The organism is Rhodococcus sp. UNC23MFCrub1.1, assembly GCF_000686025.1.
Taxonomy (GTDB): domain Bacteria; phylum Actinomycetota; class Actinomycetes; order Mycobacteriales; family Mycobacteriaceae; genus Rhodococcoides.
Genome location: NZ_JMLQ01000003.1, coordinates 115,344 through 229,684 on the forward strand (window position 1 = coordinate 115,344; position 114,341 = coordinate 229,684).

At 68.9% G+C, this 114,341-nt stretch carries 109 protein-coding genes (2 of these 109 cut by a window edge); 76 read left to right on the forward strand and 33 right to left on the reverse strand.

What is annotated here, in order from left to right:
* Positions 1 to 56: the end of a hypothetical protein gene (locus BR07_RS23865; protein WP_051613191.1), read on the forward strand. It extends 451 nt beyond the left edge of the window; only the last 56 of its 507 coding nucleotides appear in the window; its start codon lies off the left edge, out of view; the stop codon is at positions 54 to 56.
* A 25-nt stretch (positions 57 to 81) separates the two neighbouring features.
* On the opposite strand, the gene BR07_RS0108470 is transcribed toward BR07_RS23865, so the two are convergent.
* Positions 82 to 528 carry a ferritin-like domain-containing protein gene (locus BR07_RS0108470; RefSeq protein ID WP_027505072.1) on the reverse strand — a complete coding sequence of 149 codons (447 nt, stop codon included), beginning with the start codon at positions 526 to 528 and terminating at the stop codon, positions 82 to 84.
* Entirely contained in the window at positions 525 to 1,064 is a 540-nt protein-coding gene (locus BR07_RS0108475) for a hypothetical protein (RefSeq protein ID WP_231476265.1), read from the reverse strand. The genes BR07_RS0108470 and BR07_RS0108475 overlap by 4 nt, the downstream gene beginning before the upstream one ends.
* A 162-nt stretch (positions 1,065 to 1,226) precedes the next feature.
* On the opposite strand from BR07_RS0108475, the gene rimP reads away from it, so the two are divergent.
* The 11 genes from rimP to truB all read left to right on the forward strand — a co-directional run bounded on the left by rimP (position 1,227) and on the right by truB (position 12,079).
* Complete coding sequence (gene rimP, locus BR07_RS0108480; RefSeq protein ID WP_027505074.1) at positions 1,227 to 1,841, forward strand: ribosome maturation factor RimP; 615 nt, start codon at positions 1,227 to 1,229, stop codon at positions 1,839 to 1,841.
* A gap of 4 nt (positions 1,842 to 1,845) precedes the next feature.
* Complete coding sequence (gene nusA / locus BR07_RS0108485) at positions 1,846 to 2,850, forward strand: transcription termination factor NusA (RefSeq protein ID WP_027505075.1); 1,005 nt, start codon at positions 1,846 to 1,848, stop codon at positions 2,848 to 2,850.
* A 158-nt stretch (positions 2,851 to 3,008) separates the two neighbouring features.
* On the forward strand, positions 3,009 to 3,212 hold the full coding sequence (locus BR07_RS0108490; protein WP_373425284.1) for a YlxR family protein: 204 nt from the start codon (positions 3,009 to 3,011) through the stop codon (positions 3,210 to 3,212).
* Between the two features lie 186 nt (positions 3,213 to 3,398).
* Positions 3,399 to 6,263 carry a translation initiation factor IF-2 gene (infB, locus tag BR07_RS0108495; RefSeq protein ID WP_027505077.1) on the forward strand — a complete coding sequence of 955 codons (2,865 nt, stop codon included), beginning with the start codon at positions 3,399 to 3,401 and terminating at the stop codon, positions 6,261 to 6,263.
* Between the two features lie 94 nt (positions 6,264 to 6,357).
* Positions 6,358 to 6,648 carry a DUF503 domain-containing protein gene (locus tag BR07_RS0108500; RefSeq protein ID WP_027505078.1) on the forward strand — a complete coding sequence of 97 codons (291 nt, stop codon included), beginning with the start codon at positions 6,358 to 6,360 and terminating at the stop codon, positions 6,646 to 6,648.
* A gap of 19 nt (positions 6,649 to 6,667) precedes the next feature.
* Entirely contained in the window at positions 6,668 to 7,117 is a 450-nt protein-coding gene (gene rbfA / locus BR07_RS0108505) for a 30S ribosome-binding factor RbfA (RefSeq protein WP_027505079.1), read from the forward strand.
* 31 nt (positions 7,118 to 7,148) lie between these two features.
* Positions 7,149 to 8,090 (forward strand): DHH family phosphoesterase, encoded by a 942-nt coding sequence (locus tag BR07_RS0108510; protein WP_051613254.1) that lies wholly within the window; start codon positions 7,149 to 7,151, stop codon positions 8,088 to 8,090.
* Positions 8,087 to 9,457 carry an MATE family efflux transporter gene (locus BR07_RS23870; protein ID WP_037185307.1) on the forward strand — a complete coding sequence of 457 codons (1,371 nt, stop codon included), beginning with the start codon at positions 8,087 to 8,089 and terminating at the stop codon, positions 9,455 to 9,457. The genes BR07_RS0108510 and BR07_RS23870 overlap by 4 nt, the downstream gene beginning before the upstream one ends.
* A 2-nt stretch (positions 9,458 to 9,459) precedes the next feature.
* Positions 9,460 to 10,419 carry a metallophosphoesterase family protein gene (locus BR07_RS0108520; RefSeq protein WP_027505081.1) on the forward strand — a complete coding sequence of 320 codons (960 nt, stop codon included), beginning with the start codon at positions 9,460 to 9,462 and terminating at the stop codon, positions 10,417 to 10,419.
* Between the two features lie 20 nt (positions 10,420 to 10,439).
* Entirely contained in the window at positions 10,440 to 11,114 is a 675-nt protein-coding gene (locus tag BR07_RS0108525; protein ID WP_027505082.1) for a 4'-phosphopantetheinyl transferase family protein, read from the forward strand.
* Between the two features lie 47 nt (positions 11,115 to 11,161).
* On the forward strand, positions 11,162 to 12,079 hold the full coding sequence (gene truB / locus BR07_RS0108530; protein ID WP_027505083.1) for a tRNA pseudouridine(55) synthase TruB: 918 nt from the start codon (positions 11,162 to 11,164) through the stop codon (positions 12,077 to 12,079).
* A 21-nt stretch (positions 12,080 to 12,100) separates the two neighbouring features.
* On the opposite strand, the gene BR07_RS0108535 is transcribed toward truB, so the two are convergent.
* Positions 12,101 to 12,769 carry a metal-dependent transcriptional regulator gene (locus BR07_RS0108535; RefSeq protein WP_027505084.1) on the reverse strand — a complete coding sequence of 223 codons (669 nt, stop codon included), beginning with the start codon at positions 12,767 to 12,769 and terminating at the stop codon, positions 12,101 to 12,103.
* Positions 12,770 to 12,835: 66 nt separating this feature from the next.
* Here BR07_RS0108535 and BR07_RS0108540 point away from each other — a divergent pair, with 66 nt between their 5' ends.
* From BR07_RS0108540 to BR07_RS0108555, 4 genes are all read left to right on the forward strand, one after another.
* On the forward strand, positions 12,836 to 13,804 hold the full coding sequence (locus tag BR07_RS0108540; RefSeq protein WP_027505085.1) for a bifunctional riboflavin kinase/FAD synthetase: 969 nt from the start codon (positions 12,836 to 12,838) through the stop codon (positions 13,802 to 13,804).
* 140 nt (positions 13,805 to 13,944) lie between these two features.
* Positions 13,945 to 14,214 carry a 30S ribosomal protein S15 gene (gene rpsO / locus BR07_RS0108545; protein WP_027505086.1) on the forward strand — a complete coding sequence of 90 codons (270 nt, stop codon included), beginning with the start codon at positions 13,945 to 13,947 and terminating at the stop codon, positions 14,212 to 14,214.
* Positions 14,215 to 14,575: 361 nt separating this feature from the next.
* On the forward strand, positions 14,576 to 16,858 hold the full coding sequence (locus BR07_RS0108550) for a polyribonucleotide nucleotidyltransferase (protein WP_027505087.1): 2,283 nt from the start codon (positions 14,576 to 14,578) through the stop codon (positions 16,856 to 16,858).
* Positions 16,859 to 16,919: 61 nt separating this feature from the next.
* On the forward strand, positions 16,920 to 18,224 hold the full coding sequence (locus BR07_RS0108555) for a M16 family metallopeptidase (protein WP_051613192.1): 1,305 nt from the start codon (positions 16,920 to 16,922) through the stop codon (positions 18,222 to 18,224).
* Between the two features lie 6 nt (positions 18,225 to 18,230).
* On the opposite strand, the gene BR07_RS0108560 is transcribed toward BR07_RS0108555, so the two are convergent.
* The 3 genes from BR07_RS0108560 to BR07_RS0108570 form a co-directional block, all read right to left on the reverse strand.
* Complete coding sequence (locus tag BR07_RS0108560) at positions 18,231 to 19,313, reverse strand: fused (3R)-hydroxyacyl-ACP dehydratase subunits HadA/HadB (RefSeq protein ID WP_027505089.1); 1,083 nt, start codon at positions 19,311 to 19,313, stop codon at positions 18,231 to 18,233.
* 120 nt (positions 19,314 to 19,433) lie between these two features.
* Positions 19,434 to 20,603 carry an NAD(P)/FAD-dependent oxidoreductase gene (locus tag BR07_RS0108565; RefSeq protein WP_051613193.1) on the reverse strand — a complete coding sequence of 390 codons (1,170 nt, stop codon included), beginning with the start codon at positions 20,601 to 20,603 and terminating at the stop codon, positions 19,434 to 19,436.
* Positions 20,600 to 20,929 carry a bifunctional 3-phenylpropionate/cinnamic acid dioxygenase ferredoxin subunit gene (locus tag BR07_RS0108570; RefSeq protein WP_027505091.1) on the reverse strand — a complete coding sequence of 110 codons (330 nt, stop codon included), beginning with the start codon at positions 20,927 to 20,929 and terminating at the stop codon, positions 20,600 to 20,602. Before BR07_RS0108570 ends, BR07_RS0108565 begins: the two co-directional genes overlap by 4 nt.
* Positions 20,930 to 21,141: 212 nt before the next feature.
* Between BR07_RS0108570 and BR07_RS0108575 the strand changes: the two genes are divergently transcribed.
* The 14 genes from BR07_RS0108575 to BR07_RS0108640 all read left to right on the forward strand — a co-directional run bounded on the left by BR07_RS0108575 (position 21,142) and on the right by BR07_RS0108640 (position 39,732).
* On the forward strand, positions 21,142 to 23,616 hold the full coding sequence (locus tag BR07_RS0108575) for a GcvT family protein (protein ID WP_027505092.1): 2,475 nt from the start codon (positions 21,142 to 21,144) through the stop codon (positions 23,614 to 23,616).
* Positions 23,613 to 24,755, forward strand: a complete 1,143-nt coding sequence (gene solA / locus BR07_RS0108580) for an N-methyl-L-tryptophan oxidase (RefSeq protein ID WP_027505093.1) — start codon at positions 23,613 to 23,615, stop codon at positions 24,753 to 24,755. The genes BR07_RS0108575 and solA overlap by 4 nt, the downstream gene beginning before the upstream one ends.
* On the forward strand, positions 24,752 to 25,909 hold the full coding sequence (locus BR07_RS0108585; RefSeq protein WP_027505094.1) for an aromatic ring-hydroxylating oxygenase subunit alpha: 1,158 nt from the start codon (positions 24,752 to 24,754) through the stop codon (positions 25,907 to 25,909). The genes solA and BR07_RS0108585 overlap by 4 nt, the downstream gene beginning before the upstream one ends.
* 23 nt (positions 25,910 to 25,932) lie before the next feature.
* Positions 25,933 to 27,462 carry an aldehyde dehydrogenase family protein gene (locus tag BR07_RS0108590; protein ID WP_051613194.1) on the forward strand — a complete coding sequence of 510 codons (1,530 nt, stop codon included), beginning with the start codon at positions 25,933 to 25,935 and terminating at the stop codon, positions 27,460 to 27,462.
* A gap of 30 nt (positions 27,463 to 27,492) precedes the next feature.
* Positions 27,493 to 29,037: an APC family permease gene (locus tag BR07_RS0108595; protein WP_027505096.1), complete on the forward strand. Its 1,545-nt coding sequence runs from the start codon at positions 27,493 to 27,495 to the stop codon at positions 29,035 to 29,037.
* Positions 29,034 to 30,551: a GMC family oxidoreductase gene (locus tag BR07_RS0108600; RefSeq protein WP_027505097.1), complete on the forward strand. Its 1,518-nt coding sequence runs from the start codon at positions 29,034 to 29,036 to the stop codon at positions 30,549 to 30,551. The genes BR07_RS0108595 and BR07_RS0108600 overlap by 4 nt, the downstream gene beginning before the upstream one ends.
* Entirely contained in the window at positions 30,529 to 32,433 is a 1,905-nt protein-coding gene (locus BR07_RS0108605; protein ID WP_027505098.1) for a DUF294 nucleotidyltransferase-like domain-containing protein, read from the forward strand. Before BR07_RS0108600 ends, BR07_RS0108605 begins: the two co-directional genes overlap by 23 nt.
* Positions 32,434 to 32,464: 31 nt before the next feature.
* Positions 32,465 to 33,298, forward strand: coding sequence for an IclR family transcriptional regulator (locus BR07_RS0108610; RefSeq protein WP_037185313.1), 834 nt, complete (start codon positions 32,465 to 32,467; stop codon positions 33,296 to 33,298).
* 120 nt (positions 33,299 to 33,418) lie between these two features.
* On the forward strand, positions 33,419 to 34,138 hold the full coding sequence (locus BR07_RS0108615; RefSeq protein WP_027505100.1) for an AMP-binding protein: 720 nt from the start codon (positions 33,419 to 33,421) through the stop codon (positions 34,136 to 34,138).
* A gap of 54 nt (positions 34,139 to 34,192) precedes the next feature.
* Positions 34,193 to 36,886, forward strand: coding sequence for an MGH1-like glycoside hydrolase domain-containing protein (locus BR07_RS0108620; protein ID WP_027505101.1), 2,694 nt, complete (start codon positions 34,193 to 34,195; stop codon positions 36,884 to 36,886).
* Positions 36,887 to 36,895: 9 nt separating this feature from the next.
* Entirely contained in the window at positions 36,896 to 38,002 is a 1,107-nt protein-coding gene (locus BR07_RS0108625; protein WP_027505102.1) for a zinc-binding dehydrogenase, read from the forward strand.
* 35 nt (positions 38,003 to 38,037) lie between these two features.
* Positions 38,038 to 38,790, forward strand: coding sequence for a 4-hydroxy-tetrahydrodipicolinate reductase (gene dapB / locus BR07_RS0108630; protein ID WP_027505103.1), 753 nt, complete (start codon positions 38,038 to 38,040; stop codon positions 38,788 to 38,790).
* Positions 38,791 to 38,860: 70 nt separating this feature from the next.
* On the forward strand, positions 38,861 to 39,283 hold the full coding sequence (locus BR07_RS0108635) for a hypothetical protein (RefSeq protein WP_197027766.1): 423 nt from the start codon (positions 38,861 to 38,863) through the stop codon (positions 39,281 to 39,283).
* The gene (locus tag BR07_RS0108640; RefSeq protein WP_027505105.1) at positions 39,280 to 39,732 is read left to right on the forward strand and encodes a flavodoxin family protein; all 453 of its coding nucleotides are present in this window, start codon (positions 39,280 to 39,282) and stop codon (positions 39,730 to 39,732) included. The genes BR07_RS0108635 and BR07_RS0108640 overlap by 4 nt, the downstream gene beginning before the upstream one ends.
* Here the strand turns inward: BR07_RS0108640 and BR07_RS0108645 are convergent, their stop codons facing one another.
* Together BR07_RS0108645 and BR07_RS0108650 are read right to left on the reverse strand one after the other, a co-directional pair.
* Positions 39,733 to 40,386, reverse strand: a complete 654-nt coding sequence (locus BR07_RS0108645; protein ID WP_037185318.1) for a DUF3105 domain-containing protein — start codon at positions 40,384 to 40,386, stop codon at positions 39,733 to 39,735.
* 38 nt (positions 40,387 to 40,424) lie between these two features.
* Complete coding sequence (locus tag BR07_RS0108650; RefSeq protein ID WP_027505107.1) at positions 40,425 to 41,195, reverse strand: trans-aconitate 2-methyltransferase; 771 nt, start codon at positions 41,193 to 41,195, stop codon at positions 40,425 to 40,427.
* Between the two features lie 122 nt (positions 41,196 to 41,317).
* Between BR07_RS0108650 and BR07_RS0108655 the strand changes: the two genes are divergently transcribed.
* From BR07_RS0108655 to BR07_RS0108675, 5 genes are read left to right on the forward strand one after another with little or no spacing between them, the layout of a single operon-like run.
* Positions 41,318 to 42,229 (forward strand): DMT family transporter, encoded by a 912-nt coding sequence (locus BR07_RS0108655; protein WP_027505108.1) that lies wholly within the window; start codon positions 41,318 to 41,320, stop codon positions 42,227 to 42,229.
* Positions 42,222 to 43,463, forward strand: coding sequence for a winged helix-turn-helix domain-containing protein (locus tag BR07_RS0108660; RefSeq protein WP_027505109.1), 1,242 nt, complete (start codon positions 42,222 to 42,224; stop codon positions 43,461 to 43,463). The genes BR07_RS0108655 and BR07_RS0108660 overlap by 8 nt, the downstream gene beginning before the upstream one ends.
* Positions 43,464 to 43,489: 26 nt before the next feature.
* The gene (gene thyX, locus BR07_RS0108665) at positions 43,490 to 44,263 is read left to right on the forward strand and encodes an FAD-dependent thymidylate synthase (protein WP_051613195.1); all 774 of its coding nucleotides are present in this window, start codon (positions 43,490 to 43,492) and stop codon (positions 44,261 to 44,263) included.
* Positions 44,264 to 44,320: 57 nt separating this feature from the next.
* A complete protein-coding gene (gene dapA, locus BR07_RS0108670; RefSeq protein WP_081821173.1) occupies positions 44,321 to 45,277 on the forward strand; it encodes a 4-hydroxy-tetrahydrodipicolinate synthase in 957 nt (318 codons plus the stop codon).
* On the forward strand, positions 45,277 to 47,301 hold the full coding sequence (locus BR07_RS0108675) for a ribonuclease J (protein ID WP_027505112.1): 2,025 nt from the start codon (positions 45,277 to 45,279) through the stop codon (positions 47,299 to 47,301). Before dapA ends, BR07_RS0108675 begins: the two co-directional genes overlap by 1 nt.
* A 78-nt stretch (positions 47,302 to 47,379) precedes the next feature.
* Here BR07_RS0108675 and BR07_RS0108680 read toward each other — a convergent pair whose 3' ends face one another.
* Positions 47,380 to 48,153: a sulfite exporter TauE/SafE family protein gene (locus BR07_RS0108680; protein ID WP_027505113.1), complete on the reverse strand. Its 774-nt coding sequence runs from the start codon at positions 48,151 to 48,153 to the stop codon at positions 47,380 to 47,382.
* Positions 48,154 to 48,189: 36 nt separating this feature from the next.
* Between BR07_RS0108680 and BR07_RS0108685 the strand changes: the two genes are divergently transcribed.
* The 3 genes from BR07_RS0108685 (at position 48,190) to BR07_RS23875 (ending at position 52,950) form a co-directional block, all read left to right on the forward strand.
* Complete coding sequence (locus BR07_RS0108685) at positions 48,190 to 48,819, forward strand: TIGR03085 family metal-binding protein (RefSeq protein WP_027505114.1); 630 nt, start codon at positions 48,190 to 48,192, stop codon at positions 48,817 to 48,819.
* Between the two features lie 66 nt (positions 48,820 to 48,885).
* Positions 48,886 to 51,597, forward strand: a complete 2,712-nt coding sequence (locus tag BR07_RS0108690) for a DNA translocase FtsK (protein ID WP_027505115.1) — start codon at positions 48,886 to 48,888, stop codon at positions 51,595 to 51,597.
* Positions 51,598 to 51,861: 264 nt separating this feature from the next.
* A complete protein-coding gene (locus BR07_RS23875) occupies positions 51,862 to 52,950 on the forward strand; it encodes a TerC family protein (protein WP_081821174.1) in 1,089 nt (362 codons plus the stop codon).
* 76 nt (positions 52,951 to 53,026) lie between these two features.
* Here the strand turns inward: BR07_RS23875 and BR07_RS0108700 are convergent, their stop codons facing one another.
* Positions 53,027 to 53,311, reverse strand: a complete 285-nt coding sequence (locus BR07_RS0108700; protein ID WP_027505116.1) for a YciI family protein — start codon at positions 53,309 to 53,311, stop codon at positions 53,027 to 53,029.
* Between the two features lie 37 nt (positions 53,312 to 53,348).
* The gene (locus BR07_RS0108705) at positions 53,349 to 53,831 is read right to left on the reverse strand and encodes an amino-acid N-acetyltransferase (protein WP_027505117.1); all 483 of its coding nucleotides are present in this window, start codon (positions 53,829 to 53,831) and stop codon (positions 53,349 to 53,351) included.
* Positions 53,832 to 54,115: 284 nt separating this feature from the next.
* On the opposite strand from BR07_RS0108705, the gene pgsA reads away from it, so the two are divergent.
* The 9 genes from pgsA (at position 54,116) to BR07_RS0108760 (ending at position 60,760) form a co-directional block, all read left to right on the forward strand.
* A complete protein-coding gene (gene pgsA / locus BR07_RS0108710; RefSeq protein ID WP_027505118.1) occupies positions 54,116 to 54,670 on the forward strand; it encodes a CDP-diacylglycerol--glycerol-3-phosphate 3-phosphatidyltransferase in 555 nt (184 codons plus the stop codon).
* Between the two features lie 201 nt (positions 54,671 to 54,871).
* Positions 54,872 to 55,222, forward strand: coding sequence for a helix-turn-helix domain-containing protein (locus BR07_RS0108720; RefSeq protein WP_027505119.1), 351 nt, complete (start codon positions 54,872 to 54,874; stop codon positions 55,220 to 55,222).
* A gap of 161 nt (positions 55,223 to 55,383) precedes the next feature.
* The gene (pspA, locus tag BR07_RS0108725; protein WP_027505120.1) at positions 55,384 to 56,202 is read left to right on the forward strand and encodes a phage shock protein PspA; all 819 of its coding nucleotides are present in this window, start codon (positions 55,384 to 55,386) and stop codon (positions 56,200 to 56,202) included.
* Positions 56,203 to 56,233: 31 nt separating this feature from the next.
* On the forward strand, positions 56,234 to 57,073 hold the full coding sequence (gene pspM / locus BR07_RS0108730; protein ID WP_231476266.1) for a phage shock envelope stress response protein PspM: 840 nt from the start codon (positions 56,234 to 56,236) through the stop codon (positions 57,071 to 57,073).
* A gap of 198 nt (positions 57,074 to 57,271) precedes the next feature.
* Positions 57,272 to 57,445: a hypothetical protein gene (locus BR07_RS27335; protein WP_027505123.1), complete on the forward strand. Its 174-nt coding sequence runs from the start codon at positions 57,272 to 57,274 to the stop codon at positions 57,443 to 57,445.
* 34 nt (positions 57,446 to 57,479) lie between these two features.
* Positions 57,480 to 58,658, forward strand: a complete 1,179-nt coding sequence (locus tag BR07_RS0108745; protein ID WP_027505124.1) for a glycosyltransferase — start codon at positions 57,480 to 57,482, stop codon at positions 58,656 to 58,658.
* 35 nt (positions 58,659 to 58,693) lie between these two features.
* Positions 58,694 to 58,888, forward strand: coding sequence for a DUF3046 domain-containing protein (locus BR07_RS0108750; RefSeq protein ID WP_027505125.1), 195 nt, complete (start codon positions 58,694 to 58,696; stop codon positions 58,886 to 58,888).
* A gap of 166 nt (positions 58,889 to 59,054) precedes the next feature.
* On the forward strand, positions 59,055 to 60,101 hold the full coding sequence (gene recA, locus BR07_RS0108755) for a recombinase RecA (RefSeq protein WP_027505126.1): 1,047 nt from the start codon (positions 59,055 to 59,057) through the stop codon (positions 60,099 to 60,101).
* A 17-nt stretch (positions 60,102 to 60,118) separates the two neighbouring features.
* Complete coding sequence (locus tag BR07_RS0108760) at positions 60,119 to 60,760, forward strand: regulatory protein RecX (protein WP_081821175.1); 642 nt, start codon at positions 60,119 to 60,121, stop codon at positions 60,758 to 60,760.
* A 4-nt stretch (positions 60,761 to 60,764) separates the two neighbouring features.
* On the opposite strand, the gene BR07_RS23880 is transcribed toward BR07_RS0108760, so the two are convergent.
* From BR07_RS23880 to gluA, 4 genes are all read right to left on the reverse strand, one after another.
* Positions 60,765 to 61,688: an amino acid ABC transporter permease gene (locus BR07_RS23880; RefSeq protein WP_081821176.1), complete on the reverse strand. Its 924-nt coding sequence runs from the start codon at positions 61,686 to 61,688 to the stop codon at positions 60,765 to 60,767.
* Positions 61,685 to 62,365 (reverse strand): amino acid ABC transporter permease, encoded by a 681-nt coding sequence (locus BR07_RS0108770; protein ID WP_027505128.1) that lies wholly within the window; start codon positions 62,363 to 62,365, stop codon positions 61,685 to 61,687. Before BR07_RS0108770 ends, BR07_RS23880 begins: the two co-directional genes overlap by 4 nt.
* 86 nt (positions 62,366 to 62,451) lie before the next feature.
* Positions 62,452 to 63,285 carry a glutamate ABC transporter substrate-binding protein gene (locus tag BR07_RS0108775; RefSeq protein ID WP_027505129.1) on the reverse strand — a complete coding sequence of 278 codons (834 nt, stop codon included), beginning with the start codon at positions 63,283 to 63,285 and terminating at the stop codon, positions 62,452 to 62,454.
* A 37-nt stretch (positions 63,286 to 63,322) separates the two neighbouring features.
* Positions 63,323 to 64,051, reverse strand: coding sequence for a glutamate ABC transporter ATP-binding protein GluA (gene gluA, locus BR07_RS0108780; protein ID WP_027505130.1), 729 nt, complete (start codon positions 64,049 to 64,051; stop codon positions 63,323 to 63,325).
* Positions 64,052 to 64,235: 184 nt separating this feature from the next.
* Here gluA and miaB point away from each other — a divergent pair, with 184 nt between their 5' ends.
* Complete coding sequence (gene miaB, locus BR07_RS0108785; RefSeq protein ID WP_027505131.1) at positions 64,236 to 65,777, forward strand: tRNA (N6-isopentenyl adenosine(37)-C2)-methylthiotransferase MiaB; 1,542 nt, start codon at positions 64,236 to 64,238, stop codon at positions 65,775 to 65,777.
* A complete protein-coding gene (locus BR07_RS23885) occupies positions 65,765 to 66,346 on the forward strand; it encodes an Rv2732c family membrane protein (RefSeq protein WP_037185326.1) in 582 nt (193 codons plus the stop codon). The genes miaB and BR07_RS23885 overlap by 13 nt, the downstream gene beginning before the upstream one ends.
* Before the next feature lie 10 nt (positions 66,347 to 66,356).
* On the opposite strand, the gene BR07_RS23890 is transcribed toward BR07_RS23885, so the two are convergent.
* Positions 66,357 to 67,814 carry a DUF349 domain-containing protein gene (locus tag BR07_RS23890; RefSeq protein ID WP_051613197.1) on the reverse strand — a complete coding sequence of 486 codons (1,458 nt, stop codon included), beginning with the start codon at positions 67,812 to 67,814 and terminating at the stop codon, positions 66,357 to 66,359.
* Positions 67,815 to 67,969: 155 nt separating this feature from the next.
* On the opposite strand from BR07_RS23890, the gene BR07_RS0108805 reads away from it, so the two are divergent.
* From BR07_RS0108805 to BR07_RS23900, 6 genes are all read left to right on the forward strand, one after another.
* Positions 67,970 to 68,692, forward strand: a complete 723-nt coding sequence (locus tag BR07_RS0108805) for a hypothetical protein (RefSeq protein ID WP_081821177.1) — start codon at positions 67,970 to 67,972, stop codon at positions 68,690 to 68,692.
* On the forward strand, positions 68,689 to 69,603 hold the full coding sequence (gene miaA / locus BR07_RS0108810) for a tRNA (adenosine(37)-N6)-dimethylallyltransferase MiaA (RefSeq protein WP_197027758.1): 915 nt from the start codon (positions 68,689 to 68,691) through the stop codon (positions 69,601 to 69,603). Before BR07_RS0108805 ends, miaA begins: the two co-directional genes overlap by 4 nt.
* Positions 69,600 to 70,454 (forward strand): TrmH family RNA methyltransferase, encoded by an 855-nt coding sequence (locus tag BR07_RS23895; protein ID WP_037185334.1) that lies wholly within the window; start codon positions 69,600 to 69,602, stop codon positions 70,452 to 70,454. Before miaA ends, BR07_RS23895 begins: the two co-directional genes overlap by 4 nt.
* A 4-nt stretch (positions 70,455 to 70,458) precedes the next feature.
* Entirely contained in the window at positions 70,459 to 71,331 is an 873-nt protein-coding gene (gene dapF / locus BR07_RS0108820; protein WP_027505134.1) for a diaminopimelate epimerase, read from the forward strand.
* A gap of 84 nt (positions 71,332 to 71,415) precedes the next feature.
* Positions 71,416 to 72,879, forward strand: coding sequence for a GTPase HflX (hflX, locus tag BR07_RS0108825; RefSeq protein ID WP_027505135.1), 1,464 nt, complete (start codon positions 71,416 to 71,418; stop codon positions 72,877 to 72,879).
* Entirely contained in the window at positions 72,876 to 73,922 is a 1,047-nt protein-coding gene (locus BR07_RS23900) for a hypothetical protein (protein WP_155956973.1), read from the forward strand. The genes hflX and BR07_RS23900 overlap by 4 nt, the downstream gene beginning before the upstream one ends.
* A 65-nt stretch (positions 73,923 to 73,987) precedes the next feature.
* On the opposite strand, the gene BR07_RS0108835 is transcribed toward BR07_RS23900, so the two are convergent.
* The 4 genes from BR07_RS0108835 to BR07_RS0108850 form a co-directional block, all read right to left on the reverse strand.
* Positions 73,988 to 74,245 (reverse strand): HPr family phosphocarrier protein, encoded by a 258-nt coding sequence (locus BR07_RS0108835; protein ID WP_027505136.1) that lies wholly within the window; start codon positions 74,243 to 74,245, stop codon positions 73,988 to 73,990.
* A gap of 73 nt (positions 74,246 to 74,318) precedes the next feature.
* A complete protein-coding gene (locus tag BR07_RS0108840) occupies positions 74,319 to 76,358 on the reverse strand; it encodes a PTS fructose transporter subunit IIABC (RefSeq protein ID WP_027505137.1) in 2,040 nt (679 codons plus the stop codon).
* 49 nt (positions 76,359 to 76,407) lie between these two features.
* Positions 76,408 to 77,391 (reverse strand): 1-phosphofructokinase family hexose kinase, encoded by a 984-nt coding sequence (locus tag BR07_RS0108845; protein WP_027505138.1) that lies wholly within the window; start codon positions 77,389 to 77,391, stop codon positions 76,408 to 76,410.
* Positions 77,388 to 78,155 (reverse strand): DeoR/GlpR family DNA-binding transcription regulator, encoded by a 768-nt coding sequence (locus tag BR07_RS0108850; protein ID WP_027505139.1) that lies wholly within the window; start codon positions 78,153 to 78,155, stop codon positions 77,388 to 77,390. The genes BR07_RS0108845 and BR07_RS0108850 overlap by 4 nt, the downstream gene beginning before the upstream one ends.
* 181 nt (positions 78,156 to 78,336) lie before the next feature.
* Here BR07_RS0108850 and ptsP point away from each other — a divergent pair, with 181 nt between their 5' ends.
* The 5 genes from ptsP to BR07_RS0108875 all read left to right on the forward strand — a co-directional run bounded on the left by ptsP (position 78,337) and on the right by BR07_RS0108875 (position 83,875).
* Complete coding sequence (gene ptsP / locus BR07_RS0108855) at positions 78,337 to 80,031, forward strand: phosphoenolpyruvate--protein phosphotransferase (protein ID WP_027505140.1); 1,695 nt, start codon at positions 78,337 to 78,339, stop codon at positions 80,029 to 80,031.
* 117 nt (positions 80,032 to 80,148) lie between these two features.
* The gene (locus tag BR07_RS0108860; RefSeq protein WP_027505141.1) at positions 80,149 to 81,432 is read left to right on the forward strand and encodes a uracil-xanthine permease family protein; all 1,284 of its coding nucleotides are present in this window, start codon (positions 80,149 to 80,151) and stop codon (positions 81,430 to 81,432) included.
* 23 nt (positions 81,433 to 81,455) lie between these two features.
* On the forward strand, positions 81,456 to 81,941 hold the full coding sequence (locus tag BR07_RS0108865; RefSeq protein WP_155956974.1) for a hypothetical protein: 486 nt from the start codon (positions 81,456 to 81,458) through the stop codon (positions 81,939 to 81,941).
* A gap of 9 nt (positions 81,942 to 81,950) precedes the next feature.
* A complete protein-coding gene (locus tag BR07_RS0108870; protein WP_027505143.1) occupies positions 81,951 to 82,574 on the forward strand; it encodes an IMPACT family protein in 624 nt (207 codons plus the stop codon).
* A 158-nt stretch (positions 82,575 to 82,732) separates the two neighbouring features.
* Positions 82,733 to 83,875 (forward strand): acyl-CoA dehydrogenase family protein, encoded by a 1,143-nt coding sequence (locus BR07_RS0108875; protein ID WP_027505144.1) that lies wholly within the window; start codon positions 82,733 to 82,735, stop codon positions 83,873 to 83,875.
* Between the two features lie 61 nt (positions 83,876 to 83,936).
* On the opposite strand, the gene lexA is transcribed toward BR07_RS0108875, so the two are convergent.
* Positions 83,937 to 84,719, reverse strand: a complete 783-nt coding sequence (gene lexA, locus BR07_RS0108880; RefSeq protein WP_027505145.1) for a transcriptional repressor LexA — start codon at positions 84,717 to 84,719, stop codon at positions 83,937 to 83,939.
* A gap of 263 nt (positions 84,720 to 84,982) precedes the next feature.
* On the opposite strand from lexA, the gene BR07_RS26215 reads away from it, so the two are divergent.
* Entirely contained in the window at positions 84,983 to 85,399 is a 417-nt protein-coding gene (locus tag BR07_RS26215; RefSeq protein ID WP_027505146.1) for a hypothetical protein, read from the forward strand.
* Positions 85,400 to 85,511: 112 nt separating this feature from the next.
* Positions 85,512 to 86,009, forward strand: coding sequence for a transcriptional regulator NrdR (gene nrdR / locus BR07_RS0108890; RefSeq protein WP_027505147.1), 498 nt, complete (start codon positions 85,512 to 85,514; stop codon positions 86,007 to 86,009).
* 1 nt (position 86,010) lies between these two features.
* Here the strand turns inward: nrdR and hrpA are convergent, their stop codons facing one another.
* Positions 86,011 to 89,937: an ATP-dependent RNA helicase HrpA gene (hrpA, locus tag BR07_RS0108895; protein WP_027505148.1), complete on the reverse strand. Its 3,927-nt coding sequence runs from the start codon at positions 89,935 to 89,937 to the stop codon at positions 86,011 to 86,013.
* 20 nt (positions 89,938 to 89,957) lie between these two features.
* Complete coding sequence (gene map / locus BR07_RS0108900) at positions 89,958 to 90,725, reverse strand: type I methionyl aminopeptidase (protein WP_027505149.1); 768 nt, start codon at positions 90,723 to 90,725, stop codon at positions 89,958 to 89,960.
* Between the two features lie 79 nt (positions 90,726 to 90,804).
* Between map and BR07_RS0108905 the strand changes: the two genes are divergently transcribed.
* Genes BR07_RS0108905 through BR07_RS0108920 form a run of 4 tightly spaced genes read left to right on the forward strand, consistent with a single transcriptional unit; the run spans position 90,805 to position 93,386 of the window.
* Positions 90,805 to 91,071: a helix-turn-helix domain-containing protein gene (locus BR07_RS0108905; protein ID WP_027505150.1), complete on the forward strand. Its 267-nt coding sequence runs from the start codon at positions 90,805 to 90,807 to the stop codon at positions 91,069 to 91,071.
* A gap of 48 nt (positions 91,072 to 91,119) precedes the next feature.
* On the forward strand, positions 91,120 to 91,776 hold the full coding sequence (locus BR07_RS0108910) for a Pr6Pr family membrane protein (RefSeq protein WP_037185340.1): 657 nt from the start codon (positions 91,120 to 91,122) through the stop codon (positions 91,774 to 91,776).
* Positions 91,777 to 91,833: 57 nt separating this feature from the next.
* Complete coding sequence (locus BR07_RS0108915; RefSeq protein ID WP_051613264.1) at positions 91,834 to 93,039, forward strand: aminotransferase family protein; 1,206 nt, start codon at positions 91,834 to 91,836, stop codon at positions 93,037 to 93,039.
* 5 nt (positions 93,040 to 93,044) lie between these two features.
* Positions 93,045 to 93,386, forward strand: coding sequence for a hypothetical protein (locus tag BR07_RS0108920; protein WP_027505153.1), 342 nt, complete (start codon positions 93,045 to 93,047; stop codon positions 93,384 to 93,386).
* Between the two features lie 74 nt (positions 93,387 to 93,460).
* On the opposite strand, the gene zapE is transcribed toward BR07_RS0108920, so the two are convergent.
* Positions 93,461 to 94,456 carry a cell division protein ZapE gene (zapE, locus tag BR07_RS23910; protein ID WP_081821178.1) on the reverse strand — a complete coding sequence of 332 codons (996 nt, stop codon included), beginning with the start codon at positions 94,454 to 94,456 and terminating at the stop codon, positions 93,461 to 93,463.
* A 282-nt stretch (positions 94,457 to 94,738) separates the two neighbouring features.
* Between zapE and BR07_RS0108930 the strand changes: the two genes are divergently transcribed.
* Together BR07_RS0108930 and BR07_RS23915 are read left to right on the forward strand one after the other, a co-directional pair.
* The gene (locus tag BR07_RS0108930; RefSeq protein WP_027505154.1) at positions 94,739 to 95,320 is read left to right on the forward strand and encodes a dihydrofolate reductase family protein; all 582 of its coding nucleotides are present in this window, start codon (positions 94,739 to 94,741) and stop codon (positions 95,318 to 95,320) included.
* Entirely contained in the window at positions 95,317 to 96,168 is an 852-nt protein-coding gene (locus tag BR07_RS23915; RefSeq protein WP_037185343.1) for an SDR family NAD(P)-dependent oxidoreductase, read from the forward strand. Before BR07_RS0108930 ends, BR07_RS23915 begins: the two co-directional genes overlap by 4 nt.
* A 17-nt stretch (positions 96,169 to 96,185) precedes the next feature.
* On the opposite strand, the gene BR07_RS23920 is transcribed toward BR07_RS23915, so the two are convergent.
* Complete coding sequence (locus BR07_RS23920; protein WP_037185345.1) at positions 96,186 to 96,377, reverse strand: hypothetical protein; 192 nt, start codon at positions 96,375 to 96,377, stop codon at positions 96,186 to 96,188.
* A 37-nt stretch (positions 96,378 to 96,414) separates the two neighbouring features.
* Here BR07_RS23920 and BR07_RS0108945 point away from each other — a divergent pair, with 37 nt between their 5' ends.
* Entirely contained in the window at positions 96,415 to 97,107 is a 693-nt protein-coding gene (locus BR07_RS0108945) for a hypothetical protein (RefSeq protein ID WP_027505155.1), read from the forward strand.
* Here the strand turns inward: BR07_RS0108945 and BR07_RS0108950 are convergent.
* The 5 genes from BR07_RS0108950 to sthA all read right to left on the reverse strand — a co-directional run bounded on the left by BR07_RS0108950 (position 97,104) and on the right by sthA (position 103,983).
* Positions 97,104 to 97,784 carry a PhzF family phenazine biosynthesis protein gene (locus BR07_RS0108950; protein WP_027505156.1) on the reverse strand — a complete coding sequence of 227 codons (681 nt, stop codon included), beginning with the start codon at positions 97,782 to 97,784 and terminating at the stop codon, positions 97,104 to 97,106. The two genes, BR07_RS0108945 and BR07_RS0108950, sit on opposite strands and share 4 nt — an antisense overlap.
* Positions 97,785 to 97,794: 10 nt before the next feature.
* Positions 97,795 to 100,293 carry a DEAD/DEAH box helicase gene (locus BR07_RS0108955; RefSeq protein ID WP_027505157.1) on the reverse strand — a complete coding sequence of 833 codons (2,499 nt, stop codon included), beginning with the start codon at positions 100,291 to 100,293 and terminating at the stop codon, positions 97,795 to 97,797.
* Positions 100,294 to 100,302: 9 nt separating this feature from the next.
* Entirely contained in the window at positions 100,303 to 101,340 is a 1,038-nt protein-coding gene (locus tag BR07_RS0108960; RefSeq protein WP_027505158.1) for an alpha/beta fold hydrolase, read from the reverse strand.
* Positions 101,341 to 101,449: 109 nt separating this feature from the next.
* Positions 101,450 to 102,418: a proteasome assembly chaperone family protein gene (locus BR07_RS0108965; protein WP_027505159.1), complete on the reverse strand. Its 969-nt coding sequence runs from the start codon at positions 102,416 to 102,418 to the stop codon at positions 101,450 to 101,452.
* A gap of 149 nt (positions 102,419 to 102,567) precedes the next feature.
* On the reverse strand, positions 102,568 to 103,983 hold the full coding sequence (gene sthA, locus BR07_RS0108970; RefSeq protein ID WP_027505160.1) for a Si-specific NAD(P)(+) transhydrogenase: 1,416 nt from the start codon (positions 103,981 to 103,983) through the stop codon (positions 102,568 to 102,570).
* A 153-nt stretch (positions 103,984 to 104,136) separates the two neighbouring features.
* Here sthA and BR07_RS0108975 point away from each other — a divergent pair, with 153 nt between their 5' ends.
* From BR07_RS0108975 to BR07_RS0108990, 4 genes are all read left to right on the forward strand, one after another.
* Positions 104,137 to 105,222: an S-(hydroxymethyl)mycothiol dehydrogenase gene (locus tag BR07_RS0108975; protein WP_027505161.1), complete on the forward strand. Its 1,086-nt coding sequence runs from the start codon at positions 104,137 to 104,139 to the stop codon at positions 105,220 to 105,222.
* Positions 105,219 to 105,872 carry an MBL fold metallo-hydrolase gene (locus BR07_RS0108980; RefSeq protein WP_027505162.1) on the forward strand — a complete coding sequence of 218 codons (654 nt, stop codon included), beginning with the start codon at positions 105,219 to 105,221 and terminating at the stop codon, positions 105,870 to 105,872. The genes BR07_RS0108975 and BR07_RS0108980 overlap by 4 nt, the downstream gene beginning before the upstream one ends.
* Positions 105,873 to 105,997: 125 nt before the next feature.
* Positions 105,998 to 106,807 (forward strand): sensor domain-containing protein, encoded by an 810-nt coding sequence (locus BR07_RS0108985; RefSeq protein WP_231476267.1) that lies wholly within the window; start codon positions 105,998 to 106,000, stop codon positions 106,805 to 106,807.
* 3 nt (positions 106,808 to 106,810) lie between these two features.
* Complete coding sequence (locus BR07_RS0108990; protein ID WP_027505164.1) at positions 106,811 to 107,461, forward strand: trimeric intracellular cation channel family protein; 651 nt, start codon at positions 106,811 to 106,813, stop codon at positions 107,459 to 107,461.
* Position 107,462: 1 nt separating this feature from the next.
* Here the strand turns inward: BR07_RS0108990 and dtd are convergent, their stop codons facing one another.
* Positions 107,463 to 107,894, reverse strand: coding sequence for a D-aminoacyl-tRNA deacylase (dtd, locus tag BR07_RS0108995; RefSeq protein ID WP_027505165.1), 432 nt, complete (start codon positions 107,892 to 107,894; stop codon positions 107,463 to 107,465).
* Between the two features lie 138 nt (positions 107,895 to 108,032).
* Between dtd and BR07_RS0109000 the strand changes: the two genes are divergently transcribed.
* The gene (locus BR07_RS0109000) at positions 108,033 to 109,103 is read left to right on the forward strand and encodes a DUF4192 domain-containing protein (protein WP_081821179.1); all 1,071 of its coding nucleotides are present in this window, start codon (positions 108,033 to 108,035) and stop codon (positions 109,101 to 109,103) included.
* A gap of 8 nt (positions 109,104 to 109,111) precedes the next feature.
* Here BR07_RS0109000 and galE read toward each other — a convergent pair whose 3' ends face one another.
* Both galE and BR07_RS0109010 read right to left on the reverse strand, forming a co-directional pair.
* Positions 109,112 to 110,095 carry a UDP-glucose 4-epimerase GalE gene (gene galE / locus BR07_RS0109005; protein WP_027505167.1) on the reverse strand — a complete coding sequence of 328 codons (984 nt, stop codon included), beginning with the start codon at positions 110,093 to 110,095 and terminating at the stop codon, positions 109,112 to 109,114.
* A gap of 48 nt (positions 110,096 to 110,143) precedes the next feature.
* Complete coding sequence (locus BR07_RS0109010; RefSeq protein ID WP_027505168.1) at positions 110,144 to 110,830, reverse strand: metal-dependent transcriptional regulator; 687 nt, start codon at positions 110,828 to 110,830, stop codon at positions 110,144 to 110,146.
* Between the two features lie 162 nt (positions 110,831 to 110,992).
* Here BR07_RS0109010 and BR07_RS0109015 point away from each other — a divergent pair, with 162 nt between their 5' ends.
* Entirely contained in the window at positions 110,993 to 112,258 is a 1,266-nt protein-coding gene (locus tag BR07_RS0109015; RefSeq protein WP_027505169.1) for an acetoin utilization protein AcuC, read from the forward strand.
* A 121-nt stretch (positions 112,259 to 112,379) separates the two neighbouring features.
* Positions 112,380 to 114,341, forward strand: the 5' portion of a protein-coding gene (locus BR07_RS0109020; protein WP_027505170.1) for a bifunctional acetate--CoA ligase family protein/GNAT family N-acetyltransferase. Its footprint extends 645 nt past the window's final position; only the first 1,962 of its 2,607 coding nucleotides appear in the window; its start codon is at positions 112,380 to 112,382; the stop codon falls past the right edge of the window.

Genomic DNA, 114,341 nt, shown 5'->3' on the forward strand with positions numbered 1-114,341 from the left:
CGTCGTGGACCGCGGGCACTGCGGTGATCGTCGCCGCCGTGACCGATCAACCCTGAGTCGAGGTCCCGACCGGCGGAGGGGTCAGGTCGCCGGAGTGCCGGGAAAGGCCACCGTCGACGGGAAGATGCCGAGAATCGCCTTCCACGCCGAGGCGCGCCGAGCTGAGTCCGTGAGGGCGACGATGCCGATGTCGCGGGTGTGCCCGGACTGGGCCCGTTCGACGACCGACCGCCAGGCGACTGCGGCGTCGTCCTCGACCTGCGCCGCGAGCCGTGCCGCCGCCACCGCGTCGGTCACCGGGAACGGCACCGTGTACCCGGCCGCGGGCTCCGGTGCGGTGACGCTGGCCGCGGTCAGGGCGTCGATGGTGCCGTCGCGCCGCGCTCGGTGGTCGGCGGCGTACTGCGCGACCATCGGATCGCGGGTGGGGTTCGAGAACGCCGCGATGACGCCATAGGCGAAGACGGCGGCGAACTCCACGTTCAGTGCGTCCACGAGGGCCTGCTGCTCCGGGCCGAGATCACTCATCCGGCCACCGCCGCGGACGCCAGCGTGCACGCGGCACTGATCGACCCGAGCAGGCCCGCTCGGTAACCGGACAGCGCACGCGCGTCGTCGGCTGCGCTGCGGCCCGCGTCCGACAGCGCCGCGGACAAGTCGGTGAGTGCCGGAGCCGACACCGGCTCGGCAGTGCCGGTCGCCGCAGCGGCGGTCTCCGACACCGTGGGCGGGGGAGTGAGACGTGCGATCTCGGTGTCGAGCGCGTCGGCGTGGGCGGTCCGCTGATCGGCGATCACGGTGAGAGTGTCGACCGCCGCCGGGTTCTGCGCGATCGCCGCCGTCGCGGCGGCCGCGTCGCGGCGGGCCCGGGCGGCATGGGCCGCGAGCGGATCGGGTTGCGCCGCCTCGTCGTCCTGCGCACCGTCCGAGCACGCGACCGTCGAGGCGAGGATCGTCGTGCCCGCTACCGCTGCTCCCGCACCGCGCAACATCGTGCGCCGCGAGAGCGTCGGGAGACTGCGGCCGTGCAGGAAGACCGGTCGGTGCGGAACTGTCGGTGGCACCCGGTCATCGTGCCAGACACGGACACCGTCCCCGCGCCGGACACGAGCACTCTCGGCGCGACGACGCAGCGTGTCGGGAGACGCGCCCCGGTCGCGGTATCGTGGTCCCTTCCCAGTTCGCCGGTGGCGAGCTGTACAACTTCAGCGAGGAGTGGTCGAGCGATGCCGGTTCCATCCAGGGAGAGGGTCGTCGCACTCCTCTCCGCACACGTGGCGGGCCCGGGGTTCACCGACGGCGATCTCGATCTCGAGGACGTCACCGTGTCGAAGGCCGGTGCTCACAGCGTCGTCAAGGTGATCGTCGACCGGGATTCCGGATTCGAGCTCGACGCGCTCGCTCGGCTGAGCCACGAGATCTCCGACATCCTGGACGCGGCAACCGAATTCGGGGATACCGCGTACAACCTCGAGGTGACCACGCCCGGTGTCGACCGACCCCTGACCGAGCCTCGCCACTGGCGTCGTGCTCGCGGCCGGATGGTCACCGTCGTGCTCGGGGACGAGACGATCGACGCCCGCGTCGGGGAGCTCAGGACCTCGGAGGGCGGTACGACCGAACTGGATCTCGTTCTCCGCTCGCGCACCGGTCCGACGCTGCGCACCGTGCCGCTCGACGCGGTCACGTCGGCCACCGTGCAGGTGGAGTTCAAGAAGCCCAATCCTGCGGAGCTCGAGATGGCGGGCGGCGTCACGCCCGGACGCTTCGATCCGCTGAACCCGCCGGAGGAGCCCGTCTCCGGTGACGAAGACGACGACACAGACGACGAAAGCCGATAACGACGTGAACATCGACATGACTGCCCTCCGCGCGATCGAGGCGGAGAAGGGCATCACCATCGACGCGGTGATCGAGACGCTGCAGAGTGCGCTGCTCACCGCGTACAAGCACACGGCCGGTCACCGGTCCGACGCCTACATCGACGTGAATCGCAAGAGTGGCGAGGTCCGCGTCATGGCACGCGAGACCGACGAGAACGGGAACTTCGTCTCCGAGTGGGACGACACCCCCGAGGGGTTCGGTCGCATCGCCGCGACCACCGCGCGTCAGGTCATCCTGCAGCGACTCCGGGACGCCGAGAACGAGAAGTCGTTCGGTGAGTACTCGACGCACGAGGGCGAGATCGTCGGCGGTGTCATCCAGGCCGACGCACGGCTGAACGCACGCGGCACGGTCGTGGTGCGGATCGGTAGCGACTCCGAGGGCGTGGACGCGACCATCCCGCCGGCGGAGCAGGTGCCCGGTGAGACGTACGAGCACGGCGACCGCATCAAGTGCTATGTCGTGGGTGTCACCCGCGGCAATCGCGGCCCGCAGGTCACCCTGTCCCGGACGCACCCCAACCTGGTCCGCAAGGTGTTCGCGCTCGAGGTGCCGGAGATCGCGGACGAGTCCGTGGAGATCGTGTCGGTGGCCCGCGAGGCGGGACACCGGTCGAAGATCGCCGTGCGGACGTCGGTGTCCGGCCTGAACGCCAAGGGCGCGTGCATCGGTCCTATGGGCCAGCGTGTCCGCAACGTCATGAGCGAGCTGGCCGGCGAGAAGATCGACATCATCGACTACGACGACGATCCCGCCGTGTTCGTCGGGAATGCGTTGTCACCGTCGAAGGTTGTCTCTGTCACGGTCGTCGACGCGGCTGCCCGCGCCGCGCGTGTGGTGGTGCCCGACTACCAGTTGTCGCTCGCGATCGGCAAGGAAGGTCAGAACGCGCGGCTCGCCGCGCGCCTGACCGGGTGGCGTATCGACATCCGGAGCGACGCCGCGCCGACCGAGGACGATCACTGAGTCGGCGCGCGCGAGCGGGCGACGTTCCGAACCGGACCGAATCCGCGTTAGACTGTGACACGGCTCGACACGCGTTGTCCGACGACACCGCGTCCGCACCAGCTGGACCGGTGCGTACGTGCGTAGGATGCAGACAGCGCGAGTCGCCTTCCGCCTTGGTGCGGATCGTCGCCGGCGTCTCCGACACCGGCACGGTCGGTGCCGTGGTCGATCATCGCCGCAGACTGCCCGGCCGGGGTGCATGGTTGCATCCCGACGCGACTTGTCTGCAGCAGGCGGAGCGACGTCGAGCTTTCGGGCGTGCCTTGCGCGTGACCGGTCCGCTGGACCTGTCCGCGCTTGCCCGAGAGTTCGCACCGTGACGGTGTGGACCACACCCGATCGACCGGCCGAACGGTCGCGGCACCTCGCCGCGCCACGAGGAGAACAGGTACACGAATTCATGAGCACACCGTGAAGCACCGACGATGAACATCGTTTCGAGATAACCCGAGGTCGTGCGGGCGCCTGCCATAGGAGCCGCGCTCGACCTCTCAGTGAGGAGAGCAGTGGCAGGCAAGGCCCGCGTGCACGAGTTGGCTAAAGAACTCGGTGTCACCAGCAAGGATCTACTCGCTCGGCTGAAAGAGCAGGGCGAGTTCGTGAAGTCGGCGTCGTCGACCGTGGAAGCACCGGTCGCGCGACGTCTCCGTGAGTCGTACCCGTCCGCGTCCGGCGACGCGGCACCGTCGACCGGCGCCCGTCCGTCCGGAAACGGCGCAGGCCCGAAGCCGGGCGGCCCCCGCCCCGGTCCGAAGCCGGCTCCGGCGGCCCCCGAGGCACCGGCCGCAGCAGCACCCGAGGCGCCCGCCGCGCAGGCTCCGGCCCCGTCGGCTCCCGCCGCCCCGGCACCCGCTGCCCCGGCTCCGACACCCGCGGCACCTGCCGCTCCCGCGGCACCGGCTGCTCCGGCGGCACCCGCCCCCGAGGCACCGGCAGCGTCGGCGCCCACAGCGCCCGCTGCTCCCGGCCCCAAGCCGGGACCGAAGGCACCGCGCGTCGGCAACAATCCCTACTCGTCCGCACCCGTCGAGCGCCCCGCGCCGCGTCCCGCTCCGGGACAGGCCGGTCCTCGACCCGGCGCCCCGCGTCCGGCTCCGGGCCAGGGTGGACCTCGTCCGGCCGGCGGCGCACCCGCTCAGGGTGGAGCAGGTCGTCCCCCCGCAGGTCAGGGTGGACCTCGCCCCGGCGGACCCCGTCCCAATCCCGGCTCCATGCCTCCCCGCCCGAACCCGGGTGCCATGCCGAGCCGCTCGGCTCGTCCGGCTCCCGCAGCCGGCGGTCGTCCGGGTCGTCCCGGCGGCGCACCGGGCGGTCGTCCCGGCGGTGCCGGTGGCGGCGGCGGTTACCGCGGTGGCGGCGGCGGTGCACCCGGCGCTCCCGGTGCCGGCGCACCTGCCGGTGGCGGCTTCCGTGGTCGTCCCGGTGGCGGTGGCCGTCCCGGCCAGCGCGGTGCCGCGGCAGGCGCGTTCGGTCGTCCCGGCGGCGCAGTCCGTCGTGGCCGCAAGTCGAAGCGGGCGAAGCGCGCCGAGTACGAATCCATGCAGGCTCCCGCAGTCGGTGGCGTGCGGTTGCCCCGTGGCAACGGTGAGACGATCCGTCTCGCTCGCGGCGCATCGCTGTCCGACTTCGCGGACAAGATCGACGCGAACCCGGCTGCACTCGTGCAGGCGCTGTTCAACCTCGGCGAGATGGTGACGGCGACTCAGTCGGTCAACGACGAGACGCTCGAACTGCTCGGCGGCGAGATGAACTACGTCGTCCAGGTCGTGAGCCCGGAGGACGAGGACCGCGAACTGCTGAACTCGTTCGACCTCACCTACGGCGAGGACGAGGGCGGCGAGGACGAGCTCGAGCAGCGTCCCCCCGTGGTCACCGTCATGGGTCACGTCGACCACGGCAAGACGCGACTGCTGGATTCGATCCGTAACGCCACCGTGCGTGAGGGCGAGGCCGGTGGCATCACGCAGCACATCGGTGCCTACCAGGTCCTCACCGAGCTCGAGGGCAACGAGCGTCTGGTCACCTTCATCGACACCCCCGGTCACGAGGCCTTCACGGCCATGCGTGCCCGTGGTGCCAAGGCCACCGACCTCGCGATCCTCGTGGTCGCGGCCGACGACGGCGTCATGCCGCAGACGGTGGAGGCGATCAACCACGCCCAGGCAGCAGACGTGCCGATCGTGGTCGCGGTCAACAAGATCGACAAGGAAGGCGCGAACCCGGACAAGATCCGGCAGCAGCTGACCGAGTACGGCCTCATCGCCGAGGAGTACGGCGGCGACACGATGTTCGTCGACATCTCGGCCAAGCAGGGCACCAACATCGATGCCCTTCTCGAGGCAGTGCTGTTGACGGCCGACGCGGCGCTCGATCTGCGCGCCAACCCGGACATGGACGCACAGGGTGTCGCCATCGAGGCACATCTCGACCGTGGTCGCGGACCGGTGGCCACCGTGCTCATCGCTCGCGGAACCCTGCGTGTCGGTGACTCGATCGTCGCCGGCGATGCCTACGGCCGCGTCCGTCGCATGGTCGACGAGCACGGCGAGGACGTCATCGAGGCGCTCCCGTCGCGTCCCGTCCAGGTCATCGGCTTCACGTCGGTGCCGGGTGCCGGTGACAACCTGCTCGTCGTCGACGAGGACCGGATCGCCCGTCAGATCGCGGACCGCCGCAACGCTCGCAAGCGCAACGCGCTGGCAGCGAAGTCGCGCAAGCGGATCAGCCTCGACGATCTCGATGCCGCACTGAAGGAGACGTCGCAGCTCAACCTGATCCTGAAGGGCGACAACTCCGGCACCGTGGAGGCCTTGGAGGAGGCGCTCGTCGGTATCGCGATCGACGACGAGGTCGAACTGCGCGTCATCGACCGCGGCGTGGGTGGTGTCACCGAGACCAACGTCAACCTGGCGTCGGCGTCCAACGCGATCATCATCGGCTTCAACGTCCGTGCCGAGGGCAAGGCGACGGAGCTGGCGAACCGCGAGGGCGTGGACATCCGGTACTACTCGGTGATCTACCAGGCGATCGACGAGATCGAGAAGGCGCTCAAGGGTCTGCTCAAGCCGGTCTACGAAGAGGTCACGCTGGGCCAGGCCGAGATCCGCGCGCTGTTCCGTTCCTCGAAGGTCGGAAACATCGCCGGTTGCCTCGTCACCTCGGGTCTGGTGCGCCGCAACGCGAAGGCTCGACTGCTGCGTGACAACAACGTGGTCGCCGAGCTCGTCACCATCTCGTCGCTCCGGCGCGAGAAGGAGGACGCCACCGAGGTCCGCGAGGGCTACGAGTGTGGTCTGACGGTGACGTACTCCGACATCAAGGTCGGAGACGTCGTGGAGGCGTACGAGCTTCGGGAGAAGCCGCGCGACTGATCGACGAGAACGTACGGGTGTGGCCCGCGGCATGTCCGCGGGCCACACCCGTTCGTCGAAGACGGTGTCCGACCCTGCTATCGATGAGGTGCTCGTGTTTCTCGGTGCTCTCGAACTCGACATCCTGCTCGGCGACGTACATTCGCTGAAGGAGAAACGTTCGGTGATCAAGCCCGTCGTCGCTGCCCTGCAGCGCTTCGGTGTGTCGGCCGCCGAGACCGGGGAACAGGAGCGTTACCGTCGTTCGATGGTGGGTGTCGCCATCGCCACCGGGGACGTCGCCCACCTGCACGAGGTACTCGACTCGTGCGAGCGACACGTGGCCGAGAGGCCGGAACTACAACTACTCGCAGTTCGGCGCCGAGTGTTCGGGCCAGAGGACTGATGGACGAAGGAGACGCATCGTGGTGGACCAAGCCCGCGCTCGTAAACTGGCCAAGCGCATCGGTGCGATCGTCGCGACGGCCATCGATCACGAGATCAAGGATCCGCGGCTGTCGTTCGTGACGGTCACCGACACCAAGGTGACCCCGGACCTGCACGACGCCACCGTCTATTACACCGTGCGCGGCGAGACGCTCGACGCCGAGCCCGATTTCCAGGCTGCCGCTCTGGGTCTGGAGAAGGCCAAGGGCGCTCTGCGCACCAAGGTCGGTGCCGGTACCGGCGTGCGCTTCACCCCGACGCTGACCTTCCGTGCGGACACGGTGCCCGACACCGCGCGCCACATGGAGGAACTGCTCGAGCGTGCCCGCCAGATCGACGACAAGGTGGCTCAGGCCGCTGCGGGGGCGCAGCCCGCCGGTGATCCGGATCCGTACAAGGTGCCTCGAAGCGACACCGACGAGCTCTGAGACCCCGGTGACCGACACGCTGCGCGCAGACATGCAGAAAGCCGTCCGTCTTCTCGAGGACGCCCGGACGGTGACTCTGCTGTGCCACGTGCAACCCGACGCCGACACCATCGGCAGTGCGCTCGCCCTGGCCGTCGCGCTCTCGCGACGCGGCGCGCGGCCGACCGTGTCGTTCGCGGCGCCCGCCTCGTTGCCCGAGTCGATGATCGGTCTGCCGGGAGCGGAGTTCCTGGTGCCGCCCGCCGAGGTCCCGACGGACGCGGACCTGGTGGTCACCGTGGACGCCGGCAGTCGAGGCAGGCTCGGGTCACTGGGTGACCGGTTGGACGGCGCCGTGTCCCTGGTCGTCGACCATCACCGGTCCAACACCTTCTACGGCACGCATCACGTGATCGATGCGAGTGCGGAGTCCACCACCGCGGTGGTCGCCGTGCTGTTCGACGAGTGGGGCGTCGAGATCGACCGGGACCTCGCGCACTGCCTGTTCGCCGGCCTCGTGACCGACACCGGATCGTTCCGCTGGGTCCGGCCGGGCTCCCACCTGCTGGCCGAGCGACTTCTCGCGACCGGGATCGACGGCGCCGCCATCTCGCGTCGCCTGCTCGACACCCACCCCTTCGCCTGGCTGCCGATGCTGGGCGCCGTCCTGGGCTCGGCGCGCCTGGTGCCGGACGCGGCCGGCTCGCGTGGGCTCGTCTACGCGATCGTGCGGCTCGAGGACTCTCGCGGACTGCGTCCCGAGGAGATCGAGAGCGTCGTGGACATCGTGCGCACCACCGCGGAGGCCGAGGTGGCCGCCGTGTTCAAGCAGAACGAGGCGGGCTGGGCTGTGTCGTTGCGCGCGAAGAGCAGTGTCGACGTCTCCGTCGTGGCGTCCGCGCTGGGTGGGGGCGGCCACAAGTTCTCCGCCGGCTACACCGCGACGGGCCCGATCGAGGACGACGTCGACGCCCTGGTCGCCGCGCTCGGGTGACCGATCGCTCCGCCGTGGACGGGCGGGTGTCCGCTCGCACCCTGTTCGGCCTCGCGTTCCCCGCACTCGGCGTCCTGGTGGCCGAGCCGCTGTACCTGCTCTTCGACTCCGCGGTGGTGGGTCGACTCGGTGCGCTCCCACTCGCGGGTCTGGCCGTCGGTGGCCTCGTTCTCGCCCAGGTGAGTACGCAGCTGACGTTCCTCTCCTACGGGACGACCGCGCGCGCGGCCCGGCTGCACGGTGCGGGCCGGGACGACGACGCCCGCAACGAGGGCGTCCAGGCCACGTGGCTCGCAGTGGTGCTGGGCCTCCTGCTGATCCTGGTTGTCCAGCTCTTCGCGAACCCGATCCTGTCGGTGCTGGGCGGCGGGGGAGACATCACCGCCGAGGCCACCACGTGGCTCCGAGTCGGCGTGCTCGGCACCCCGTTGATCCTCGTCACGCTCGCCGGGAACGGGTGGATGCGCGGCGTGCAGGACACCGTGCGGCCGTTGCGGTACGTGGTGGCGGGGCTCGCACTGTCGGCCGTGCTGTGCCCCGTCCTCGTGCACGGTCTGATCGGCGTTCCGGCCCTCGGCCTCGTCGGATCCGCCGTGGCCAACGTCATCGGCCAGGCCGTCGCAGCGACGCTGTTCGTCTCCGCCCTGATGCGCGGGCCGCGGACCCGCTCGCTCCGGCCGGATCTCGCGATCATCCGCCGCCAGCTCGTCCTCGGCCGGGACCTCGTGCTCCGCTCGTTCGCCTTCCAGGCCTGCTTCCTGTCCGCGGTGACCGTGGCGTCCCGCTTCGGTGCCGGTGCGGTCGGGGCCCATCAGGTGGTTCTGCAGTTGTGGAATCTCGTCGCGTTGATGCTGGACTCGTTGGCCATCGCCGCACAGTCCCTGGTCGGCGCCGCGTTGGGGGCGGGCCGTGGCCGCGCCGCGTCGATGCTCGCCTCGCGGGTGACCGCGTGGTCCGTCGGTTTCGCCGTGGTGCTCGCCGGACTGTTCGCCGCCACCCACACGGTGATCCCGCCGCTCTTCACGTCCGACTCGTCGACCCTGACGAGCATCGACGGCATCTGGTGGTTGTTCGTCGCGCTGATCCCCGTCGCCGGCGTCGTGTTCGCCCTCGACGGTGTGCTGCTCGGGGCCGGGGATGCCGCCTTCCTGCGGAACGCAACTCTCGCGAGCGCCGTCGTCGGATTCCTGCCGCTGATCTGGCTCGCGGCGATCCTCGACTGGGGGTTGCCGGGAATCTGGGTGGGCCTGATGGTGTTCGTCAGCCTGAGAGCGGTCTCCGTGGTCTGGCGGACCGCGTCGGGCGCCTGGATCAGAACGGGGACCGATACCGTCGGGAGCCGAACATCAACCGCAGAAGGGTCGTGAGTGTGCCAGCCAAGTTGTGGGCCGTCAGCGACATCCACGTCGGTCACAAGGGCAACCGGCCCGTCACCGAGGCCATCGAACCGGAGAGCCCCGAGGACTGGCTGATCGTCGCCGGAGACGTGTCGGAGAAGACGGACGACATTCGCTGGGCGCTCGCCGAGCTGAAGTCGAAGTTCGACACCGTGATCTGGGTGCCGGGAAACCACGAGCTGTGGACCACGGTCAAGGACCCGGTACAGATGCACGGTGAGGCGCGCTACGACTACCTGGTCACGATGTGCCGGGAACTGGGTGTGCTGACGCCCGAGGACCCGTTCCCCGTGTGGGAGGGGGAGGTCGGGCAGGCCGGAGGCCGGTCGGGATATGTGGGCCCCGTCACGCTGGTGCCGATGTTCGTGTTGTACGACTACTCTTTCCTGCCTGCGGGCACCACGAACAAGCTCGACGGTCTGGCGCTGGCGCGCAGCCGCAACGTGGTGGCCACCGACGAGTTCCTCATCACCCCGACGCCCTACGCGTCCCTCGACGCGTGGTGCGCGGCGCGGCTGGCGATCACCGAGAAGCGGTTGGCCGAGGTGGACACCTCGATCCCGACGGTGCTGATCAACCACTGGCCGCTGGTGCGGCAGCCCACCGAGGTGCTGTTCTATCCCGAGTTCGCCCTCTGGTGCGGAACCACGGCGACCAAGGACTGGCACACCCGCTACAACGCCCTGTGTGCGGTCTACGGCCACCTCCACATCCCACGGACGACGTACTACGACGGCGTGCGGTTCGAGGAGGTGTCGGTGGGCTACCCGCGCGAGTGGAAACGCCGCGGACTCCCGGATCAGGTGCTGCGACAGATCCTTCCGGTCCCCGAGTACCCGCCGGGATCGTTGAACAAGTTCGGCGGCCACTTCACGGTCACGCCGGAGATGGAAGCGGAAGTGGAGAAGATGCGAGCGGAGAAGCGACTGTGACGACGGCACGAGAGACCTCCCTGCTCGGCGGGCTGCTCGCGCGCGGCGTCGTCGCCGAGGAGCTGTTCGAGGATCCGCCCGGTCTCACCCCGCACCCCCGCGAGGCGCATCTCGTGGAGAAGGCCGTCGACAAGCGCAAGCGCGAGTTCACCTCGGCGCGGCACTGCGCCCGACTCGCGATGGGCCGGCTCGGACTCGAGCCCGGTCCGATCCTGCGCGGCGAGATGGGATCGCCGGTGTGGCCGGGCGGCGTCGTCGGCTCGCTCACGCACTGCGACGGCTATCGCGCCGCCGCCGTGGGCTACGCGTTGCAGGTCCGCTCGGTGGGCATCGACGCGGAACCGCACGAACCGCTGCCGGACGGCGTGCTGAAAGCCGTGAGCATCGAGGCCGAGCGTGAGGTCCTGGCCACCCGCACCGACGACGAGGTGCAGTGGGACAAATTGCTGTTCTGCGCGAAGGAGGCGACGTACAAGGCCTGGTACCCGCTGACCGGGCGGTGGCTCGGATTCGAGGACGCGCACATCACCTTCGAGCGCGATGCCGACTCGGCGGGACGCTCGACCGTCACCGGTACCTTCCGCTCCCGGCTGCTGGTCCCCGGCGACACCACCAGCGGCGCACCGCTCACCTCCCTCGACGGACGCTGGGCCGTCTCCGACGGCCTCGTCGTCACTGCGATCACGGTCTTCTGACGGCCGGCCTCCGGCCTTCCCGCGATCTTCTGACAGACTTCTCCCTCGTGCCAGCTCACCCCAAACCCCCCACAGGACTCGACGGCGCCGGACTTCTGGTGGTGGACAAGAGTGGCGGAGTCACCAGCCACGACGTCGTCTCCGCCTGTCGCAAGGCCTTGAAGACGCGCCGCATCGGGCACGCCGGCACTCTCGATCCCATGGCGACGGGGGTGCTGGTGCTCGGTGTCGAGCGAGCGACCAAGATGCTGGGTCTGCTGTCGCTGACCACCAAGGAGTACACCGCGACCGTCCGCCTCGGAGCCGCCACCACCACCGACGACGCCGAGGGCGAGACGGTGTCGACGGCGGACACGAGTGCGGTGACGGACTCCGGGATCGACGAGGCCGTCGCCGCGCTGACCGGGAAGATCAGTCAGGTCCCGTCGAGTGTCAGCGCCATCAAGGTGGACGGCAAGCGCGCCCACGCTCTCGTTCGGGAGGGCGAGGACGTCGTGCTCGAACCGCGCACGGTCACCGTCTCCCGCTTCGACGTCCTGGAGCGTCGTCGGGGGAGCGACGTGATCGATCTGGACGTCCACGTCGAGTGCACGTCCGGGACCTACGTGCGGGCGCTCGCCCGAGACCTGGGTGCGTCCCTGGGCGTCGGCGGCCACCTGACCGCGTTGCGGCGCACCCGGGTCGGACCGTTCACGTTGGAGCACGCCCGCACTCTCGACGAGGTGCGGGACGACCCGCACGTGAGCCTCGACATCGACGCTGCCGCTCGCACGGCGTTCCCGCACCGGACGGTCACGTCGGACGAGGCCGAATCGTTGAGCCAGGGACGCTGGCTCGACCCGATCGGGATGCCCGGCATCTACGCGGCACTGGACGAGAACGGCCACACCATCGCCCTGGTGCAGGAACGCGGCAAGCGGGCCGGCACCGTGATGGTCGTGCGGCCGGCCACGCTGCGCCCCTGAGTTCGTCGGGGCGGTCCGGCGTCAGTCCGTGGTCATCCAGATCGCCTCGGCGGCAACATGACCCAGGTCGAGTACCGTGTCGGCCACCTGCACGGCCACGGTCCCGGCGAAGTCGCGGCGCTCGACCATCGTGATCGACAGGTCGAGGGTGATGCCGATGGAATCGAAGTACCGCAACATGTCCGGATCCGAGTCGGAGATGCGGGTGACGTGGCCCTTCTGGCCCGCGACGAAATCGCTGAGCGGTACCGCCGGCGGTGCGGGAATGGTGCCGTCGATGGTGGGGATGGGATCTCCGTGCGGGTCGCGTGACGGCCGACCGAGCTTGGCGTCGATGCGCTCGACGAGCAGGTCCGACACCGCGTGTTCGAGCACCTCGGCCTCGTCGTGCACCTCGTCCCAGCCGTAGCCCATCTCCTCGACCAGCCAGGTCTCGATGAGCCGATGCCTGCGGACCATGCCGATGGCGGCGCGCCGCCCGGCCTCGGTGAGCGTGATGGACCCGTAGCGGGCGTGGTCGACGAGGCCCTGATCGGCGAGTTTGCGTACCGCCTCGGAAACCGTGGACGGCGAGACGCACATCCGGGAGGCGAGCATCTTGGTGCTCACCGGCTCGTCGGAGTACTCGCTCGCGGTCCAGATGACCTTGAGGTAGTCCTGCGCGACGGTGGAGAGGGCAGGGGCTGGCACGCCGACAGCTTAGCCGTCGGTGCGCCGGACGTGACCGGTCGATCGTCGGCCCGTAGGCTCCTGGTCGTGGAGAGATGGCGAGGTCTCGACGATGTCCCGGCCGACTGGGGCAGATGTGTTCTGACGATCGGCGTGTTCGACGGCGTACACCGCGGCCACGCCCAATTGATCGACCGCGCCGTGACATCGGCGGCGGCACGCGGAGTGCCGAGTGTGCTCATGACCTTCGATCCGCATCCGATGGAAGTGGTGCGTCCAGGCAGTCACCCGGCCCAGCTGACCACCCTCACCCGGCGTGCCGAACTGGCCGAGGAACTGGGCATCGACGTCTTCTGCGTCATGCCTTTCACGCCGGAGTTCATGAAGCTCACCCCCGATCGCTACATCCACGACATCCTCGTCGAGCGGCTGCACGCCGCCGAGGTCGTGGTGGGGGAGAACTTCACGTTCGGCAAGAAGGCCGCCGGCAACGTCGATCTGCTCCGGTCCGCCGGTACGCGGTTCGGGTTCGCGGTCGACGGTGTCACTCTGCTGGCCGAGGAGTCGGTCACGTTCTCCTCCACCTACATTCGCGCCTGCGTCGACGCCGGTGACGTCGCGGCCGTCGCCGACGCGCTCGGTCGACCCCACCGAGTCGAGGGCGTGGTGGTGCACGGTGACGGCCGTGGCCGCACCATCGGCTACCCCACGGCCAACGTCAAGCCGCCCATGCACGCCGCCATCCCGGCGGACGGGGTGTACGCGTCGTGGTTCACGGTGCTCGGACCCGGACCGATCATGGGTACCGTGACTCCCGGAAAGCGTTGTCGCGCAGCGGTGTCGGTGGGGACCAATCCCACGTTCTCGGGGCGCACCCGCACGGTGGAGGCGTTCGTCCTGGACGGCGACGCCGATCTCTACGGGCAGCACGTCGCGGTGGACTTCGTCGAGCGTCTGCGCGGCATGGAGGCCTTCGCCTCGGTGGACGAGCTGATCGCGCAGATGGATCTCGACGTCGACCGTGCCCGCGACATCCTCGCCGCCCTGGACGCCTGAATGAAGAGGTGTCGTTCGGACCTCGGCCACTGAGGTAGGATGGTCGACTGTTGTTCGCTGCGGTCCGCGGCGGCTGCAACACCGCGCCCTCGGGTGCGGCACCATCCACGCGCGGACGGCACTGCATCAGGAGTTTCACTGTGGCTTTGACCACCGAACAGAAGAAGCAGATCCTCGGCGAGTACGGCGTCCACGAGACGGACACCGGATCGCCGGAAGCCCAGGTGGCGATGCTCACCAAGCGCATCCAGGATCTCACCGAGCATCTCAAGGTGCACAAGCACGATCACCACTCACGTCGCGGCCTGCTGCTGCTCGTGGGTCGTCGTCGTCGTCTGCTCAAGTACGTGCAGAAGGTCGACGTCGCGCGGTACCGCTCGCTCATCGAGCGTCTGGGACTGCGTCGATAATTTCCGTCATGGTTCACACGATCGCGCCGGCGAGGCAGCCCACGGCTGTTCCTCGTCGGCCGTTCGTCGTGGACCGGTAGTGTCACAGCAGTACTCCCTCTCCGGGAGTGCACAGCACCACAGGTAGGCCGCCGACTCGGCGGTGAGCACCATCAGCCGTTCGTCCCCGACACACGTCGCGGTGTCGGTCTTCGGTAGTGGTCTCTCGGTTTCCGGACGCGCGGAGCGCGACCCGGCCCGGGGGACTTCGATCGTGGGCCGCCTCCGCTCGCACGTCGACTCGGGGACGCCGCACCGGACCACCGGGTTCGAGTGCGCGCCCGGGTGGGCACGGCGAAGACGAGAGGACGAGAAGACTTCCATGTCAGAGACCACCACGAACACCGCAGCGGCCACCGAGGTCGACGAGGGCGTGTTCGAGACCACCGCCGTCATCGACAACGGGTCGTACGGCACCCGCACCATCCGCTTCGAGACCGGCCGGCTGGCCAAGCAGGCCGCCGGCGCCGTCGTCGCATACCTGGACGACGAGACCATGCTGCTCTCGGCCACCAGCGCCTCGAAGCACCCCAAGGACCACTTCGACTTCTTCCCGCTGACGGTGGACGTCGAGGAGCGGATGTACGCCGCCGGCCGCATCCCCGGATCGTTCTTCCGTCGTGAGGGACGCCCCAGCACCGACGCCATCCTGACCTGTCGCCTGATCGACCGGCCGCTGCGTCCGACGTTCGTCGACGGACTGCGCAACGAGATCCAGGTCGTCATCACCGTGATGAGCCTCGATCCGAAGGACCTGTACGACGTCGTGGCCATCAACGCCGCGTCGGCGTCCACCCAGCTCGCGGGCCTGCCGTTCTCCGGCCCCATCGGCGGCGTCCGTGTCGCCCTGATCGACAAGCAGTGGGTAGCGTTCCCCACCAACGAGCAGCTCGAGAAGGCCGTGTTCAACATGGTCGTCGCCGGCCGCGTCGTCTCGGGCACCGGTGCGGACGCCGACGTCGCGATCATGATGGTCGAGGCCGAGGCGACCGAGAAGGTCATCGCCCTCGTCGAGGACGGCGCGCAGGCGCCCACCGAGGCCATCGTGGCCGAGGGCCTCGAAGCAGCGAAGCCGTTCATCGCATCGCTGTGCGAGGCGCAGAAGCAGCTCGCCACGGCGGCCGCCAAGCCCACCGGCGACTTCCCGCTCTTCCCCGCGTACCAGTCCGACGTGTTCGAGGCTGTCGAGGGTGCGGCTCAGATCCCGCTCAACGAGGCACTCACCATCGCCGGCAAGACCGAGCGCGAGAGCAAGCTCGACGAGGTCAAGAATCAGATCCTCACCAGCGTGGGCGACCGGTTCGAGGGCCGCGAGAAGGAGATCGGCGCAGCGTTCCGCTCGCTGACCAAGAAGCTCGTGCGTCAGCGCATCCTGCGGGACCAGTTCCGCATCGACGGCCGCGGCATCACGGACATCCGTGAGCTCTCCGCCGAGGTCGCCGTCATCCCGCGCGCCCACGGCAGCGCGTTGTTCGAGCGTGGCGAGACCCAGATCCTGGGCGTCACCACCCTCGACATGGTCAAGATGGCCCAGCAGATCGACTCGCTCGGACCCGAGACCAGCAAGCGCTACATGCACCACTACAACTTCCCGCCGTACTCCACCGGCGAGACCGGACGCGTCGGATCGCCGAAGCGTCGCGAGATCGGCCACGGAGCCCTCGCGGAGCGCGCGCTGCTCCCCGTGCTCCCCAGCCAGGAGGAGTTCCCCTACGCCATCCGTCAGGTCTCGGAGGCGCTCAGCTCCAACGGATCCACGTCGATGGGCTCGGTCTGTGCGTCGACGCTGGGCATGCTCAACGCCGGTGTGCCGCTGAAGGCACCGGTCGCCGGCATCGCCATGGGTCTGGTCTCCGACCAGGTCGACGGTGAGACCCGCTACGTCGCCCTCACCGACATTCTCGGTGCGGAGGACGCGTTCGGCGACATGGACTTCAAGGTCGCCGGCACCCGCGAGTTCGTCACCGCCCTGCAGCTGGACACGAAGCTCGACGGCATCCCGTCGCAGGTTCTGGCCGGTGCGCTGTCGCAGGCCAAGGACGCGCGCGTCACGATCCTCGACGTCATGGCCGAGGCCATCGACGCGCCGGACGAGATGAGCCCGTACGCACCGCGTGTCACCGCGATCAAGGTCCCCGTGGACAAGATCGGCGAGGTCATCGGGCCCAAGGGCAAGATGATCAACTCGATCACCGAGCAGACCGGCGCCAACATCTCGATCGAGGATGACGGCACCGTCTACGTCGGTGCTGCGGACGGCCCGTCCGCACAGGCTGCGATCGACATGATCAACGCCATCGCGAACCCGCAGCTGCCCAAGGTCGGCGAGCGGTTCCTCGGAACCGTCGTCAAGACCACGGCATTCGGCGCGTTCGTCTCGCTGCTCCCCGGTCGTGACGGCCTGGTGCACATCTCCAAGCTGGGCAGCGGCAAGCGCATCAACAAGGTCGAGGACGTCGTCAGCGTCGGATCGAAGCTCCGCGTGGAGATCGCCGACATCGACAACCGCGGCAAGATCAGCCTCGTCCCGGTCGAGGACGACGCGGCAGCCGCCGCGCCGGCCGACGATCAGGTCGCCACCTCCGACGAGGTCAGCGCTGAGTAAGAAGTACACGAACGCGGCGGCGCGGTCTGCGGAGCTCTCGGGCTCCCGGCCGCGCCGCCGTGTGCGTACACCCGAACCGTCCGGCGTCCGCCGCACGGTGTTGCCGGGCGGCGTCCGAGTCGTCACGGAGTTCGTTCCCGGCGTGCGGTCCGCCTCGGTCGGCGTCTGGGTCGCCGTCGGTTCGCGCGACGAGGGCCGCACCGTCGCCGGTGCCGCGCACTTCCTCGAGCACCTGCTGTTCAAGGCCACCCCCACCCGTACGGCTCTGGACATCGCGCAGGTGATGGACGGAGTCGGCGGCGAGCTCAACGCGTTCACGTCCAAGGAGCACACGTGCTTCTACGCGCACGTGCTCGACGAGGACCTGCACCTCGGACTCGACCTGGTGGCGGACGTGGTGCTCCGCGGTCGCTGCCGCGCCGAGGACGTCGATGTCGAACGCCAGGTGGTGCTCGAGGAGATCTCGATGCGCGACGACGACCCCGAGGACCTGCTCGGTGACGCCTTCCTCACCGCGCTGTTCGGTGACCACCCCATCGGTCGTCCCGTCATCGGATCGGTGGAGTCCATCGAGTCCATGACGCGGAATCAGCTGCACTCGTTCCACACTCGGCGCTACACCCCGCCGCGCATGGTGGTGGCGGTCGCCGGCAACGTCGACCACGACGACGTGGTGGCGGGGGTCCGTCGCAGTTTCGCCGACCGGATCGCCGGTGCCGCCGAACCGGCACCGCGGCGTGGGGGAGCGGGCCGCATCACCGCGCGCCCGGCCCTGAGCCTGACGACGCGGGACAGTGAACAGGCGCACCTGTGCCTGGGCGTGCGGGCGTTCGGACGCCACGAGGGTCATCGGTGGGCGTTGTCGGTTCTGAACACCGCCATCGGTGGAGGGCTCAGTTCGCGTCTGTTCCAAGAGATCCGGGAGGAGCGCGGTCTCGCGTACTCGGTGTACTCGTCGGTGGACACGTTCTCCGACACGGGTGCGTTCTCGGTGTACGCCGGATGCCAGCCCGAGAATCTCGGCGAGGTCACCTCGGTGATCCGCGACGTGCTCGCGTCGGTGGCCACCGACGGCATCACAGACGCGGAGTGCGCTCGCGCGAAGGGGAGCATGCGCGGGGGACTGGTTCTCGGACTGGAGGATTCCGGATCGAGAATGAACCGGATCGGTCGCAGCGAGCTCAACTACGGCGACCACAGGTCGGTGGAGGAGACGCTCGCGCGCATCGATCAGGTGACCAACGACGAGGTCCGCGACGTCGCCCGGACCCTGCTGGCGCGGCCCATGGCGGCCGCCGTGGTCGGGCCGTTCTCGAAGGTGACGAAGCTCCCGGCCTCGGTACGCGGAGCCGTGGCCGGGAGCTGAGGCGTCTCAGGCCAGGTGAACGGTGGCCATGGCCTTGTGGCCGAGGATGCGCTTGCCCTTGTAGCGGGCGTCGATGGAGACCACCGCAGTCCGGGTCGCCTCGTCCTTCGACTTCACCGTGCCGTCGATGACGATCTCCGACTTGGACACCGGGTCGACCATGACGGGGCTGGTGAAGCGCACGGTGCAGTCCTTCAGGGCACCCGGGTCGCCGAGCCACTCGGACACGAAGCCGGTGCCGAGGCCCATGGTGAGCATGCCGTGGGCGACGACGGTGTCGAGCTCGAGCAGCGACGCGAAGTGGTCGCTCCAGTGCACGGGGTTGTTGTCGCCGACCACGCCCGCGTAGTTCACGAGATCGCCGCGCGAGAGCAGCACCGTCCTGGTGGGCAGTGCGTCGCCGACCGCCACGTCCTCGAAGCGCCGACGGGCATGGCCGGTGTGCGGGACGACGACGGGCGGGGCGTAGACCGTCTCGAGGTCGTCACCGCCGGGATTGACGTCGGCCACCTCGTCGGAGGTGGACAGGGTGAACATGCCGTTCATGACCATGCCGCGCGCGACGTCCGCGATGCTGTCGTCGCCGTCGTCGGCGCGCCCGATGAGCAGTGTGGTGTACGTGATCTGCGCCAGCTCGTTGCGCTGGTTGGTGATGACGGTCTTGGTCACCATCATGTCGCGGCCGACGACCGTGCGGAAGGAGTCGAGCGAGACGTCGGACGTGAGCCGGTCGCCCGCCAGGATCGGCGCGAAGTACTCGGCATGCTGGTCGGTCTGCAGCATCCGGCTGAGGTCGTATCCGGTGGCGATGCGCTCGAGCAGCTTCTGCTGGGCGATGATGCCGACCAGCGAGAAGAACGTGGGCGGCGCCATCAGCGCCGGATAGCCGACCTCGAGTGCGCCCTCCTCGGTCCAGTGGACCGGATGGAAGTCGCGGACGGCTTTCGCGTACTCCCGCACCTTCTCGCGGCCGACCTCGTAGTAGTCGTCGGCGCGGTAGTGGTAGCCCACCATGTCCAGCGCATGCTGCGCCGGGTCGAACGTGGTGTCGCTCGCGACGGCGTCGGTGGCCAGGATCTCGGCAGTCATGACGGCAACCTATCCCCGGCGACGAGCGCTGTGCAGTGCCAACGGAGTTCTCCGGGCTGATCACAGAAAAGCAACTTCGAGTTTGTTATACGCACCCAATGCTGATCGGCATGCGGAGAATCAGGCCCCGAGGCTCTTCCTCATCCTGGTGAACGATCGGGCGTTGTTCATCGCCAGGACGGCGACGACGTCGTCCGCTCGCTCGTACACGGCGACGAACGAGCCGGCCTCCGGGTCGCCCTCGACCACGCGCACCGAATCGGTCGACTGGCGACGGCCGGCGAACTGGATGCGAGAGCCGTACTGGTCCGACCAGAAGTACGGAACACCGGACGGCGCGGGCTGCGCCCCCACGATCGACCGCGCCACTCGCCGAGCCTGGGTGACCGCGTGCGACCAGTGTTCGCTGCGGTGGTGGTCCTGCAGCACCTCGTCGAACGCGCGAGCGCAGTCCCCGATCGCGTAGACGCCCGGAACGGTGGTGCGGCACTGCGCGTCGGTGACGAAACCGCCGTCGATGGCGAGGCCGGACGCTGCCGCCCACTCCGTGTTGGGGATCGATCCGATTCCGATCACCACGACGTCGGCGGGCAGTACCGTCCCGTCCCCGAGCAGGACGGAGGTGACGGCCCCGTCGCGGCCCTCGAGAGAGTCGACGGCGGCGCCGAGCAGGAGGGTCACGCCGTTCGCACGATGCAGATCGACGCAGACCTCCGCCATCGTCAGGCCGAGCGGGCCGGACAGGGGAGCGGTGGACGCCTCGACGATGGTGACGGAGATGCCGAGGCCGGCGGCCGTGGAGGCCACCTCGGCTCCGATGAATCCCGCGCCGATCACCACCATGGTGGTCGCCGTGGCCAGCGACGAGCGCAGTGCGGCGGCGTCGTCCAACGTGCGCAGCGTGTGAACGCCGCGGAGGTCGTCGGCGCCGAGCAGGGTCCGTGCGCGCGCGCCGGTCGCGATGACGACGACGTCGGCACTCACCTCCCGCCCGTCCGCGAGCTCCACGCTCCGCCCGGTCATGCCGACAGCCGGTGTCCCGAGCACCCAGTCGACGTCGAGCGCATCGGGTTCGGGAACGAGCCACGGGTCGGGAGCCGATCCCTGCAGGAAGGCCTTGGAGAGGGGCGGGCGATCGTACGGCAGGTGGGGCTCGTCGCCGACGACGGTGACGCGACCCGTGAACCCGTCCTCGCGGAGAGCGGTCGCGACGGTCGAGCCCGCGAGCGACGCCCCGACGACCAGGACGGAGTCCACCGTCTCGACGTCGGGCCTGTCGGGGGTCGTCACGAGCCGGGGAGGTCGAGCACGACCGCGCCGTCGACGACGTGCACCGCATAGGTTCGAACGGGAGTCTTCGCCGGTGTGCCCGAGGGCGCGCCGGTCCGCAGATCGAAGCACGACTCGTGGAGCGGGCACTCGACCGCGCAGTTCTCCACCCATCCGTCGGCGAGCGAGGCGTCCTGGTGTGTGCACGTGTCGTCGATCGCGAAGAGGCCCTCCTCGGTGTGGAAGACGGAGATCGCGGTGTGACCCGGCGGGGTGACGGTGGCGACCTCGCCGACGGGGAGGGCCGATGCGGAGCAGACGGCGACGCGATGAACGGTGTCCGGCATGATGCCTCCCGCAAGTGTGACGGTGTTGCGTCGATCGCAACTGTGATCGATCTGCGCAACAGGATGCACCAGGACGATCCACCACGTCAATCGCTGCACCGGTGTGTCGAACCACAGCGTGCCGGGTTGACAGCCCGGCCCGGGGCGTCGAGTCTGTGTTGCGTAAACCACCCATCGTTGCGCTGATCGCAACAGGTCCCAGGGGGACGCTCGTGACACCTCGTATCGTCGTCATCGGCGCCGGCATCGTCGGGACCTCCCTGGCGGACGAACTGACCGCCCGTGGGTGGACTGACGTCACCGTGCTCGACCAGGGGCCGCTGTTCTCCACCGGCGGATCCACCTCGCACGCCCCCGGGCTGGTGTTCCAGACGAATCCCTCGCGCTCCATGGCCCACTTCGCGGCCTACACGGCCGACAAGTTCCGCGCACTCACGCACGACGACGGGCCGTGCTTCGACACGCTCGGCGGCCTCGAGATCGCGACGACCGAAGCTCGGTGGACGGATCTGCAACGCAAGGCCGGGTGGGCGCGCTCGTGGGGCATCGAGGGACAGCTCGTCGACGCCGCGGCCGCAGCGGCTCTGCACCCGCTCGTGGACCCGGACGTCGTGCTCGGCGCGTTCCACACTCCGAGCGACGGTCTCGCCCGGGCGGTGCGGGCCGCCGAGATGCAGGCGCGTGCGGCGCAGGCCCGCGGGGCGGTGTTCCGGGGGGACAGTCCGGTGACCGAGATCCTCCAGGCGAGTGGACGTGTGACGGGAGTGCGGACCCCGCACGGCGACGTGCCGGCGGACATCGTCGTGTCGGCCGCGGGCTTCTGGGGTGCCGAGCTCGGGCGCACGGTGGGACTCACGGTTCCCCTGGTCCCGATGGCGCACCAGTACGCCTACACCGGACAGATCGAGGCGCTGGTCGGCCGGAACACCGGTGCGACGGACGCGAGTCTGCCGATCCTTCGTCACCAGGACGGCGACCTCTACTACCGGGAGCACGGGGATCGTCTCGGTATCGGCTACTACGGCCACGACCCGATGCCCGCGGACATGGGCGCGCTGTCGTGGGACGCGGACGGTGACGCGTCGTCCGTGGCGCCCGCACCGATGCCGTCGATGCTGCCGTTCACCGAGGACGATTTCGCGCCGGCCTGGCGTGAGTCCGCGAGAGTGCTTCCGGCGCTGCGGGAGTCGAAGGTCGAATCCGGATTCAACGGCATCTTCTCCTTCACTCCCGACGGTCACTCGATCGTCGGGGAGCACCGGGATCTGGCCGGCTTCTGGGTGGCGGAGGCGGTGTGGGTGACGCACTCCGCCGGTATCGCGCGCGCTCTCGCCCAGACCCTGATCGACGGCGCCTCGGAGATCGACCTCCACGAGTCCGATCTGTATCGCTTCGAATCGGTCGAGCGCAGTCCCGCCTTCATCGCCGCCACCAGCGCCCAGGCGTTCGTGGAGGTGTACGACATCGTGCACCCCCGCCAGCAGCGCACGGCGCTGCGAGGACTGCGGCGCAGCCCGTTCCACGCCGCGGAGGTCGCGCTGGACGCCCGCTTCGTCCAGGGCGGAGGCTGGGAGCGCCCCGCCTGGTACGAGAGCAACGCGGGCGAACTCGCGGCGCTCCTCGAGACCGGGTTCCACCTTCCGGTCCGCGACGAGTGGTCCGCGCGTCACTTCTCCGACATCGCCGTGGCCGAGGCCGCGGTGACGCGGAGCCGGGTCGCGATGTACGACATGACACCGCTCACCCGGTACGACGTGGAGGGACCCGGCGCAGCCCACTTCCTGCAGCACCTCACCACCAACGACGTGGACACCGCGATCGGCCGTGTCACCTACACGCTGATGCTCGACGAGAGAGGCGGGATCCGCAGCGACCTCACGGTCGCGCGACTCGGCGCCGATCACTATCGCGTCGGAGCGAACGGTCCACTCGACCTCGATGCGATGCTGCGCCGCGCCAGGGCGGGAACGCCCGACGGTCCGGTGACGGTGCGGGACGTCACCGGAGCGACGTGTTGTGTCGGAGTGTGGGGTCCCCGTGCCCGCGCGATGGTGGCACCGCTGGCCGACGCGGACCTCGGACACAAGGCCTTCGGCTACTTCCGCGCCGTGCGGACGTACCTCGGTGCGATTCCCGTGATCATGATGCGGGTGTCGTACGTCGGCGAACTCGGGTGGGAGATCTACACCGACGCCGAGTACGGCGGCGCCCTGTGGGACCTGTTGTGGGAGGCCGGGTCCGACCACGGGGTGATCGCTGCCGGCCGGCTCGCGTTCGACAGCCTGCGACTCGAGAAGGGGTACCGCGCGTGGGGGCACGACATGACCTCCGAGGACATCCCGGCCGACGCGGGCGTCGAGTTCGCCGTCAAAGGCGCCACGGACTTCGTCGGTCGGTCGGCCCTGGCCGCTCGGCCCGCGACGCGACGGCTGCGGACCCTCGTGTTCGACGACCCGGACGCCGTGGTGCTCGGGAAGGAGCCGGTCTCGCTCGACGGCACGGTCGTCGGGTACGTCACGAGCGCGGGATGGTCGGCGACCCTCGGGCGGTGCGTCGCGTACGCCTGGCTTCCGCTGGACACTCCACTCGGCACCGCGGTGTCGGTGACCTACTTCGCCGCCGCACTGGGTGCGACGGTGTCCGACGACGCGGTCGTCGATCCCGCCGGACAGCTGATCAGGAGATGAGCCACGTGAGCTACGACGTCATCGTCATCGGACTCGGCGGCATGGGCAGCGCCGCCGCCTTCCATCTGGCCGACCGCGGACAGCGGGTGCTGGGGCTCGAGAAATTCACTCCCGCCCACGACAAGGGATCGAGCCACGGCGGATCGCGGATCATCCGGCAGTCCTACTTCGAGGACCCGGCCTACGTCCCGCTCCTCCTGCGGTCCTACGAACTGTGGGACGAACTGAGGAGCATGTCCGGCAAAGAGGTGCATCGGATCACCGGAGGACTGTTCCTCGGGCGCGAGAGCTCGGTGACGTTCTCGGGCTCGCTGCTGGCGTCACGGCAATGGTCGCTGCCGCACGAGATCCTGGATGCCGCGCAGGTGCGCGAGGCGTTCCCCACCTTCGATCCCGACCCCGACGAGGTGGCACTGTTCGAGGCGGCCGCGGGTTTCGCGAGGCCTGAACTCACCGTTCAGGCCCATCTGGACCTCGCCGAGAACCGCGGTGCGACATTGCAGTTCGGTGAGACGGTGCTCGGCTGGGAGGAGTCGGGGGACGGCGTCACCGTCACCACCGACAAGGGAACCCACACGGCGGGCCAGGTGGTGATCTGCCCCGGTGCCTGGGCGCCGCAGTTGCTCGAGCAGTTCGCGGTACCGATCGTCGTCGAGCGCCAGGTACTGCACTGGTTCGGCGCGAGCGCCGGTACCGCCGCGTACGAGAACAATCCGATCTTCATCCACGAGGCCGCGGACGGTATGCAGGACTACGGGTTCCCGGCGATCGACGGTCCCGACGGCGGCGTCAAGGTGGCCTTCTTCCGCAAGGGCATCGAGTGCACGCCGGACACCATCGACCGTACGGTGCACCCGCACGAGATCGAGGCGATGCAGACCCGGGTGCGGCAGACGGTGCCCGGCCTCGACGGGCCGAGCGTGCACTCCGCGACGTGCATGTACTCCAACACTCCGGACGAGCACTTCGTCATCGCGCGGCACCCCGACGCCACCAACGTCACCGTCGCGTGCGGGTTCTCCGGCCACGGTTTCAAGTTCGTGCCCGTCGTCGGTGAGATCCTGGCCGACCTCGCGACCACCGGGACGACCGCGCACCCCATCACCCTCTTCGATCCCCGCCGATTGGTGACCGTATGACAAGCGCCGCGCCCCGCACTCAGTCGCTGATCCCCACTCTCCCCGGATCCTGGTACACCAGCGCGGAGACGTTTCTGGCCGAGCAGGAGCACGTGTTCGAGACGATGTGGTTCTGCGCCGTCCGCAGTGCCGATCTCTCGGCACCCGGCGCCTTCCGCCGCGTCGACGTGGGCCGCGAGAGCGTGCTGGTGGTGCGCGGGCGTGACGGGGCTCTGCGCGCGTTCCTCAACGTGTGCCGTCACCGCGGCGCACAGATCTGCACGGAGGAGTCGGGCCAGGTCAAGCGTAATCTGCAGTGTCCGTACCACGCCTGGACGTACGGGCTGGACGGGAAGCTCGTGGCCGCTCCCAATCTGTCCGCGTTGTCGGACGGGTCCGGTGCCCCGCTCGACCGTACGGAGTGGGGTCTGATCCCCGTCGCGCTCCGGGAGTGGCTCGGCTACGCGTGGCTGTGCCTTGCGGACGAGCCGCCGACCTTCGAGGACGAGGTGATCGGCGCGGTCACCGAGCGGCTCGGCGACCCGACGGCCATCGACCGGTACGACATGCCGTCTCTCGAACTCGGTCGCCGCGAGGTCTACGACGTGGCGGCCAACTGGAAGCTGATCGTCGAGAACTTCATGGAGTGCTATCACTGCGCCACGATCCACCCGGAGCTGACCGAGGTACTCCCCGAGTTCGCGGACGGGCTCGCGGCCCAGTACTTCGTCGGCCACGGTGCGGAGTTCGGCGCGGAGATCGACGGATTCACCGTGGACGGGTCCGCGGGGTTCGGCGCCCTGCCGACGCTCTCGGAGGATCAGGACCGGCGGTACTACGCCATCACGATCAAGCCGACCGTCTTCGTCAACCTGGTTCCCGACCACGTGATCCTGCACCGCATGTACCCGGTGTCCGCGGACCGCACCGTCGTCGAGTGCGACTGGCTGTACACGCGGGACGTCGTCGAGTCCGGCCGCGACGTCAGCCGATCGGTCGAGTTGTTCCATCGCGTCAACGTGCAGGATTTCGACGCATGTGAGCGAACCCAACCGGCGATGAGCTCACGGGCATACCGTGACGGTGGCGTTCTGGTGCCGGCCGAGCATCACATCGGGCTCTTCCACGACTGGCTGGCGGAACGCCTGCGGGAGGACGGGCGCCTGCAGGGGTGACCGATCGGTGAAAGGGTGGGGCAGTGAATCAACAGACCGAGCACGACGTCGATCCGACACTGTTCGAGCGCGTTCTCCTCATCGGGGGTGAGTGGGTTCCTGCCACCTCGGGGGAGACCCGAGACTGCATCGACCCCGCGACCGGTCGCGTCCTGGTGTCGGTCGACGAGGCCTCGCCGGACGACGCCCGCGCCGCCGTCGCCGCGGCCCGTGCCACCTTCGATCGCGGCGACTGGCCCGCCACCCCGGTCGCGGAACGCTGTGCGGTGCTCGACCGCGTGGCGGATCTCCTGCAGCGCGACAAGGAGCGACTGTCGGTCATCGAGACCCTCGACACCGGGAAGACGTTGGCGGAGAGCCGCATCGACATCGACGACGTCACCTCGGTGTTCCGGTACTACGCTCAGCTCGCCGCCGTTTCGAGCGATCGTCTCGTCGACGTGGGTGATCCTGCGGTCATCTCGCGCGTGGTGCACGAGCCGATCGGTGTCTGCGTGATGATCGCGCCCTGGAACTACCCTCTGCTGCAGATCTCGTGGAAGATCGCGCCTGCGCTGGCTGCCGGCTGCACGATGGTGCTCAAGCCGAGCGAGGTCACCCCGCTGAGCACCATCGCGTTCACCCACCTGCTGGAGGAAGCGGGGGTGCCGGACGGTGTCGTCAATCTGGTGCAGGGCAGCGGCGCGACCATCGGGCCGGCGCTCACGGACAATCCGGACGTCGACTTCGTGTCGTTCACCGGTGGACTGGCGACCGGCAGCGCGATCCTCGCAAGTGCCGCGCCGCACGTGACCAAGGTGGCGGTGGAACTCGGGGGCAAGAATCCGCACATCGTGTTCGCGGACGCCGCCGACGAGGACACGTTCGACGCCTCCGTCGACCAGGTGCTCACCGGCGTCTTCCTGCACTCCGGCCAGGTGTGTTCGGCCGGAACACGTCTCATCGTCGAGGACTCGGTGGCGGATCGGTTCGTCGACGAGATCGTGCGCCGCGCCGAAGCCATCCGGATGGGACCGGGAACGGACCCGTCCAGCGAGACGGGACCACTGGTCTCCACGACTCAGCGCGACAAGATGGAGGCGTTCGTCGAGACCGCCCTCGCGGAGGGTGCAGTTCTGCGCACGGGCGGCCGCGCACCGTCCGATCCGGCTCTGGCGGACGGAAGTTACTTCCTGCCCACGGTGTTCGACCACTGCTCTCGTGAGATGGACATCGTGCAGCTCGAGACGTTCGGGCCCATACTGACCGTCGAACGGTTCACCACAGAGGAAGAGGCACTGCGACTGGGCAACGACACGGACTACGGTCTCGCGGCCGGTGTGCGCACCACCGATCCCGAACGCGGCGAACGCATGGTGCGCGGGCTGCGACACGGAACCGTGTGGCTCAACGACTTCGGGTACTACACGGCCGCGGCCGAGTGGGGCGGTTTCAAGAAGTCGGGCAACGGGCGCGAACTCGGGCCCGCGGGACTCCACGAGTACCAGGAGACCAAGCACATCTGGAACAACACCGCGGCACCTCGGGCGGAGTGGTTCGGCACCACCAGCTAGTTTCTTCCATTCTCACGTGAGCGAGGCGACATGGTGTCTTCCACTTCCGACGTCGAGGACGGCGGTCTCGGCGATTTCGGATACAAGGAATCTCTCGACCGAAGTCTGGGCAAGTTCGCGAGTTTCGCGGCCGGCGTCAGCTACATCTCGATCCTGACCGGCACGTTCCAGCTGTTCTACTTCGGATTCGGGTCCGCCGGCCCGGCTTATCTGTGGTCCTGGCCCATCGTCTTCGTCGGGCAGATGGCCGTGGCGCTGTGTTTCATGGAACTCGCGGCCAAGTATCCGGTGGCGGGCTCGGTCTACAACTGGGCGAAGCTGCTCGGCAGCCGCATCGTCGGATGGTCGTCGGGGTGGCTCATGCTCACCGCGTCGATCGTCACGTTGTCGGCGGTGGTGCTCGCCCTGCAGGTGAACCTGCCTCGGTTGTGGTCCGGCTTCCAGCTCATCGGGGACGGCACGGGGGAGTACGACTACGCCACCAATGCCGTCGTTCTCGGCACCATCATGATCGCGTTCACGACTCTGGTGAACGCCGCGGGCATCCGGTTGATGGCGCGGATCAACAGTGCCGGCGTCTTCATCGAACTCGTCGCGGCCGTGCTCATCGCCGTGATCCTGGCGTTCAACATTCAGCGCGGCCCGGAGATCTTCTTCTCCACCAACGGGTACGGAACCGAGGAGAGTGCCGGGTACCTGGGCGCGTTCCTCGTGGCGTCGCTGGCGTCGGGCTACGTGATGTACGGCTTCGACACGGCGAGCTCGCTCGGTGAGGAGACCGTCGAACCGCGGCGTACCGCCCCCAAGGCGATCCTGCGGGCCATCCTCGCGTCGTTCGTCATCGGCGGCGCCATCCTCGTGTTCGCCGTCATGGCGGCGCCGGATCTGAACGATCCCGAGCTGGGCACGCCGCAGGGTGGACTGCAGTCCATCGTCACCTCGGTGCTGTCCGGACCCCTGGGAACGGTGTTCCTGATCTGCATCCTGGTGGCCGTCACGGTGTGCTCGCTCGCGGTGCACACGGCGGCGATCCGCCTCACCTTCGCGATGGCGCGCGACAACGCGCTGCCGTTCGGCGAGCGGCTGGCCACCGTGCATCCGAAGTACCAGACGCCCGTGGTGCCCGCCGTCGTGATCGGTCTGCTCTCGATCCTGATCCTGGTGATCAACGTGGGGCAGCCCAAGATCTTCACGGTGCTCACGTCGATCGCGATCATCATGATCTACCTGGCGTATCTGATGGTCACGGGACCGCTCTTGAAGAAGCGACTGAAGGGCGAATGGCCGCCGAAGGACCTGAAGGAGGGTGGCTACTTCACGATGGGTCGCTGGGGTCTGCCCGTCAACATCTTTGCGGTCGTGTGGGGCGCCGGCATGGCGCTGAATCTGGCGTGGCCGCGCGAAGCCGTCTACGGGACACCCTGGTACAACACCTGGGGTGCGTTCGTCTACATCGGTGTCATCCTCGGGCTCGGCTATCTGTGGTACTTCACCGTCGGTCGCGGACACATCGGTACGTTGACGTCACACGCAGCGACCACCACAGCGGGTACGGCGGAAGGCGAGAAGGTATGACGGACGCGATCTTCGATTACGTCATCGCGGGCGGCGGAACTGCGGGATGTGTTCTCGCCGCACGCCTCAGCGAGGATCCCACCGTGACCGTGTGTCTGGTCGAGGCGGGACCCACGGACGTCGGGAACGACGACATCCTGGTGCTCGACCGGTGGATGCATCTGCTCGACTCCGGCTACGACTGGGACTATCCCGTCGAGCCGCAGGAACGCGGCAACAGCTTCATGCGCCACGCGCGGGCGAAGGTGTTGGGCGGCTGCTCGTCTCACAACTCGTGCATCGCGTTCCATCCACCGGCCGGAATCCTGGACGACTGGGAGGCCATGGGCGCCACGGGCTGGAACGCCGAGTCGATCCTCCCGTACGTCTCGCGCGTCACCGGACCGGTGACGCTGCGGGACGTTCCGCCACTCGATCCGTGTGGTGCCGCCGTCCTCGAGTCCGCGGCCGGCGTGGGACTGCCGACCGTGCAGTTCAATCGCGGTGAGACGGTGCTCAACGGGGCCGGCTGGTTCCAGATCAACTCGTCCGACGACGGGTTGCGCATGTCCACCTCGCACGCGTACCTGCATCCGATCATGGCGACGCGCCCCAATCTCGAGGTCCGCACGGGCTGCTGGGTCAGCGAGATCGTCATCGACGACTCGCTCACGGCCACCGGAGTGCGGTATCAGCGTCCTGATCTGACGGGGCACGACGTCGTCTCCGCACGCCGTGAGGTCATCGTCACCGCGGGTGCGATCGACACTCCGAAACTGTTGATGCTGTCGGGAATCGGGCCCTCGGTGCACCTGCGCGAGATGGGGATTCCGGTGCGTGTCGACTCGGCGGGCGTCGGCGCGAACCTCGACGACCACGTCGAGGGCCTGGTGTTCTGGGAGGCGTCGAAGCCGATGGTCACCACGTCGTCGCAGTGGTGGGAGATCGGCCTGTTCGCCACGACCGAGGACGATCTGACGTATCCGGACGTGATGATGCACTACGGCAGCGTGCCGTTCGACATGAACACCCTGCGCTGGGGCTACCCCACCACGGACAACGGCTTCTGCCTGACTCCCAATGTGACACAGGGCCGTTCACGCGGAACCGTCCGACTGCGCTCACGCGATTTCCGTGATCGCGCCAAGGTCGACCCGCGGTACTTCACCGACAGCGAGGGGCACGACGACCGCGTGATGCTCGCGGGTCTCAAGCTCGCTCGACGCATCGCCGACCAGCCGCAGCTGAAGGACTGGATCGCCCGCGAGTTGGCGCCGGGGCCGGACGCCGTCACCGACGACGATCTCCTCGACTACGTGCATCGCACTCACAACACCGTGTATCACCCGGCCGGCACCGCGAAGATGGGTGCCGCGTCGGATCCGATGGCGGTGCTCGATCCCGAATTGCGCGTCAAGGGCGTGCACAATCTGCGGGTGGTCGATGCGTCGGCGATGCCGAAGCTGCCGGCGGTGAACCCGAACATCACGGTGATGACGATGGCGGAACGGTGTGCCGACCTCGTCACCGGCTGACACGCTCGCAGAATTCCTCGCCGGTCACTCTCCGTTCGACTCGCTGACCAGAAGCGATCTCGCCGATCTGGCGGCGACGGCGTCCACCGCCGCGTACGCGGCGGGCGACGTCGTGGTCGGACCGGGCGTCGACGACATCGACGCGGTGTGGGTGGTGTGGTCCGGCAGCGTCGACCTGCTGCACCCCGACGACGTCGACGGCGCCGCGCCGCTCGACACGATCGAGCCGGGTGGGCTGTTCGGCTTCTCGGCCATGCTCGTCGGTCTGCGCACGACCTTCACGGCGACGGCGGCGCGGCCGTCGGTCGTCGTGCGCCTGCCGGGTCCGTCCGTGCGACCGGTGTTCGCGAGCCCCGCGGGCGTGACGTACCTGGCTCGCACGATCGCGCAGTCCTTCGGCGGCCGGTCCATCGCCTCACCGAGTCCCGACGGCGCCGGTCTGTCGGCGGCGCCCGGCGGCACCGCGGCCGCCCTCGTGCGTCGTGCGGCGGCGACCGTGGACGCCGACACCTCGATCCGCGACGCGGTCTGCCTGATGACGGAGCGCGGGTCGTCGTGCGTGGTGATCCCGACGACGCGGGGCCGGTACGGCATCTTCACCGATCGAGACCTGCGGACGCGGGTGGTCGCCGCCGGTGTGCCGGTGGACACACGGATCGGATCCGTCATGACAGTGCCCGCGGCCGTGGTGGACGCGGACCGGACGACCACCGGCGTCCTGCTCGAGATGCTCGAGCTCGGCGTGCAACACATGCCGGTCGTCGATGTCCGGGGCGGTCTGGTCGGTGTCCTCGAGAGCGCCGATCTGCTGGCCAACTCGACCACCCGCAGCTTCTCGTTGCGTCGGCACGTCGAGGCAGCCGTGTCCACCGACGCGTTGATCGAGGTGAGTGCGGGTCTGCGTCCGCTGATCGTCGACCTGTGGCGCACCGGGACCACCGCGGGGGCCGCGTCCGGGATCCTGTCCGTGGTGGTGGACGCCCTCGTCCGTCGTGCCGTGGAGCTGGCGATCGCGGCATCGCCGACCCCGCTGCGCGGCCGAGATCTCGCGTGGTTGTCGCTGGGAAGCGTCGGACGACGGGAGGCGATGCCGTCGTCCGACGTCGACAGCGCGTTGTCGTGGAGCGACGGTCTCGCCGGCCGAGAGGAGGCGCTCCGCGACCTCGCTCGCGCCGTGCACCGCACGCTCGACGCCTGCGGACTGCCCGCCGACACCAACAACGCGATCGCGTCCAGCCCCCGCTTCGCCCGATCGGCCTCCGCGTGGCGCGCGGCCGCGAGCGGCTGGCTCGACGACCCCCTGGGCGATCGCGGCATCGTCATGTCCTCGCTCCTGGTCGACGGCCGGGTGGTGTGGGGCGATCCCGATCTCCACTCGGTTCCGGACGCGTACCGCGAGATGGCCGTCGAGCATCCCGAGGCGCTGCGGCTCCAGCTCCGCGATGCGCTGGCCACCCGAGCACGGGTGCGGTCGGTGCGGGACGTGCTCGCGCGGCGCGGTACGACGGTGGATCTCAAGTCGCACGCGGTGTCGCCGATCGTGAACCTGGCGCGGTGGGGCGGTATGAGTGTCGGCGTCGCCTGCGCGTCGACACCCGCCCGGCTGACCGCGGCGGCGGGCAACGGATTGCTGTCGGAACTGGACTCACGCGTGCTCGTCGACGTGTTCGAGCGGCTGCAGCACCTGCGTTTCGGCCATCAGGTGAACTGCCTGAGCGACGGGCGCACCCCGACGGACGTCGTGGCCCTCGGTGAGCTGACACCCCTCGAGCGCAGCATGGTGATGGACGCGATGCGGGAGATCGCGTCGGTCCAGCGCAGGGTGGGCCACGTGGCGTCCACCGTCGGTGTCCCCGTGCCCCGCGCGGTGCGCGACCGCTGACACCCGGTGCCGGATAGAATCGGACACCATCATGGCTTCTTCCGAGATCTCCGTGTCCGACACGTCCGGCACCGACGACGGCGACGACGCGGGCAGAGCGGTGACGCGCGGTACCGCGGTGCAGTCGGTCGACCGCGCTCTCGAGGTCCTCGAGATCGTCGCTCGACTCGGGACGGCCGGTGTCACGGCCATCGCCGACGAACTCGGGGTGCACAAGTCCACCGTCTCGCGGCTGCTGGGGGTGTTGGACGCCCGCGGCTTCGTGGAGCAGGTGGGTGAACGGGGCAAGTACCGGCTGGGGTTCACCATCGTCCGCCTCGCCGGGTCCGCGACGGCCGAACGCGACCTCGCGAAGGCAGCGCAGGGCATCTGCGACATGTTGGCCGAGAAGGTGGGGGAGACCACCAACCTCGCGGTGCTCGACGAGGACCGCGCCGTGAACATCGTCAAGGCTCGGTCCGAGTCCGAGGTCGCGCTGCGTACGTGGGTGGGCCAGGGCAGCCCGGTCCACGCCACGTCGAGCGGGAAGATTCTCCTCAGCGGACTGTCGCGGGACGAGGTACGTCGGCGCCTCCCGTCCCGGTTGGACTCCTTCACGGAGACCACGGTGACCTCGTCGACCGCGCTGGAGCAGGAGCTCGAGGCGGTGCGCTCGCGGGGCTGGGCCTCAGTGCGTGAGGAACTCGAGATCGGTCTGAACGCGGTGTCCGCGCCCGTGCGTGACCACACCGGGGACGTCGTGGCTGCGCTCAGCGTCTCGGGTCCGGCCTACCGGCTCGAACCGGACGACTTCGCGTCCGTCGCGGCGGACGCGATGAGTGCGGCCCTCGAGATCAGCCGCAAGCTGGGATACGGCGGCGACTGACACCGTGACTTCTCACAGTCTCGGGGGTGAGTGTTACGAATGGAAACATACTTCAGGTATGGTTATGGAGTCCTTGACCTGATCGCCGATAGTTTCCTCGGCAGTTGGCGGTGTTGCGGTATGACCGGTCTCCATCCGCGCGGCGTGCTCGACGCACCGCCGTCGTCGGCGCTCCAGAGCGGTATCGTCGCCGCGATCGACGCGGTGGCGCGGCGGAACCCGTCGAGTCTCGCGCTGGTCTCACCCGCCGACTCGATCACCTACGGCGAGCTCGCCGTGGCCGCCAGAAACCGCGGAGCCGCGCTGCGCCGTGCCCACTCCCGCGACCGCGTCCCGCTCGCCGTACTCGCCGACGGCTCGGTCGACGCGGTCACCTCCGTCCTGGCCGTCCTCGCCTCCGGGCATCCCCTGTTCGCCGTCGACGCCGAACTTCCCGACGTGCTCCGCGCGCACGCCTGCGCGGCCGTCGGTGCCGTACCGGCCGCGTCGGTGACGTTCGATGCTCGTCGCGACGCCGTCGTGGATCACGAGGGTGTCTGGTGGGAGTCGCCCGCCTGGGATCAGGGTCTCACCGAAGCCGGCCGGCCCACCGCACTCGACGCCTGGCGGCCCGCCCTCGTCGCGCTCGGTCCGGGCACGACCGGACGCGTCACCGTCACGCACGAGGAGTTGGCCGCGTCGGTGTCCGATCTCGCCGTCCGTGCGGGTCTCGCGCCGGGCACTCTCTTCGACCTGTCCCACCCGTCGGCCTCGGTCGCGGGTCTCGTCGGACTTCTGGCCGGTCTGGTCACCGGCTGCACCGTCAGCGCGCCCGGACGGGGATTTCCCGCGGCGGTGTGACGCCCGGGCCTCCGGTGCGATGCACGTCCGCGTCCGTCGGGGCACACTGTGGCGGTGACCGACGCCGCAGATCAGCCTGCACACCCGACCGTCGAGCACTCTCGGCTCGCCGAATCGCCCGGAGCACAGAGCGCCTGGCGTACCTGGGGCCCGTATCTCGCGGGCCGTCAGTGGGGCACCGTGCGCGAGGACTACTCCGAGGACGGTAACGCCTGGGAGTCCTTCCCCTTCGACCACGCCCGCTCGCGCGCCTACCGATGGGGCGAGGACGGCCTCGGGGGCATCTGCGACCGCTTCGGCTTCCTCAATTTCTCGGTGGCCCTGTGGAACCGGCGCGATCCGATCCTCAAGGAGCGGCTGTTCGGACTCACCAACGGTGAGGGCAATCACGGCGAGGACGCCAAGGAGTACTGGTGGGCGCTCGACGGAACGCCCACCCACAGCTGGATGACCTGGCTCTACCGCTACCCGCAGGCCGAGTACCCCTACGAGGGGCTGCGTGAGGCGAGCCGCGCGCGCACGCGCATGGACCGCGAGTTCGAACTGGCCGACACCGGGGTGCTGGACGAGAACCGGTTCTTCGACGTGGTCGTCACCTACGCCAAGGCGTCGCCGGACGACGTGTGCATCGTCGTCGACGTCACCAATCACGGGCCCGAGGCCGCATCGGTCGACGTGGTGCCGCATCTGTGGTTGCGCAACACGTGGTCCTGGGGGCGCGACGATCGCACCGCCTCCATCGTCGACGTCACGGCGGACGCGCTTCCCGGTGACATGGCCGTGGTGCGTGCGGAGCACGGTTTTCTCGGCCGGTACCACCTCGCCGCTCAGGGTGATGCGCGAGTGCTGTTCTGCGACAACGAGACCAATGCGGTGGAGCTGTTCGGCGCCGCGGAGAACCTCTCGGCCTGGACGAAGGACGGCATCGGGCGGCGCATCGTCGAGGGCGACGAGTCGGCCGTCAATCCGGACGGCACGGGGACGAAGAGTGCGTTCTGGTATTCGCTCGACGACGTGGCGCCCGGCGAGACCCGCAGCATCCGTCTCCGGTTGAGCACCGCGGTGCCGGACTCGTTCACGTTCGGCCCCGGCTTCGACGCGGTCCTCGCCGACCGACGGTACGAGGCGGACCAGTTCTACGACCACGTCATCGGCCCGGATCTGTCCGCGGCCGACCGCCACGTCGCACGGCGCGCCTACGCCGGCCTGCTGTGGTGCAAACAGCTCTACCGCTACGACGTACGCGAGTGGGCGCAGGGTGATCCGGTGGGAGCGTCGGCGCCGCAGTCGCGACTCGACGCGACCGCCCGCAACCATGCCTGGTCGCACTTCTCGCTCGCGGACGTCGTCTCCATGCCGGACGAGTGGGAGTACCCGTGGTTCGCCGCATGGGATCTCGCCTTCCACACCATCCCGCTGGCGCACGTCGACCCGGACTTCGCCAAGGAACAGCTCGTGCTCATGTGTCGCGAGTGGGCGATGCACCCCAACGGTCAACTGCCCGCGTACGAGTGGGAGTTCGGAGACGTCAACCCGCCGGTCCACGCGTGGGCGGTGTGGCAGGTCTACCGCATCGACGGACACCGCGACCGTGAGTTCCTGGTCCGGGTGTTCACCAAGCTGTTGTTGAACTTCTCGTGGTGGGTCAACCGCAAGGACGCGGGCGGCTCCAACATCTTCGAGGGCGGCTTCCTCGGGATGGACAACATCGGGATGTTCAACCGCTCGGAGCCACTGCCTCCCGGTTTCCGACTCGAGCAGTCCGACGCGACCAGTTGGATGGCGTTCTACTGCCAGCAGATGTTCAAGATCGCGATCGAACTGGCACGCCACGACTCCGCCTGGGACGACGTCGCGACGAAGTTCTTCGCGCACTTCCTGTCCATCGCGGAGGCCGTGGGATCCTTCGGGTCGGCGCAGATGTCGCTGTGGCACGAGGAGGACGGATTCTTCTACGACGTCCTCGCCCCACCGCACGGTGACGCGGTGCCGCTGCGGGTGCGCTCGATGGTGGGCCTCCTGCCGATCCTGGGGGCCACCGAGATCCCGTCGTGGGTGCCGAAGGAGTGTCCGGACCTGACGTCTCGCTTGCGGTGGTTGCAGCACCGGAGACCGGATCTGGTGTCCCCGATGATGTCGCGCAACGACAACGGGACCTGGCGCATGCTCCTCGCCCTCGTGGATCCCGATCGGCTGCGGCGCATCCTCGAGCGCATGTTCGACAGCGACGAGTTCCTGTCGTCCTTCGGTATCCGGTCGCTGTCCGCGTCCTACCGCGACGGCGTCACGATGGAGGTCGAGGGCCGATCACTGTCCATCGAGTACGAGCCGGGGGAGTCCCGCACGTCGATGTTCGGCGGGAACTCGAACTGGCGCGGCCCGGTGTGGTTCCCCGTCAACGTGCTGCTCGCCGACAAGCTCCGCGCCTACGGTCGCTACTTCGGCGACACGTTCACCATCGAGATCCCCACCGGGTCCGGCGTGCAGCGCACCCTGGTCGAGGCCGCCGAGATCATCGAGAACGGCCTCGCGGACCTGTTCCGCGTGCGCGGATCCGGTCGGCCGTCGGACGGCGATCGCATCGAGTCCTCGGACGATCCGCTGTGGTCGGAGCATCCGACCTTCAGCGAGTACTTCGACGGGGACACCGGAGAGGGGCTCGGCGCCAGCCATCAGACCGGCTGGACCGCGCTGGTCGCGCATCTTCTCAATCCCAGAGTGCCGCAACCGCCGACGCCGCCGGGTTAACGTGGCGGCATGAAGATTCGCGGAGCTGTCCTGGATGAGATCGGCCGTTCGCGGCCGTTCGCGGAGTCGCGTCCCCTGACGGTGTCCGAGCTCGAGCTCGATCCTCCCGGCGAGGGGGAGATCCTCGTACGCATCGAGGCGGCGGGGCTGTGCCATTCCGATCTGTCGGTGGTCGACGGCAACCGCGTGCGCCCCGTCCCGATGCTGTTGGGGCACGAGGCCGCGGGCATCGTCGAGGGCGTCGGCCCGGGGGTCGATCTCGCGCTCGGCACGCGCGTGGTGATGACCTTCCTGCCTCGATGCGGTGAGTGCTCGGGGTGCCGGTCGAACGGGCGCACACCGTGCATCCCCGGCAGCGCGGCCAACAACGCCGGCACTCTGCTCGGCGGAGACGTGCGGCTGCGCCGCGACGGCGTCGAGATCAAGCACCACCTCGGGGTGTCCGGTTTCGCGACGCACACGGTGGTGGACCGCCGGTCGGTGGTGCCCGTGGGCGACGACGTCCCGCCGGCCGTCGCCGCGGTGCTCGGGTGCGCGGTGCTCACCGGCGGCGGCGCACTGCTGAACGCCGCGTCCCCCACCGAGGGCGACACCATCATGGTGGTGGGGCTCGGCGGAGTGGGCATGGCCGCGGTGCTCACCGCGGCCTCGCTCGGACTGGGCGACGTCATCGGGGTCGATTCGATGCCGGAGAAGCTGGAGACGGCCCGCGAGTTGGGCGCCACGTCCGTGTACACCCCGCAGGAACTGGCCGAGTCCGGCGTACGTGCCCAGATCGTCGTGGAGGCCGCCGGCAACGCGCGCGCCTTCGAGACCGCTCTCGCTGCCACTGCTCCGGGCGGCACCACCGTGACAGTGGGCCTGCCGTCGCCGGACGCCCGAGCGTCGATCTCGCCCCTCACGCTCGTGGCCGAGGCGCGGACCATCGTCGGGAGCTACCTCGGGTCCGCCGTTCCCGAACGGGACATTCCGACGTACGAGCAGATGTGGCGCGAGGGCCGCTTCCCGGTGGAGAAACTGGTGTCCTCACGCATCACGCTCGACGGGATCAACCGGGCGATGGACGAACTGGCGGACGGCAAGGCGATTCGTCAGGTCATCGAGTTCGACCACTAGGCTGTCCCCGACAGTTCCAGGTGAGGGGTGAACAGGTGACAGAGGCGATACGTGTCGGAGTACTCGGCGCGGCCGGCAAGGTCGGCCAGGCGGTGTGCGAGGCCGTCGAGGCCGCGGCCGACACGGAGCTCGTTGCTCGCGTGGACAAGGACGACCGGCTCGAGACGTTCGCTGAGAACGGCGCGCAGGTCGTGGTCGACTTCACCCATCCCAGTGTCGTCATGGACAACCTGCAGTACCTGATCGGCGCCGGGATCCATGCCGTCGTGGGCACCACCGGGTTCGACGACGAGCGACTCGATCAGGTGCGGTCCTGGCTCGCGGACTCGCCCGCGACCGGAGTGCTCATCGCTCCCAACTTCGCCATCGGCGCCGTGCTGTCGATGGCGTTCGCGCAGCAGGCGGCACGCTTCTTCGACTCGGTCGAGGTGATCGAGCTGCACCACCCGAACAAGGCGGACGCGCCGTCCGGCACCGCGTACCGCACGGCGGCGCTCATCGCGGACGCGCGGCGCGCGGCGGGAGTGGGCCCGAGTCCCGACGCGACCACCACCGAACTCGACGGTGCGCGCGGCGCCGACGTCGACGGAGTGCGTGTGCACTCCGTGCGCCTCGCCGGTCTGGTGGCGCACCAGGAGGTGCTCCTGGGAACGCAGGGCGAGACTCTCACCATCCGGCACGACTCGATCGACCGCACCTCCTTCACTCCCGGTGTGCTGCTGGGCGTCCGGTCCATCGCGGCGCGGCCCGGGTTGACGTTGGGCATCGAACCGCTGATGGATCTGTGATGAGCAGCGGTAAGTCCGGAGGACGGTCGGAGTGAGCAAGTATTCGCGGGTGGTCGCGATCATCGCCGTGATGGTGTTGGTTCTCGGCGTCTACTTCGTCATCCTGGGCGGGCGGGGGATCGACTTCATCCAGCTCGGCGGTCCGGTGAACATCGGGCTGGGTATCGGTGTGCTGATCCTTCCGCTGCTGGGCCTGTGGATCGTGGCGGCGACGCTGCGGGCGGGTTTTCGGCACCAGCACCTGGCCCGTCGGATCCACGACGAGAATCTCGAGCTGGACGTCGACGACCTTCCGCGCATGCCGTCGGGGCGCATCGAGCGCGGCGCGGCGGATTCGCTCTTCGCGGACGTCAAGGCGGAGTACGAGAAGTCGCCCGACGACTGGCGCACGAACTACCGTCTCGCCCGTGCGTACGACTACGCGGGCGATCGCGGGCGCGCACGCGAGATCATGCGGCGCGCCGTGGAACTCGAGCGCACCGAGAGCGCGTGACCGTCCTGCTGGTGGTGCACCACACGGTGTCGCCGCCCATGGCGGAGATGCTCGAGGCGGTGCTGGCCGGGGCGCGGGATCCCGACATCGAGGGTGTCGACGTCCGGGTGCGCCCGGCCCTGGGTGCCACGATCGCCGACGTGGTCGACGCGGACGGCATCCTCCTCGGCACTCCCGCGAACTTCGGGTACATGTCCGGTGCTCTCAAGCATTTCCTCGACACGGTGTACTACCCGACGCTCGGGTCGATGAACGGAAAGCCTTGGGGCGCCTGGGTGTACGGCAACAACGACACTGCGGGCGCGGTGCGCGCACTGACGAGCATCGTGAGCGGATGGGGCCTCGAGCCGGCCGCGGTGCCCGTCGAGGTGACCGGGTTCGACGCCGCTGCGCGGGAACGGCTCGTCGAACTCGGTGGCACGGTGGCCGCGACGATCATGCCTGCCTGATCACTCCGGAAGGGTCAGCGGGGATGCGGGATCCGGCGCGCTCTCGACGAACGCCGGCGGGTTCGCCGTGTCGAACGTGGTGGGCAGGGTCGCGCACGTCGCGCCGGGCTCCGGGAAAGTGTTCGGATTCAGGCGCAGTGCCGAGACGAAACGGTCGATGCGCTCGTCGTCGCTGCTCTCCACTGCCAGGCGATGCCCCCACGACTGCAGCGAGATCCGGCGATCCATGCCCGGATACGGCGACATCATCAGGTACGGCTCGCCCTCCACCCGCGCGGCCAGCGCTGCGATCTCGCCGTCGTCGAGCGCTTCGGGATCGTATGCGATCCACACGGCACCGTGTTCGAGGGAGTGCACCATGTTCTCGGTGCGCACGGCCTCCGGATAGACCACGCCGGTGCACGTCGCCCACGCGTTGTCGTGTCGACCACCCATCGGCGGTGAGAAGGCGTACGCCACACGGTAGTTCGGCAGTACGTGGTAGGCGGGCGGGTAGTCGACCACCTCGATGCCGTCGAGCGCGAGAGAGGGGTCGGGATTGTCGGCGGTGGGCACCCACGCGTCGGCCGTCGGACGTCCCTCGACGGCCCTGCCGCAGCCCCCGGCGAGGAGGGCGGCCGACAGGATCAGGGGAACGAGCGCCGACCGAAGCATGATTCGAGAGTATCCGTCCGGCCGCACCGTCCTGCTCGTCAGCCGTTCCGCACCACCGCGACGACGAAGACGCGTCGGAACGGGAAGAAGGTGGTCCCGTCGGATCGTGCCGGGTAGGCGTCGGCCAACAACGGAGCGAGGTCGTCGCGGAACTCGTCCCGACCCTTCTCGTCGAGGAGGTCGAAGATCGGGGTGAGAGCGGTGCCGGAGACCCAGTCGAGAACGGGCCGGGCACCACGGAGTTGCTGGACGTACGTGGTCTCCCAGGCGTCCACGGCGCAACCCCGGGCGGCCAGCAGATCGGCGTACTGCTCGGGATCGTCCACGGCGTTCGCGTGCCGCAGCTCGAGAGTGGGAAGTCGCGGTGCCCAGGCGTCCGATGTCGCGAGGTCCCGGATGATGCGGTGCGACGGTGCATCGAAGTTGCCGGGCATCTGGACGGCGATCACGGCACCGTCCGGCAACTGGCCGGGCCAGCGCGCCAGCAGTTCCCGGTGTTCGGGCACCCACTGCAGAGTCGCGTTGGAGACGACGACGTCGGTGTCGGAGGACGGCACCCAGTCCCGCACGTCGAGCACGGTGGCGTCCAGACCGGCAGCGCGCGCGGCCGCGACCATGTCCGGCGAGTTGTCCGACGCCTCGACGGCGGCGTCCGGCCAGCGGTGCGCGAGCAACGCCGTCGCATTGCCCGGGCCGCAGCCGAGATCGGCGACGCGCCGGGGACTCCCGACAGAGATGCGTGCGATCAGTTCGCGGAACGGACGGGTGCGCTCGTCGGCGAAGGTGAGGTAGTCGGACGGGCTCCACATGATGGCTCCTTCGACGGGCCGGCAAACAGTACGCTTGTACTGTTACGCACGCTACGCCGGAGTGAGCAGCACTGTCCACCGGCGCTACGGTCGCTGGACACGTGAGGGTGAGGAGGCTGCCGGTGCAGTACCCGCGATCCGGTGTGGCGTTGCTCGTCGTCGCCGCCGTGCTGTGGGGGACCGGCGGTGTTCTCGGAACCGCGCTGGGTCGCTCCGCGGACCTCCCGTCCACCGCGGTCGCCGCGTACCGGCTCGGCCTCGGCGGGCTGATGCTCCTCGCGGTCGTGGCCGCGACCGGGGGTGTCCTGCCGCGCGGCCGACCTGTGTGGCGTCGCATCGCCGTCATCGGAACACTCGCCGCGGTCTTCCAGGGTGCCTACTTCGCGGCCACCGTCACGGCGGGCGTGGCGGCCGCGACCCTGGTGACCATCGGGTCGGCTCCCGTGGTGGTCGTCCTCGTGGAGTCGCTGACGGCACGTCGCCGCCCGGCGGGTGCCGTCGTGCGGACCGTCGTCGTCGGTGTCGCGGGGCTCGGGCTGCTCGTCGGTTCCCCGGCCGACGGCGATCTGCGGTCCACCGTCGTGGGCGGCGCTCTGGCGGTGGTGTCGGGCAGTGCGTTCGCGACGATGACCCTCGTCGGTCGTCGACATGCCGCGCAGGGCGACGACACCGTCGTCACCGGATGGTCGTTCGTGCTGGGCGGGGCGCTGCTCGCGGTGGCAGCGACAGCCACGGACCGCACGGCGCTGCTCCCGGTCGTGTCGGTGACGAGCATTCTCCTCGTGCTCAGCTTCGCCCTCGTCCCGACGGCTGTGGCCTACAGCGCGTACTTCCGCGGACTGCGGACCGCGGCGGCGTCGACGGCGGCGGTCGTCGCACTCCTCGAACCTCTCACCGGTACCGTCCTGGCAGTGATCCTGCTGGACGAACGACTCACGGCGGTGGGCGCCGTCGGTGCGGTGCTGCTCCTGGTGTCCGTCGTCGACGCCGGAGTGACCCACGCCCGGACGAACGCGGGCGGTGCCCATGCGTGAGCTGTCCGCGGCGGCAGCGCGTCGCACGGCCGTCGCGGCCCAGGGCTTCGGTCGAGCGCGGTCCGGTGCGGTCTCCGGCAGGCGCGCGGTGGCGGGTGTGGTGCGCTCGACGAAGTTGCTGCAGATCGATTCGGTGTCCGCGGCGGTGCGGGCCCACTACGCGCCGGTGTTCAGTCGGGTCGGTCCGTACGATCGCCAGGCTCTCGACGATGCGGCGTGGACCGACACGGCGCGATCGCCGCGCCTGCTCGTCGAGTACTGGGCGCACGAGGCGGCATTCCTGCCCGTCGCCGACTGGCCGCTGATGCGGTGGCGGATGGATCAGTACGAGCACGGTCGGTGGGGCGGCGCCGCGAGGGTCGCTGCGCGCAGTCCCGGACTGGTGGAGGACGTGCTCGACGCGATCCGCGACCAGGGGCCCGTCACCGCGCGAGAGCTCGAAGTTCTGTTGGATCGCCGGAGACCCGGCCCCAAGGGGCCGTGGTGGGACCACAGTGACGTCAAGGTGGTGTGCGAACAGCTCTTCGCCGGCGGCGTGTTGTCGGTACCGCGGCGGGAACGGTTCACGAGGCTGTACGACCTCGCCGAGCGCGTGCTGCCCCCGGACGTCGTGTCGCGACGGGTGGACGAGGTGGACGCGGTGCGTCAGCTCGTCGAGAAGTCGGCCGAGGCGATGGGGGTCGCCACGGCGGCCGACCTGCGCGATCACTACCGGCTGTCGGCGGCCCAGACCACTCGGGCCGTGGCCGACCTGGTGGACGCGGGCGTGCTGGTGCCCGTGACCGTGACCGGGTGGCGGGATCAGGCTTTCCTGCATCGGGACACCCGGGTACCGCGGTCGGTCGAGTCGGCCGCACTGCTGTGCCCGTTCGATCCGCTGATCTTCGGGCGTCCGCGCACCGAGCGTCTCTTCGACTTCCACTACCGCATCGAGATCTACACGCCCGAGCCGAAGCGGACGTACGGGTACTACGTCTTCCCGTTCCTGCTGCACGACGAGCTCGTCGCCCGCGTCGACATCCGGGTCGATCGCTCCGCCGGAGTGCTCACGGTGCCCGGTGCGTTCACCGAGCCCTCCGTCGACGCCCGCGGCCGCCGTGGCGAGGTGGCGGCGGCGCTGGCCGCGTCGGTGACGGAGATGGCGCGATGGCTGGACGTGGCCGACGTCGTGGTCGGTGACCGTGGTGATCTCGCGGCCGACCTGGGCCGCGAGGTACGCGCCGTCTCTCGATGACTCCGCCACCCCATAGTCTGTGTCGAATGTCCCAGCGTCCAGTGTCAGAGCATCGAGCCGGTGCCCCGTTGTCCGTTCAGCTCGTGGCCGCGACGTCCTTCACCCCTCCGTCGGAGGTGCCGTGGGAGACCGACGCCGACGGCGGTCAGGCGTTGGTCGAGTTCGCCGGCCGGGCCTGCTACCAGAGCTGGTCGAAGCCCAATCCGCGCACCGCGACCAACGCCGGGTATCTCAACCATCTACTGGCCGTGGGGAACTGGTCGGTGTTCGAGCACGCGTCCGCGAGTTTCTACATCACCGGCATCTCACGCTCCTGCAGTCACGAGTTGATCCGGCACCGCCACTTCTCCTTCTCGCAGCTCTCCCAGCGTTCGGTGTCCGAACGCGACGCGCTGATGGTCGTGCCTCCAGCTCTCGAGTCCGACGCGACGTTGCGTGAGTTGTTCCAGAATGCGACCGACTCGTCCCGTGCCGCGTACGACGCGTTGCTGTCCGCACTCGAATCGGAGACCGGTGCGGACTCGCCTGCGGTCGTCGCCGGGAAGCAGGCGCGGCAGGCCGCGCGCTCGGTGCTCCCGAACGCCGTGGAGACGCGCCTGGTGATGACCGGGAACTACCGGTCGTGGCGGCATTTCGTCACCATGCGGGCCTCCGAGCACGCGGATCTCGAGATCCGACGGCTCGCGGTGGCCTGCCTGCGGCGCCTCGTCGAGGTCGCACCCGACGTCTTCGCCGACTTCGAGATCGAGACACTGGCCGACGGAACGGAAGTCGCCAGGAGTTCGTACGCGGGGGAATAGGCGGCGCGGGTCGTGGGGGTCCGGCGGCCGGACGGGGACCGGGTAACCTTCCTGACCATGACCATCGGTGACACCGCGAGGACTGTCGACGCTGCGGGGACTGTCGACACTGCGGCACGAGTGCAGACGAGCAGCACGCCCTCGCCGTTCGGTGCCGTCTCCGTCGCGATGGTGACACCGTTCACTCCGGACGGTGCTCTCGACATCGACGCCTCCGTCGCACTGGCCGCGCATCTGGTCTCGAGCGGGTGCGACAGCCTCGTGATCTCGGGAACGACGGGCGAGTCGCCGACCACGACGGATCGCGAGAAGGCCGACCTGCTGCGCGCCGTGGTCGCTGCCGTCGGAGATCGCGCTCGCATCGTCGCCGGCGCCGGTACCAACGACACCGCGCACAGCATCGAACTTGCTCGTGCCGCCGCCGACGCCGGGGCACACGGACTGCTCGTCGTCACCCCGTACTACTCGCGCCCGCCGCAGGCCGGCCTGTACGCCCACTTCGTCGCCGTGGCCGACTCGACCGATCTGCCCGTCATGCTGTACGACATCCCGCCCCGCTCGGTGGTGCCGATCGAGACGGAGACGTTGCGTCGCCTCGCCGATCATCCGCGCATCCTCGCCGTCAAGGACGCGAAGGGCGACCTCGCCGCGGGAGCCGAACTCATCGCCTCGACCGGTCTCGAGTACTTCTCGGGCGACGACCCGCTCAATCTGCCCTGGCTGTCCGTCGGGGCCGTCGGCTTCGTCAGCGTCATCGGGCACCTCGTGCCCGGCAAGCTCCGGGATCTCCACTCCGCCTGGGCCGCGGGCGACATCGCCGCAGCGCAGGCCATCAACGTCGGTCTGCTCCCGATCGTGCGGTCGTTCGCCCGACTCGGCGGCGTCACGGGCTCCAAGGCGGGCCTTCGTCTTCTCGGCATCGACGTGGGGGAGCCCCGTCTGCCGCAAGTTCCACCGTCCACCGATCAGATCGATGCTCTGGCAGCCGATCTTCACCGTGCAGGAGTTCTTTGATGACTCGACCGCCCAGGCGGCGCAGTGCCACCCGTAGTGCCGGACCGCCCGCGGAACTTCCTCCGCAGGAACAGCAGCCCGCTCCTCCCGCACCGAAGGCCGAGGCCGCGCCCGTGCAGGACGCCCCCGCGGCGCAGGCGCCGGCGAAAGCCGCTCCCGTGAAGGAGGCGCCCGTGAAGGACGCGCCGACCGGCCGCGACCGCCAGTCGGGCGGCTCGCGATCGTCGAACGGCAACTCGGGCTCGGGTGGGGGCCGCGGTCCTCGGTCGCGTCCCGCGCGCACCCCGCAGAACTCCGCTGCCATCCAGCGACCCGATGCGCGCACGGTCGTGGACAAGACGCAGCGACTCGGAGCGCCGCCCAAGGCACCGAAGAACGGTCTCCGCGTCGTCGCCCTCGGCGGCATCGGCGAGATCGGCCGCAACATGACGGTCTTCGAGCACAAGGGCAAGCTGCTCATCGTCGACTGCGGTGTGCTCTTCCCCGAGGACGCACAGCCCGGTGTCGACCTGATCCTCCCGGACTTCCGTCACATCGAGAACCGGATGGACGACGTGGTCGCCCTGGTGCTCACCCACGGTCACGAGGACCACATCGGTGCCGTGCCGTTCCTGCTGCGCCTGCGCCCGGACATCCCGGTCATCGGCTCCAAGTTCACGTTGGCGCTGCTGGCGGCGAAGTGCCGTGAGCACCGCCAGAAGCCGAAGCTCGTCGAGGTGCGCGAGGGCGAGAGCACGAACCATGGACCGTTCGAGCTCGAGTACTTCGCGGTCAACCACTCGATCCCCGACGCGCTCGCCGTCGCCATCCGTACCGATGCCGGTGTCGCGCTGCACACCGGCGACATCAAGCTCGACCAGCTGCCGCTCGACGGCCGCCTGACCGATCTCGGCGGGTTCTCGCGACTCGGCGACGAGGGTGTCGACCTCTTCCTGGTGGACTCCACCAACGCCGAGGTGCCCGGATTCGTCACGCCCGAGCGTGAGATCGGCGGTGTCCTGGACACGGTCATCGGCAAGGCCAGGAACCGCGTGATCGTCGCGTCGTTCGCGAGCCACGTGCACCGCATCCAGCAGGTCATCGACGTCGCACACCGCTACAACCGCAAGGTCGCCTTCGTCGGGCGGTCGATGGTGCGCAACATGGCCATCGCCCAGGAGCTCGGGTACCTGACAGTGCCCTCGGGTGTCGAGGTCGACATGGACACCGCGACGAAGCTCGCGGACGACAAGCTGGTCCTGGTCTCCACCGGCTCGCAGGGCGAGCCGCTCTCCGCGCTGTCCCGGATGGCGCGGGGTGAGCATCGTCAGATCAACATCCGTGCCGACGACCTGGTCGTCCTCGCGTCGTCGCTGATCCCCGGCAACGAGAACTCCGTGTTCGCCGTCGTCAACGGGCTCGCGAAGCGTGGCGCCAAGGTGGTCACGCAGCAGAGCGCCAAGGTGCACGTCTCCGGCCACGCGTCGGCCGGCGAGCTGCTGTACCTCTACAACGCGGTCCGTCCCACCAACGCGATGCCCGTGCACGGCGAGTGGCGGCACCTGCGCGCCAATGCCGCTCTCGCGGTGTCGACGGGTGTGCCGGAGGAGCGCGTGGTGCTGGCCGAGGACGGCGTCGTCGTGGACATGGTCGACGGCCTCGCCGAGATCGTCGGCCAGGTGCCGGTGGGCCACGTGTACGTCGACGGCCTGTCCGTCGGCGACGTGGGCGACTCGACGTTGTCCGACCGCCTCGTCCTCGGTGAGGGCGGCTTCATCGCCATCACCATGGCCGTGGACACCACCACCGGCAAGTCCGTCGGCACTCCCGAGGTCTCGGGTCGCGGCTTCTCCGACGATCCCGCGGCACTGAAGGAAGCGGCGCAGCTGGTCGAGGCGGAGTTGGTGCGTCTCGCCGGCGAGGGTGTGCGGGACACGCACCGCATCGCGCAGTCGGTCCGCCGCATCGTCGGTCGCTGGGTGGCGGACAAGTACCGCCGCAAGCCGATGATCGTGCCGACCGTGCTCGAGGTCACGCCGAGCTGACACGGTCGCACTCGACAGGCCGGCCCCGGGGACACCCCGGCGCCGGCCTGTCGTGTCTCTCGCCCCGTCGTCGGCCGGCTAGGCGAGCAGGTTGTACAGACCGACGAGGCCCAGCAGGACGATGCAGGCACGCAGCACCCGCGGTGACAGACGCCGGCCGTACCGTGCTCCCACCGCGCCGCCCATCAGGGAGCTGACGGCGATGAGACCGGCTGCCGCCCAACTGATCCGGTCGAAGGCGAAGATGATGAACGATGCCGCCGCCACGACGTTGACCACGAGCGACAGCAGATTCTTGGCCGCGTTCATGCGCTGGATGTTCTCCGGCAGCAACGCTCCCATGACGCCCATCAGCAGAATGCCCTGGGCCGCGGTGAAGTAGCCGCCGTAGACACCCACGGCGAACGTCCCGATCACCAGCAGCACGAAGCGTCCGCGGCCGATCCCGGCGGCGGTGTCCGGCTCGGAGCGCTTCTGTGCCCAGGCCTGGATGCGGGGGCCGGTGACCACCAGGACCAGCGCCAGGATCAGCAGCACCGGAACCACGGCGGTGAAGGTCTTCTCGGGCAGGTGCTGCAGGAGCCAGGCACCGAGCACGCCGCCGAGCAGCGATCCGGGGAGCTGCCATCGCAACCGCGACCACTGGCCGCGTAGTTCGCGTCGGTAGCCCCATGCGCCGGAGGCGCTGCCTGCCACCAGTCCGATCGCATTGCTCATGGTCGCCGTGACGGGTGGGTAACCGAAGGCGATGAGAGTGGGGAACGTGATGAGCGTTCCTGACCCGACGACGGCGTTGATGCCACCGGCGGCGAACCCCGCGAGCAGCACGAGGACTATTTCGGAGACGGGCACACCGGCGACCGTACGACACGGCTAGATTCGTGTGTCATGAGCCTTGCGCACGACGAACGTCTGGAACTGGCCGACACGATGGCGAAGGTCGGTCCGGACGCTCTCACCCTGTGCGGTGACTGGACCGTCCGGGATCTCGCGGCGCATCTGGTGATCCGCGAACGCCGCCTGGATGCGGCTCCGGGCATCTTCCTGCCGCCGCTGGCGGGGTACACGCGCCGCGTGCAGGACTCGGTCGCCGCGGGGGAGTGGGTGGGCCTCGTCGACGACGTGCGCACGGGACCTCCGGTGTGGTCGCCGTACAAGCTCCTCGACGCGCAGATCAACCTCGGGGAGATGTTCGTCCACCACGAGGACGTCCGGCGGGCCGACGGATCCGCACCGACTCCGCGAGAACTGAGCGCCGAGATGCAGACCGCCCTGTGGGGTCTGCTGGGTCTGCTCGGCCGTGTCGCCTACAGGGGAGCCCCCGTGGCCGTGGACGTGGAGACCCCGGACGGTCGTCGGCGCACGTTCGGGAAGAAGTCGGCCTCGCGCCGGGTGGCGCTGCGCGGGGAGCCGTCGGAGTTGGTGCTGCACGCGTTCGGCCGCGATGCGGTGGTGCTGGAGTTCGACGGCGACCAGGCGGACGTCGCCGCGGTGAAGGGCCTCGACCGCGGCGTGTAAGAGCGGGCGAGCTGTTACTGGTGTTGCGGATGGTCCGGATGGGGTCGACCGACTAGCCTGACGGGTATGGCAGGCAAGACGAGTACGCGCGCGTCCCGATCCGGCGCGGCCGGATCGAGCAAGGCAGGCACCGGCACGAGTGGTGCCTCCACCGGACGCGGGCGGACGGTCACGACGCCGCGCAAGCCCACCGCCCCGCGGTCGTCCACCGGGCGCACCCCGGCGACTCGCTCGTCCGGTACCGCACGGTCGTCGTCCGGAGCCCGACCTCGCAGCGCCCCCAAGCGCACGATCTCGCCCGGTCGCGCGGCCCTGAACTCCGTGGGTCGCGGCATCGGCAAGGGGTGGGGCCTCGCCGCGCGCGGACTCGGTGCCACCACTCGCACCGTCGGCAAGGCCGCCGACATCGAACACGGCCACCGCCGCGACGGCATCGCCCTCGGGTGCCTCGCGGTCAGCGTGGTCGTCGCCGCCGGTCTCTGGTTCTCGGCCGGTGGCCCGGTCGGGGAGTGGATCGAGATCGGGCTGCGCGCCGTCGTCGGCAGCGCGGCCATCCTGCTGCCGCTGCTCGGCATCGGCGTCGCCGTAGCCCTGATGCGGACCGAACCCGCTCCCGACGACCGCCCCCGGCTCGTCCTCGGGTCTCTGCTCGTCGGCCTGCCGATGCTCGGACTCTGGCATCTGGGTTCCGGATCACCGGACGACCTGGCCGGGCGTGCGTCCGGCGGCGGCTTCGTCGGCTTCGTCGTCGGCGGTCCGCTCAGCAGCGGGGTCACCGTCTGGCTCGCCGTGCCGCTGCTCCTGCTCGCGGTCCTGTTCGGCGTCCTTCTCCTCACCGGGACGACCGTGCGCGACATCCCCGCGCGTCTGCGGACCCTGTTCGGTACGGCGAACCGCGGCGACGAGTACAGCGACTACGAGGACTGGGAGGAGGAGTCGCACCTCGGTGACTTCGCACCGGACGGGTACGACTCCGCGGGCTACGGCTCCTCGTACGACGAGTACGACCCGGCTCTGTTCGACGCCGACGGCTACCCGGTCGACGAGAAGCCGGCGAGGTCGCGCCGCCGCCGATCGTCCGCGCCGGCCGACGCGTACCCGGTGGAGGAGTCGGCACCGGTGGACGACGCTCCCACCGAGTACGTGCCGGTGCCGCCGCCCGTCCGCACGCGTGCGAAGGAACCGGTGGTCGAGCCGACGCCGAAGCCCGCTCCGGTCGTCGCGGCGACTCCGCCGAAGCCGAAGGAGGACGACAAACTCGTCGTGGACCGCGTCGTCGACGGCGACTACGTCCTGCCCTCGCTGTCCCTGCTGATCGACGGCGACCCGCCGAAGACGCGCAGCCAGGCGAACGACGCGATGATCGAGGCGATCTCCGAGGTCCTCGAGCAGTTCAAGATCGACGCCGCCGTCACCGGCTTCACCCGCGGACCGACGGTCACGCGCTACGAGGTCGAGCTCGGACCGGGCGTCAAGGTCGAGAAGATCACGGCGCTCGCCCGCAACATCGCGTATGCGGTGGCCACCGACAACGTGCGTCTGCTGGCCCCCATCCCCGGCAAGTCGGCGGTAGGCATCGAGGTGCCCAACTCCGACCGCGAGATGGTCCGCCTGGCCGACGTGCTGACGGCGCCCTCGACCCGCAAGGATCACCATCCTCTGGTCATCGGCCTCGGCAAGGACATCGAGGGCGACTTCGTCAGCGCCAACCTCGCGAAGATGCCGCACCTCCTGGTGGCGGGCTCCACCGGCTCGGGCAAGTCGAGCTTCGTCAACTCCATGCTGGTGTCGTTGCTCGCGCGGGCGACGCCGGAGGAGGTCCGGATGATCCTCATCGACCCCAAGATGGTCGAGCTGACCCCGTACGAGGGGATCCCGCACCTCATCACGCCGATCATCACGCAGCCGAAGAAGGCTGCCGCGGCCCTCGCCTGGCTGGTCGAGGAGATGGAGCAGCGCTACCAGGACATGCAGGCAAACAGGGTGCGCCACGTCGACGACTTCAACAAGAAGGTGAAGTCGGGCGAGATCACCGCACCGCTCGGCAGCGAGCGCGTCTACAAGCCCTACCCGTACATCCTCGCGATCGTCGACGAGCTCGCGGACCTGATGATGACCGCGCCGCGGGACGTGGAGGAGGCGATCGTCCGCATCACGCAGAAGGCGCGCGCGGCCGGCATCCACCTCGTGCTCGCGACCCAGCGCCCGTCCGTCGACGTCGTCACGGGCCTGATCAAGACCAACGTCCCGTCCAGGCTCGCGTTCGCCACGTCGTCGCTGACCGACTCCCGCGTCATCCTGGATCAGCAGGGTGCGGAGAAGCTCATCGGTATGGGCGACGCCCTGTTCCTGCCGATGGGCGCGGGCAAGCCCACCCGTCTGCAGGGCGCCTTCATCACCGACGAGGAGATCACCGCGGTCGTCGACTTCGCCAAGAACCAGGCGGAGCCGGAGTACCAGGAGGGCGTCACCGCGCAGAAGGCCGCGGAGAAGAAGGACGTCGACGCCGACATCGGCGACGATCTCGACGTGCTGCTCCAAGCCGTCGAACTCGTCGTGACGAGTCAGTTCGGCTCGACGTCCATGCTGCAGCGCAAGTTGCGCGTCGGCTTCGCCAAGGCCGGCAGGCTCATGGACCTGATGGAGACGCGCGGCGTGGTCGGCCCGAGCGAGGGATCGAAGGCCCGCGACGTCCTGGTCAAGCCCGACGAGTTGGACGGGCTGCTGTGGTCGATCAAGGGCGGGGATCCGGGAGAGTCGGACAATCCGGACGAGTGACGGTGGCCCCGTTGTGAATTGACTCTCACGCTAGCTGAGTTTTACCTGTGCATTACCCTTTGCGTGCCTCCATACGGCCGGGGCTGTGGCATGGTTGTTCTCAGGAGGGGAGTATCCCCAGCTTGCGAAGGACCCGTCAGCACGATCGAGCCCTGCCTCGATCCGGGTCATCGGCAGACACAGTGGTCACACGAGACATCATCACTGGTTCTGTGGGAGAGACCTCCGGAGCCCACCCATGGACTACCGGAGGTAGTTGCTCACATGAATGTCTCGTCCACAGTCTGGATCGTCACCATCGTGGTGATCCTGGGACTCTTCGTCTTCGACTTCTTCGCTCACGTGAAGACCCCCCACGAGCCGACCTTCAAGGAATCGGCGACGTGGTCCGTCGTCTACATCACGATCGCCATCATCTTCGGCGGAATCGTGTTCTGGCAGTACGGCGCGACCTACGGCGGTGAGTACTTCGCCGGGTACGTCACCGAGAAGGCGCTCAGCGTCGACAACCTGTTCGTCTTCCTCATCATCATGACGACGTTCGCCGTACCGCGTCAGTACCAGCAGAAGGTGCTGCTCATCGGCATCGTGATGGCGCTCGTGATGCGCGGTGGCTTCATCGCCCTCGGTGCCGCGGCCATCAACAACTTCAGCTGGGTCTTCTACCTCTTCGGTGCGTTCCTCATCTACACGGCCTACAAGCTCATCAAGGAGGCCGGGGAAGAGGAGGAGAACGAGGTCCAGCAGGACACCAAGATCATGAAGTTCGCCAAGAAGATCCTCCCCACCACGGACGAGTACCACGGTGATCGTCTGACGGTGAAGATCGACGGCAAGCGCGTGGTCACCCCGATGCTGCTGGCCCTGGTCGTCATCGGTTTCACCGACATCCTGTTCGCGTTGGACTCGATCCCGGCGATCTACGGTCTCACCACCGAGCCGTACATCGTCTTCACGGCCAACGCGTTCGCCCTCATGGGTCTGCGCCAGTTGTACTTCCTGATCGGCGGACTGCTCGATCGCCTGGTCTACCTGTCCTACGGCCTGTCCCTGGTACTGGCGTTCATCGGCGTCAAGCTCGTCCTCCACGCGCTCCACGAGAACGAGCTCGGCTTCATCAACGGCGGCGAGAACCTGTCGGTCCCCGAGATCAGCACCGGAGTGTCGCTCAGTGTCATCATGGGCATCCTGATCGTCACCACCGTGGCCAGCCTGCTCAAGACCCGCGGCGACGCGAAGCCCGCGGTGAAGGACGGCGAGACCGGAAGCCCGGTCCTCGGCGACGACACCACGGCCGCCTCGACCGGTACCACGTCGACCGGCGTCACGGACACCGAGCGCGACTCGCGCTGATCCGTCCCGCACGAGAACAGCCCGGCACCGAGAGGTGCCGGGCTGTTCGTGTGTCCGGTGGGTGCCGGAGGGCGGGTCACTCCGCGAGGACGCCCATCACCGGCTTCCACTCCTGGATCGCCACGGCGTCGACGAGCTTCTCCACCGCGAACGGGTCCTCGGCGAACAGCGTGCCCACCTGGTCCGCACTCTCACCCTTGACGATGATGGTCGCGCCGCTGTCGTCCGCGTACGGTCCCGCCACCACCACGATGTCGCGGGCGAGCAGATCCCGCAGCCAGTCGCGGTGCTCGGCGCGGACGCGGTCGCGTCCCTCGGCGGTGGCCGACGAGTACGTGTAGTTGACGAGGAAATGGGCCATCGATGTTCTCCTGCGGTGTGAGCGGGTGGTGGGTGATCTAGAGCGTGAGCAGCATGCGGGTGTTGCCGAGAGTGTTCGGCTTGACGTAGCTGAGATCGAGGAACTCGGCGACACCGGTGTCGTACGAGCGACACATCTCCGCGTAGACCTCGGCGGTGACCGGGGTCCCGTCGATCTCGGAGAACCCGTGGCGGGCGAAGAACGGCACCTCGAAGGTGAGCACGAAGATGCGGGAGAGCTGCAGTTCGCGGGCGACGTCGATCAACCGGGACACGATGAGGTGGCCCACGCCGTGGCCCTTGACCGACGGATCGACGGCGACCGTGCGGATCTCGCCGAGATCCGCCCACAGCACGTGCAGCGCGCCGCAGCCGGCGACGACACCGTCGACCTCGGCGACCCAGAACTCCTGGACCGCCTCGTAGAGGGTCACGAGATTCTTCTCGAGCAGGATCCGGCCCGCGTAGATGTCGATGAGTCGCTTGATCTCCGGGATGTCGGAGGTGCGGGCACGGCGCAGGCGCACGCGCTCGGTGGTGGACCCGGACGCGGTCCGGACGTCTGCGCGATCCTGCGCCGCCCGGGAGTCCGTCTCCGGATCGAGGTCGGAAGTCATGGGGTGAACAGTAGTCATCGGGCGTACCGATATTGTGACCGTGTGTCCCGCGCCGGTAACTCACGTCACGTCCCGAGAGCGGGCTCGGCGACGTGAGCGCTCAGTACGACGTCGGTCGTGGCCCCGGTGACGCGTCCGCGCCGACGCCGGACGCCGTCGTCGGCTCGGGCCCGCTCACTCCGGCTCCACTGCTCAACATCGCCAACGTCCTGACCGTCCTGCGGATCGCGCTGGTCCCGGTGTTCCTGTGGGCTCTGTTCGCGGACGGTGGCCAGGAGACCGGGTGGCGGCTCGCGGCCTTCGGGATCTTCGTCGTCGCGGCGATCACCGATCGCATCGACGGCCAACTGGCGCGCAAGCACGGGCTCGTGACGGAGTTCGGCAAGATGGCGGACCCCATCGCCGACAAGGCACTGATCGGGGCGGCCCTGGTCGGACTGTCCATGCTGGGGGACCTGCCCTGGTGGATCACCCTCGTCATCGGTGCCCGCGAGATCGGCATCACGCTCCTGCGGTTCGCCGTCCTGCGGCACGGTGTCATCCCCGCGGGACGCGGCGGCAAGCTCAAGACCCTCGTCCAGAGCGTGGCCATCGGGGTCTACGTTCTGCCGCTTCCCGACGCTGTGATCCCGGCAGCGATGGTGCTGATGATCGTGGCCGTGGCGCTGACCGTGATCACAGGCCTCGACTACGTGGTGCAGGCAGTGCGGCCGCGGGTCCGGACACCACACGACGGGCGATGAGCCGTCCGGTGCTCCGCCGCGTGCGGATCGCGGGCGGGGGTTAGGGTTCTCTCACCCGTTCCGACGGGTGTCCACACGCGTCGCGGGAACCGATCGGACCGTTCCGGCGTTGTAGGTGGACGAGGGTCGAGCGACGGTGCACCGACAGGCGTTCCCGCGGTCGACCACGACGTAGTTCGAACACGATGAAGGAGGGGCCACATGGCGCTGCTCTTGCGTGAGGCATTGGGCGACAGTCTTCGCCGCACACGGGTCGCTCAGAGCCGCACGTTGCGCGAGGTCTCCAACACGGCGCGCGTCAGCCTCGGGTATCTCTCGGAGGTCGAGCGTGGCCGCAAGGAGGCGTCGAGCGAACTGCTCAACGCCATCTGCGATGCCCTCGACGTCCCACTGTCGGACGTTCTGTTCGACGTGAGCGAATCGCTCACGGACACGATGGCGAGTGCGGCGGCGTCGACGGGTGTTCCCGCCGAGCGCGGTGCGGCCCACATCTCGGACGAGACGCGCGTGGTCATCCCGGCCCCGACCGCGCGAGCACTCGCCGCTGCCTGATCTTCGCGTCCCGTTTCCGACCATTCGTGGTTCGACATGGGATCATGGCGGGTACCGATCACAGACAGACCGCGTGTCCCGGACACGCGCAGCATCACCGGCGGTGACGGTCGCCAGCCGGGTCGCGTACGCGGCGGATCACATGGAGGCAGGAAGAACCGATGGCCAATCCTTTCGTCAAGGGCTGGAAGTATCTGATGGCTCTGTTCAACTCCAAGATCGACGAGAAGGCGGATCCGCAGGTCCAGATCCAGCAGGCCATCGAGGACGCCCAGCGTCAGCACCAGGCGCTCTCGCAGCAGGCCGCGTCGGTCATCGGTAATCAGCGCCAGCTCGAGATGAAGCTCAGCCGCCAGCTCGACGAGGTGGAGAAGCTGAACGCCAATGCGCGCCAGGCCGTCACCCTCGCCGACCAGGCCAATGCGGCTGCCGACGTCGAGAAGGCCACCCAGTACACCAATGCCGCCGAGGCGTTCGCGGCCCAGCTGGTCACCGCCGAGCAGAGCGTCGAGGACCTCAAGGTTCTGCACGACCAGGCGCTCCAGGCCGCCACCCAGGCCAAGAAGGCCGTGGAGCAGAACGCCATGACGCTGCAGGCCAAGGTCGCCGAGCGCACCAAGCTGCTCAGCCAGCTCGAGCAGGCCAAGATGCAGGAGCGCGTCAGCGAGTCGCTCCGCTCGATGGACTCCACGCTGTCCGCACCGGGCAACACGCCCAGCCTCGACGCCGTCCGGGACAAGATCGAGCGCCGTTACGCCAACGCGCTCGGCTCCGCCGAGCTCGCTCAGAACTCCGTGCAGGGCCGCATGATGGAGGTCCAGCAGGCGAGCGTCCAGATGGCCGGACACAGCCGCCTCGAGCAGATCCGTGCCTCCATGGCGGGCGACTCGCTCACCGCCGGCCCCTCCGCGGACGGCGTGTCCACGCAGAAGAACCTGTCGTCCCCGCAGGCGACCCCCGAGCCTCCTCAGGCCAACTGATCTGCCTGCACGAGACCCTCACGGAGCGTTGATGTCCGGACACGGCGACCCGCACCGACGGCCGTTGTGGCACGAGCGGCCCGCTGCTCCGGCCGAAGTGGGGCGCGCGGCCGACCTGGTGCGCGCCCGGGCTCGTGGCGTCGTGGACGTCACGCGGCCGTTCCTCGACGCCGCCAAGTCGTGGAACGACCCGCGGAAGAAGGCCGAACGGCGGATCCGTCGGACTCGCCGGCGGGCCACGCTCTTCGGTGCGGCGTCCGGGTCGATGGGCGTCGCCACCGTCACGGTGGCGGCCACGTCCGCACCCGACTGGATCGTCGTCGGGGGATCGGGCACCACGGTGTTGTTCGCGGTGCCCGCCGTGGCCGCGGCGGCGGCCTACCGACGGCTGCGGGCCCAGCCACTGCCGGCAGCAACGCCGGTCCGCCGTGCTCTGCCTCCGGTGGGCTCCGCCGCTCGCGAGCCCATCGAACGTCTCGCGGCCGCCGAACGCAGTCTGCACGAGCTGACGGGCATCCTCGCTCGATCCGGGGCGGTCGCCGCGGACGACGTGCACGACACGACCCGGATCGCCGCGGCCGCGTCGGCAGCCCTCACCGAGGTCGCGCACGACATCGTCGCGATGGAGAGAGCAGCGCTGGGAAGTCCGGCTGCAGCAGTCCATCTGTCCGGGTCCATCGGGTCCACCGCGGCCCGGTTGACGGACGGTGTGCACCAGTTCGACGGGCTCGTCGCCGCGGCTGCGTTGCTCACCGCGCCGGGCTCCTCCGGTTCGCTCACCGCACTCGACGCGCGACGGGACGCCCTCCAGTTCGCGTCCGATCGCCTCGAGGGTTGGGCATTCGGCCTCGAGCACCTGCAGAAGCCCTGACCTCGGCGACGGTCTCACCCCGACCGCGACCCTGAGATCGACGTACCGTCCTCGGGGTCGACCCCGATCTTCACCCTGAACTCCGGGACGATTCGGTGTTGTGCCAGTTCGGTTCTGGCAGTGTCGAACTCGTCGACGGATCGCCGGTGAACTCCACCGCGGCCGGCGACGAGAGTCCCCGACGAGAAGGAGTTCGACATGTTCTGGAAGATTCTCGGTGCGATCGTTCTGGTGTGGATCGGCATCGTCGTTCTCGGCGCCCTGCTGAAGGCGCTGTTCCCCCTGGTGGCGCTGGCCGTGGTGGGAACCGGTCTCTACTTCCTCTTCCGCGCGATGAGCGGCGATCGCGACTCGGCGAAGTCACCCTTCTGACGTCCCCGGTGCCGCGCTGACCTAGGCTTCGCCCATGCTCGTCGCGGTGGTCGCCGGCCCCGATGCGGGGCACGCCTTCCCTGCCGTCGCGCTCGCGAAGGCGCTGACGGCCGCAGGAGAGACGGCCGTGGTCTACACCGGCGATCGGTGGCTCGACGCCGCGCGAGCGGACGGGGTGGACACTCGCCTGCTGCCGGGACTGGAACCGCGACCCGAGGACGACGACGCGGACGCCGGCCGCAGAATCCACGAGCGAGCGGCCCACATGTCCTCGATGCTGCTGCCGGTGCTCTCCGAGGCGGCTCCCGATCTGGTGGTCTCGGACATTCTCACGGCCGGCGGCGGTCTCGCCGCCGAGCGGCTGGGAGTTCCCTGGGTGGAACTGTCTCCGCACCCGCTCTACCGGCCCTCCGTGTCGTTGCCCCCGATCGGGAGTGGTCTCGCACCGGGCACGGGACTGCGAGGTCGGTTGCGGGACACCGTGATGCGAGCTCTGACGGACCGCTCCGTCCGAGCGGGGCTGGCGCAGCGCGCTCGGGCGCGCGAGGGCGTCGGTCTGCCCGCGTCGGACCCCGGCCCCGCGCGGCGCCTCGTCGCGACCATCCCCGCGCTCGAGGTGCCGCGGTCGGACTGGCCGGCCGAGGCGCGGGTCGTCGGTCCGTTGTTGTGGGAGCCGACGACCGCTCTCCTCGACCCGCCGCCGGGGACCGAACCGCTGATCCTGCTGGCACCGTCGACGGCCGCGACCGGCGCCGTGTCCATGGTCGAGGCCACTGTCGAGGCGGCGGCGGCCTCACGTGCGCGCGGCCGGAGTCGTCGACTGGTGATCACCACGGTGGACGACGTTCCGGCCGGTCTACCGTCCTGGGCGGTGGGCGGACTGGGGCGCCAGGACGCGCTGCTGCCGCTGGCGTCGGTCGTGGTGTGCGGCGGCGGCCACGGGATGTTGGCGAAGTCGCTGTCCGTCGGCGTCCCGGTGGTCGTGATCCCCGGCGGGGGAGATCAGTGGGAACTGGCCAACCGCGCGGCCCGGCAAGGAAGCGCCACGATCGTGCGTCCGGTGTCCGCCGACGCCGTGGCGGAGGCGATCGACCGGGTGCTGAGCGACTCGACGTACGCCGCCGCGGCAGGTCGTGCCGCGGCGACCGCCGCCGCGGTCGAGGATCCCGTCGCGGTGTGCCGCAGCGTGATCGTCGACTCCCGCCCGCGCTGAGGGGGAGCGCGGACGTCCCGGGTTACGGTGACATGGTGCGCCTGACCGACTTCCACGACCGTGTCGCCGAACAGTTCGGAACCGTGACCGGGGACTCGATGCTGGTCGACCACCTGCTGCTGAGCCTCGGGAACCGCACCGCCGCGCAGGCCATCGAGGACGGCGAGGATCCGAAGGACGTGTGGCGCGCACTGTGCGTCGAGTTCGACGTTCCCCGATCGCGGTGGTGAACCTCCGGCGTGTCGCTGGGTATCGAACACCTGTTCGCTTATAGTCGTGTGCAGAGTCGACGGGAATCGCACGGCAGCGGTTCTTGTCGGTACCCCCCTCTACCTTGGCGACAGATCGACGGGGTACAGACGCTTCGGGGACAAGAACTTCGAGAAGGAGACCATGATGGCTGCAGCTGCATACGATCGGGACAAGGCGCTCGATCTCGCGCTCGCGCAGATCGACAAGAACTTCGGCAAGGGGTCGGTCATGCGTCTCGGCGACGAGGCCCGTGTGCCCATCGCCGTCATCCCCACGGGTTCGATCGCGTTGGACGTCGCGCTCGGCATCGGCGGACTCCCGCGCGGCCGCATCGTCGAGGTCTACGGCCCGGAGTCCTCGGGTAAGACGACGGTCGCGCTCCACGCGGTCGCCAACGCACAGGCCGCCGGCGGCATCGCCGCGTTCATCGACGCGGAGCACGCCCTCGATCCGGACTACGCCGCCAAGCTCGGTGTCGACACCGACGCGCTGCTGGTCTCCCAGCCGGACACCGGTGAGCAGGCGCTCGAGATCGCGGACATGCTGATCCGGTCCGGTGCCATCGACATCCTGGTCGTGGACTCCGTGGCAGCCCTGGTTCCCCGTGCCGAGATCGAGGGCGAGATGGGTGACAGTCACGTCGGTCTGCAGGCCCGCCTGATGAGCCAGGCCCTGCGCAAGATCACCGGCGCCATCAGTTCGTCCGGCACCACGGTCATCTTCATCAACCAGCTGCGCGAGAAGATCGGCGTCATGTTCGGCTCGCCCGAGACCACGACGGGCGGTAAGGCGCTGAAGTTCTACGCATCGGTGCGCCTGGACATCCGTCGTATCGAGACGCTCAAGGACGGAACCGACGCAGTCGGTAACCGCACCCGCGTCAAGGTGGTCAAGAACAAGGTGTCGCCGCCGTTCAAGCAGGCCGAGTTCGACATCCTGTACGGCAAGGGCATCAGCAAGGAAGGCTCGCTCATCGACATGGGTGTCGAGCACGGCTTCGTGCGCAAGTCCGGCTCCTGGTTCACCTACGAGGGTGATCAGCTGGGCCAGGGCAAGGAGAACGCACGCAAGTTCCTGCTCGAGAACACCGACATCCGTGACGAGATCGAGAAGAAGATCAAGGAGAAGCTCGGCATCGGTGCAGACGTGCGTACGCCCGACGAGGCCGTCGCTGCTCCGGTCGACTTCTGACAGCAGGTCTCTCGACTGTGAACGACGACGAGTTTCCGGACTCGCGTGCACCGGGCGCCCGACGTACGTCGGGCGCCCGGTCCCGTTCCGGCCGCCGATCGGGCGAGACGCCGCCCCCGGGCGGGGGCACGGCGGTGCAGGCCAAGGATGCCGCGTTGCGGTTGCTCACCGATCGCGCCCGGAGCCGCGCCGAGCTCGAACAGCGGTTGGCCGCCAAAGGATTCACGGACGAGATCATCACGTCCGTGCTCGACAGGCTGACCGAGATCAAGCTGGTCGACGATCGCGACTTCGCGCATCAATGGGTCCGCTCGCGACACACGTACTCGGGCCGAGGCAAGCAGGCGCTGCGCAGAGAACTACGCACCAAGGGCATCGATCCGGTGCTGGCCACCGAGGCACTCGACATGATCGAGCCCGAGGACGAGCGGGAGCGTGCGCGCGAACTGGTCGTCAAGAAGCTCCGAGCCCCGGCTCTGCTGTCCGCTCTGAACGAGGAGATCGAGGATCCGCGGGAGCGGCGTGCGCAACGCGACAAGGTGGTGCGCAAGCTCGTGTCGATGCTCGCGCGTCGCGGGTTCGCCCAGGGCATGGCCTTCGACGTGGTTCGGACAGAACTCGAGGCCCTCGGAAACGATTCCGAAGGCCTCGAGTACTAGAACGTCAGACTGTCGCGCCACCCATGGCGGCACCCTGATCGACAGGAACCGGACTCTTCTTCGCTCGTCGCAGTCGCTTCTCCACCTTCGTGGCGAGGTACGTCAGCAGCGAGTTCAGGATGATCATGATGATGGCCACGATGATCAGCGCCGGCAGGAAGTTGCCGTAGAAGGCACCGACCTGCTGGCCCGACCGGACCACCTCGACATAGCCGATGATGTAGCCCAACGCGGAGTCCTTCAGCGCCACCACCATCTGCGAGATGATGGCCGGCAACATCGCGGTCACGGCCTGGGGAAGCAGGATCATGCGCATGATCTGGCCCTTGCGCAGGCCGATGGCCATGGCCGCCTCGGTCTGACCCTTCGGCAGGGACTGGATGCCCGACCGCACGATCTCGGCGATGACCGAGCCGTTGTAGAGCGTCAGGCCCGTCACCACCGCGGCCAGGGCCAGGTAGCGGGACTTGAACACCTGGTACTCGGCGAAGAACTGGTACAGGAAGATCATCAGGATCAGCACCGGGATGGCGCGGAACAGTTCGACGAAGAATCCGGCGACCAGCCGCACCGGGCGGTGGTCCGACAGGCGCGCGATGCCCAGGACCGCGCCCAGGATCAGCGCCAGCACGATCGACAGCCCCGCGGCGACCAGGGTGCCCTGGATGCCGGGAACCAGGTACGTCGTCCAGGTCGAGGACTCGGTGAAGGGACTCCACTTCTCCGACGTCAACTGGCCTTTCTCGTCCAGCTTCGCGTAGATCACGTACGCCGCCAGCAGTACCAGGACGAGCACGACGGCCGAGATGATGTGATTGCGCACCTTGGCGCGGGGCCCCGGAGCGTCGTAGAGAACGGTGGCGCGTTCGGCGGAGGCGACCTTCTTGGGCGGTGCCTCGGTGCTCAGAGGTGCGTTCGCTGTGGTCATCGGGCAACCGCCAATCGCTTGCCGAGGTAGCCGAAGAAGAGGCCGGTGGGGAAGGTCAGGATGACGAAGCCGAGCGCGAAGATACCGCCGACGACGAAGATCGCCGCCTCGTTCTCGATCATTTCCTTCATCAGGATGGCCGCTTCGAGGACGCCGATCGCCGCGGCGACGGTCGTGTTCTTCGTCAGGGCGATGAGCACGCTGCCCAGCGGGCCGATGACCGCACGGAACGCCTGGGGGAGCACGATGAAGCGCAGGTTCTGCGAGAACGTCAGACCGAGCGAACGCCCGGCCTCCGCCTGACCGACGTTCACGGTGTTGATTCCGGACCGCAGCGACTCGCACACGAACGAGGCCGTGTAGATGCTGAGACCGAGAACGGCGAGCCGGAAGTTGTTGTCCGCCTGGCCGGTCGGGGACGCCTGATCGGCGAGCGTGACGCCCAGGGTCTGGTAGAGGCCGAAGGCGCAGAACAGCAGGATCAGCGTGAGCGGGGTGTTGCGGAAGATGGTGACGTAGGTGGCACCGATCCACCGCGCGACGGGAACGGGGGAGACCCGCATCGCCGCGAGCAGGGTGCCGAGGACGAGAGCGCCGATGGCGGAGAGCACCGTCAGCTTGATCGTCATCCAGAACGCGTCGAGGAGTTCGGGCGCGTAGTCACTCAGTATGTCCACCGGCGACTCCTTCCGAGAGCGGTGACGAGTCGAACGGGCGGTTCACCGGTGTGAACCGCCCGTTCGGGTCTCGCGAAGAGTGGTGATCAGTAGCGATCGACGGTCGGCTGTGCGGGCAGCGGGTACCCGGACGGTCCGACGGTGTCCTCGAATGCCTTCTGCCACGACCCGTCCTCGATCATGGCGTCGATCGCGTCGTTGATCTTGGTGCGGGTCTCGTCGTCGCCCTTGGCCAGGCCGATGCCGTAGCGCTCCTCGGTGAACGGCTCGCCGACCACCTTGAGCTCACCCGGGTACTGAGCCGCGTAGCCGGCCAGGATGATGTCGTCGGTCGTGACCGCGTCGACGGCGCCGTTGCGCAGTGCCTCGACACAGGCGGAGTAGGTGTCGAACTCCTGCAGCTGCACGTCCTGCGCGTACTGGTCCTTGACCTTCTGCGCGGGGGTGGAGCCGGAGACGGAGCAGAGGCGCTTGCCACCGCTGAGCGACTCGGGGCCCGTGATGTCGGTGTTGCCGTCGGCGACGAGAAGCGACTGTCCGGCGACGAAGTACGGTCCGGCGAAGTCGACCTTCTCCTTGCGGGCGTCGGTGATCGAGTAGGTGGCGACGATGTAGTCGACCTCACCGTTCTCGATCAGCGTCTCGCGCTGCGCCGACGGCGACTCCTTGAACGTGATGTTCTCCGGCGTGACACCGAGCTTGCCGGCGACGTACTTCGCGACCTCGACGTCGAAGCCGCTGAACGAGCCGTCGGGGGTGCGCAGGCCCAGGCCCGGCTGGTCGAACTTGATGCCGACGGTCAGCTTGCCGCTCTCGGCGCTGGACGACGCGCTGGTGGCCTCGTCGCCACCACACGCGGTGGCGGCGAAGGCGAGCGCGAGTGCGGCGACGCCGACACGGGCGGTACGGGTGATTCTCATCGAGATCCTCCAGAAGTTGGGACGAGCGGGTGGGAGATCAGTGACTCAGGATCTTGCCGAGGAAATCCTTGGCGCGATCGGACTTCGGTGTGGTGAAGAAGGTCTCGGGATCGGTGTCCTCGACGATCTGGCCGTCGGCCATGAAGATGACACGGTCGCCGGCGCGTCGGGCGAAGCCCATCTCGTGGGTCACGACCACCATGGTCATGCCCTCCTTGGCCAGCGACGTCATGACGTCGAGCACCTCGTTGACCATCTCGGGATCGAGCGCCGAGGTCGGCTCGTCGAAGAGCATCACCTTGGGGTTCATGGCGAGTGCACGCGCGATGGCGACACGTTGCTGCTGGCCGCCGGAGAGCTGCGCCGGGTACTTGTCGGCCTGGTTGGCGATGCCGACGCGTTCGAGCAGACGCTGCGCGGTCTTCTCGGCCTCGTCCTTCTTCATCTTGCGGACCTTCGTCGGCCCGAGCATGACGTTCTCACGAATCGTCTTGTGCGCGAATAGATTGAAGGACTGGAAGACCATGCCGACGTCCGCGCGAAGAGCGGCGAGCGACTTGCCTTCGGAGGGAAGTGCCTTGCCGTCGACCTCGATGGTGCCCTCGTCGACGGGCTCGAGCCGGTTGATGGTGCGGCACAACGTCGATTTACCCGACCCGGAGGGGCCGAGGACGATGACGACCTGGCCGCTGGGAACGTCGAGTTCGATGTCCTTGAGGACGTGCAGATCACCGAAGTGCTTCTGCACGCCGTGCATCGCGATCATGGGGGCAGACGATGCTGTGGACGAGCGATGTTCGCGCTCGCCGTCAGGGTGGGTCATGGCGATGACCCTAGAGGTAGTTTCCTCCGCCACTGCTCGTTTTGGTGCGGGGACCGCGGATATGTAATGGAAACTTTACTCGGACCGCTCGGTGGGTCGGGTTCGAGCGCCGCCGTACCCTGGAGGGGTGGACACGATCGACACCCAGACCCTGCCTGCGCGGTCCGGGACTGCGCGCACCTACGAGGTGCGCACGTACGGCTGCCAGATGAACGTGCACGATTCCGAACGACTGTCCGGCCTTCTCGAGGAGGCCGGTTACGAGAAGGCCGACTCCGGGTCGTCCCCCGATCTCGTCGTCTTCAACACGTGTGCGGTACGGGAGAACGCCGACAACAAGTTGTACGGCAACCTCGGCCAACTCCGGCCGGCCAAGGACGAGAACCCCGACATGCAGATCGCCGTCGGTGGGTGCCTCGCACAGAAGGACCGCGACGTCGTGGTCACGAAGGCGCCGTGGGTGGACGTCGTGTTCGGCACCCACAACATCGGATCCCTGCCGGCGCTGCTCGATCGGGCGCGCCACAACCAGCGCGCCGAGGTCGAGATTCTCGAGTCGTTGGACGCGTTCCCCTCGACTCTCCCGGCCAAGCGCGACTCCGCCTACTCCGGGTGGGTGTCCATCTCGGTGGGGTGCAACAACACCTGCACCTTCTGCATCGTGCCCGCACTGCGCGGCAAGGAGGTCGACCGCAGGCCGGGCGACATCCTCGCCGAGGTGCAGGCCCTCGTCGACGAGGGCGTGCTCGAGGTGACGCTGCTCGGACAGAACGTCAACGCGTACGGCGCCTCGTTCGCGGATCCCGAGCAGCCGCGTGACCGGGGTGCGTTCGCATCGCTCCTGCGCGCGTGCGGGGAGATCGACGGTCTCGAGCGCGTCCGGTTCACCTCGCCGCATCCCGCCGAGTTCACCGACGACGTCATCGAGGCGATGGCGTCGACGCCCAACGTGTGCCCGACGCTGCACATGCCTCTGCAGTCCGGATCGGACCGCGTGCTGCGTGCCATGCGCCGCTCGTACCGCAAGGAGAAGTTCCTCGGCATCATCGACCGGGTGCGCGAAGCCATCCCGCACGCGTCACTGACGACGGACATCATCGTGGGCTTCCCCGGGGAGACCGAGGAGGACTTCCAGGAGACCCTCGACGTCGTCCGTCGCGCTCGCTTCAGCAGCGCCTACACGTTCCAGTACTCCAAGCGACCGGGAACGCCGGCCGCCGACATGCCGGATCAGGTGCCGAAGGCCGTCGTGCAGGAACGCTACGAACGGCTCGCCGCTCTGCAGGAGGAGATCTCCCACGAGGAGAACCGTCGCGTCGTCGGAACCGAGGTGGAGTTGCTCGTCGCCGACGGGGCCGGACGCAAGAACGCCGTCACCGAGCGGATGAGTGGGCGCACCCGCGACGGGCGACTCGTGCACTTCACCCCGACGGGCGCCATCGACCGCGCCGTCCGGCCCGGCGACGTCGTCGTCACCACGGTGACCGACGCGAAGCCGTACCACCTGGTCGCCGACGTCCCGGTGCGCTCGCACCGGCGCACCACGGCCGGCGACCGACACGAGCGGGGCACGATGCCCCGGACCGCACCGGTCGGTGTCGGGTTGGGGTTGCCGTCCGTCGGCGCCCCGGCGCCCGAGCCGGTCACGACGATGGGATGTTCACTGTGAGTACCGAGCCGACGACCGGGTCCGATCCGGCGGCCGCCGAGAAGCGGATCTCGGGTCGTATCGACCCGGGGGTCCGCGCCGTCGTCGTGGCAGTGGTCGTGTTGTTGCTGCTATTGAGCTTCGCACTGCCGCACACAGGTTCGGCCAACGCGTGGGACGTGCTGGTGCACGACGAGGACGCCGTGGCGGAGTCGGTGGCACTGCCGTCACGCATCTTCGTGTGGCTGACCCTGGTGTTCGCGGTCGGCTTCTCGGCCCTCGCCCTGGTCACTCAACGCTGGGCGCTGGCCTGGGTCGCGCTCTACGGGTCCGGGGTGGCGACGGTGCTGGGCATCCTGGCCATCTGGTCGCGTCAGACCGTTCCCGTCGGCCTCACCGGGGCCGGCCCCGGGCTGGGCCTCGTCCTCGGCTGGTTGCTCGTGGTCGTGCTGGCGTTCCACTGGTTCAAGGTGGTGTGGAACCGCTCCAACGCTCAGTGGGCGGCTGCCGCCGCCCGGCGGGACGCGGCCGTGATGGACGAGGCGCGGCGCGAGAACGTGCTGGACACGTCCCGGCGCCGCGACAACTGATCCTCCGGAGTCACAGACCGCCGAGGGCGCTGTCGGCGGCGTCGGCCCACTCGCGCCACTGCTGTGCCTGCGCACGGGCCTTCTCGGCGTCCTTGGCCTTGCCCGCGGCCTCGGCCTTCTGGGCTTGCTCCTCGAACTGCGCGACCCGCTCGCGGAACTGAGCCGCGCGCGCCATCGCCTCGGGGTCGGTGCGTCGCCACTCGGAGTCGGCGGCGTCGCGGACGCGCTTCTCGATCGCGCGGAGCTTGCCCTCGAGATCGTGCATCTTCTCGCGCGGGACCTTGCCGATGGCGTCCCACTTGTCCTGCAATGTCCGCAGTGCTGCGCGGGCCGCCTCGATGTCCTTGGACGGGTCGATGTGACCGGACTCGGCCAGCAGCCGTTCCTTCGCCTCGGCGTTCTGCTCGAACTCCGCGTTCTGCTCGGACTGAGCCGCGTTGCGTGCCTCGAAGAACACGTCCTGGGCGCCCTTGAACTTCTGCCACAGCGAGTCGTCGGCGTCGCGGGGAGCCCGGCCGGCGGCCTTCCACTCGGTCAGGAGATCGCGGAACACCTGCGCGGTGCCCACCCAGTCGGTGGACGACGACAGTTCCTCGGCCTTGGCGACCAGTTCTTCCTTGCGCACCTTGGCGGCACCGCGTTCGCGGTCGAGATCGGCGAAGTGCGCGCCGCGGCGGCGGTTGAACGCCTCCCGTGCCTTGGAGTAGCGCTTCCACAGGGCGTCGTCGACCTTGCGGTCGACGCCGCGGATGGTCTTCCACTCCTCGAGGATCACGCGAAGACGGTCACCCGCGGCCTTCCACTGCGTGGATTCGCTGCCGATGGTCTCGGCCTCGACGGCCAGCGCCTCCTTGCGTGCCGTCGATTCGGTCCGCTCGGAATCCTTGCGCTTGCGATGCTCGGCGGCGACCTCGTCGGAGTGTTCGATCACGGCCTGCAGGCGGGTCGCCAGCGCGTCGATGTCGCCGATCACAGCAGCGGTGGGCAGGGTCTCGGCGAGCGCGACGGCGGCGGTCTTCGTCTTCTTGGCGTCGCCGGCGCCGGAGGCGAGTCGCGCTTCGAGGAGTGCGACCTCCGTGGCGAGATCGTCGTAGCGGCGCCCGAAGTGTGCGAGGCCCTCGGCCGCGTCACCGGCCTGCCAGGAACCGACCTGCCGCTCTCCGTCGGTGGTACGTACCCACGCGGAACCGTCCTCGTCGACCCGGCCCCAGCGGGACGGATCGGTGACGACCGGGACGACAGCGGGCGTCGTCGGCACGTGGTGTGCAGCCGGATGCGGCGTCGGGTGCGACTCCCCGTCGCCTGTGGACGACGACGGTGCGGACGGATCGGCCGGGGCACTGGGCCGGGTGGGCGCCGGGCGCGGTGCGCCGCCGGGTCGAGGACCCGGTCGGGGCCCCGGCCGGGGAGGTGTGGGGCTCGCCTGCGCCTCGCCGGGGGCGTTCTCGGTCGTCTCGTGCTCGGTCATGGTTCTCTCCGTCTCTGCCGCGCGTCACGGCTGCCTGGCGCTACGTGGTTCTCTGCTCGGTCGTTCTCGGCCCATTCAACCCCCTCCGCGCGTCGGCGACCATGCAAACCCCGAGGGACGCGCGGAAAAGGGACGCCCTCGGACGGTCGACTACCGTGGCGTCCGTGCTGTCCGCCCTCGCCTTCGTCCCGTCGCCTCCGTTGCTGCTCGCGGAGCTCGCCGGTTCCGCCACAGGCGAACTGGACGATCTGCGTGCAGCCGTGCGCGAGGTGTGCGACGACCTGGGGCAGTCCTGTCACGGCTGGATCGGGGTCGGGGTCGGTGCGACCACGACCTGGATCGACGGCGATGCCGCGGGTACGTACGCCGGTTTCGGGGCCGATGTCGTGGTCGGTCTCGCCCCGGATCGCGGGCCTGTCGATCGCGCGATGGAGTTGGCCGCGCTGACCGTCGGGCTGCTCCGCGGGCAGGCTGTTCCGCAGTGGTCGGTCCCCGTACAGCTCGTCGCTCGGAACGCGAGTGTCCAGGACGTGGCGGCAGTGGCGCTCGACCTGCGCGGCCGCGTCGACGCCGCGCCCGGCCCGGTGGGGCTGCTCGTCGTCGGTGACGGGGCGACGACCCTGACCGACAAGGCGCCCGGCGCGTTCGACGACCGGGCCGAGGCGGTGCAGCACGCGATCGACGATGCGCTCGGCAGAGCCGACGTCGATGCGCTGGCGTCCCTGGACCCTGCTCTGTGTGATGCCCTCGGCGTGGACGGGCGGGTGGCATGGCAGGTGGCGGCCACGCTGGTCGGACCCGCACGAGTGGTGCCGCACAGTCTCTTTCGCGGTGCCCCCTACGGAGTCGGGTATCACGTCGCCTCGTGGTCGCTGTGACGCGACCGACACCGGTCGCGGTGATCGGACCCACGGCCACGGGCAAGTCGGCCCTCGCGCTCGATCTCGCCGAGCGCCTCGGCGGGCACATCGTGAACATCGACGCGATGCAGCAGTACCGAGGCATGGACATCGGTACCGCGAAGACGCCGGTGGCGGAGCGTCGCGGCATCCCGCACCACCGACTCGACGTCCTGGACGTCACGGAGACGGCAACGGTGGCGGCGTACCAGGACGCCGCGGTGCGGGAGATCGAGGAGCTGCTCGAGCAGTCCGTCGTGCCCGTCGTCGTCGGCGGATCGATGATGTACGTCCAGGCTCTGCTGGACCGATGGCAGTTCCCGGCCACGGATGCCGCGGTGCGTGCCGAACTCGAGGCCAGGCTCGCCGCCGAGGGGGTCGCGGCGCTGCATCGCGCACTCGCCGAGTCCGATCCGGCGGCCGCGGCATCGATCCTGCCGACCGACGGCCGACGCATCGTCCGCGCGCTCGAGGTGGGACGCCTCACCGGGAAGCCGTTCGCCGCGTCGGCGCCCACCATCGGCGAGCCGCGCTGGGACACCGTCGTCCTCGGCATCGACCGTGACACCGACGAGCTGGACGCGCGCATCGCGGCACGCACCGACGCGATGTTCGCCGAGGGGCTCGTCGCCGAGGTCGAGACCCTCGTGGGTCGAGGACTGCGCGAGGGAGTCACCGCCCCGAGGGCGATCGGCTACGCGCAGGTGCTGCAGCTGCTGGACGGCGAGATCGACGAGGCGGCCGCGCGCGAGGCGACCTTCGTCGGTACCCGTCGCTATGTTCGCCGCCAACGGTCCTGGTTCGGTCGTGATCCCCGCGTGCACTGGCTGCGCGGGGGCGCATCGGACCTGCTGGACGCCGCACTGCGCACGAGGGGAGAACACCGATGAGCGATGCGCTCGTCCTGTCGAGGAACGCGCGGTTCCAGCAGTGGCAGTCCTACCTCGTCACCCGCGGCAAGCGCACCAAGGCGGGAGTCTTCCTCGTGCAGGGAGTGCGGCCGGTGACGCTGGCCGTCGAGCACGAGTGGCCTCTCGAGTCCGTGCTCTATCGAACCGGCGACCCCCTGTCGTCCTGGGCCACGTCGACTGTGGACCGCTGCCGGGCCGCAGGCGTGTCCGCGGTGGGTGTCGCGCCGGAGTTGATGGCGGAGCTCGGCGAACGCGTCGATCAACCACCGGAGGTCCTGCTCCTCGCACGGTCCCGGCTCCTCGATCCCGGCCACTGGACTCCGTCGGGCGACGCGCCGGTGGTGGTCGCGTTCGATCGGCCGACGTCGCCGGGCAATCTCGGCACCCTGATCCGGTCCTCGGACGCCTTCGGAGCGTCCGGGCTGCTGGTCAGCGGGCATGCCGCGGACCCGTTCGATCCCGCGTGCGTCCGCGCGACCACCGGGTCCCTGTTCGCACTCCCCGTGGGACAGGTCGGAGGTCCGGAGCAGGTTCGCGCGATGGTGGACAGGCTGCGGCAGCAGGGCACCGACATGACGATCGTGGGCACCGACGAGACCGGCACGGTGGCAGCGCACGAGCACGACTTCACAGGAGGAACGGTGCTGGTGGTGGGCAACGAGACCCGCGGCATGAGTGCCGCGTGGCGGGATGCCTGCGATGTCGTCGTGTCCATCCCGATAGGCGGCGCGGCGAGCTCCCTCGGAGCACCGTCCGCCGGCGCCGTCGGGCTGTACGAGATCACCCGCCAACGGCTGATCGCGCGGACGTCCGCGCCGGTGGGAGACTGATCCCATGCAGTTCACCAAGGGACACGGAACGCAGAACGATTTCGTCGTGCTGCCGGATCCGGACGCACTCCTCGATCTGAGCGCACACCGTGTGGCGACACTGTGCGATCGCCGAGCCGGGCTCGGCGCGGACGGGGTACTGCGGGTCGCCCGCAGCGGTGCTCTCGTCGACCGCGGCGTGCTCGACGCGCTGCCCGAGGGCGTGTCCGCCGGCGACTGGTTCATGGACTACCGCAACGCGGACGGGTCCATCGCGGAGATGTGCGGCAACGGTGTCCGGGTGTTCTCCCATTACGTTCGTGCGGCCGGTCTCGTGGACTCGGACGAGTTCGTCGTCGGATCGCGCGCCGGCGGAAAACCGGTCACCGTGCACTCGCACGACGCCACCGACGCCGTGGTCACCGTCGAGATGGGCACCCCGCAGGTCTTCGAGACCTCCGACACCGAGGTCGACGGCAGGTCCTTCACGGGCATCGGCGTCGACGTCGGCAATCCGCACCTGGCCTGCGTGTCCGCCGATCTCGATGCGGAGACCCTCGGCGACCTCGACCTCACGGCGCAACCCACCTTCGACGGTGCGGTGTACCCGCACGGGGTCAACATCGAGTTCGTCACCGTGCCGAAGGACGGTGCGGTGAGCATGCGTGTCCACGAGCGCGGCGTGGGGGAGACCAGATCGTGTGGCACGGGCATCGTCGCCGCCGCGGTCGCGGCCCTGCGCTTCGACGGGTCCGGCGACGGCGAGCTGGCCGTCCACGTTCCCGGTGGTGTCGTGTCGGTGCGCGTGTCGAACGGTTCCGCGTCGATGCGGGGGCCGTCGGTGCTGGTGGCGTCGGGGGAGCTGTCGGACGCCTGGTGGGCGGGGCTGGAAGCGTGACGGCCGGGGTGCGGGTATTCCCCGCGACACGGTTGCGTAAATGACAGTGCACGTCAGGACGTTCTCGTGGATCATGGGTCTCGTATGACGACAACGAATGCAGCGGCCGACAGGGCCGACACGACAGGTTCCTCCCACAGCGACGGGTTCGAGCAGGACGCCGAGTGGTCCACCGGCGACATGCAGCTCGACGATCGCAGCGCACTGCGCCGTGTGGCCGGACTCTCCACCGAGCTCACCGATGTCACCGAGGTCGAGTACCGCCAGTTGCGGCTCGAGCGCGTGGTGCTCGTCGGTGTCTGGACCAGCGGTTCCGCCGAGGAGGCGGAGTCCAGCATGACCGAACTCGCGGCTCTGGCCGAGACGGCGGGTTCCGAGGTGCTCGAAGGGCTGGTGCAGCGTCGCGACCGACCCGACGCCTCGACCTACATCGGCTCCGGCAAGGCGAAGGAACTGCGCGAGGTGGTCATCGCGACCGGCGCGGACACCGTCGTGTGCGACGGTGAACTCACGCCTGCGCAGCTGACGGCACTGGAGAAGATCGTGAAGGTGAAGGTCATCGACCGCACCGCGCTGATCCTCGACATCTTCGCTCAGCATGCCTCCTCCCGCGAGGGCAAGGCGCAGGTCGCCCTGGCGCAGATGGAGTATATGCTTCCGCGTCTGCGCGGCTGGGGTGAGTCCATGTCGCGTCAGGCGGGTGGCCGCGCCGGCAGCAACGGCGGTGTGGGCCTGCGTGGTCCCGGTGAGACGAAGATCGAGACCGATCGTCGTCGCATTCGCGAGCGCATGGCGAAGCTACGTCGCGAGATCCGGGGCATGAAGCAGGCCCGCGACACCAAACGTGAGCGCCGGCTGCAGGGCAACGTGCCGTCCATCGCCATCGTCGGCTACACCAACGCGGGGAAGTCGTCGCTGCTCAACGCGTTGACCGGATCCGGTGTGCTGGTGCAGAACGCACTGTTCGCGACCCTGGATCCGACCACGCGCAAGGCGACGCTCGAGGACGGCCGCGAGTGCGTGCTCACCGACACCGTCGGCTTCGTCCGCCACCTGCCGACCCAGCTGGTCGAGGCGTTCCGCTCCACGCTCGAGGAGGTGACGGACGCCGATCTGCTGCTGCACGTGGTGGACGGGTCCGACCCGCTCCCCATCGGGCAGATCGAGGCGGTCCGCGAGGTCATCGTCTCGGTGGTGCGCGAGCAGAACGCCGCGGCGCCCGAGGAACTGATCGTGGTCAACAAGATCGACGCCGCGGATCCCGTCACGCTGACGCAGCTGCGGGGCCTGCTGCCGGGTGCGGTCTTCGTGTCCGCGAAGACCGGTGAGGGCATCGAGGAGCTGCGGACACGACTCGGCGAGCTGGTCCGCCCGCCCGAGGTGTCGGTCAGCGTCCTGCTGCCCTACGACCGCGGCGACCTGGTGTCGCGCATCCATGCGGACGGACGGATCTCGAGCACGAGTCACGAGAGCGGCGGTACGCGCATCGACGCGACCGTGCCGACGGCGCTGGCCTCGATACTCACGCGATACGCCCACAGCGCGTGAGCCGTCGGTTCGCGCCGGTGCTCGGCGCTGCCGTGGTGGCGCTCGTGGCAGCGTCTCCCGCGGCGGCGCAGACCGAGGCACCGGATGCGGAGCCGTACTGTGTGCCGACCGATCCGGGACTGTCCGAACTCTCGGGTATGACGGTGCTCGACGGGACGGTGTACGCGATCGGGGACAGCGGCGCCGACGACCGTGTCGCGCGCCTCGACTCCGAGTGTGCTGTCGCGGAGTGGCTTCCGAATCCGGTGGATCCGTACGACGTCGAGGATCTCTCGTCGTTCGAGGGGTCGTTGTGGCTCGCGGACATCGGCGACAACGACCGTCGACGCGACGCCGTGGCCCTCACCCGGATGGATCCTGCGGCCGGTGGTGCCGGTGAACTGCACCGGCTCACCTATCCCGACGGTGCGCACGATGCCGAAGCACTCCTCATCGGGCCCGACGGCCGTCCCGTCGTCGTCACGAAGGACGGTCTCGGAACCGGTGCCGTGTACACCGCGGACACGTCGGTGTCCGATCTCCCGAGTCCCGGTCCCACCCCGCTGCGCCGCGTGGCCGACTTCGCGCCGTCCGCGACGACCACACCCGGGGGTCCGCCGCTGCTCGACGGCAGTCGCCTGGTCACCGGCGGCGCCGTGAGCGCCGACGGGTCCATCGCTGCCGTGCGCACCTACACCGATCTGTACATGTGGTCCGTGCGGGACGGTGACGTGGCCGCGGCCTTCGCGTCGGCCCCTGCCCGCGTCGTCGCGCTCCCGCCGCAGCCGCAGGGCGAGTCGATCGCCTTCACCTCGGACGACGAGGTGCTGCTCGGGTCCGAGCAGGGTGTGGACACGGCCGCAGCCCTTCCCGCCGTCCTCGTCCTGCGCGATGTGGCACCCTCCGCCGAGGCCGGCCCGGAGGCCACCGAGACCGCGGACTCCGAAGCACCCGCCGAGCCCTCCGGGTCCATCCTCGTTCCGTTGATCGCCGCCGCGGCGTCGGTCGGTGTGGTCGTGGTGCTCACCCTGTTCTTCGTGCGTCGACTGTTCCGGTCGCGGTAGACACAGAAGCACACATGACGACGGCCCCCACGGTGTGTGGGGGCCGTCGTCGTCTGTGCGGAAGATCAGGCGTCGAGGTCCGACGCGACCAGTGCGGCGACCTTGTCGAGCGTGGCCTGATCGTCGCTGGTGATCGTGACCTCGGTGCCCTTGGTGGCCCCCAGCGTCATGATCATGAGCGCGGAGCCGCCGTCGACGGCCTCTTCGCCCTCCACCTCGAGGGTGACGTCGACGCCGGAGTCGGCGACCGCCTCGGCGATGACGGCGGCGGGACGGGCGTGCAGGCCGATGGCGGATCCGACCGTGACCGTGGTGCTGGGCATCGTGGTGATCTCCTTCTTCGTCAGGTGAGTGCTGGTGTCGATACTGCCAGCTGTGGGGGTGGTGACGTGGGTGTCAGGCTGCGACGGCGACGGGTTCGTCGACGATCTCCGCAGGCTTCTTGCCGGCGAACTGCTTGGCCGCGGTGATGAGCGCCGCGGAGACCACGGTGCCGATCGCCAGAGCCAGCAGGAACAGGAAGAAGTTGTTCATCGCGAAGAACACCAGCAGTCCGCCGTGGGGCGCGCTGAGCGTCGTCCCGAAGGACATGATCAGGGCGCCGGTCACAGCGCCGCCGGCCATCATCGAGGGGATGACGCGCAGCGGGTCGGTCGCGGCGAACGGGATCGCACCCTCGGAGATGAACGCAGCTCCGAGAAGCCATGCAGCCTTGCCGTTCTCGCGCTCTGCCTCGCTGTAGAGCTTCGGTCGCAGAGTCGACGAGAGTGCCATGGCGAGCGGGGGAACCATACCGGCAGCCATGACGGCGGCCATGATGCGCAGCGATGCCTCGTTGTCGACGCTGAGCCCGGCGGTGGCGAAGGCGTAGGCGGCCTTGTTCACCGGTCCACCGAGGTCGAAGCACATCATGAGGCCCAGGATGATGCCGAGGATGATGACCGACGAGCCCGAGAGGCCGTTGAGGAAGTTGGTCAGGCCGGTGGTGATGGCAGCGAGCGGGCGACCCAGCACGAGGAACATCAGACCGCCGACGACGAGGGTCGCTCCCAGCGGGATGATGACGACGGGCATCAGGCCACGCAGCCACGGCGGCACCGCGATCCGGCTGATCCACAGCGCCACGAAGCCGGCGATGAGGCCACCGACGAGGCCACCGATGAAGCCGGCACCGACGAACAGGGCCACCGCACCGGCGGTGAAGCCGGGTGCCAGACCGGGACGGTCCGCAATGGCGAAGGCGATGTAACCGGACAGAGCCGGGACGAGGAAGCCGAAGGCCAGGCCGCCGAGCTGGAACAGCACCGCACCGATGAAGATGCGGAGCCCGCCGTCGGGCAGGTTGGTGAGGCTGTTGTTGGTCATGATGTCCTCGGCGACACCCTTGATCTCGTATCCACCGAGAAGGAAGCCGAGGGCGATGAGGAGTCCACCGGCCGCGACGAACGGGATCATGTAACTGACACCGGTCAGGAGGATCTGGCGCAACCGCGTGCCCCAGCCGAGTCCACCGGCAGCGGCGGCAGCGGACGCTCCCGGTGCGGTACCGGAGACGCGTGCGGCGTTCGGGTCACCGCCGGCGCGCAGAGCCTCGGCAACCATCTTGTCGGGCTCGTTGATCGCGCGCTTGACGCCGGACTCGATGACAGGCTTGCCCGCGAAGCGCTCGCGGCCCTTGACGCCCACGTCGGTGGCGAAGATGACGGCCTCGGCCGACGCGATGAGAGCCGGGTCCAGTGCCGTGGAGCCGCTCGAGCCCTGCGTCTCGACGTGCACGGTGACGCCCGCACGGTCGCCGGCGTCCTTGAGGGAGTCGGCAGCCATGTAGGTGTGGGCGATGCCGGTGGGGCACGCGGTGATGGCGACGATGTGCTTGGCAGCGTCCGCCGTGGCGGTCGGAGCGGGAGGAGCGGTCTTCGTGGTGGTGACGGGAGTCGCAGCGGCCTTCGGAGCTTTCGGGGCCAGGACACCCTCGACCAGTGCGACGACGTCGGCGGGGGTGGCGGCCTCGCGCAGCGACGTCACGAACGCGGGCTTGACCAGCGCGCGAGCGAGCGAGGACAGCAGCTTCATGTGCTCCGCGCCTGCGCCGTCCGGTGCGGCGATGAGGAAGACCAGGTCCGCGTCGCCGTCGGGTGCGCCGAACTCGACCTTCGGGTTCAGGCGAGCGAATCCGAGCGATGCCGTCGTGACCGCGGCGGAGCGGCAGTGTGGGATCGCGATGCCGCCGGGCAGGCCGGTGGCCGACTGCGCCTCACGAGCCATTGCGGCGTCGCGCAGGGCGTCGGCATCCGATGCACGGCCCGCGTCGGTGAGGACGCGAGCGAGGCGGGCGATGACATCGTCCTTCGTCGAGCCGAGATCGGCGTCGAGCAGGATGAGGTCCTCGGCGATGATGCCGGGCTTGGCATCGTGAGCCGTGGTGGGACTGGACATGTCGTTTCCTCTGGGAGTGGAGTGGAGCTGGGGGATCAGGACTGGGGTTTCAGGACTGGGGTACGGCGGGTGACGAGTCGAGGGTGTGGACGGGGACGGCAGTGACGTCGACGTCGGACGGCGTCGGCAACCGGGTGCCCGGTAGGGCGGCGGCTGCGGATCCGTAGGCGACGGCCCGGGCGAGTCGACCGGCACCGTCCTCGCCGTCGAGATCGGCCAGGATGTATCCGGCCAACGACGAGTCGCCCGCGCCGACGGTGCTTCGCGGGGTGATCGGGGGAGGGGTGGCGAACCACGACCCTGTCGCGGTGACCAGGACGGCCCCGGACCCACCGAGTGTCGCCAGGACGGCAGCCACTCCGCGGTCGACGAGAACGCGCGCGGCCTCGACCGTGGGATACGGGTCACCCTGTGCGGCACTGGCTTCGAGCATGGCGCCGTCGTGGCCGGTGAGGTGCGCGAGTTCTTCCGCGTTCGGCTTGATCAGATCGGGTGCCGTCGCCGGGAAGCCGGCGGCGAGTGCCGAGAGCGGATCGTCGGAGGTGTCCACCGCGACCTTGGCCGACACCTCGTGCAGCGCGGTGACGAGGCGGCCGTACCAGGTGGCGTCGATTCCGGGCGGGATCGATCCGGACAGGACGACCCAGTCGGCGCGCTGCGCGAGTTCCAGGACGGACGCCATCAGGGCGTCGACCGTCTCGGGCGCGAGTCCGGCCCCGGGCTCGTTGATCTTGGTCGTCGTGCCGTCGGACTCGCTGATGGTCAGGTTCGTGCGCGCGACACCCGACGTGGGTACGGCGTGGTACCGGACTCCGAGGGTGCCGAGCGCGCTGAGCAGCGGATCGGAACCGCTGCACGGGAGTACCGCGGTGGCGGTCCGACCGGCGGAGGTGACGACGCGTGCGACGTTGACCCCCTTGCCGCCGGGCTCCGTCGTGGTCAGTGCGCTGCGATGCACCGATCCGCGCACCAACGGCACGTCGAGGGAGACCGTGCGATCCATGCTGGGGTTGGCCGTCAGGGTGAGGATCATGCGACCACCACCTCCAATCCGTGTTGCTGCAGACGGGTGCAGTCGGTGTCGGTGATGCCGTCGTCGGTGACGAGGACGTCCACACAGTCGAGTGCGGCGAAGGACATGAAGAACTGCAGGCCGATCTTGGCCGAGTCCGCGACGACGATCACGCGGTCCGCCGCGCTCACCATCGCGCGCTTGACGGCGGCCTCGTCGGTGTCGGGAGTCGAGAGACCGTGGCCGACGCTGATCGCGTTGGTGCCCATGAACGTCACGTCGACACGCACGGTCCCGAGCACTCGCAGGGTGTCCTCGCCGACGGTCGCCTGCGTGACACCGCGGACGCGGCCACCGAGCAGGTGGAGATCGAGGGACGGAACCGCGGCGAGACGCGTCGCGATGGGAAGCGAGTTGGTCACCACCGTCAGATCCGACTCGACGGGGATCAGCGCGGCGAGGCGACCGGTGGTGGTGCCGGCATCGAGCGCGATGGATCCGCCGGGTGCAGGCAGGTAGGCGAGGGCGGCAGCGGCGATGCGGTCCTTCTCCTTCGCGCGGGTGTGTTCGCGCTCGGCCATCCCTGGCTCCACCGCGGTGACCGACGTGGCGGGCACTGCGCCACCGTGGACTCGGCGCACGACGCCCATACGGTCGAGCGAGGCCAGGTCACGGCGCACGGTCTCGGTGGTGACACCGAACGTGTCGGCCAGGTCGGCGACGGAGACGCGACCGCGCTGTCCGATGAGGCCGGCGATGGCGTTCTGCCGCTCTTCCGCGTACATCGTGTTCACCGCCCCTCCGTCCGATCCGTTGTTTCACTGTTGGTTTATGTTGTTTTACGCCCGTCTCTGTTGACATGTCAAGAGGTTCGAGTAATCTGAGTCACAAGAGCCATCGCGGGAGACGCGATGCACAGCGGGTAGGCGAGATGCCCCCGCACCACCGCGCAGCAGGAGGAAGCAGATGACGGGATCGCTCACCGCGAACGAGGCACAGCCGACGGCCCACGCGGTGCAGGGCACGCCGGTCGTGCCCGGCGTCGGCTACGGCCCCGCGATCCGCCCGGCGCCGCGCCCCTCACGTCCCGACACGGCCGTCGAGATCGCCGAGGACGCGCGCGATGCAGAGAAGGAGCGCTTCCGCGCCGCGGCGGCCGAGGTCGGTCGACGTCTGCAGGCCCGTGCCGCACTGGCAACCGGCTCCGCGTCCGAGGTGCTCGCCGCCAACGCCGCGATGGCCGAGGACCGCGGGTGGATCGGCGCCGGCGTCAAGGCCATCGGCAAGGGTTCCGACGCCGCGTACGCCGCCGTCACCGCGACGGACCAGTTCGTCGCCATGTTCGCCAAGCTCGGCGGACGCATGGCCGAGCGCATCACCGACCTCATGGACATCTGCGACCGCGTGATCGCCGAGCTGTCCGATCTCCCGGAGCCCGGCGTGCCCACCCCGTCGGAGCCCTCGGTTCTCCTGGCGGAGGACCTCGCACCCGCCGACACCGCGGGACTCGACGCCACGCTGGTCGTCGGCCTCGCGACCTCGCTCGGTGGACCCACCAGCCACACCGCGATCATCGCCCGTCAGCTCGGCATCCCGTGCATCGTCGCGGCGACGGGCCTCGACGACGTCTCCGCCGGGACGCTCGTCATGGTGGACGGCACCACCGGCCGCATCGAGATCGAGCCCGATCCGTCCACGGCACGCTCCGCGGTCGAGGAATCGGCCACCCACCTCGCCGAGGTGGCCGACTGGAGTGGGCCGGGCCGGACGTCCGACGGTCACCGTGTCGACATCCTCGCGAACGTGCAGGACGGCGCCGGCGCTCGCGCAGCCCGGTCGACCGCGGCCGACGGCGTCGGACTCTTCCGCACCGAACTCAGCTTCCTCGACCGCGACGTCGAGCCCACCGTCGACGAGCAGGCCTCGATCTACGCCGAGGTGCTCACCGCGTTCGAGGGCACCAAGGTGGTCGTCCGCACGCTCGACGCCGGCTCGGACAAGCCGCTGCGCTTCGCGAACCACGCCGACGAGGCCAACCCGGCCCTCGGAGTGCGCGGCATCCGTATCGCCGAGGGCGATCGCGGCATCCTGCACCGCCAGCTCGACGCCATCGCGGCCGCAGCGGCCTCGACCGAGTCGTCTCCGTGGGTGATGGCCCCGATGATCGCCACGTCCGCCGAGGCGCAGGCCTTCGCCGCCGACGTGCGGGAACGCGGGCTCACCCCCGGCGTCATGATCGAGGTGCCCGCCGCGGCGCTGCTCGCGGACCGGATCCTCGATCACGTCGACTTCCTGTCCATCGGAACCAACGACCTCGCGCAGTACACGATGGCGGCCGACCGCATGTCCGCCGACCTGGCCGCACTGACCGATCCGTGGCAGCCCGCAGTCCTGACGCTCGTCGCCCACGCGGCGAAGGCCGGCGCAGCGGTGAACAAGCCTGTCGGAGTCTGCGGAGAGGCCGCCGCGGACCCGTTGTTGGCCTGTGTCCTCGTCGGCTTCGGCGTCACGTCCCTCTCGGCCGCGTCGGCCGCCGTGGCCGGTGTCGGCGCAAAGCTCGGCACCGTGACGCTCGAGCAGTGCAAGGCCGCGGCCGAGGCCGTGCTGTCCACCTCCAGCCCGGCCGAAGCACGCGAGGTGGCAGCCGGCCTGCTCGGGTGATGCGCTCCCGCCCTCCGACCGGCCTCCGGCCTTCCCGGTGACCTGCCGACCGGCCTCCGGCCTTCCCGGTGACCTGCCGACCTGCCTCCGGCCTTCCCGCATGACATCATTCCCGCCGTGACGACAACTCGATCCAGGCAGTTCTTCCCTCGCTGGTCCGTCCACGGTGACGGTCGCACCGTGGCGCCCGACGCGGTCGTCGCTCCGGACGAACGGCTCTCGTGGCCGCGCACGATCGGGATCGGGATGCAGCATGTCGTCGCGATGTTCGGCGCCACTCTGCTGGTGCCGACCATCACCGGGTTCCCGGTCACGACGACGCTGTTCTTCTCCGGTCTGGGTACCGCGATCTTCCTGTTGGCCACGCGCGGCCGGATCCCGAGCTACCTGGGCTCGTCCTTCGCCTTCATCGCACCCTTGGCGGCGACGGCGGGCGACGGTCCCGCTGCGCAGCTCGGCGCGGTGCTCGTGGTGGGCGTGGTGTTGTTCCTGGTCGGCCTGCTCGTCCGGTTGGCGGGGAGCCGCGTCCTCGACGCCGTCATGCCGCCGCTCGTGACCGGCGCGATCGTGGCGCTCATCGGCCTGAATCTCGCGTCCACCGCCGCGACCTCGTACGAGGCTCAGCCGCTCGTCGCGACCGTGACCCTCGTGGCGGTCCTGCTGGTCACCGTCGCGGTACCGGGGCTGATCGGTCGCCTCGGCATCCTCGTCGGCGTCGTCGTGGGGTGGGTGTTCGCTGCCGTCACCGGTGCTCTCGATCCCGCACGCGTCGACGCACTCGGTAGCGCGTCGTGGATCGGACTGCCCGAGTTCACTGGCCCCTCGTTCCAATTGTCCGTCGTGCTCGTCGCCCTGCCCGTCGTCGTGGTGCTCGTCGCCGAGAACGTCGGTCACGTGAAGGCGGTCGCGGCGATGACGGGTCGGTCCCTCGACGACGTCGCCGGTGACGCCCTCATGGCGGACGGCGCGGCGACCGTCCTCGCCGGTGCCGGTGGTGGTTCGGGCACCACGACCTACGCGGAGAACATCGGCGTCATGGCCGCCACCCGCGTGTACTCCACCGCTGCCTACTGGGTCGCCGCCGCCACGGCGCTGGTGCTCTCGTTCTCCCCGAAGTTCGGCGCGCTGATCTTCACGGTCCCGAGCGGTGTCATCGGCGGCGCGACGCTCGTGCTCTACGGTCTCATCGGCCTTCTCGGCGTGCGGATCTGGCAGGAAGCGGGGATCGACTTCACCAAGCCGCTCAACCTGATGGTCGCGGCGGCCGCCCTCGTCGCCGGTGTCGGTGACTTGACGCTGACCATCGGATCCGTCGAACTCGGCGGCATCGTGTGGGGCTCGGTCGGCATCCTGGTCGCGTACCCGGTGCTGCGCGCGCTGTCGGAGCGGCGACGAGACTGAGCGGTCTGTGCCACGCTGAAGCGGTGAGCCACCCACACCTCGACCCGATGCGACCCGTGCGCCTCGCGCCGGACGAGTGGCCGTCGACGCCGGCGTGGAAGGTTCCGCTGATCGGCGTCGTCTGGGTTGCAATCGTCGTGGCGACCTTCGCGCTGCCGAACTCTGTTGCTCGTGCGGCCGTTGCGGCTGTTGCCCTGATCGTTGCTGTGGTTCTCGCCGTTGCGTCGACGAGGCGGACCGTGCGCGAGAGCGGCGACCAGCGCATCTCCTGGTTGCGCGGCCCCGCGGTGCGTCGCCGTGACGTCGACCTGCTGCGGAGTGCCAGTGGTTCGGCGGTGATCGTCGTCGGCTTCGCTCTGAACGGCGTGCCGGGTCAGTACTGGTGGGTGACTCTGGCAATCGTCGCCTGGGTTCTGCCGCCCCTCGTCCTGCAGGCTCGGCACAACCGCCGGGTCACGCGATCCGGTGCAGATTTCGTCGCTCACCGACGATTTCTGCACCGGATCTAGGCTGGCTCCGTGCCGCATGCCCTCGTCTCGACCCGACACGTCGATGCGGAAACGGTGATCGAGCGGAGCCGGTTCCTCGCCCGCGTGGTCACCGTCCACACCGAGTCCGAGGCGCTCGACGTGGTCGCTGCGGTGTCGGCAGAGTTCCCCGATGCGGGCCACCACTGTTGGGCTTTCGTCGTCGGCGCAGATCAGGAGCACCGTCGTCAGCGCGCATCGGACGACGGCGAACCTGGCGGTACGGCAGGTGTTCCGATGCTCGGCGTGCTGACCGGCCGCGACCTCGTCGATGTGGTGGCCGTCGTCAGTCGGTGGTTCGGGGGCGTCAAGCTCGGCGCCGGTGGCCTGGTGCGCGCCTACTCGGGCGCGGTGAGTGCGGCGCTCGACCGCGTGGAGGTGGGCGAGCTCGCGCGAGTCGACGTCCTCGAGATGGGCTTGTCCCATGCTGATGCCGGTCGGGTGGAGGGCGTTCTGCGAGTGCACGGATTCGCCGTCGACGACGTCGCCTACGGATCCGACGTGCGGCTCCGGGTGATCGGTGACGGCGACCGGCTCGACGGTGTCCTCGCGTCCGCGACCGGCGGCGGTGTGGTGGCCGAGCGCGTCGGGCACCGATGGGTGCTCGGGCTCTGAGGCGGCTGGGTGCGCTGAGCCGCGGATACCGCGGCTCAACACACCGGATCCGCCTAGCGACGCCGAGGTCACCGAACGTGCTCGCACTGGTCATCGACCCCGCTCGTACCTGGTTCTAGGCTCGAGACAGATCCGCCGTACGCACGACGAGGAGAATCATGAAGCGCACGTTGTTCGAGCCCGAGCACGACCTGTTCCGCAGCTCGTACAAGAAGTTTCTCGAGCAGCACGTCGCGCCGCATCACGCGGAGTGGGAGACGCAGAACATCGTCGACAGAGGTGTCTGGGTCGAGGCCGGTAAGCAGGGCTTCCTGGGCATGGCAGTGCCGGAGGAGTTCGGCGGCGGCGGAGTCAAGGACTTCCGCTACAACGCCATCGTCACCGAGGAGACCACGGCCGGTGGGTACAGCGGCATCGGGTTCACGCTGCACAACGACGTCGTCGCTCCGTACCTCATCGAGTTGACGAACGACGAGCAGAAGCAGCGCTGGCTGCCCGGCTTCTGCTCCGGTGAGCTGATCACCGCGATCGCGATGACCGAGCCGGGCACGGGCAGTGACCTGCAGGGCATCAAGACCAAGGCCGTCCGTGACGGTGACGACTGGGTGCTCAACGGCTCCAAGACGTTCATCACCAACGGCATCAACGCCGACATCGTCATCGTGGTGGCGTGCACCGATCCGGAGAAGGGCGCGCAGGGCTTCAGCCTGTTCGTCGTCGAGCGCGACATGCCGGGCTTCGAGCGCGGCCGCAACCTCGACAAGATCGGTATGAAGGCGCAGGACACCGCGGAGCTCAGCTTCACCGACGTCCGCATCCCTGCCGCCAACATGCTCGGTCAGGAGGGTATGGGCTTCATCTACCTGATGCAGAACCTGCCGCAGGAGCGCCTGTCGATCGCCGTCGTCGCGGCTGCCGCGATGGAGTCCGCGCTCGCGATGACGATCCAGTACTGCAAGGACCGCAAGGCGTTCGGCAAGCCGATCGGCAAGTTCCAGAACACGCGATTCGTGCTGGCGGAGTGCGCGACCGAGACGACTGCCGTCCGCATCATGGTGGACAAGTACATCGAGCAGCTCAACGCGAACGAGCTGTCGGTCCAGGAAGCCGCCATGGCGAAGTGGTGGACCACCGAGAACCAGGTCAAGCTCATCGACCGGTGCCTGCAGCTGCACGGTGGCTACGGCTACATGAAGGAGTACCCGATCGCCAAGGCGTACATGGACTCCCGCGTGCAGACCATCTACGGCGGCACGACGGAGATCATGAAGGAGATCATCGGTCGCGGTCTGGACCTGTAGGAACCTCGAACACGACGACGCCGGCGCTGGACATCCAGCGCCGGCGTTCGTGTGTCCGGAATCAGAGCTTGCGCATCACGGTGACGACCTTGCCCAGCACCACGGCGTCGTTCCCGGGAATGGGCTCGAACAGGTCGTTGTGGGGGAGCAGCCAAACGTCCCCACCAGTCCGCTTGAACGTCTTGACGGTGGCCTCTCCGTCGATCATGGCGGCGACGATGTCCCCGTTGTCGGCCACGTTCTGCTGACGCACGACCACCCAGTCACCGTCGCAGATGGCGGCGTCGATCATCGACTCACCGACGACGCGGAGAAGGAACAGCGAGCCGGACCCGACGAGCTCGCGCGGAAGCGGGAACACGTCCTCGACGGCCTGCTCCGCGAGAATCGGACCACCCGCGGCGATACGTCCCAGGACGGGGACGAAGGTCGGTGCGGGCAGGCGATCGTCGTCCGACGACGGTGTGTCCGCGCTGTCGAGGTGATTCGTGGTGTCCGCGGCGACGAGATCGTCCTGCGCGACGGCAGAGACCTCTTCGGGGCGCCCGTTCTCGCCGGGCAGACGCACATCGACGGCGCGGGGACGGTTGGGGTCACGGCGCAGGAACCCCTTGCGTTCGAGGGTGCGCAGTTGATGCGCGACCGACGAGGTGGACGTCAATCCGACGGCGTCACCGATCTCCCGGATGCTCGGCGGATAGCCGCGCTCGACGACCGACGCACGGATCACCTCGAGCACTCGCCGCTGACGTTCGGTGAGACCGGACTCGGTGTCGGCGGTCGTGGCCGAGCCGGTCGCTGACGCGCGCCCGCCGACCGTGCCGGATGAGCTGTCGTCCTTCATCGAGATACCTCCATCGGTAGCAGTGGACGTGGGGCAGGTGGTGCTGGTGTCACGTCCGTTGTGCGTGTGTCGAACCTAAACCGAAACGGGACTCGGATCAAACACCTGTTCGAAGCGTGTCGCGTGTTCGATGCACTTTGTCGGACCGGACTGCTATACATCGAACATGCGTTCATTCGAACGCGTGGGCGAATGTGTTGTTCGAACACCTCGGTGCATCGGCGACGCGGACGGCCACCGGCTATCCACGAGGAGTGGTTGCAATGACTCGAAGTGACCTGCTGACTGTCGGCACCGCACGTTCCATCGACATGCATGCACCCGTCCGCACGCGCTGGACCTGCGACGACGATTCCTACTGGGGTGTGGCCGACCGCGCGGCCGGGTCCACGACGACCGACGTGCGTGAGCGCACCACGGTCCGCCGCAGCCCCGCTCCGCGCGACTCCCGCCGCCCCGACGGCGGCACTGTCGACTACCGTCGCCGCTCGAACGGTGTCTCGCAGGTCGAACACCGCACTCGTCGGGGACACGGATTCGCGACGCCCATCGCTGTGGCGCTGATCACAGCAGTGTCCGTTCTGGGGCTGGTGGGGTTGGCGAACATGCGCTCCGCCGACGTTCCGGCACAGCCGTCCATCTCGGAGCAGGTGGAGATGGGCGTCGTCTCCGGACGATGACACCGGCCGGACACGCCCCCGGGGCAGCGGAAGGCCGTCCCGGTACGCTGGACACACCGAGAGCCGCCGTGGCGCTCGGGAAATGCCCGAGCCATCGAGGGGTCTCTGTCCGATGCACTGCCCGTTCTGCCGTCACCCCGACTCGCGCGTCGTCGATTCGCGTGAAGCGGAAGAGGGCCAGGCGATCCGGCGGCGTCGTTCCTGCCCCGAGTGCGGTCGACGCTTCACCACGGTGGAGACAGCAGTGCTCTCCGTCGTGAAACGCAGTGGCGTGAGTGAGCCGTTCAGTCGCGAGAAGGTGGTCAAGGGAGTCCGTCGGGCCTGCCAGGGCCGCCAGGTCGACAACGACGCGCTCGTCCTCCTCGCCCAGCAGGTCGAGGACACGGTGCGGGCTTCCGGGTCGGCCGAGATCCCCAGCAACGAGGTAGGGCTCGCCATCCTCGGGCCACTGCGCGATCTCGACGAGGTGGCCTACCTCCGATTCGCCTCCGTCTACCGCTCGTTCAGCAGTGCGGACGACTTCGAGCGCGAGATCGAGGACCTTCGTCGCCACCGCGCCGAGCACGATGCCGCCCCCGCCCAGGACGCGGAGCCCGCCGCTCAGCGGTGAGTCAGCGCCGCACCGCACGTCGGACGTCGTCGATGGCCTTGCGCACCCGCTTCTCGCTCACCGGGTACAGCGTTCCCAGGGTCTGAGCGAACAGGTTGACCCTCAGCTCCTCGATCATCCAGGCGATCTCCCGCACGGCATCGCTGCGGCCCACCGAGTCCGGTACCGACCCGAGCAGGGCGTCGTAGTCCGCATAGACGCGGTCCAGCACGTCCATCCCCGCCGCGTCGCGGCGAGCGCTGGACGGGAATGCGCGAAGTCGGCGCTCGGCCGCCTCGAGGTAGCGCGGAAGATGTGGCAGGTGCGCTTCGCCGGTCTCGAAGACGTATCCGGGGAAGATCAGCCCGTCCAGCTGCTGGCGCACGTCGTCCGCGGCATCACCCGTCGCGTCGTCGAGTGCGAGGCGGACCCTCGTCGCGGCACCGAGAGATGGTTCCGCCACCCGGAGCACCGCGGCCGTCCGGCCGACAAGCTCGCCCCGGACCGCCTTCTCCAGCACCGCATACGCCTCGGGCGTGGACACCGGGCCGCCGTGCTTCATCATGAGCTCGTCGGCCGCGAGGGTGCGGCAGTCCTCGACGAACGCCTCGATGCTTCCGTGCGGATTCTGCCCCAGCGCGAGCCGCTGAGCCGGGGAGCGTCCGGTGAGCAGGTTCTTCGTCGACAATGGGATGGCGTCGAGCAGGAGGCGTCGGGTGCCCTCGCGCATCGCTGCTCGCTGCTCGGCGGCGGTGCCCAGGACACGAACGGCGACCCCGCCCTTCTCGGGAACCAGGGCGGGATACCCGGTCACCTTCTGCGAGTTGACCGTTCGGGTGACGGTGGGCTCGAGTGTGCCGATGGTCTCGGACGTCCACCGTGTCACCGGGGCCTTCTCCGAGTCCTTGGCGGCGACGCCGACCGCAGCGGCCGCGGCGGCACCGAGTCGGGTGCGCAAGGCGGAGAGGGACGTGTCCTTGTCCAGTCGACGGCCGCGATCGTCGACCACCACGAACGTCATCTTCAGGTGGCGGGGCAGCGCGGACGGGTCGAAATCCGACGGTGCGATCGGCACGGCGCCCATGCGGGTGAGTTCACGCGACAGTGCGACCAGTAGTGGTTCCGTCCTCGGTCGCATCGCCGCCACGGCGGCCACCGCGTGGTCGGGCGCTGGGACGACGTTGCGGCGCAACTCCTTCGGAAGAGTCTTGATCAGGGCCGTCACCAACTCGACGCGCATGCCGGGGACGAGCCAATCGAATCCGACGTCGGCGACGCGGGGGAGGAGGGCGATGGGAATGGTGATGGTGACGCCGTCGTCCTCCTTGCCCGGCTGGAACTGGTAGGTCAGGGGGAACTGCGCCTCGCCCTGACGCCAGGCGTCGGGGTAGTCGCCCTCGACGACCGCGGCGGCGTCCGGGTTGACGACGGTGGCGCGGTCGAAGTCGAGCAGGTCCGGCGTCGTGCGGGATGCCTTCTTCCACCACCGGTCGAAGTGACGGGCCGACACCACGGTCGCAGGTACACGCTCGTCGTAGAAGGCGAAGAGGGTGTCGTCGTCGACGACGATGTCGCGTCGGCGGGCGCGCGACTCCAGTTCCTCGGCGTCGCTGCGCATCTCCTGGTTCGCGTGGAAGAAGCGGTGGTGCGTCCGCCACTCGCCCTGTACGAGAGCGTGGCGGATGAACAGGTCGCGAGACACCTCGGCATCGATACCGCTGAAGGTGACGGGCCGGCGGGCGGCGAGAGGAATGCCGTACAGCGTGACACGTTCGTAGGCCATCGCCACTTCGCGCTTCGTCGACCAGTGCGGCTCCGAGTACTGGCGTTTGATCAGGTGCGGGGCCAGCTTCTCGGCCCATTCGGGTTCGATGCGCGCACCCATCCGGGCCCAGAGTCTGCTGGTCTCCACGAGTTCGGCCGCCATGATCCAGCGCGGCGGCTTGCGGAACAGGCTCGAACCGGGGAAGACGGCGAAGGTCGACCCACGTGCTCCGAGGAAATCCTTCTTGTCGCCCTCACGAAGACCGATGTGCGACAACAGGCCCGGCAGCAGTGCCTGGTGGATCACGGCATGGTTCGGCTCCGAGGAGTCGCCCGCGTCAGGCATGGTCCAGCCCAGGCCGCGCGTGATCTGGCGCAGCTGACCGTGCAGGTCCTGCCATTCGCGGATGCGCAGGTAATGCAGGAATTCCGATCGGCACATGCGTCGGAACTGGTTGGAGGACAGCTCTCGGCGCTGGTCTCCCAGATACGTCCACAGTTGCCACAGTGCGAGAAAGTCCGAACCCTCCACCACGAAACGCTTGTGCATCTCGTCGGCGGCCTGCTGATGCTCCGCGGGCCGCTCGCGCACGTCCTGGATCGAGAGCGCCGAGACGATGACGAGAACTTCCCGCAGGCATCCGTTGCGGTTGGCCTCGACCAGCATGCGCGCCATGCGCGGGTCGACCGGGAGGCCGGCGAGCTCCTTGCCGAGCGAGGTGAGCACGGGCCCGTCCTCGCCCTGCGACTCGAGCGCCCCGAGTTCGTCGAGCAGGCCCAGGCCGTCACGGATGCTGCGCGGGTCCGGTGCCTCGACGAACGGGAACGCGTCGATGCGGCCCAGTCCCAGCGAGGCCATCTGCAGGATCACCGATGCGAGGTTCGTGCGCAGGATCTCGGGATCCGTGTACTCGGGGCGGGCCTCGAAGTCCTCCTCCGAGTACAGCCGGATGCAGATGCCGTCCGCGACGCGACCGCACCGGCCGGCACGCTGGCGGGCCGACGCCTGCGAGATGGGTTCGATCGGCAGACGCTGCACCTTGGTGCGCAGCGAGTACCGCGAGATGCGCGCGGTTCCGGGGTCGACGACGTACCGGATGCCGGGCACGGTGAGCGACGTCTCGGCGACGTTGGTGGACAACACGACTCGTCGACCGGTGTGGCCGGTGAAGACGCGGTGCTGCTCGGCTGCCGACAGCCGGGCGTAGAGCGGAAGAATCTCGACGTTCCGCAGTCGGCGATCCTTCAACGCGTCCGCAGTGTCGCGGATCTCGCGCTCGCCCGACAGGAACACCAGCACGTCGCCCTCGGGTTCGGTGAGCAGTTCCTCGACGGCGTCGCACGTGGCGTCGACCGGGTCGAGTTCGATGGTCTGCTCGCCGTTCTCGACCGTGAGCGGCCGATACCGGACCTCGACGGGGAACGTCCGGCCCGACACCTCGACGATCGGCGCATCGACCCCGTTCACCGCGAAGTGGTGCGCGAAGCGGCCAGGGTCGATGGTGGCCGAGGTGACGATGACCTTCAGATCGGGACGCTGGGGGAGCAACCGGGCGAGATATCCCAGGATGAAGTCGATGTTGAGGCTGCGCTCGTGCGCCTCGTCGATGATGATCGTGTCGTACCGACGCAGCAGCCGATCCCGCTGGATCTCGGCGAGCAGGATGCCGTCCGTCATCAGCTTGACGAGGGTGTTGTCGCTGGAGTGGTCGGTGAAGCGCACCGTGTAACCGACGGCGTCGCCGATCTCCTGCCCGAGTTCGTCGGCGATACGTTCCGCGACCGTCCTGGCGGCCAGTCGCCGGGGCTGTGTGTGTCCGATGACGCCCTGGACGCCGCGACCGAGCTCGAGGCAGATCTTCGGAATCTGTGTCGTCTTGCCCGAGCCGGTCTCGCCCGCGACGATGACGACCTGGTTCTCCGCGATGGCGGCTGCGATGTCGTCCTTGCGGGCGGACACCGGCAGTGCCTCGGGGTACGTGATCGTGGGAACGGAGGCTCGACGAGCCGCGATCGTGGCTTCGGCGCGGCCGATGTCGGCAGCGATCGATTCGAGTTCGGCGGGCTTGCGGCTGCGGTCGAGCCGACGGCGCAGCCTGTGCGCGTCACGGAAGGTGAGGTCGGACAGGCGTGCCGTGAGGTCGCGGCGGGTGGGTCCGGAGGACGGGGGAGCAGATGTCGACATGGCTCACGCCAGTTTATCCGTCACCGCGGTGTCAGGATGCGTGGCCCGTCGTCCGTGATCGCGATGGTGTGCTCGGAATGGGCGGTCATGGATCCGTCGGCCGACCGGAGGGTCCATCCGTCCGGGTCCATGACGAGCTTCGCCGTCCCGCGGGACCACCAGGGTTCCAACGCGAGTGTCATGCCGGCCCGGAGTGTCAATCCCGATCCCGCACGGCCGGCGTTGGCCACGTGCGGGTCCTCGTGCATCGTCCGGCCCAGGCCGTGACCACCGAAATCGGTGTTGACCTGCTTTCCGGTCTCCCGGGCGACGTTCTCGATCGCCGCCGAGATGTCCCCGAGTCGCCCACCGACGACGGCCGCGGCGATGCCGGCATCCAGTGCGCGCCGGGTGCTCTCGATCAGTTCGACGTCCGCGGGATCAGGGTTGTCGCCGACGACGACGGTCAGCGCCGAGTCGGCGACCCATCCGTCGATGGAGACAGCGAAGTCCAGGCTCAGGACGTCCCCAGCGGCGAGCGTGTGGTCGAACGGGAGGCCGTGCAGTACACGGTCGTTGACCGACAGGCAGATGACGTTGCGGAACGGCCCGCTGCCGAACTCGGGGGCGTAGTCCCAGTAGCAGGACACCGCGCCGCGGGTGGCGACGAGGTCGCGGCAGTGATGCTCGAGATCCATCAGGTTCACGCCGGGCTGCGCCTGCTCCGACAGCGTCGTCAGTGTCTCGGCCACGAACGCGCCGGTCACCGCCATCTTGTCGATCTCAGCAGGGCCCTTGAGCTCGATCATCCGTCCATCGCTTCCTGTCGGTATTTCAATACCAACGAACGGTAGCAGACCGGTACAGGAATACCGCTATGCTGACCTCGTGGTCCGCATTCCTCTGAGTCCCGAGCAGGTCGAGGCCGGTCGTCGCCTCGGCGCCGTCCTGCGCGCCGCACGAGCGGGACGAGACCCCGAGATCGTCGCCCGTGACGCCCGGATCTCACCCGAGACGCTCCGCAAGATCGAGGTGGGTCGGATCGCGAGCCCCAGCTTCGGGACCGTGCTGCAGATCTGTGCGGCACTGGGACTGCCGGTCTCCGACGCGGTGGACGCATGGCAGGGCGACAGGGAGCATCGCGTCGCGATCTAGTGCTTCGTTGCTCGGCGCCGAGGACCGCGCTCGTGTGAGGATCGCTCCATGACTCCGCCGGACGATCGCGTCGCCACCCCTGTCGCGCTGCGCGTTCTCCGAGTCGTCGCCGCGCTGCTCGGGCTGGCCGCCCTGATCTGGATCCCCGTCCGGTCCGCGGACGTCGCCGGATTCTCGCTCGCCAACTTCTTCAGCTACTTCACCGTGCTGAGCAACGTGCTGGCCGTCGTGGTCTTCGTGGTCGGCGGGGTCGTCGATCCCCGCTCCGAGATCTTCGACAGGCTTCGCGGGGCGGCCACGACCTACATGGTGATCACCGGAATCGTGTACGCGGTGTTGCTGTCGAACGTCGACGTGCAGATCCAGGACGCGTGGACCAACTCGGTGCTGCACCGCATCGTGCCCGTCCTCATCGTTCTCGACTGGATCCTGGCGCCACCACGTCGTCGCAGCGCGGAGAGCGGGCCGGTACTGTGGTCGGTCTTTCCCGTGGTCTACGGGGTCTACAGCCTGATCCGCGGGCCCATCGTCGAGTGGTACCCGTATCCGTTCCTGGACCCGCGGGAGCGGGGGTACGGCCCCTTCGCGATCGGGCTCGCCGTCCTGGTCGTGGCGTTCCTGCTCATCGCCCTGGCGGTCGACAGAGTGGGCGAACTGGCGGCGTCCCGCCGGTCGCGGAAGCACGCCACGAGTGGCCTAGGCTGACCTCTCGTGACCACTCCCCAGCACACGTCCTCCGCGTTCTGGCACGGCTTCGCCGACATGCACACCGTCGAGTCCGGCGGCCGATTCGTCGTCGCCCGAGGTGAGGGCGCGCGCATCTGGGACACGGCCGGCACCGAGTATCTCGACGGCACCGCGGGTCTGTGGTTCACGAACGTGGGTCACGGCCGCACCGCCATCGCGGACGCCGTGGCGCGGCAGCTGTCCACGCTCGCGCACTACTCGACGTTCGGCGACGTCGTTCCCGAGGTGACGCTGGAACTCGCCGACCGCCTCGCAGCGATCGCGCCCGTCGCGGGCAGCAAGATCTTCTTCACCTCGGGCGGCTCCGACTCGATCGACACCGCTGCCAAGCTGGCCCGGCGTTACTGGCACCAGATGGGCAAGCCCGGCAAGACCGTCGTCGTCGGCCGCCAGAAGGCGTACCACGGCATGCACGTCGCCGGCACCGCACTGTCCGGACTCCCGCTGAACCGGGAGAACTACGGCGAGCTGATGACGGACGCGCGGACGGTCGCGTGGGACGAGGGCAAGGCGCTGCTCGAACTGATCGAGAAGGAGGGCGCGGACACCATCGCCGCGTTCTTCGCCGAGCCGATCATCGGTGCCGGCGGGGTCTACCTGCCGCCCGAGGGCTACCTGCACGAGGTGCGTCAGATCTGCCGCGACCACGACATCCTGTTCGTGGCCGACGAGGTGGTGACCGGATTCGGTCGTATCGGCGGAGCGTGGTTCGCGTCGTCGAAGCTGGGCCTCGAGCCCGACATGATGTGCACCGCGAAGGGTCTGACGTCGGGCTACGTGCCGATGGGTGCGGTCTTCGTCGCCCCGCGCGTCGCCGAGCCGTTCTACGAGGGCGGCGCCTGGTGGCGCCACGGCTACACGTACGGCGGTCACGCCGGCGCCGCTGCCGCGGCCATGGCCAACCTCGACATCATCGAGAACGAGGGCCTGCTGACGCACGCGTCGCGCCTCGAAGCCACGCTGCACCGGCATCTCTCGCCCCTGGCCTCGCACGACCTGGTCAGCGAGGTCCGCAGTGGGATGGGTGTCGTCGCCGCGGTGCAGTTCGCCGATCCGTCCTACGCGATGCCGTTCGTCAAGACTCTGCGCCGCGAAGGTGTCTCCGCGCGAGCGGCCGGCAACGGCGCGATCCAGTTCTCGCCGGCGTTCGTCATGACCGACGAGCAGGTCGAACAGATGGCCTCCGCCACCGCGCGGGCGCTGGACGCCACGGTGAGCTGAGCGTCGTGGCAGTTCCCGATCACTGGATCCCGCACGCCCGCGAGGACGGCGAGGTGATCGGGTGGATCGACATGCAGACGGCGACTCCGAATCTGATCCCCATCGATCGACTGGGTCGACCCCTGTCGGCGGTGTCGGAGTGGCCCGATGCGGAAGAAGCGTTGGAGCGCCGCGGCCTCCGGTTCCTCATGAACAGGTTCCGGTTCGAGGGGCGCACAGTGCGCATCCGATCTCTGGACGACCACCGCATCGTCCTGACGACCGCCGCGTCCGATGCTGTGGGGGACGTGGGCGAGGAATACATGCTGGACTTCCCCGCGGGGCCGGAGTTGGTGGAGTCGCCGTAGTTCCCACGGACGTCATCGGGAGTGGTGGATGCTGCAGCATCAGCGGGAACCGATTCGATCCGCGGGACGGCTGCTCACGGGGTCGTCTGCAACTGGCTCAGGCGGCTCGCCATACGTTCGGCATCGACCGGAAGATGCCGGCTCCGGAGGAACTGTCCGAGTGGAACGTCCGCGAGAAAATCCGTACGTATCGACGCGTCGTAGAGCACGTCGACGAGGCTGCCGAACCGATGGGCGGCGTCTCGTCCGAGGCGGTCGGGTCCCGGTACCTCGCTGATGACCCACCGAGGAAATCGGTCCGCGAGCTCGAGGAAGTCGGACGGTGCGGTGGGTCGCGCGCACAGAGCGTCGAACGTGAACCACACCAGGTCCGGACGCACAGCTCGAGCGACGACCGTACGTACCCCGATCGAGAGTGAGGCCGCGTCTCCGTCACCTGGTTCTCGCCGATCGGAGAATCGGTCCCCGGTCATCCACCGTCCCGCGGCGAACCCGCTGCGCGGTGTGTCGAGGTCCAGGGTGCGATAGTCGATCGGGCCGTCGACGTGCACGATCGCCAGTGCCTGCTCGATGCGGTGGATGGTGGGCTCGAACATGCTGTGAAACAGAGGGTTCGGAAGCAGCCGTTGCGGAGGGTAGTTCGACGTCAGGATCACTCTGACGGGCCGCCGGAACAACGCGTCGACCAGTCGGTCGACGAAGATGCCGTCCGCCGGGTCATGGACGTGGAACTCGTCGAAGCACACCAGGTCCGCATCACCGAGCATGTGATCGAGCGCGGCGTCGAGGTCGTGAGCGCGCAGGTTCAGCTCGGCGTGCAGGTCGGTGAAGAAGCGGTGACAGTGTGTCCTCGTCGTCCGGCTGGTGCGTGCCTCCGCGAGGAAGGTGTCCATCAGCCAGCTCTTGCCCCGACCGGGCGGACCCCAGAGGTAGATCCCCTGGCCGGCCATGGTTTCGAGACGGGTTGCGGCCTCGAGCTGAGACGCGTCGAGAACAAGCCCTCGCGTCGCCGCTGCTGCGGCCAGCGTTCCCTCGGGTACGAGAGGCCCGCGCACGCGTCGTCGCCACATCGTTCGACGGTACGAAACCCGGGCCGCGCGCGGTACGTGTCCTCTGCCACGCGGTCACCGCCGTGTCATGACAGCCATCCGGGCATCGAACCTCGGCATCGGCGGCTACCCACCCCTGCGTGCGCTTTCTGCCACACGATCGCCACGATGTCCACCGATCCGCAGAATGTGTCGCAATCATGTGGCGTCAGGCGCGCCCGATTGCACCCACCACGAAAATGGGGTCGCGCGGTCGCTGGTCGAGCACCTACCGTGCAAGAGTCGACCGAGAGGGGTTCGCCCATGCGAGAACTGACCTACTACGTCGCCACGAGTCTCGACGGATTCATCGCGGCTCCCGACGGCACCTGGAGCGCGTTCCTCGACGAGGGCGACCATATGGACGTGCTCGTGGACGAGTTCGCGGACACGCTTCCCGGACACGTGCAGGATGCGATCGGGATCCACTCGGAAGCAACGGTTTTCGACACGGTGATCATGGGCTGGACGACGTACACCGCGGCCCTGGACGTGGGGATCGTCAGCCCCTATCCGCACCTGCGGCAGTTCGTGGCTTCTCGGCACCGGCAGACGGTGTCGCCGGACGTGACGGTTACCGCGGACCCCGTCGCCACCGTCCGCGAGCTCCGTGAGGAAGACGGCGCCGGAATCTGGCTGGCGGGTGGGGGAGCGCTGGCGGGTGACCTCGTCGACCGGATCGACCGACTCGTCCTGAAGATCAACCCGGTTGTTCTCGGAGACGGTGTGCGCCTGTTCGCCGGTGCCCGATACGCTGACCGGCCGTTCGAGCGCACCCGACTGCGGGCGTTCGACTCCGGAGTCGTCATCGCCGAGTACACCCGTCGAGCGGGGGTCGGATCATGAGCGGCCGGGTGTGGCTGATCACCGGTGCGAGTCGAGGGCTCGGTCGCGCGCTCGTGGACCGCGTGCTCGACGTGGGGGACAACGTGATCGCGACCGTGAGGGGCGAGGCAGACCTTCCCGCTCACGAGCGACTCGTCGTCGATCACCTGGACGTGCGCGATCGCGGCGCGGCGCGGGCGGTCGTCTCGTCCGTCGTCGAGAAGTTCGGCCGCCTCGACGTATTGGTCGACAACGCGGGTCACGGGGCGGTGGGCGCCATCGAGGAGACGACGGAGCAGGAGGCCCGCGACATCGTCGACACGAACTTCTTCGGTGCGCTCTGGCTCAGTCAAGCGGCTGTCGAGGTCATGCGGCCTCGGCGGTCCGGCCACATCGTGCAGATATCGACCGTCGGAGCCGTCGGCACGATGCCCACCCTGGGTCTGTACGCCGCGTCGAAGTGGGCGCTCGAAGCCTTCAGTGAGGCGATGGCAGCTGAGGTGAAGGATTTCGGGATTCGCGTGAGCATCGCGGAGCTCGGCGCGGTCGACACCCAGTGGGGCACAAGAAGCATGCGATTCAGCGCTCCGTCTCCCGACTACGACGATCTGCGGACCACGGTGTTCGGCACCCCCGACGTGCCGTGGCCGAGGGAGGGGACGGGCGGCGGAACGGCGCCTGCGGATGCTGCGGCCGTGATCGTCGACCATGTCCGCAGCCCGGGCGACGACAGGCTGCGACTGCTGGTGGGCGATGACGCGCCCGGACAGGTTGCCGAGGCGCTCGCGCGCCGACTGCGGGACTACCGGCGCGACGAGCGATTTCCGGCGACTGCGCTCGCTCGCTCGATCACCACTACGAGCGGTTAGGAGGTGACGATCGAACGCTAGCGCTTCGTGGACGTGGCCACGGCCAGCCGCTGGTGCAACCGCTCGCGCACCTCGTCCGGTTCGTACTGACGACGCTGACGCTCGTTGCGGGCGACGAGGACGCCGGACGCTGCCACGCCGACGGCGCCGGCGAGACCTGCGACCTTCAGCAGACCGCGCACGGAGATCTTTCGGGATCGTGCAGCCATTCATGAAGGCTAGCGCCACGAACTAGGCTCGTCGTCGATGAGCGTCGACGGAGTGTCCTCAGTCAACCTCGCCACCGCCGTGGAGACCACGCGGACAGGCGATCTCTGGATCTTCCGCGGCCGGTCGGCGGCGGATCGAGCGATCCAGACGCTGACGAACAGCCCGGTGAATCACGTGGGCATGGCCGTGGTCCTCGACGACCTGCCGCCCTTGATGTGGCATGCCGAGTTGGGCCAGTCACTGCCCGACATGTGGACCGGGCGCCATCAGCGCGGCGTGCAGCTGCACGACCTACGCGACGCCGTCACTCACTGGGGCGAGCGCTACGACCAGAAATGCTGGTTCCGGCAACTGCAGTCGCCGATCACGCGTGAACAAGAAGACGAGCTGATGCGGACCATCGCGCGACTCGACGGCACCGCATTCCCGACCACCGCGAAGCTGGCGGGTAGATGGTTCGCGGGGCGGCTCCCTGCGGTGTCGGCCAAGGACGACCGTCGACTCGAGACCGCCTACTGCGCGGAGGTGGTGGCCCTGACGTACGAGGCGATGGGCCTGCTCGATCCACGAGAGTCACCGACGCCGCTGAAACCTTTCGACAAGGTGGGCCTGAAGCCACCGCGGCGCCGCGCGAACTGGTACGACCCCGGCCGGTTCTGGAGCGGCGATCACCTTCCCTTGGCGGAGGGCGTCGAGCTGGGGCGTGAGATCGCGGTCGTGCTGGACTAGAGAGTGCGCGACTCGTCCACCACCACCCGCCCGCCGAGCTCCACCCACCCGTCGTCGGACAGCGTGGTCGACAGCACCGACCCGCGGCCCTGCACGATGCTCAGATCGCGCCCGAGCAGTTCGGTGACCCGGACGGCGGCCGCGCCCGTTGCTTCGTCCTCCGGGACGCCCATGTCGGGGGCGAACATGCGTGACCTGATCGCCCTGCGCTCCTCGTCCACCCATGCCCAGACGTAGTGGTGGCCCGTGGTGAACTCGGCGGGGTCCACGGCCAGAACCTCGTCGGCGCCCCGGACCTGACGGAACTCGAAGTGTGGTGCCCATTCGGGCCGTGCACGGACGTAGGTGACGCCGTCGGCGACTCGGACGGCAACCTCGCCCGCGGGGACGAGCAACGTCTCCACGGGCGTGCCGCGGTCGGCCAGCCATGCTGCCGTGCCCACGGTGGGGTGCCCCGCGAACGGCAGTTCGACCGCGGGCGTGTGGATGCGGAGAGCGGTGGAGTCGACAGGGCCGGTGGGAACATCGACGAACACCGTCTCGCTGTACTGCAACTCGTGCGCCACGGACTGGCGATCGGACGGGGCAACGGACGCAGCGTCGACGATGCCGAGGGGGTTGCCCCATCGACCCTGGTCGTCGGTGAACACCCGCACGACATGGACGTCGAATGACATGGTCTTCCTCTCAGCCTGCGGTGACGGTGATGTCGTCGAACACGATCTCGGCAAGGGCGTCGGACTCCTCGACGTCCACCGTCGCGTCCAGCGACCAGCCGTGGTCGCCGTCCGGATCGTCGAGAACCTGACGCGCAGTGGTCTCCTCACGCGTCTGGACGAACGAGAACAGGTGCGGTCCGCGGGCGGCGGGCGTCATGCCGATCTCGCCGTACTCCTCGAAGTAGGGCTCGAGCTCGTCCTGCCAGTCGACCTCGTCGCCCAGCTCCTCGAGGAGGTCCCAGCGCCCACGGGACGCCAGCTCGACGCGTCGGAACAGGGCGTTGCGCACCATGATCCGGAACGCTCGGGGGTTCGCGGAGATGGGTTTCGGTGTGTCGGCTCCGTACGCGACGACGGGTGTGCCGTCCTCCTCGAACGTCGGATCGGTGAGGTTCTCCCACTCGTCGAGAAGGCTGGAGTCGACCTGGCGCACGGTCTCGCCGAGCCATTCGGTGATGTCCTGGACGTCCTCGGTGCGCGCCTCCGGTGGAACCGTCTGTCGCAGAGCGCGATACGCGTCGGCGAGGTACCGCAGGACGGACCCCTCCGAGCGGGAGAGACCGTAGTGCGAGATCAGCTCCGTGAACGTCATCGACTTCTCGATCATGTCGCGCACCACGGACTTGGGGGAGAGACCGAACTCGGACAGCCAGGGGTGCCCACCGCGGTAGATCTCGAAGGCGGGGCCCAGAAGATCGGCCAGCGGCTTGGGCCACGTGACCTCCTCGAGCAGCTCCATACGCTCCTCGTACTCGAGACCGTCCGCCTTCATCTGCGCCACTGCCTCGCCGCGCGCCGCGTGTTGTTGGGCCATCAGGATCTGGCGGGGGTCGTCCAGGGTGGCCTCGATGACGGACACCACGTCGAGCGCGTAGGACGGCGACTCCTGGTCGAGCAGCTCGAACGACGCGAGGGCGAACGGCGACAGCGGCTGATTGAGAGCGAAATCGCGCTGCAGGTCGACGGTGAGCCGTGCGGTGCGCCCGTCCTCGTCCGGCTCGGGAAGCTGTTCGACGATGCCGGCGTCGCGTAGACCCCGGTACAACCGCACCGCCTGGAGAATGTGTCGCCGTTGGTTCGCCCTGGTCTCGTGGTTGTCCTCGAGCAGATGCCGCATCGCGTCGAAACAACTGCCCGGGCGGGCGATGACGTTCAGCAGCATCGAGTTGTTCACCGAGAACTTCGAGGTCAGCGGCTCCGGGCTCGCCGCCACGAGTCGCTCGAAACTGGGCTTGCCCCAGGAGACGAAACCGTCGGGTGCTTTCTTGCGCTGAATACGCTTCAGCTTCTTGGGATCGTCGCCCGCCTTGGCGACGAGTCGGGCGTTCTCGACCTCGTGTTCGGGTGCCTGCACCATGACGGTGCCGAGGGTGTCGTACCCGGCTCTGCCTGCGCGACCGGCGATCTGATGGAACTCGCGGGCGCGCAACTGGCGCGTGCGAACACCGTCGTACTTCGTCAGTCCGGTGAGCAGCACGGTGCGGATGGGCACGTTGATCCCGACGCCGAGAGTGTCCGTTCCGCAGATCACGGCGAGCAGACCCTCCTGCGCCAGCTTCTCGACGAGCCGCCGGTAGCGCGGCAGCATGCCCGCGTGGTGCACGCCGATGCCGTGACGGACCAAACGGGACAACGTCTTACCGAATCCGGTGGTGAACCGGAAGCCACCGATGGCCTCGGCGATGGCCGCACGGGTCTCCTTGGAGGCGACGGTGATCGAGGTGAGCGCCTGAGCCCGTTCGAGTGCGGAGGCCTGCGTGAAGTGCACGACGTAGACGGGTGCGAGGTGCGTGGAGACGAGTTCCTCGATGGTCTCGACGACGGGTGTGAGTCGGTAGGAGAACATCAGCGGCACAGGGCGTTCGGAGCCCTCGACGACGGTGGTGACCCGTCCGGTCCGGCGGGTCAGGTCGTCGCGGAAGAAGGAGACGTCGCCGAGAGTGGCGGACATCAGCAGAAACTGGGCATGGGGGAGTTCGATGAGCGGCACCTGCCACGCCCAGCCGCGATCGGGCTCGGAATAGTAGTGGAACTCGTCCATGATCACCTGGCCGATGGACGAGTCCGGCCCCTCCCGCAGTGCCATGTTGGCGACGATCTCCGCTGTCGCACAGATGATGGGTGCCGACGCATTGACCGAGGCGTCGCCCGTGACCATGCCGACCTTGTCCGCACCGAAGATCTCGCACAGTGCGAAGAACTTCTCGCTGACGAGCGCCTTGATCGGCGCCGTGTAGAACGATCGGATGCCGGCCGCGTACGCGGCGAAGTGAGCGGCGATGGCCACCATCGACTTTCCCGACCCGGTGGGGGTGGCGAGCACGACGTTGTTGCCGGAGACCAACTCGATGACGGCCTCGTCTTGCAGCGGATACAGCTCGAGTCCACGGTCGGAGACCCAGGTGGTGAACGCGTCGTACAGATCGTCGGCCGACGCGGAGTCAGGAACCATCTCGGTCAGCAGCATCACTACAGGTTACGTAGCCGACCTCTCGTCCGACCCCATGGCACCCAGGACCGCCTGCCTCGTCGTCGCACTGCCGGTGATGGCGTCCTCGCCGACACCGGAGACGAGCATCTGCCGCCATCGCTGTTCGTCGAACTTCAGCGGCATCGTCGTCCCGAGGAAGTTCTCCAGGACCTCGAGGAAGCGCATCGGATCGTCGCGGTACGGGAAGTGGCCGGCGCCGGCGAAGACGTCGAGGCGGGAGCCGGGCATCGCGGCGTGCGCGAGCGTCGCGTGGGCGATGGGGATGACCGTGTCCTGATCACCCCAGATGAGTTGCACGGGCAGGTTCTCGGTCAGGTAACACCGGTCGAGCATGGTGACCACCTGCCCGCGCCAGTCGACGACGGCCCGCAGCGTGCGCAGGTAGGCGTCGTAGGCGGTGGAGTCGAGGAGGTTGCCGAGAACGCGGACCAGATCGGGTGTGTCGTGCAGGACGGCCCCGGGGTGCAGAGGAGTGCCGTCCAACTGGTCGATCGCAGCGCCCGCCATGCGCAGCATGCGCATGGCGCCGGGCAGGCGCAGCAACTTGAACGCCTCGTTGACGATGGGCGTGGACATGAGTCGCAGCGCCGGGTGGACGTCTTTGGTGACACCGCCCGCCGAGACGAGGACGAGGCGCTCGACCATGTCCGGATACTGGTAGGCGAACTGCATGGCCACACCGCCGCCGAGCGAGTGGCCCACCACGGACACCGCGTCGATGTTGAGGGTGACGAGCAGATCGCGGATGCCGTTCGCGTATGCGGCCACCGAGTAGTCGGCACGAGGCTTGTCGCTCAGTCCGTGGCCGAGCAGGTCCGGCGCGATGACGGTGTACTTCGACGCGAGATGGGGGAGCACGTCGAGCCAGGTCTCGGAGCTGTCACCGATGCCGTGGATCAGCAGCAGTACCGGTCCGTCTCCCGCCATCCGGAAGGCACGTCGATAACCGTGCACCGTGCGGAAGTGCAGCCGCGGTTCCGCGTCGGGAACCGGACGCAGGGCGCGGCGGCGTGTGTCGGACATCCCGGCCCCTCTCGATCGGCGGCACCGTGTGTGTCGCCGACCGAGCGTAAACCGGGATCGTCACCGTTCACACAGCCGTCGGGTTACGGCTGGGTAAGAACTCGTGACGTCAGGAGCGGTCTGTTCCGTCCTCGGAACCCTCGGGCGACGGCTCGTCCTCGACGAACTCGGTCTGCTCCGCGAGGAACTTCTCGAACTCGGCACCCAGTTCGTCGCCGCTGGGCAGTTCCTCGTCCGCGGCGAGGAGCGTCGACTGCTGCTCCTGCGCCGTGACGAAGGTGTCGTACTGACGCTCGAGTGCCTGGACCACGGACTGGACCTCCGGGTTGCCCTCGACGTGCTGGTCGACCTGCTCGCGCACCCGTGCCGCAGATTCCGTCAGTGCGTTCAACGGAATGGTCAGCTTCGACGATTCGGCTACCAGTTCGAGCAGCGTCTCCGCCGCGCTCGGGTACGCCGTCTGTGCCAGGTAGTGCGGCACGTGCACCGAGAAGCCCATCGATTCGTGGCCGTGCTGAGCCATGCGGTACTCGAGCAGGGACGAGGCGCTGGCCGGCACCTGCAGCTCACCCGACCACTTGTGGTGCTCGCCCACCAGGTCGGTGTCGCTGGAGTGGGCGGTGACGCCCAGCGGCCGGGTGTGCGGCACCGCCATGGGAATGGAGTTGAGGCCGATGGTGCGGCGTACTCCGAGCTGCTCCGACAGCAGACGCACCGCGGTGGTGAACTTCTCCCACTTCAGGTCGGGTTCGAGACCTGCCAGCAGCAGGAACGGGGTGCCCACGGCGTCCTGCACCGCGTAGAGATTGAGGTGCGGCTCGTCGTAGTCGGAGAAGTGGTCGGCGGAGAACGTCATCATGGGGCGACGTGAGCGGTAGTCGAGCAACTCGTCGACGTCGAAGGACGCCACCAGTTCGGTCTCCAGGGTCTCACGCAGATGCGTGGTGGCCAGCTTGACCGCGTGACCTGCGTCGGAGAACCCCTCGAGGCCGTGGACCAGCACCGGACCCACGCCGTCCTCGGACGACACTCGGGGCGCTGGAAACTCCAGCTCGTACATTCTCGACTTCTCGTCCATGCCGGTGTCCTTCCTCGTCGCCGTGCGTGTCCTGCCGGGGCACCACTGTGCGGTTACCCCATTTTCCCACAGCGACCCTGCGCGACCGGGCTTCACCCGTTTCTCCTCCCAACGACGGCGGGGACCCCGACATTCCCCGCCGTCGCCGGTCAGCGCGTGAAAGCCTCCAGAGCCCGAATTTTGTTGGCGACGTCCAGCGCCGCGACCTTGTACGCCTCGGACATGGTCGGATAGTTGAAGACGGCGTCGACCAGATAGTCGACCGTGCCCCCGCACCCCATGACCGCCTGGCCGATGTGCACGAGGTCGGTCGCGCCGGAACCGAAGATGTGCACGCCGAGAACCCGACGGTCGACGGTGGACACGATCAGTTTCAGCATCCCGTGGGAGTCTCCCGCGATCTGTCCGCGCGCGAGTTCGCGGTAGCGGGACACGCCCACCTCGTAGGGAACGGAGTTCTTCGTCAGTTCCACCTCGGTCGCGCCGACGTAGGACACCTCCGGGATGGAGTAGATGCCGATGGGCTGAAGGTCGGTGAGCTTGTTCCCCGGCTCGCCGAAGGCGTGATACGCGGCCAGTCGGCCCTGATCCATCGACGTCGCGGCCAACGCGGGGAATCCGATGACATCACCGACCGCGTAGATCGTGTCCACCTTGGTCTGAAAGTCGTCGTCGACGTCGATCCGTCCTCGGGCGTCCGCCTCGAGTCCGGCCTTCTCCAGATCCAGCCCGTCGGTCATGCCCTGACGTCCGGCCGAGTACATCACCGTCTCGGCCGGGATCTTCTTCCCGCTCGCCAGCGTGGTGACCGTTCCCGACGGACCCACGTCGACGGCCGTGACCGCCTCGCCGAAGCGGAACGTGACCGCGAGGTCGCGCAGGTGGAACTGCAGCGACTCGACGATCTCACGGTCACAGAAGTCGAGCATGGTGTCGCGCTTCTCGACCACGGTCACCTTGCATCCGAGCGCCGCGAACATGGATGCGTACTCGATCCCGATGACGCCGGCTCCGACCACCACCATCGACGACGGGATGAACTGCAGATCCAGAATGCCGTCGGAGTCCAGCACTCGGTAGTTGTCGAACTCGACGTCGTCGGGACGGGCGGGCGCCGTCCCGGTGGCGATCACGACGTTCCGCGCACCGACCGTGATGCGCTCGCCGCGGCTGCGGTCGTCCACCGCGATGGTGTGCGCGTCGAGGAACCGGCCCTCGCCGGTGATCATCTCTATTCGGTTGCGCAGTAATTGCGATCGGACGACCTCGACCTCCTTGCCGATCACGTGGGACGTCCGGGCCAGCAGATCCGACGGCGTGATGTTCGCCTTGACGCGATAGCTCGCTCCGTAGAGCTCGCGTTGATTGAGGCCTGTCAGATAGAGAACCGCCTCGCGCAGCGTCTTCGACGGGATGGTGCCCGTGTTGACGCACACGCCGCCGAGCATGCTGCCCTTCTCGATGATGGCGACGCGCTTGCCCAGTTTCGCCGCCGCGATCGCGGCCTTCTGCCCTCCCGGTCCGGAACCGATGACTACCAGGTCGTATTCGAGTTGGTCCGACATGCCCCAACAAGTAGTCCCGTCAGGAGAATCCGGTGTGCCGTGCGTGTCACGACTGGGTGAACACCTCTCCGATGCAGCAGTTCGCACCTGTGCATCGTTAGGGTGACGGTCAGGTTCGCAGCACCCGGCAGTACCGACAGATGGAGGCAAGAAATGCCACAGCAGGTCCGCGGCGTCGTCGCTCGGAGCAAGGGTGCTCCGGTGTCCCTCGAGACGATCGTCATTCCCGATCCGGGCTCCAACGACGTGGTCGTGCGGGTGCAGGCCTGCGGCGTCTGCCACACCGACCTGCACTACCGCGAGGGTGGCATCAACGACGAGTTCCCGTTCCTGCTCGGCCATGAGGCGGCCGGCATCGTGGAGACGGTCGGCGACGCGGTCACCCACGTCGAGGTCGGCGACTTCGTGGTGCTCAACTGGCGCGCGGTGTGCGGTCAGTGTCGTGCCTGCAAGCGCGGTGAGCCCTGGTACTGCTTCGACACGCACAACGCCTCGCAGAAGATGACACTCGAGGACGGCACGGAACTCTCGCCCGCACTGGGCATCGGCGCCTTCGCCGACAAGACCCTCGTGCACGAGGGCCAGTGCACCAAGGTCGATCCCTCCGCCGACCCCGCCGTCGTCGGACTGCTCGGCTGCGGCGTCATGGCAGGCCTCGGTGCGGCGATGAACACCGGCAACGTCGGTCGCGGCGACTCGGTCGCGGTGATCGGCTGCGGTGGTGTCGGCGACGCCGCCATCGCCGGTGCCCGGCTGGCAGGAGCGGGCACGATCATCGCGGTGGACCGCGACAAGGGCAAGCTCGAGTGGGCGACGGGCCTGGGTGCCACGCACACCGTCGACGCCTCCGACGTGGACGCTGTCGAGGCCATCCAGGAGTTGACGGGCGGCTTCGGTGCCGACGTGGTCATCGACGCCGTCGGACGTCCCGAGACGTGGAAGCAGGCCTTCTACGCCCGCGACCTGGCCGGCACCGTCGTCCTGGTCGGTGTCCCGACGCCGGACATGACGCTCGAGATGCCGTTGATCGACTTCTTCAGTCGCGGCGGTTCACTCAAGTCCTCCTGGTACGGCGACTGCCTTCCCGAGCGCGACTTCCCGATGCTGGTCGACCTGTACCAGCAGGGTCGTCTGCCGCTGGAGAAGTTCGTGACCGAGCGCATCGCGCTGGACGACGTCGAGGCGGCGTTCGACACCATGGCCAAGGGTCAGGTCCTGCGCTCGGTGGTGGTTCTGTGACCACGCCTTCCGGCTCCCGGGTCGGGGGCTTCCGTGTCGAGAAGGTCGTCACCTCGGGCACGTTCGAGCTCGACGGCGGATCCTGGGACGTCGACAACAACATCTGGATCGTCGGCGACGACTCCGAGGTCGTGGTGATCGATGCCGCACACGACGCCGGCCCGATCGTCGACGCCGTCGGTGGCCGGAAGGTCGTCGCCGTGGTGTGCACCCACGGACACAACGACCACGTGACGGTCGCGCCCGAGCTCGCGGAGCGGCTCGACGCACCGATCCTGCTGCACCCGGCAGACGACGTGCTCTGGGAACAGACGCACCCGGGACTGGCTCACCGTGATCTGGCGGACGGGGACCGGATCTCGGTCGCCGGCACCGAGATCGAGGTCCTGCACACGCCGGGTCACTCACCGGGATCGAGTTGCCTGTACCTCCCCGAGGCCGGTCAGCTCTTCAGCGGCGACACGTTGTTCTCCGGCGGGCCCGGTGCCACCGGGCGGTCCTACTCGGACTTCCCGACGATCATCGGCAGCATCCGGGAACGACTGTTCGCCCTGTCACCGGAGACGGTGGTCAACACCGGCCACGGGGACGGGACGTCCATCGGCGACGAATCGCCCCATCTCGAGGAATGGATCGCACGCGGATCCTGAGCCGAGTGCCGGGTAACGAACCGGACACCCCTCGGTGTGGCCCGCGGGCGGGCGGGCGCCGGTGTGGCAGCGTCGAGGCCACGCACGGTCACCGGACGCCCGGGGACCTCACCGACAGGGGAGACATGCAGACGCGAGCGACGAGTACCGGTGCCACCAGCAGAGTGTCCGCGGTGCGTGCCGGTGCGCTCGTCGCCCTCGCCGCCGCCGTGCTGGCGGGATGCGGTGGCTCCACGGTGAGCGGGACGCCGGAGGCCGGCGGTCCGCCGCCCTCCGCCGCGCCGTCCAGTGCACCCGGATCGTCGTCGTCGACCACCACCACACCGTCGAGCTCTACGTCCAGCACCTCGGCGAGTCCCGACGCGGCGGGATCGCTGTCGACCCTGCTCCTCGATCCCAGCACCTTCACGGCGCCGTACCAGGCCGTGGTGTTGCCCCCGCAGGCCGTGGCGCAGGCGGCTCAGGACCTCGACGGCATCGCGGCCGACGCGTCCGTCGAACCGACGGGATGCAAGCCCGAGGCACGATCGTCCGATCCCGACTCGACGGCACTGCTCGTCGCGACCGATCCCGACGACCGGGCCACCATCTCCATCGAGTTGTCGCGGGTGGACACGACGCTGGAGGACCGGAAGGCACTCTGGGAGCAGTGCTCCGAGGTCGAGGCCACCTCAGCCGGTGTGACGAGCCTGGTGACCACCGACATCGTCCCGCCGCCGCCCATCGGTGCCGACGACACCCTCGCGCTACGTCGTACCGTCACCTCCGGTGGCCAGGCGGGCGAGGTCACGCAGTCCATGCTGTCGCTGCTCGCCCAGGTCGACGACGTCCGCGTCACGGCGACGTACATGTCCTTCGGGGAACTGACGCCCGACTCCGCCACGCTCGACCGCACGTTCACCGCCGCGGTGCAGAAGGTCAAGGCCGGGGGATAGCCCATGTCATGGGCAGTGCCCGAGCTGTTCCGGGTCCTCGACCTCACGGGTGTCTTCGCCAACGCCCTTCTCGGCGGCGCCGTCGCTCGGGCCTTCCGCTTCGACCTGGTCGGCTTCTCGGTTCTCGCCATCGTGTCGGGGCTCGGCGGCGGCATCATCCGCGACACGCTGCTCCAGGCCGGGCCGCCCGTCGCACTCACCGACTACCGCTATCTGACGGTGGCGCTGATCGGTGCCGTCGTCGCGTTCGCCGTGCGCTTCGAAGGGCGTGGGTGGGACCGCGTCTTCCCTTACGTCGACGCGCTGGCACTCGGTTGTTGGGCCGCGGCGGGAGCGCAGAAGACCCTGGGCGTCGGGCTCGGGTGGCTCCCGGCCATCGGGCTCGGCGCCGTCACCGCGGTGGGCGGCGGTGCGATCCGCGACGTCGCGGTGGGGCGCATCCCCACCATCTTCGGTGGCAACACGCTCTACGCGTCGTGCGCCCTGATCGCGAGCGCCACCCTCGTGGTGGTGCAGGCTGCAGGGCAACCGACGATAGCTCTGATCGCCGCGACCGTGGTCGGCGCGGCCCTGTGTCTCCTCGCGCGCCGTCGCGGCTGGATGTTGCCGGAGGAAGTGGTGTGGCGCCGTCCGCGGCGCCGACGAGGCCGGTGAGTCAGGGGCTGTCGACGAGGACGGTCATGGGCCCGTCGTTCACCGACTGCACCGCCATGTGTGCGCCGAACACACCTGTCGCGACCGTGATGCCGCGCGCACGGAGCGACGCCACCACCGCATCGACCAGCGGTTCCGCGATGTCGCCCGACGCCGCACCGTTCCACGACGGCCGACGGCCCTTGCGCGTGTCCCCGTACAGCGTGAACTGGGACACGACGAGGACCTCGGCTGCGTCGGGATCGTCCGAGACGGATCGTTCGCCCGGCAGGATGCGGAGATCCGCGATCCTGCGGGCGACGTGCTCGACGTCCGCGGCGCCGTCCGACGGTGACACCCCGACGAGGGCCAGGAGTCCGGCGCCGATACGTCCGACCTCCACGCCGTCGACTCGAACGGTCGCTTCGCTCACTCGCTGAATCACTGCGCGCACGGTTGCCTCTCGTCGTCTCCTGACGAGTGTGGCAGCCGCGCGTGCGTCCATCCCCGGGCGCGGGCCGATCCACAGGCCGTTTCATCGGCCCAGGTCGACCCCGGAGGACCTGTCGGCCGCACGCGGACAGTCCTCCTCATGACTCGACGCCCGTACCCCGTTCCCCGCCATCGATCCCCGTCGTCCACGACGGCGGACCACCCCGTCGTGACGTCGGTGGGTGACCTCATCGCCGCCGTTCCGGCCCTGCTCGGCTTCGTGCCGGCACGGTCCATCGTGCTCATCTGCCTCAGCACCGGCAGCCCCACCGTCGTGGAGATGTGCATGCGGCAGGACCTCTCCGACCGGCTCGACTCACCCGAGCTCGCCGACGTGATCGAGCGGTGCGGCGAGGTCTGCACGAGAGAGGGTCTGGACGCGGTCGTCGCGGTGCTGATCACCGGGTCGAAGTTCACGATGCCGTACGAGGTGGTGGCCGATGCGCTGCGGGACACACTCGACCCGCGCGGGATCGACCTGTTCGGTGTGCACCACGTGTCCCACCTGGCGGTCGGTCAGCGGTGGCGCAGCCTGGGTGGTGATCCGCGGTGCGGCACGCTGCCCGATCCCGGCTCGTCGCAGGTCGCGGCGTCTCGAGTGATGGCGGGACGGCAGATCCGCACGTCCCGGTCGGAGATCGCGCTGCTGCTGCAACCCGTTCCGGAGTCGGAGTGCGAACGGTTCCGCAACAGCCGACTGCGGGTCGAGCTGGAGGACGGGCCGGTCGGCCACTCGGACCTGCTGGCGGACACGGTCGTCTTCCTCGAGGCACTGCGCGCCTCCGACGAGCTCGACCACCTGACGGCGGCGCGCATCATGGTGGCGATCAGCACGATCGCGGTGCGGGACGCCGTTCTCGGCCTCGCGACGACCGCGCTGGGACCCACGGCCGAGGCGGTGTGGGTCGAGCTGACGCGGCGGGTCAGCGGACCGGACCGAGCGCACCCCGCGACGATGCTGGGGGCGTGGGCGTACCTGCGCGGAGACGGACCGCTCGCCGGGGTGGCGCTGCAGACGGCGTTGACCGCGGATCCGGAGTACCGCTTCGCGCAACTGCTGGACACGGCTCTGCAGAACGGTGTGCGACCCACCGTGGTGCGCGAGCTCGTGCTGTCCGCGCGGTCACTGGCGGAGGACCTGGGGGTCGAGTTGCCGCCGGACGCGGTGTGAGCCCGGGGTCAGCGACGGGCGGAGTGCGCCCTGTCGCCGAGAGACTGCAGGAACGCCCAGGCGTCCGCGACGATCACGTCGAGATCGGTGAGCTCGGGCTTCCAGCCGAGCTCGGCCATGGCCTTCTCGCTCGACGCGACGAGCACTGCCGGATCGCCGGCTCGCCGGGGTGCGTCCGTGACGGCGATGTCGACGCCGGTGACGCGGCGGCACGCGTCGATGACCTCGCGCACCGAGAACCCTTCGCCACTACCCAGATTGAAGATCCGGTGACTCCCGGGGACGCTCTGGGACAGGGCGCGCAGGTGCGCGTCGGCCAGATCGCGGACGTGAATGTAGTCACGGACGGCCGTACCGTCCGGTGTCGGCCAATCGGTGCCGAACACCGAGATGGACTCACGGTGTCCGAGAGCGACCTGCAGGACGAGAGGAATGAGGTGGGTCTCGACGACACGGTTCTCGCCGAGACCGGCGTGTGCTCCGGCCACGTTGAAATATCGGAGGCTGGTCGCCCCGAACCCGTGCGCCGCGGTGTATCCCGTGATCGCGTGGTCGATCGCGAGCTTGCTGGCTCCGTACGGGTTGGTGGGCCGAGTGGGGAAGTCCTCCGTGATGGGCGTGCGCTCGGGCTCCCCGTACGTCGCGGCGGTCGAGGAGAACACGAGGCGCGGAACCTGGTGCTCGACGATGGCATCGAGCAGTTCCAGCGCCGCACCGAGGTTGCCGCGCCAGTACTTCTCCGGCTTCTCCACCGACTCGCCGACCAACGACTGAGCCGCGAAGTGGAGGACCCCGTCGACCTTCTCGCGTCCGAGCACGGACGAGACGACCTCGGCGACGGGGCCCTCGACGAACTCCGCACCCGAGGGCACCCCGTCGGCGTTGCCGGTGGACAGATCGTCGACCACGACGACGTCGTGATCGTTCTCCATCAGGACGGCCGCACACACACTGCCGACGTAGCCGGCGCCGCCGGTCACCACGAACTTCACTCGAACTCCGATTCCTGTGTCTGGGAACTCCGCGTGAGACCCGAGCAGCTAGATGGTGCGGACCTGAACGGCGTGCGCCATCTCCTCGGACAGGTCGACGTCGTCGTGGCCCGGCACGGTGATGGTGACCGCGCCCGGCGTGACGGACACGGTGACGCGCGCGTCCGGGACGACTCCGGCCTCGCGCAGGCGCGCGATCGTGTCGGGGTCGGACTGCACGTACTCCGCGAGGCGGCGCACCACCACGGCGGTGGGCGTTCCGGGCGCGATGTCGCTGAGGCGCACCAGATCCTCCGGCTGCTCGGTCGGCCGGGACGAACCCAGCAGTGCCAGACCGGGAATCGGGTTCCCGTACGGCGAGGTGGTCGGGTTGTCCAGCACCTCGACGAGGCGACGTTCGACCTCCTCGCTCATGACGTGCTCCCAGCGGCAGGCCTCGGCGTGCACGTCCTCCCAGCGCAGGCCGATCACGTCCACGAGCAGCCGCTCGGCGAGCCGGTGCTTGCGCATCACGGCGACCGCGAGCTCACGGCCCTTCTCCGTCAGCTGCAGATGCCGGTCGCCCGCGACCAGGAGCAGCCCGTCGCGCTCCATCCGAGCCACGGTCTGGCTCACGGTCGGTCCGCTCTGCTCGAGGCGCTCGGCGATGCGGGCGCGCAGGGGAACGACCCCTTCTTCTTCCAAGTCGTAGATGGTCCGGAGATACATCTCGGTGGTGTCCACCAGATCCTTCACAATCACACCCTTCGTCGTCGTGGATTCTACCGGTACGGACGGTTCACCGGTGGGTCCAGGTGCGGCGTGGTGAGCCGCGGTGTGTCCGCCCTGCCACGACCCGTCGAGCACGTGTGCGCGAGTCGATCACGAACGCCGAATCGGACACGTAGGTTGAGGGCCATGACTCTGCAGTCGTCCTCGACATCGCAGTCGCCTCCGGGGCAGCCCGCTCTGGTCTGGAGCGCGGACTACCTGAACTACCGGTGGAGCGACGACCACCCGATGAATCCCACCCGCCTCGCACTCACCATGGATCTGGCACGGGGGATCGGTCTGCTCGAGGGGACCGAACTGCTGCCGCCGGAGGTCGCGTCGGACAGTGAACTGTTGCGGGTGCACACACCGGGGTACGTCGAGGCGGTCAAGCGCGCGCCGCGTGACCTGCCGCTGGGTTCGCGGGCGTCCGAGGTGCTGCACGGTCTCGGATCCGAGGACAATCCGGTGTTCCCCGACATGCACGAGGCCAGTGCGGTGATCGCGGGTGGCACCCTGACGGCCGCGCGGGCCATCGCCTCGGGACGCTCGCGCCGCGCGGTGAGCATCGGCGGGGGCATGCACCACGCCATGGCGGACTGGGCGTCGGGCTTCTGCGTCTACAACGACGCGGCCATCGCCATCTCGTGGCTGCTCGACAACGGGTACGACCGCATCGCCTACATCGACGTGGACGCTCATCACGGTGACGGTGTCCAGGCGGCGTTCCTCGCCGATCCCCGCGTCATGACGGTCTCGGTGCACCAGCACCCGGCCACGCTGTGGCCCAACACCGGATGGTCCACCGAGGTGGGTGCCGACGCCGCGGAGGGCACCTCCGTCAACGTGCCGGTCCTGCCCGGCACGGGAGACCGGTTGTGGCTGAGGGCGTTTCACGCGGTGGTGCCCGGAGCGGTGGCGGCGTTCAAGCCGCAGATCATCATCAGCCAGTGCGGCGTGGACAGTCATCGGGAGGATCCGCTCGCCGATCTGGGACTCACCGTGGACGGTCAGCGCGCCGCGTTCCGTGCGATGCGCGACCTCGCCGACCAGGTCTGTGAGGGCCGGTGGCTCGCGGTGGGGGGTGGCGGATACGGGTTGGTGCGGGTGGTGCCCCGTGCCTGGACCCATCTCATCGCCGCGGTGCTCGACCGCGATCTCGATCCGACGACGTCCATTCCGGACGAGTGGCACGAGAAGGTGCGGCTCGCCGCGCCGAGCATCGACCTGCCGTCCACGATGAGCGACGACGGCGACGTGGACTACCCGCCGTGGGACGGGCCGGGTGGTTCCCCGGAGTCGGGTGTCGAGCACGTCGATCGCGCCATCCAACGCATCGACACCGCCATCGTGGCCACCCGCCGCGCCGTCTACCCGCTGTGGGGACTCGACCCGGAGGATCCGCGTGACTGACGAGACACCCGCACCCGAGACACCGACAGCGCAGACGGCACCGGACGCGCCGACGCCGCCGGATCCCAAGGAGCTCGAGCGGCAGCGGGCCGAGAACTACCCGCGGCACTGGGCCGCCGACGTGCTCGCGTCCGACGGCCGCGTGGTGCATCTGCGGCCGATCGTGCCCGGTGACGCCGACGCCCTGGTCGAGTTCCACGGCAAGCTGTCCGAGCGGACGCGGTACCTGCGCTACTTCGGTCCGTACCCCACCATGCCCAAGCGCGACATCCTCAACTTCACGACGGTCGATCACACGTCGCGGGTGGCCCTCGTCGCGACGCTCGGCGACGAGATCATCGCCGTCGGCCGGTACGAGCGTCTGCCGCAGGGCGACGGCAACTCCGCCGAGGTGGCCTTCGTCGTCGCCGACGCGCACCAGGGTCGTGGGCTCGGTCCGATCCTGCTCGAGCATCTGGCGGGGGCGGCCGCCGAGAACGGGGTGCGCCGCTTCGTCGCCGAGGTCCTCGCGGAGAACCGCAACATGGTCACCGTGTTCCGGCAGGCCGGCTACCAGGTCAGTCGCAGCTTCGACGGCGGCGTGCTCAACCTGGACTTCGACATCGATCCCAGCGACGCGCTCGTCCAGGTGCGCAACTCCCGCGAGCGCGCGGCCGAGGCCCGCAGCGTCCGCAACGTGCTCGGCCCACGCTCCGTCGCCGTCATCGGTGCCTCGACGGACCCCGAGAAGGTGGGCAACGCGGTGCTGACCAACCTGCTGCGCGGGTCGTTCACCGGACCCGTCTATCCCGTGAACGCGGAACACACGTCGGTGCGCGGAGTGCGCGCGTACCCGACGGTGCGGGACATTCCCGACGAGGTGGATCTCGCGGTGGCCGCCGTGCCGGCCGACCAGATCGACGCGGTGCTCGACGACTGTCTCGCCAAGGGCGTGAAGGCGCTGGTGGTGGTCTCGTCCGGGTTCGGTGAGACGGGAGAGGACGGGCGCGCGAACGAACGGCGCCTGGTGCACTCCGCTCGTGCACACGGCATGCGCCTGGTCGGCCCCAATGCTCTCGGCGTCGCGAACCTCGATCCCGCGGTGTCCCTCAACGCCACGCTGGCGACGGACCTCCCGGGTCGCGGACGCGTGGGCTTCTTCTGCCAGTCGGGTGCCCTGGGTATCGCCATCCTGGCGCAGGCGTCGAAACGGCTCCTGGGACTGTCGACGTTCGTCTCCGCCGGCAACCGCGCCGACCTGTCCGGCAACGACCTGCTGCAGTACTGGGACCAGGACGAGGCCACCGAGGTGGTCCTGCTCTACCTCGAGAGCTTCGGCAACGCCCGCAAGTTCTGGCGCATCGCGCGCCGGGTCGCGCGGTCCAAGCCGATCGTCGCGGTCAAGAGCGGACGCGGAGCCGTGCCGCCCGCGCTGGCGACCGGCACGGACATCGACGACACGATCGTGCGTGCCCTCTTCGAGCAGGCGGGAGTGATCCAGGTCGACTCGATCGCGGAACTGTTCGACTGCGCCATCCTTCTGGGTTATCAGCCGCTGCCGGCAGGTCCGCGGGTCGCGGTGGTGGGCAACTCGACGGCGCTCGGCGTCCTCGCCGTCGACGCCGCACGCGACAGCGGCATGACCGCACCGGACCCGGTCGACGTGGGCGCGCAGGCCACGCCCGAGGAGTTCGCGGCCGCGGTCACCACGGCGCTGCGGTCGGACGACGTGGACACCGTTCTCGCGGTCTTCGTGCCTCCGGTCGCCGTCCGTGTCGCCTCCTACGCCGAGGCACTCGGCGCGGCGGTCCGCGGCGCCGACAAGCCGGTGCTGACGACCTTCCTCGCCGCCGAGGGCATTCCGGACGTGCTGGCGGTCCGCGGCGACGACGGAACGCCGATCCGCGGATCGGTGCCGTCGTATCCCGACCCGGCGCGGGCGGTCTACGCGCTGCAGAAGGCGTGGCGGTACGCCTCGTGGCTGAATCGACCGGCCGACAGCGTGGTGCGGCCCGGCGGCGTCGACGCCGACGCGGCGCGCGCACTGGTGGCCGGCTGGATGGCGGCCAGTCCCTCGGGGCGGTGGCTCTCGGACGTCGAGACC

What these genes read in the sequence shown, in the direction of transcription:
- BR07_RS0108470 (WP_027505072.1), bottom strand. Translation starts at nt 528, where the DNA reads ATGAGTGATCTCGGCCCGGAGCAGCAGGCCCTCGTGGACGCACTGAAC.
- rimP (WP_027505074.1), top strand. Translation starts at nt 1,227, where the DNA reads ATGCCGGTTCCATCCAGGGAGAGGGTCGTCGCACTCCTCTCCGCACAC.
- BR07_RS0108510 (WP_051613254.1), top strand. Translation starts at nt 7,149, where the DNA reads ATGCAGAAAGCCGTCCGTCTTCTCGAGGACGCCCGGACGGTGACTCTG.
- BR07_RS0108550 (WP_027505087.1), top strand. Translation starts at nt 14,576, where the DNA reads ATGTCAGAGACCACCACGAACACCGCAGCGGCCACCGAGGTCGACGAG.
- BR07_RS0108560 (WP_027505089.1), bottom strand. Translation starts at nt 19,313, where the DNA reads ATGACTGCCGAGATCCTGGCCACCGACGCCGTCGCGAGCGACACCACG.
- BR07_RS0108570 (WP_027505091.1), bottom strand. Translation starts at nt 20,929, where the DNA reads ATGCCGGACACCGTTCATCGCGTCGCCGTCTGCTCCGCATCGGCCCTC.
- solA (WP_027505093.1), top strand. Translation starts at nt 23,613, where the DNA reads ATGAGCCACGTGAGCTACGACGTCATCGTCATCGGACTCGGCGGCATG.
- BR07_RS0108585 (WP_027505094.1), top strand. Translation starts at nt 24,752, where the DNA reads ATGACAAGCGCCGCGCCCCGCACTCAGTCGCTGATCCCCACTCTCCCC.
- BR07_RS0108595 (WP_027505096.1), top strand. Translation starts at nt 27,493, where the DNA reads ATGGTGTCTTCCACTTCCGACGTCGAGGACGGCGGTCTCGGCGATTTC.
- BR07_RS0108600 (WP_027505097.1), top strand. Translation starts at nt 29,034, where the DNA reads ATGACGGACGCGATCTTCGATTACGTCATCGCGGGCGGCGGAACTGCG.
- BR07_RS0108610 (WP_037185313.1), top strand. Translation starts at nt 32,465, where the DNA reads ATGGCTTCTTCCGAGATCTCCGTGTCCGACACGTCCGGCACCGACGAC.
- BR07_RS0108615 (WP_027505100.1), top strand. Translation starts at nt 33,419, where the DNA reads ATGACCGGTCTCCATCCGCGCGGCGTGCTCGACGCACCGCCGTCGTCG.
- BR07_RS0108625 (WP_027505102.1), top strand. Translation starts at nt 36,896, where the DNA reads ATGAAGATTCGCGGAGCTGTCCTGGATGAGATCGGCCGTTCGCGGCCG.
- BR07_RS0108635 (WP_197027766.1), top strand. Translation starts at nt 38,861, where the DNA reads ATGGTGTTGGTTCTCGGCGTCTACTTCGTCATCCTGGGCGGGCGGGGG.
- BR07_RS0108645 (WP_037185318.1), bottom strand. Translation starts at nt 40,386, where the DNA reads ATGCTTCGGTCGGCGCTCGTTCCCCTGATCCTGTCGGCCGCCCTCCTC.
- BR07_RS0108650 (WP_027505107.1), bottom strand. Translation starts at nt 41,195, where the DNA reads ATGTGGAGCCCGTCCGACTACCTCACCTTCGCCGACGAGCGCACCCGT.
- BR07_RS0108660 (WP_027505109.1), top strand. Translation starts at nt 42,222, where the DNA reads ATGCGTGAGCTGTCCGCGGCGGCAGCGCGTCGCACGGCCGTCGCGGCC.
- thyX (WP_051613195.1), top strand. Translation starts at nt 43,490, where the DNA reads ATGTCCCAGCGTCCAGTGTCAGAGCATCGAGCCGGTGCCCCGTTGTCC.
- dapA (WP_081821173.1), top strand. Translation starts at nt 44,321, where the DNA reads ATGACCATCGGTGACACCGCGAGGACTGTCGACGCTGCGGGGACTGTC.
- BR07_RS0108675 (WP_027505112.1), top strand. Translation starts at nt 45,277, where the DNA reads ATGACTCGACCGCCCAGGCGGCGCAGTGCCACCCGTAGTGCCGGACCG.
- BR07_RS0108685 (WP_027505114.1), top strand. Translation starts at nt 48,190, where the DNA reads ATGAGCCTTGCGCACGACGAACGTCTGGAACTGGCCGACACGATGGCG.
- BR07_RS0108690 (WP_027505115.1), top strand. Translation starts at nt 48,886, where the DNA reads ATGGCAGGCAAGACGAGTACGCGCGCGTCCCGATCCGGCGCGGCCGGA.
- BR07_RS23875 (WP_081821174.1), top strand. Translation starts at nt 51,862, where the DNA reads ATGAATGTCTCGTCCACAGTCTGGATCGTCACCATCGTGGTGATCCTG.
- BR07_RS0108700 (WP_027505116.1), bottom strand. Translation starts at nt 53,311, where the DNA reads ATGGCCCATTTCCTCGTCAACTACACGTACTCGTCGGCCACCGCCGAG.
- BR07_RS0108720 (WP_027505119.1), top strand. Translation starts at nt 54,872, where the DNA reads ATGGCGCTGCTCTTGCGTGAGGCATTGGGCGACAGTCTTCGCCGCACA.
- pspA (WP_027505120.1), top strand. Translation starts at nt 55,384, where the DNA reads ATGGCCAATCCTTTCGTCAAGGGCTGGAAGTATCTGATGGCTCTGTTC.
- pspM (WP_231476266.1), top strand. Translation starts at nt 56,234, where the DNA reads ATGTCCGGACACGGCGACCCGCACCGACGGCCGTTGTGGCACGAGCGG.
- BR07_RS27335 (WP_027505123.1), top strand. Translation starts at nt 57,272, where the DNA reads ATGTTCTGGAAGATTCTCGGTGCGATCGTTCTGGTGTGGATCGGCATC.
- BR07_RS0108745 (WP_027505124.1), top strand. Translation starts at nt 57,480, where the DNA reads ATGCTCGTCGCGGTGGTCGCCGGCCCCGATGCGGGGCACGCCTTCCCT.
- recA (WP_027505126.1), top strand. Translation starts at nt 59,055, where the DNA reads ATGGCTGCAGCTGCATACGATCGGGACAAGGCGCTCGATCTCGCGCTC.
- BR07_RS23880 (WP_081821176.1), bottom strand. Translation starts at nt 61,688, where the DNA reads ATGACCACAGCGAACGCACCTCTGAGCACCGAGGCACCGCCCAAGAAG.
- BR07_RS0108775 (WP_027505129.1), bottom strand. Translation starts at nt 63,285, where the DNA reads ATGAGAATCACCCGTACCGCCCGTGTCGGCGTCGCCGCACTCGCGCTC.
- gluA (WP_027505130.1), bottom strand. Translation starts at nt 64,051, where the DNA reads ATGATCGCGATGCACGGCGTGCAGAAGCACTTCGGTGATCTGCACGTC.
- BR07_RS23885 (WP_037185326.1), top strand. Translation starts at nt 65,765, where the DNA reads ATGTTCACTGTGAGTACCGAGCCGACGACCGGGTCCGATCCGGCGGCC.
- BR07_RS23890 (WP_051613197.1), bottom strand. Translation starts at nt 67,814, where the DNA reads ATGACCGAGCACGAGACGACCGAGAACGCCCCCGGCGAGGCGCAGGCG.
- BR07_RS23895 (WP_037185334.1), top strand. Translation starts at nt 69,600, where the DNA reads ATGAGCGATGCGCTCGTCCTGTCGAGGAACGCGCGGTTCCAGCAGTGG.
- dapF (WP_027505134.1), top strand. Translation starts at nt 70,459, where the DNA reads ATGCAGTTCACCAAGGGACACGGAACGCAGAACGATTTCGTCGTGCTG.
- hflX (WP_027505135.1), top strand. Translation starts at nt 71,416, where the DNA reads ATGACGACAACGAATGCAGCGGCCGACAGGGCCGACACGACAGGTTCC.
- BR07_RS0108835 (WP_027505136.1), bottom strand. Translation starts at nt 74,245, where the DNA reads ATGCCCAGCACCACGGTCACGGTCGGATCCGCCATCGGCCTGCACGCC.
- BR07_RS0108840 (WP_027505137.1), bottom strand. Translation starts at nt 76,358, where the DNA reads ATGTCCAGTCCCACCACGGCTCACGATGCCAAGCCCGGCATCATCGCC.
- BR07_RS0108845 (WP_027505138.1), bottom strand. Translation starts at nt 77,391, where the DNA reads ATGATCCTCACCCTGACGGCCAACCCCAGCATGGATCGCACGGTCTCC.
- BR07_RS0108850 (WP_027505139.1), bottom strand. Translation starts at nt 78,155, where the DNA reads ATGTACGCGGAAGAGCGGCAGAACGCCATCGCCGGCCTCATCGGACAG.
- ptsP (WP_027505140.1), top strand. Translation starts at nt 78,337, where the DNA reads ATGACGGGATCGCTCACCGCGAACGAGGCACAGCCGACGGCCCACGCG.
- BR07_RS0108875 (WP_027505144.1), top strand. Translation starts at nt 82,733, where the DNA reads ATGAAGCGCACGTTGTTCGAGCCCGAGCACGACCTGTTCCGCAGCTCG.
- lexA (WP_027505145.1), bottom strand. Translation starts at nt 84,719, where the DNA reads ATGAAGGACGACAGCTCATCCGGCACGGTCGGCGGGCGCGCGTCAGCG.
- BR07_RS26215 (WP_027505146.1), top strand. Translation starts at nt 84,983, where the DNA reads ATGACTCGAAGTGACCTGCTGACTGTCGGCACCGCACGTTCCATCGAC.
- nrdR (WP_027505147.1), top strand. Translation starts at nt 85,512, where the DNA reads ATGCACTGCCCGTTCTGCCGTCACCCCGACTCGCGCGTCGTCGATTCG.
- hrpA (WP_027505148.1), bottom strand. Translation starts at nt 89,937, where the DNA reads ATGTCGACATCTGCTCCCCCGTCCTCCGGACCCACCCGCCGCGACCTC.
- map (WP_027505149.1), bottom strand. Translation starts at nt 90,725, where the DNA reads ATGATCGAGCTCAAGGGCCCTGCTGAGATCGACAAGATGGCGGTGACC.
- BR07_RS0108910 (WP_037185340.1), top strand. Translation starts at nt 91,120, where the DNA reads ATGACTCCGCCGGACGATCGCGTCGCCACCCCTGTCGCGCTGCGCGTT.
- BR07_RS0108915 (WP_051613264.1), top strand. Translation starts at nt 91,834, where the DNA reads ATGCACACCGTCGAGTCCGGCGGCCGATTCGTCGTCGCCCGAGGTGAG.
- zapE (WP_081821178.1), bottom strand. Translation starts at nt 94,456, where the DNA reads ATGTGGCGACGACGCGTGCGCGGGCCTCTCGTACCCGAGGGAACGCTG.
- BR07_RS0108930 (WP_027505154.1), top strand. Translation starts at nt 94,739, where the DNA reads ATGCGAGAACTGACCTACTACGTCGCCACGAGTCTCGACGGATTCATC.
- BR07_RS23915 (WP_037185343.1), top strand. Translation starts at nt 95,317, where the DNA reads ATGAGCGGCCGGGTGTGGCTGATCACCGGTGCGAGTCGAGGGCTCGGT.
- BR07_RS23920 (WP_037185345.1), bottom strand. Translation starts at nt 96,377, where the DNA reads ATGGCTGCACGATCCCGAAAGATCTCCGTGCGCGGTCTGCTGAAGGTC.
- BR07_RS0108945 (WP_027505155.1), top strand. Translation starts at nt 96,415, where the DNA reads ATGAGCGTCGACGGAGTGTCCTCAGTCAACCTCGCCACCGCCGTGGAG.
- BR07_RS0108950 (WP_027505156.1), bottom strand. Translation starts at nt 97,784, where the DNA reads ATGTCATTCGACGTCCATGTCGTGCGGGTGTTCACCGACGACCAGGGT.
- BR07_RS0108955 (WP_027505157.1), bottom strand. Translation starts at nt 100,293, where the DNA reads ATGCTGCTGACCGAGATGGTTCCTGACTCCGCGTCGGCCGACGATCTG.
- BR07_RS0108960 (WP_027505158.1), bottom strand. Translation starts at nt 101,340, where the DNA reads ATGTCCGACACACGCCGCCGCGCCCTGCGTCCGGTTCCCGACGCGGAA.
- BR07_RS0108965 (WP_027505159.1), bottom strand. Translation starts at nt 102,418, where the DNA reads ATGGACGAGAAGTCGAGAATGTACGAGCTGGAGTTTCCAGCGCCCCGA.
- sthA (WP_027505160.1), bottom strand. Translation starts at nt 103,983, where the DNA reads ATGTCGGACCAACTCGAATACGACCTGGTAGTCATCGGTTCCGGACCG.
- BR07_RS0108975 (WP_027505161.1), top strand. Translation starts at nt 104,137, where the DNA reads ATGCCACAGCAGGTCCGCGGCGTCGTCGCTCGGAGCAAGGGTGCTCCG.
- BR07_RS0108985 (WP_231476267.1), top strand. Translation starts at nt 105,998, where the DNA reads ATGCAGACGCGAGCGACGAGTACCGGTGCCACCAGCAGAGTGTCCGCG.
- BR07_RS0108990 (WP_027505164.1), top strand. Translation starts at nt 106,811, where the DNA reads ATGTCATGGGCAGTGCCCGAGCTGTTCCGGGTCCTCGACCTCACGGGT.
- BR07_RS0109000 (WP_081821179.1), top strand. Translation starts at nt 108,033, where the DNA reads ATGACTCGACGCCCGTACCCCGTTCCCCGCCATCGATCCCCGTCGTCC.
- BR07_RS0109015 (WP_027505169.1), top strand. Translation starts at nt 110,993, where the DNA reads ATGACTCTGCAGTCGTCCTCGACATCGCAGTCGCCTCCGGGGCAGCCC.